This window comes from Pseudomonas sp. 22515, from assembly GCF_052044625.1.
Lineage (GTDB): Bacteria > Pseudomonadota > Gammaproteobacteria > Pseudomonadales > Pseudomonadaceae > Aquipseudomonas > Aquipseudomonas alloputida.
Window position 1 is genome coordinate 1 of the sequence record NZ_JBQENN010000021.1, and the last position, 85,859, is coordinate 85,859.

The following is an 85,859-nucleotide window of genomic DNA, read 5'->3' on the forward strand; positions in this document are numbered from 1 at the left end:
CCCGGGAGGACCGCGCTGCAGGCCCCATCCTGGGGCCCAGCGCTTGACGGGCATCCATGCCCGTCACCTCCCTTCGCAAGGCCTGCGTTCGGCCTCCTGAAGTCGCGAAGATCAAGATCAAGATCAAGATCAAGATCAAGATCAAGAGCGCTGGGTTTGAAAGCCGTGCTTGGACCGCGTCGCGCTATGCGCGACAATAGCGATCATTTTCGGAGCCCCCCCATGACCGATTTCACCCCCGACGCCATCCTCGATGCCACCGGCCTGAACTGCCCGGAACCCGTGATGATGCTGCACCAGCACGTACGCAACCTGGCCGCCGGCGGCCTGCTCAAGGTCATCGCCACCGACCCGTCGACCCGCCGCGACATCCCCAAGTTCTGCAACTTCCTCGGCCACGAGCTGCTGCAGCAACAAGAGGACGCCGGCACTTTCCTGTACTGGATCCGCAAGAAAGCCGACTGAATCGCTCTGGAACACGCCCGGCGTTGCGCCTACACTGCGCTCCCCAGACAGGAGAGCGCCATGCTGATAGTTGCCGACGAGAACATCCCGCTGCTCGATGCCTTCTTCCAGGGTTTCGGTGAAATTCGCCGCTACCCCGGCCGAAGCCTCGATGCTGCCAGCGTCAAGGACGCCGATATCCTGCTGGTGCGCTCGGTGACCAAGGTCGACCGTCAGTTGCTCGAAGGCAGCCGTGTACGCTTTGTCGGCACGTGCACCATCGGCACTGATCACCTGGACCTGGACTACTTTGCAGAAGCTGGCATCCGCTGGAGCAGCGCACCTGGCTGCAATGCCCGTGGCGTGGTCGATTACGTGCTGGGCAGCCTGCTGACCCTGGCCGAACTGGATGGCGTGGCATTGCCTGAGCGCGTATATGGCGTTGTCGGCGCGGGTGAAGTGGGTGGCCGCCTCGTGCGGGTGCTGCATGGCCTGGGCTGGAAGGTGCTGGTGTGCGACCCATTGCGTCAGGCCGCGGAGGGCGGCGACTACGTCAGCCTCGAAACCATCCTGCAGCAGTGCGATGTGATCAGCTTGCATACCCCGTTGCAACGCGGCGGCCAGCACCCGACCTGGCACCTGCTGGGGCAGGCGCAGCTGGCACAGTTGCGCCCGGGTGCCTGGCTGGTAAACGCCAGCCGTGGCCCGGTGGTGGACAACGTGGCCCTGCGCGAGCTGCTGCTGGACCGTGAAGACGTGCACGCGGTGCTGGATGTGTGGGAAGGGGAGCCGCAGGTCGACCTGACGTTGGCCGACCTGTGCACCCTGGCTACGCCGCACATTGCCGGCTATAGCCTCGATGGCCGCCAGCGTGGCACGGCGCAGATCTACCAGGCGCTGTGTCGCTTCCTCGGTGTGAATGAGCAGGTGCGACTGGCCGAGCTGCTGCCCAAGCCACCGCTGGCGCAGATCGAGCTGGATGCCAGCACCGACCTGTCCTGGGCCTTGGCCACCCTGTGTCGCGCCGTGTATGACCCGCGCCGTGATGATGCTGATTTCCGCCGTAGCCTCAGCGATGATCCGCAGCAACAGCGAGCAGCGTTCGACCAGTTGCGCAAGCAATACCCGCAAAGGCGCGAGATCGAGGGGCTGGCCGTGCGCTTGCACGGGGAGGCGCCGCAGTTGGCGCAGTTGGTCAGTGCCCTGGGTGGGGTGTTGGTCTAAGCACGCCTTGCCTTGATCTTGCAGGTAGGTGCGGTTACCTGTGGGGGCGGCCAAGCCCACTGGCTGGGCCAATAAAAACCCGGCGCAAGCGCCGGGTTGCAAAGAATTCGCCGATCAACCTTTGCGTACGCGCTCGACACGGCTTTCTTCCAGGGCCTTGCAGGCCTGCTGGATCATCTGCTCGGTGATCGGCACTTCGCGCCCCTTGGCGTCGATGATCGAACCGCATACTTGCGGTTGCGGGGAGGTTTGGGGCTTCTGGTTATCACTGCCATGCTGCAAGCTCATGCACTGTCTCCTCTTCAGGTTCAAGCTCAGGGTAGCCCTGCGCCGTGACTGGCCTGTGACAGCTTCCGGGTCACGGCAGCAACAGTCCAGCAGAAACCCTGTGAAAGCTCCATAAGCTGGTTAGATCGATGCGTTATAGCAACCTTCATGCAGTCTCCCGACCGGGATGAGTGGTAGGCTGCGGCTTCCCCACCCTTTGTGGTCGTTGCCATGCCCGAATCGGTTTCTCCGCGCCAACGCCGCGCCTTGCGCCTGGCTTGGCAGTTCGTTCGCCCTTATCGCCGCCAGGTGCTGCTGGCATTGCTGGCGCTGGTGGTCACCGCTGCCATTACCCTGTCGATGGGCCAAGGCATCCGCCTGCTGGTGGATCAAGGCTTCATGACCCGCTCCGCGCATCAGCTCAATCAGACCATCGGGCTGTTCCTGCTGCTGGTGCTGGCGCTGGCGGTGGGTACCTTCAGCCGTTTCTATCTGGTGTCGTGGATTGGCGAGCGTTGTGTGGCCGATATCCGTCGTGCCGTCTTCGATCACCTGATCGGCCTGCACCCAGGTTTTTTCGAAGACAATCGCAGCTCCGAGATCCAGTCTCGGCTGACTGCGGACACCACCTTGCTGCAATCGGTGATCGGTTCATCGCTGTCGATGTTCCTGCGCAACGCGCTGATGGTCATTGGTGGTGTGGTCTTGCTGTTCATCACCAACCCCAAGCTCACCAGCATCGTGGTGGTAACGCTGCCACTGGTGTTGGCACCGATCCTGTTGTTCGGCCGTCGGGTGCGCAGCCTGTCGCGGCAGAGCCAGGACAGGGTCGCCGATGTGGGCAGCTACGTGGCTGAAACGCTCGGGCAGATCAAGACCGTGCAGGCCTACAACCACCAGGCGCACGACCGCGCATTGTTCGCCGATACGGTCGAAGCCGCGTTTACTGTTGCCCGCAAGCGGATTACACAGCGTGCCTGGCTGATTACCCTGGTGATCGTGCTGGTGTTGGGGGCGGTGGGGGTGATGCTGTGGGTCGGCGGCATGGATGTGATCGCCGGGCGTATATCCGCAGGCGAGCTGGCTGCATTCGTGTTCTACAGCCTGATCGTCGGCAGCGCCTTCGGCACCCTCAGTGAGGTGATCGGCGAACTGCAACGGGCCGCGGGTGCCGCCGAGCGCATTGCCGAACTGTTGGCCGCGCGCAGTGCCATCCTGCCGCCCGCCGTGGCGCAGGTGCTGCCACAGCCGCGGGCCAGTGGGCGTATCGAGCTGCAGCAGGTCGTGTTCGCTTACCCTTCACGGCCCACGGTGGCAGCTGTCGACGGCCTGAGCCTGACCATCGAACCCGGGCAGACCGTCGCCCTGGTAGGCCCTTCCGGGGCAGGCAAGTCGACCCTGTTCGATCTGTTGCTGCGCTTTTACGACCCCCAACAAGGGCGCATCCTGCTTGATGGCCTGCCGGTTACCGCATGTGATCCCGACCAGCTACGCCGGCAGTTCGCTTTGGTGGCACAAAACCCCTCGCTGTTCCGTGGCACGGTGGAGGCCAACATTCGTTATGGCCGGCCCGAGGCGACCTTGGCCGAAGTCGAAGCAGCAGCCCGCGGCGCCCATGCCGACGAATTCATCCGGCAATTGCCCCGAGGCTACCAGACACAACTGGGGGAGGGCGGCATAGGCCTTTCCGGCGGGCAACGTCAGCGCCTGGCGATTGCCCGGGCCTTGCTGGTCGATGCGCCGATCCTGTTGCTGGACGAAGCCACCAGTGCCCTTGATGCACAAAGCGAATACTTGATCCAGCAAGCGCTGCCCAGCCTGATGGCCGGCCGTACCACGCTGGTGATCGCCCATCGCCTGGCCACGGTGCAGCATGCCGAGCGCATCGCGGTCATCGACCAGGGCCGGCTGGTGGCGGTGGGCACCCACCGTCAGTTGATCGAGGACAGCCCGCTGTATGCGCGGCTGGCAGCGCTGCAGTTCACCACGGGCTAGCGTGTCGTGGCTTTGTAACATTTCTGTAGTAATTGCCTGAGAAGATTTGCTTCAACTGTTGCGTAAGTGCTCGACCTGGCTGCCATTGCGTGATGGCAGCTTTTTTTTGGCCTGCCAGTAATGGGGCTGTACAGCGGCCTCAGCCTACTCCCTCTGGTTCCGAGACCCTCGATGTTGCGTAAATCCCTCAGAGTGCAAATTCTCTCGCTGCTCGGCGGCAGTGTGCTGGCGATGCTGCTGATCGCCCTGGTTTGTTTCCAGTTCCTGTCGTCCAGCGTGCGGGGCTACGCCGAGCTGGTCGACGGGCCGCTGCGGGCCTCGCAATTGATTGACGAAGCCAACCTGCAGTTCAAGATCCAGGTGCAGGAATGGAAGAACGTGCTGTTGCGCGGGCGCCAGCCTGCGGAAATGGACAAGTACTGGCAGCAGTTCCAGGCCCGCGAAGAGCAAGTACAACAGCTGCTCGGGCAATTGATCGACAACAGTGATGCCAGGCTCAAGCCGCCGCTGCAGCAATTGCGCGACAGCCACCGCCAGTTGGGCCAGGCCTATGCGCAAGGCCGCCAGGCCTTCCTGGCGGCAGGCGGCGACCCGGTAGCAGGCGACCGGGCAGTCAAAGGCGTGGACCGTGCCGCCAGTGAGCAAATGAGCGAGCTGGTCGAGCAACTGCGCGCCGATGCTCGCCAGCGTGCAGCCAGCATCAATGCCAGTGCCGAGCGCACGGTATGGTTGGGCCTGCTGGTGATGCTGGCTTCTGCGGTGCTGGTGGGGCTGCTCAGCCTGTGGCTGGTCAACCGTAGCCTGATCGAGCCGATCCGCCAGTTGATCGAGTACGTCGCGCAGCTCAGCCAGGGCTGCTTTGCTGCCCGGGTCGACAGCCGTCGGGAGGATGAGCTGGGGCGCCTGGCGCGGGCGGCCAACACCCTGCGTGACTTTCTTGCCGATACTGTCGGCCGGCTGCAGGACAACGCGCAGGAGCTGGAAGGTGCCAGCGGCCAGTTGCGCAGTATTGCCGGTGACATGGCCCGCGGTACTCATGACCAGTTCCAGCGTACCGACCAGGTGGCCACGGCCATGCACGAAATGTCCGCCACTGCCCAAGAGGTCGCTCGCCACGCCGCCGAGGCTGCCCGCGCGGCCGATGACGCCGACCACAGCGCCCAGGCCGGCGAGCAGGTGATGCAGCAGACCATCGACATTATCGGCGCGGTCAACCGCGAAATCGCCGGCACGGCGACGGTCATTCGCGATCTGGAGCATGACAGCACGCGTATAGGCAAAGTGCTGGAAGTGATCCGCGGCATTGCTGAACAGACCAACCTGCTGGCGCTTAACGCGGCCATCGAAGCGGCCCGTGCGGGCGAAGCCGGGCGTGGTTTTGCGGTGGTCGCCGATGAAGTGCGTAGCCTGGCCCAGCGCACGGCAGCGTCGATTGCAGAAATTCACCAGATTATCGAAGCGGTACAGTCGGGGGCTGTGGAGGCGGTCAAGGCCATCGAAAGCGGCCAGCAACGTAGCCAGGAAGGGGCTGAGCAGGTCGAGCAGGCCGGGCAGATGCTGCAACGTATTACCCAGGCGGTGGAGGCGATCCGCGACATGAACCGGCAGATCGCCACCGCGGCCGAGGAGCAGACCAGCGTGGCCGAAGATATCTCGCGTAACCTGATCGAAATTACCCGAATTGCCACGGCCAACCAGGAAGCGGTGCAGCATACCGAGCAGGCGGGGCAGCGCCTGCATGGTTTGTCAGGGCAGTTGGGCGAAGTCACCTCCCGGCTGACCGCTTGACTCGGTCTGCAGGGGTTGCATGTGCCCCTGGAGGCTGAAGCGGCGCACTGACGTATTTTTCGCACACAACAAAAAGCCCGCGCAAGGCGGGCTTTTTGACAAGGATTTGGTCGGAGAGACAGGATTCGAACCTGCGGCCTTCTCGTCCCGAACGAGACGCGCTACCTGGCTGCGCTACACTCCGATGACCAAAATCCTACTGCATCCCGTTTTTGCCCGCAAGCCCTTGTTGTTTAAAGGGCCATGGCCTGAACGGGGCCTTGATCAGAGCTCTTTGACGGTGCGGATCTGGTCCTTGTTCAGGCGCGTGCGCTTGCCGTCGAGTTGCTCGAATTCATAGAAGCCAGAGTCTTCGTCGTAGGACGGTTTGTCGGTTGCCTGGATCTCCCGGCCATCGTTCAGGGTAATGACGGTTGGGGTCGAGCAGCCAGCAAGGGCGCCCAAACCCAAGGCAAGCAGGAAGGCGGGTAGGGTCCGTTTGATCATCGTGTTTCTCCAAGTGCGATGGTGCTAGATGACATTTATGACGCAGGACGTTAGTGCAAGTTCACTCCAAGTGCAGCATAGCGACTAATTTGTCCCCTTGACCCATGGCAAGGCTTAGGGGGGCAACGCTGGAAAAGGTGCGCTGTGATATAACTGCGTCCATCTCATCCTGTTGTGACGGACACCCATGAAAGCCAAGGCAGATACCCCCTTCGTGGCGCTAAGCATCGCCGTACTGACGGTCAGCGACACCCGTACCTTCGACACCGACACCTCTGGCCAAATGTTCGTCGACCGCCTGAGCGCCGCCGGTCACCGCCTTGCCGAGCGCGTGCTGCTCAAGGATGACCTGTACAAGATCCGAGCCCAGGTTGCCACCTGGATCGCCGATGACAGCGTGCAAGTGGTGCTGATTACGGGCGGTACCGGGTTTACTGGCCGCGACAGCACCCCCGAGGCGGTGGCCTGCCTGCTGGACAAGCAAGTGGACGGCTTCGGTGAGTTGTTCCGGCAGATTTCCGTGGCCGACATTGGCACCTCCACCGTGCAATCGCGAGCCTTGGCCGGGCTGGCCAACGGCACGCTGGTGTGCTGCCTGCCGGGCTCGACCAACGCTGTGCGCACCGGTTGGGATGGCATCCTTGCCGAGCAGCTTGATGCCCGTCATCGCCCGTGCAACTTCGTGGCGCACCTGAAGCAGGCAGCGGCCTGTGACAGCCGTGGCTGAGGTCAGCCAGGCCCGGCCGCTGATGCCGGTGGAACAGGCGCTGGAGCAACTGCTGGCGCTGGCCGAAGCTGCACCGATCCGCGAGACCGAAAACCTGCCGCTGGCTGAAGCCGAAGGCCGCGTGCTGGCCACTGACCTGGTTGCCTCCCTCGACCTGCCGCCTTGGCCGAACAGCGCCATGGACGGTTATGCCTTGCGCCTGGCTGACTGGCAGGGCCAGCCGCTGCCGGTCAGCCAGCGTATTTTCGCCGGCCATGCGCCCCAGCCGCTGCAACCGGGTACCTGCGCACGGATTTTCACCGGTGCGCCTGTGCCGGAGGGGGCCGACTGCGTCGAGATGCAGGAAAACACCGAAGTACTCGAAGATGGCCGGGTGCGCTTTCTTGAAGCGTTGCGCACCGAGCAGAACATACGCCCTCAAGGTCAGGAGACCCGCAAGGGCGAGCAGGTGATGAGCGCCGGCACCCGCCTTGGGCCGATCGAACTGGGCCTGGCGGCGACCTTGGGGCATGGCCGTCTGGACGTGGTGCGCAAGGTGAAAGTGGCGGTGCTGTCCACCGGCGACGAACTGGTCGAGCCAGGCCTGCCGCTCGGGCCTGGGCAGATCTACAACAGCAACCGCAGGCTGCTGGTCAGCTGGTTGCAGCGGCTGGGTTGCGAAGTGGTCGATGCCGGCATCCTGCCGGATGACCTGGCGCGCACTCGCGCCTGCCTGGCTGAACTGCGTGGCGTAGACCTTATTCTGTCTACCGGAGGCGTCTCGGTGGGTGAAGCCGACTACCTCGGTGCCGCCCTGCGCGAGGCCGGCGAACTGGCGTTGTGGAAGCTGGCGATCAAACCGGGCAAGCCGCTGACCTTCGGCCACTTCCAGGGCGTGCCGGTGATTGGCTTGCCGGGCAACCCCGCCTCGACCTTGGTCACCTTCGGTCTGCTGACCCGGCCCTACCTGCTGCGTCGTCAGGGTGTGATTGACGTCACGCCGTTGCGGTTCGACATGCCGGCAGGGTTTGACTGGCCCAAGCCGGGTACGCGTCGCGAATACCTGCGCGCGCGCATCGAACAGGGCCGCGTGCGCATCTACAAGAACCAGAGCTCGGGTGTGCTGCGCAGCGCAGCCTGGGCGGAGGGCCTGGTGGAAGTGCGTGAAGGCAGCACGCCGAAGCAGGGCGACATCGTGCCATTCATCCCCTTCAGCGAGCTACTTGGCTGAGCGGCCCAGCCAGGCACTGGCCAGCGGCGTGGCCTCGGCCGGTGCCGCCTGGGTCAGGCGTATGTGCACATTCTCCAGTTGTTGGGCAGCCACGCTCCAGTCGTGGCGCTGGCGGGCAAACTGGCGCCCGGCATCGCTCAACTGGCTCATGCGCCAGGGCTGATTGAGCAGCTGGGTGATCAGCAATGCCAGTTGATCACCGTCGTCACTGCCCAAGTAGTGTTCGCCGTTGTTCACGGTCAGGCCTGAAACGCCCTTGTCGGTGGTGATCACGGGTAAGCCGGCGGCCATCGCTTCGAGGATTTTCACCTTCGAGCCACCGGCATAACGCAGGGGAGCAAAGAACAGCGCTGAACGTCGTTGCAGTTCACGCAGGTCGGGGCGGTAGCCAAACCATTCAATGCGTGGGTCGTTCCAGTGAAGCTTCCAGTTGGCCGGCATGGCGTGCCCGGCAATCGCCAGGCGCACCGCCGGGTTGCTCATCCACACCTTCGGCATGATGTCGTCCAGTGCCCATTCGATGGCCTCCAGATTGGCGCCATATTCGAAATTGCCGACGAACAACAGACGCTGGCTGTGCAGCGCAGGTTGCACCTGCTGGTAGAAATCACAGTCCACGCCGTTAACCACCACATTCACCGGGCGCCCACTGATCTGCGCGATCAGCTCGGCATCATGGGCGCTGACAGCCACCAGTTCGGTGGGCTGGCGCAGCACACGGTGCTCCCAGCGCCGGTAGCGCCAGCGGTCGAAGGCGTTGAGCGGGCGCAGCCACAGCGGCAGGCGATCGTGGCAGGCGCTGCCCATTACCGATTCCAGGGTGTGCTCACTAAGCATGTAGGGCAGCCTGCGAGCCTGCAGGGCTTTTTCGAACGGCTGGAAGCTGTAACTGTGCTCGATCTGGATCACGTCCCAGGGTTCGTCCAGCAGTTGCTCGAACCGGTGCCGCAGGCAAGGCGCCAGGCCATTGATGATTGCCCGCATGGGGTAGTCGATGATGGGTGAAGCCAGCAGGTTGAGTGGGCTGTGCAGCGGCCTGCGGGGTAGCACGATCAGGCGTTCGAGTAGGGGCTCAAGGGCCTCACGTGCTGCGTCGCAGAGAGGGATCTTCGACTGCACCAGCAGGGTAATCCGATGACCGCGCTGGGCCAGTGCGCGCAGCAGATGGTATTGCCGGGTCTTGTGGCCGCTGGTGGTCGGCCAAGGCAGGTAGGGCAGTGTCCAGAGAATGCGCATGACCCGAAGTCCTCGCGAAAGGCTGCAGATAGCAAAACGCGCCCGTTGGCAGCAGTGGGGGAGCCACTGCCGGGCGCGTCCATGGCAATAGGGGTATTTGCTGAGCATAGCCGGGATTGTCAGGTGTGGAAAAAATGACCGGCGACGTGACCAGGTGCAGGCCTGGCGCCGGCACACTGTTTTTTCCAGGGCATGCAACGATCCGGGTGGGCCAGTGGTCGAGATAGGGGGTGGTCCACTTTACGGAGACGCGCACATGCAAGGGCGCAAGGCAATGTTGGTGCTGCACGGCAAGCAGGCGATGAACGAAGACGTGCGCAGCGCCGTGCGCGACCTGCGCAATAGCGGCTGGGTGCTGGATGTACGGGTTACCTGGGAGGCGGGCGACGCCCAACGGCTGGTCGCCGAGGCACTGGCGGCGGGTTACAGCCATATCGTCGCCGGTGGCGGGGACGGCACGTTGCGGGATGTGGCCGAGGCCATGGGCTTGGCCGCTACCAACGCCAGCCTGACCTTGTTGCCATTGGGGACGGCCAACGATTTCGCCAAAGCCGCTGGCATCCCCCTGGAGCCAGCGTCGGCGCTGGCCTTGCTGAATATCGCGCCACAACCGATAGACTTGGGGCAGGCTGGCGATCAGTTGTTCCTCAACATGGCCACGGGTGGCTTTGGCAGCCAGGTCACCGCCAATACCTCCGAAGACCTCAAGAAAGTACTGGGCGCTGCCGCCTACCTGTTCACCGGGTTATCCCGCTTCAGTGAGCTACAGGCGGCTTCGGTAGAGCTACAAGGGCCAGGCTTCCACTGGCAAGGGGATTTGCTGGCGCTGGGTATCGGCAATGGCCGACAGGCTGGGGGCGGGCAAGTGCTGTGCCCCGAAGCCATGGTCAACGACGGTTTGCTTGACGTCGCTATTCTGCCTGCACCACAGGAAGTGGTGGGGGCTCTGCGGGACCTGTTGGGTGGTGACGGCCTGTTCGTTCGGGCCAGGTTGCCATGGGTCGAGATCAAGAGTTCGCAAGGGTTGGACATCAATCTCGATGGCGAGCCGTTGCAGGCTGCCAGCCTGCGCTTTCAGGCAAGGCCGGCGGCGTTGCACCTGCACCTGCCTGCCGGGTCGCCGTTGCTCAGTCATCCAGGCTGATGATTTTTTCGCGTACGGCGAACAGCACCAAGCCGGCCACGTCGTGAATCTGCAGGCGCTTCATGATTTGCGAGCGGTGAGTTTCCACGGTCTTGATCGACAGGCCCAGACCCGCCGCGATTTCCCGGGTGGACTTGCCGCGCACGATCAGGCGCAGGATCTCAAGTTGCCGTGAGGTCAGATTATGCCGTTCGCCAGCGCTTTGCTTGCCTTGTTGGGTGTGCCGCAGCGCCTGGTTGATGACGGTGTGGGCGATGGCCGGGCTGAGGTAGCGCTCACCGTGGCGTACGGCACCCAGCGCCTGTTCCAGCTCGGTGGCGCTGGTGTCCTTGAGCAGGTAGCCGTGGGCACCGCTTTCCAGCGCCCGCATGATCAGGTCCGGGTCGGTGTGCATGGAGAGGATCAGCACTTTGCAGGTACTGCCGCTGGCCCGCAGTTGGGTGAGGGCGTCCAGGCCGCTGGTCGAACGCATGGAGATGTCCAGCAAGATGATGTCGGGCGCCAGTGTGCGTACCTGGTCGAGTAGCTGGTTGCCGTCGTCGGCTTCGCCGACCACGTCATAGCCGGGGATATCGCAGACCAGTGCGCGCACCCCGGCGCGGATCAGCGAGTGGTCATCTACCAGCAGTAGTCTACAGGTCATGGTTGGTAATACTCCTGGCGCGTTGCTGGGTGCGCGGGGACCACGGGAACATCGCTTCGATCTGCGTGCCTCGGCCAGGCTGACTGGTGATGTCGAGGCTGCCCTGCAGCGCGATTACCCGCTCCTGCATGCCGGCCAAGCCGCGCTGACCGGCTTCGGCCGGGTGCCGGGCAGGGGCGAAACCACGACCATCGTCGTGGATCGACAACGCCAGCCCCTCAGGGGTGCGTTGCAGGCGGATGACCAGGTTGTGTGCCTGGGCGTGGCGCAGCATGTTGGTCACTGCCTCCTGGGTAATACGGAACACCGCCATGGCCACGGCTTCGTCGATGCCGCCCAGGCGCTGGTTGCACGCCAGGCTCCAGTGCACGCCGCTGCTGGCCAGGGTGCGTACCAGGTGCGCGCGCAGGCTGGCCTCCAGGCCAAGGCTGGCCAACTGCCGGGGGTTGAGCAGCGCGGAAACATCGCGCACGTTACCGAGGGTGTCATCCAGTGTGCTGCGCAGGGCGTCGCAGTGCCCCTGCAAGTCTTCGGGCATGCGCCGTTGCAGCCACTGCAGTTGCAGCTTGGCAGCGGTGAGCAGTTGACCGATGTCGTCGTGCAGTTCCCGGCTCAGATGCTGACGCTCGTCTTCTTGCACCTTGAGCATGCGCTCGGCCAGCTCGGCCGGGCGCAGGTGGATCGACCTGGCGCCCAGCCCCAGTTGTACAACAGCACCCAGCGTGGCGACCAACTGCAGCACCAGCAGGGTGGCCGGGATTGTCTGGTTGGCCAGGTACAGCGCCATGTTGGCAACCAGTGAGGCCACGCAAAGCCCGACCGTTGCCCAACGCAGCACGGCGGCGCGGGAGCAGCAATGCAAAGAAGTCTTCAAGCGTGGAAACATAGGTAGGGAGGCCACTGAAGTATTGCTGATGGAGGCCTTGCACAATGCTGCTCAGAGGCTTTGGCGCAGTACTTTCGTTGTTTTTTCGAACACGTATTCTTGCCACCTTTGTTCCGGTCGCAAGCGTTTGTGGGGGCGCATATTACCACTTTGCATTGCATCGGTCGCGGCCGTGTAACGCGTTGAAACGCCTACTGGTCGGGCCCTTTCGGGTAGCAAAGTGCCACCCTTTAATCGCCCTGTACCCACTTGTGCTGTAACTAACGCGGCAATGATTCAAGGGCATGCACCGAAAGCCTGGTGAACTTTCCAAGTTCGACCATGGTCGGGTTTCAATAAAGTTGCTTAGTTGCACTTTGCGTCAGGTTAATGCATGCGATTAGAGCGGCTGGGGCGGTTGCCGGTTGCCACGTCACTGGGCGGGTGAATGCACGCGCTGCCTTCTTCATCGCACGACGCGCAGGCTGGCGCAAAGGGGGGGTGTACGACTTTGGCCAATTCACCCAGTAGAACCAGTTGCTCGCCGATGTCCAGGTTCAGCCGCCCTGTACGGCTATCGACCAGCTCCAACTGCCAGGCCAGCAAGGTCAGGCACGCCTCTATCGCGGGTAGGGCTTCACGCTGCAGGCAACCACCGTGACAGGCCGGGGCGAGCAACTGTTGCAGGGCGGTGGTGTAGTGGGCAACTTCACGCAAGCCCAGGCGCGTAGCTTGACGGGCGATAGTGTCGAGGGTGTTGTTCAGGCAACTGCAGGCATCCGGGTCATTGTCTATAAGCTCCAGATGCTGCAGGCATTCCTGGGCCTGGGTCAGCAGTACCTGGGCATCCAGCAGGAAGCCCTGCAGGGCGTCATCGAACGATAAGGCAGTGTCCATCATCAAGTCCCCGCGCGTGGGGTAGGCGCAGGGGGCGGGCACGCCGAAACGATAGCTAGCAAAAGCCTGACTCCATTCATGCAATGAGAATGGCGTCACATTAATGGCTAAAGGATATCGCGAACATCAGGTTGCACCCGATTGCCGCTAAGGGTTTCCCTGATCAAGGGCTAGGGTAGGGAACTTTTGTCGTGCCCCCGATTTGCCATGGCGTGTCGGCAGTAAAACATGATGGTAAAGTGATATCAATTATCTGCGCGGCATTTTCCCGCAAGGGTCAAGGTGTGCGTGAAGCCGCCGATACAGGGTAGATGATTTCACCTTTTAAGACTCAAGCCTGGGGGCTTTCCAATGGCTGGCATTCTCGACACGGTAGACCAACGCACGCAACTGGTGGGTGAGAACCGCCTGGAAATTCTGATGTTTCGTCTGGCTGGTCGCCAGCTGTTCGCGATCAACGTGTTCAAGGTGCAGGAAGTACTGCAACTGCCCAAGTTGACCCTGATGCCCCAGCGCCACGCCTATGTCTGCGGTGTGGTCAACCTGCGCGGGCAGACCCTGCCGGTGATCGACCTGTCCCAGGCGATCGGTATGCGCCCGCTACAGCCGGGGCCGGACAGCACCATCATCGTCACCGAATACAACCGCTCGGTGCAGGCCTTCCTGGTGGGCGGTGTCGACCGCATCGTCAACATGAACTGGGAGTCGATCATGCCGCCGCCTTCCAGTGCCGGTCGCCAGCACTACCTGACTGCCATCACCAAGGTCGATGAGAAGCTGGTGGAAGTGATCGACGTGGAAAAGGTGCTGGCCGAAATCGTGCCCTACAACGCCCGGGTTTCTGGCGACAAGCTCGCCGACCCAGTGCTGGCGCGGGCCCGCGGCCGCGAAGTGCTGCTGGTGGACGACTCCAGTGTGGCCTTGGCGCAATTGCGCGATACCCTGTCTCAGCTGGGCATGAAGCTGCATGTGGCCAGTGATGGCCTGAAGGCGCTGCGCATGCTCAAGGGCTGGGCCGACGCCGGCGAGGACGTGTGCGAAAAGCTGCTGATGGTGTTCACCGATGCAGAAATGCCGGAAATGGACGGCTATCGGCTGACCACCGAGATCCGCAGCGATGCCCGTCTGCGCCAGCTCTATGTGGTGCTGCACACTTCGCTGTCGGGCAGTTTCAACGAATCCATGGTGAAGAAGGTGGGCTGTGACAACTTCCTTTCCAAGTTCCAGCCTGATCGCCTGGTCGATGTGGTCAAGCAGCGCCTGCTGCTGGATACCACCGCCGCGTGAACGTTGTGCCGGCCAGGTATAAGCTTGGCTTTTGGCATGAAGCGAGGCAGCAGGGATGTTTCTCAGTGAGTTGTATCGATACCCGGTGAAGTCGGGGCAGGCGCAAAGCCTGAAGGCATCACCGGTGGGGTTGTTGGGGTTGCAAGGCGACCGGCGCTGGATGGTGGTCGAGGAAGAAAACGGACGCTTCCTGACCCAGCGTGCCTGGCCACAACTTGGCCAGATCGACGCGAGCGATGACGACAGCGGCCAGTTGCTGCTGCAAGCCCCTGGACAGGCGCCGTTGCGGGTGCCTGTACCGCCTGCCGATGACGCCCTGCGCGGCGTGACGATCTGGCGCGATACCCTGCGTGTGCCGGACGCTGGCGATGCCGCGGCGGCCTGGTTGAGTGAGTTGCTGGGCAAAGCCGTACGCCTGGTGCATTGCCCGGAGCAGCGTGCGCGTTACTTGCCCAATGGTTACGGCTTAAACAGTGACCGTGCGGCGTTTCCGGATGGCTTCCCCTTGCTGCTGATTGGGCAGGGCTCGCTGGACGAGCTTAACCGGCGTATTGGCCGGCCCATGTCGATGCGGCGCTTTCGGCCCAACCTGGTGGTGCAGGGCGCGGAGCCGTTTGCCGAGGATGCCTGGAAGCGGATTCGCATCGGCAGCTTGGTGTTTCGCGTGCTCAAGCCCAGTGTGCGGTGCATCTTCACGACCATCGATCCAGCCACCGGGGAGCGCAGCGCTGACCGTGAGCCGATGGCTACGCTGAAGACTTTCCGCGAAAAAGAAGGCGACGTGCTGTTCGGCCAGAACCTGGCTGTGGATGGCAGTGGGTGGCTGGAGGTGGGGATGGAAGTAGAAATCCTGGAATAGGTGTGTTGCCTGTACCGGNGACCGCGTAACCCTTGTAGGCGCGGGTTCACCCGCGAAGAGGCCGGTACAGGCTCAACAGCAATCACATGTCATCGAAATACCGTTCGTGCCAATCCACCAGTGGCTGCGGTGAATTCAGCTTCTGCCCGTAGATCACCGAATACGACAGCACGTTCTGTACATACTGGCGTGTTTCGTCGAACGGGATCGACTCCACCCACACATCGAAGCTCAGGTGCTTGGCCCCTTTGAGCCACTGTCGCACGCGCCCGGGCCCGGCGTTGTAGGCTGCCGAAGCCAGCACCCGGTTGCCGTTGAACTGGCTGTGTACCTGGCTCAGGTAGGCCGCACCCAGCTGGATGTTCTTGTCCGGGTTCAGCACTTGCGCCGGTGAGGCCAGCGGGATGCTGAACTTGCGTGCGGTTTCCTTGGCCGTGGCCGGCATCAGTTGCATCAGGCCGCTGGCGCCCACGGGTGAGCGTGCGTCCTCCATGAAGGCGCTTTCCTGGCGAGTGATGGCGAATACCCAGCTCGAATGCAGGCCGCGAACCTTGGCTTCACGCACCAGCGTGTCGCGGTGGGCCATGGGAAAGCGGATGTCCAGGTCGTCCCAGTACCGGGCCTGGCTGATGGTGCGGATGGCCGGGAAGTACCAGCGCAGCTCATAGCCCAGGCGTGCCTGCGCAACCATTTCGTCACGGGTGAAGTGGCGGCTGACGTGGTACCACTCACGGCGGCCGTCGACGATCTGACCGCGGGCGTGGAATTCCAGTGCGCGCTGGATGCCGGGCGTGTTGCGGACCTTCTTGACCAGTTGTGGGCTCAGCAGCAGCGGCTTGTTGTTCAGCTGGTAGGGTGTCTGTGCCCGATCGGCGGCGAGGAAGCCATAGAAGTCACGCTCACGCGCTGCGGTCTTGTAAAGCAGCGGGATCTGCGGGTTGTTTGGCTGTGCCAGCTCCAGGCTGCGAGCCTGCCAGTACTTCCAGCGGCTGGTGCTGGCCAGGTCCTGGGGAAGGCGTTTGGTCAGCTCGTAGGCGTCCTCCCAGCGGCCCAGGCGCAGCAGCAGGCGAAGGCGCCATTCGCTGACAGTGTTGTCACGCAGCTCGGGGTCATAGCGGGTCATCAGGTCGAGCGCGCGTGGGTCGTAGCGGCGTGCGAGGGTCAGGCCGATTTCGCGGGCGATGGCCACCTTTTCGTCACGCGAGAAGTGCATGCGCTGGGCGTAATCGTCGAGCAGTGCCATGGCCCGCTCCGGGTCCTGCCGGGCCAGGCGACGAAGGCCGAGGCTGACCACGTCGGACATGGCCTCGTTGACCGGGGTAAAGCGCGACGGCTGGTTGAGCAGCTCGGGCTTCTGCGCGACGTCGATCAGCAGGCGCCCCTGCGGGCCGAGGGTGGTCAGGGTCTTGACCAGGGTGTTGGCCAGGCCGTAGTTGCGCGCCTGGGCGGCCAGCTTGGTGCGTTCCCAGCGCTTGGCCTCGGTCAGCTGGCCTTCGGCTGCCCACATGCCGAACAGCGTGTCGCAGGCGGCAGGTTGCGATTTGCCGACGTTCCACAGCTTGTCGGCGGTGGCGTAACCTTCGGCGCGCAAGCCGTGGCTGAGCTGGTATTGGCCGTTGAGGCAGTCCAGCTCGGTGAAGTTGAGCTTGGGGTCGTAGTACTTGACGAAGGTATCCCACTCGCCGCGTTCGGCCAGCCAGCGCAACCAGCGCAGTTTCATCCAGTTGGCCTGGGGCAGGTCGCCATGCTTGGCAAGGAAACCTTCGATTTCCTGGTTGCTGGCACTCTTCAGGCGGGCGGTGAGTTCGTCGTAGGCCAGGTAGGGCGTCAGCGGGTAGTCGCTCAAGGCCTGGGCATAGCGCAGGTACGGGCCTTTGTCGCCTTTGGCCAGCGCTCGCTTGGCTTCGTCATAGTACTGGCGTTGCAGGGTCAGGTCGGTGGCCTGCGCCGCGCTGGTGGCAGCGGTAAGCAGCAGGCAGGATGCGATGTGTAACAGGCGGCTGCGCATGATACGTCCGGGCAGTTGAACCATGGGGAGTGTCGGCGGAGCCAGCACTGTTGAAAGCTATTGCCTTAGCTTAGCTGTTTGCCGGCGGTGGGTGAAAGCACTGTGCTTGTATCGGGAAATTAAGTTCGACCAGATGTCGCCAGGTGCTCGCCGGTTGGCCTGGCGGATGCCGTCGGGGGCCAAGTCAGGTAGAATGCGCGCCCGATTTATGGAGACGAACATGACCCTGCTCAAATTCAGCGATGTGTCCCTCGCATTCGGCGCCATGCCGCTGCTGGACAAAGTGTCCTGGCAGATCGCTCGTGGCGAGCGGGTGTGCATCATCGGCCGCAACGGCACCGGCAAGTCGAGCATGCTGCGCCTGGTCAAGGGCGAGCAGAAGGGCGACGACGGTGAAATCTGGCGTGCCCCTGGCCTGAAGATCGGTGAGTTGCCACAGGAGCTGCCGGTGGCCGACGAGCGCACGGTGTTCGACGTGGTAGCCGCTGGTCTGGACGGCGTGGGCGAATTGCTGGCGCAGTTCCACCACCTGAGCATGAACATCCAGGGCGATGAAGACCTGGAAAAACTCATGCACGTCCAGCACGAGCTGGAGGCCCGCGACGGCTGGCGCCTGCAGCAGGTGGTGGAAAGCACACTCAGCCGCCTGCAGCTGCCGGCCGACAAGACCCTGGCCGAGCTTTCCGGTGGCTGGCGCCGCCGCGTACTGCTGGCCCAGGCGCTGGTGTCCGAGCCCGACCTGCTGCTGCTCGACGAACCGACCAACCACCTGGACATCGGTGCCATCGCCTGGCTCGAAGAGGCCCTGCGTGGCTTCAACGGAGCGGTATTGTTCATCACCCACGACCGTTCGTTCCTGCAGAACCTGGCCACCCGTATCCTCGAACTGGACCGCGGCGGCCTGATCGACTGGAACGGTGACTACGCCAGCTTCCTGGTGCACAAGGAGGCCGCACTGGCCGCCGAAGAAACCGCCAACGCGCTGTTCGACAAGCGCCTGGCCCAGGAAGAAGTGTGGATCCGCCAGGGTATCAAGGCTCGCCGTACCCGCAACGAAGGCCGCGTGCGTGCACTGAAGGCCCTGCGTGTGGAGCGTGGCGAGCGCCGTGAACGACAGGGCAAGGCCAACATCCAGATCGAAGCCGCGGACAAATCCGGCAAGCAGGTGATGGTGCTGGAGAATGTCAGCTTCCATCACGCGGACGGCCCCCTGCTGGTCAAGGACTTTTCCATGGTCCTGCAGCGGCAGGATCGCATCGGTCTGCTGGGCGCAAACGGCACTGGCAAGACCACGTTGCTCAAGATGATGCTGGGCGACCTTGAGCCCACTGCGGGTAAAGTGGAGCGCGGCACCAAGCTTGAGGTGGCCTATTTCGACCAGATGCGCCACCAGCTCGACCTGGAAAAGACCGTAATCGACAACCTGGCTGAAGGCCGTGATTTCATCGAGATCGATGGCCAGAACCGCCACGTGCTGAGCTACCTGGGCGACTTCCTGTTCAGCCCCCAGCGCGCGCGTACGCCGGTCAAGGCGTTGTCGGGTGGTGAGCGTGCACGGTTGCTGCTGGCCAAGCTGTTCAGCAAGCCGGCCAACCTGCTGGTACTCGACGAACCGACCAACGACCTGGACGTGGAAACCCTCGAGCTGCTGGAAGAGGTGCTGTCCAACTACAAGGGCACCGTGCTGATGGTCAGCCACGACCGGGCCTTCCTCGACAACGTCGTGACCAGCACTCTGGTGTTCGAAGGCGAGGGCAAGGTGCGTGAGTATGTGGGCGGTTACGAGGACTGGATTCGCCAGGGCGGCTCGCCGAAGCTGCTGGGTGTGACCGAGAGCAAAGGCGGTAAGTCTGCGCTCAACAGCGCGGTGGTGGAGAAGGTCGAGGCCAAGCCTGAGCCTGTTGCGGCGCCGGTGGTGGAAGACGCTTCGAAGAAGAAGCTGAGCTACAAGCTGCAGCGTGAGCTGGAGATGCTGCCGGGGCAGATCGATGAGCTGGAGCAGCGTATGGCTGAAGCCCAGGAAGAAGTGAATGCGGCGGGCTTCTATCAGCGGCCGATTGCAGAAACTTCGGCGGTGCTGGCACGGATCGAGAAGCTGCAGGGCGAGCTGGATGTCTTGGTGGAGCGCTGGGCTGAGCTGGAAGGCTGATTGGCGTTAGCCCGTTCCGGCCTCTTCGCGGGTAAAGCCGCACCTGCAGGGATTGCCATACCCTTGCAGGCGCGGGCTGGCCCGCGAAGAGGCGGGTTCAGGTCCAGTCAATCCTTTTTCAGCAAGCGTACCGCCAGCACGTCACACGGCGCACCGTGCAGCACATCGTTGGCCGTGGAGCCCAGCAGCAATGCCAGGCCGTGACGGCCATGGCTGCCGACAACGATCAGATCGCACTGCTGGTCCTTGGCCAACTGGTGGATTTCCTGGCGAGGCTGGCCGTAGGTCAGGTGCGAGTCGCCGCGGTTGATTCCCGGGTATTTGTTGAACAGGCGGTCCATGCGCTCCTTGGCCTGGTCGAACTGCTGCTGTTGCAGCTGCGACAGGTCCATCGGTACGTCACCGCCGAAGGCCATGGCCATCGGCTCGACGATGTGCACCAGGGATACCTTGGCATTCGAAGGCTCTGCCAGCGCCATGGCGCGCTTGATCACCGGGTCGCATTCTTCGGTCAGGTCGACGGCGACCAACAAATGTTCGTATTGCATGAGCGGTACTCCTGACAATCGCGATAGAAGAAGTATGGTCGCTTTAGGGCGGGTCTACCGTGAAAAATGGCTAACCAGCTCATTTGCAACGCTTTATGGGAACTACTGATATGACGGTATTGCTGGTGGTGTCAATCCTTGCGCTGATTCTCAGTCCGCTTTCCTGGCTGCGCAGCTCGCGCAAGCAGAGCGAGCAGATGAAGTTGCGCCTGGAGGCGCGGCGCATGGGGTTGGCCATGCAACTGGCGCCGCAGCAGTGGCCGCACTGGCTGGAAAAGGAGCCGCCAAGCCCTTGCCCGCAGTATCACAGAGCCCGGCGCCGTGGGCATGAGGACAGCTTCAGCTTCTGGCAGGTCAGCCCCGGGGTGTGGTGGAACCAGTGGCGCGAGCCCTGCGAAGACCCACGCTTCATGGGCGCCTTGTCGCGCTTGCCGGCGAGTGTATACAAGGTCGAGGCCGATGCGCGGATGATTGCCCTTTACTGGACCGAACGTGGCGATACTGCTGTGTTGCAGGATGTTGCCTACGCCCTCGAAACCTTGGCTTGAGCGCCGCCCATGCGCGACCCCTGTAGGCGCGGATTCATCTGCGAACACTGGCAGAGCCGGTGCCAAACTCCGCGGTGCCTGCTTCGCGGGTAAACCCGCTCCTACGGGGGCATCCAGGCGGGTCAATCTGTTCTGCAACGACAAAGCGGCGGCTCGGCATAACCCTGAAGGGGTGGGGTGCCAAGTCGCCGCTTTGCGTTCTGCTGCGCAGAAAAGGCCAGGCAGGCCGGGTTATTCATTCAAGCAAGTGCCAGTGTAGTCGCACTGGCTCGCCGCGCAAGCGCAAAGCCGTCAGCCAATGCTTGTGGTCAATCGCTGACATGAATGACCGGCGATCACTGTCATCATGTTTTGTACCCGGACGATAGAAAATGACTGGAAAGTCGCGTTTTCGCCGTGCTCGTGAGCATTTGACAACGCCCATCTTTTCGGAGAATGTGTGCACACCCAAATCAAACGGGCGTATGAATTGAGCGTTTGTATGTCATGACGCCAAGCCATACTTCCGACTAGCGCGCTGACGGGTGTGCCTGGGGCAAGGCAGCTTAGGCCTGCTTCTGCTGCAGTGATCGGCGTGTACAGTTCAGCTTCCATATCGTGGAGATCAGTTGATGATTTACGAAGGTAAAGCCATCACGGTTAAGGCTCTTGAAAGTGGCATCGTCGAGCTCAAGTTCGACCTCAAGGGTGAGTCCGTCAACAAGTTCAACCGCCTTACCCTGAACGAGCTGCGCCAGGCCGTCGATGCCATCCAGGCCGATGCCTCGGTCAAAGGCGTGATCGTCAGCAGTGGCAAGGACGTGTTCATCGTCGGCGCCGACATCACCGAGTTCGTCGACAACTTCAAGCTGCCTGAGGCCGAACTGGTCGCCGGCAACCTGGAAGCCAATCGTATCTTCAACGCCTTCGAAGACCTCGAAGTGCCGACCGTTGCCGCCATCAACGGCATCGCGCTGGGCGGCGGCCTGGAAATGTGCCTGGCGGCCGACTACCGGGTCATGTCCACCAGCGCCAGGATCGGCCTGCCGGAAGTCAAGCTGGGTATCTACCCGGGCTTTGGCGGTACCGTGCGCCTGCCGCGCCTGATCGGCTCGGACAACGCCATCGAGTGGATCGCCGCCGGCAAGGAAAACCGTGCCGAAGACGCCCTGAAAGTGGGGGCCGTCGACGCGGTGGTCGCCCCTGAGCTGCTGCTGGCCGGTGCCCTCGACCTGATCAAGCGTGCCATCAGTGGCGAGCTGGACTACAAGGCCAAGCGCCAGCCGAAGCTGGAAAAGCTCAAGCTCAATGCCATCGAGCAGATGATGGCCTTCGAGACGGCCAAGGGCTTCGTCGCTGGCCAGGCCGGCCCGAACTACCCGGCCCCGGTCGAAGCGATCAAGAGCATCCAGAAAGCCGCCAACTTCGGTCGCGACAAGGCCCTGGAAGTTGAAGCCGCAGGCTTTGCCAAGCTGGCCAAGACCTCGGTCGCCGAGAGCCTGATCGGCTTGTTCCTCAACGATCAGGAACTCAAGCGCAAGGCCAAGGCGCATGACGAGATCGCCCACGACGTGAAGCAGGCCGCCGTGCTCGGCGCCGGCATCATGGGCGGCGGTATCGCCTACCAGTCGGCGGTCAAAGGTACGCCGATCCTGATGAAAGACATCCGCGAAGAAGCCATTCAGCTGGGTCTGAACGAGGCCTCCAAGTTGCTTGGCAACCGCGTCGAGAAGGGCCGCCTGACCCCAGCCAAGATGGCCGAGGCCCTCAACGCCATTCGACCGACCCTGTCCTATGGCGATTTTGCCAATGTCGACATCGTCGTCGAGGCAGTGGTCGAGAACCCGAAGGTCAAGCAAGCGGTACTGGCGGAAGTGGAAGGCCAGGTGAAGGACGATGCGATCCTCGCTTCCAACACCTCTACCATCTCTATCAACCTGCTGGCCAAGGCGCTCAAGCGCCCGGAAAACTTCGTCGGCATGCACTTCTTCAACCCGGTGCACATGATGCCGCTGGTGGAAGTGATCCGTGGTGAGAAGTCCAGTGACGTGGCGGTCGCCACCACCGTGGCCTACGCCAAGAAAATGGGCAAGAACCCGATCGTGGTCAACGACTGCCCGGGCTTTTTGGTCAACCGCGTGCTGTTCCCGTACTTTGGCGGTTTTGCCAAGCTGGTCAGCGCCGGTGTCGACTTCGTGCGCATCGACAAGGTCATGGAGAAGTTCGGCTGGCCGATGGGCCCAGCCTACTTGATGGACGTGGTCGGCATCGACACCGGCCACCACGGCCGTGACGTCATGGCCGAAGGCTTCCCGGATCGCATGAAGGACGAGCGCCGCTCGGCAGTCGACGCGTTGTACGAGGCCAACCGCCTGGGCCAGAAGAACGGTAAGGGCTTCTACGCCTACGAAACCGACAAGCGCGGCAAGCCGAAGAAGGTTTTCGATGCCACCGTGCTCGACGTGCTCAAACCGATCGTGTTCGAGCAGCGCGAAGTCACTGACGAAGACATCATCAACTGGATGATGGTCCCGCTGTGCCTGGAGACCGTGCGTTGCCTGGAAGACGGCATCGTCGAAACCGCTGCCGAAGCCGACATGGGCCTGGTCTACGGCATTGGTTTCCCTCCCTTCCGCGGTGGTGCGCTGCGTTACATCGACTCGATCGGTGTGGCCGAATTCGTCGCCCTGGCCGATCAGTATGCCGACCTGGGGCCGCTGTACCACCCGACCGCCAAGCTGCGTGAAATGGCCAAGAACGGCCAGCGCTTCTTCAACTGAGCGGTCAACGAGCTAGAGCGAGAGATTTGATATGAGCCTGAATCCAAGAGACGTGGTGATTGTCGACTTCGGTCGCACGCCAATGGGCCGCTCCAAGGGTGGCATGCACCGCAACACCCGCGCCGAAGACATGTCGGCGCACCTGATCAGCAAGCTGCTGGAACGCAACGGCAAGGTTGACCCGAAAGAAGTCGAGGACGTGATCTGGGGCTGCGTCAACCAGACCCTGGAGCAGGGCTGGAACATCGCCCGCATGGCCTCGCTGATGACCCAGATCCCGCACACTTCCGCGGCGCAGACCGTCAGCCGCCTGTGCGGCTCGTCCATGAGCGCGCTGCACACGGCCGCCCAGGCGATCATAACCGGTAACGGTGATGTGTTCGTGGTCGGTGGCGTGGAGCACATGGGCCACGTCAGCATGATGCATGGCGTAGACCCCAACCCGCACCTGTCCTTGCATGCCGCCAAGGCTTCCGGGATGATGGGCCTGACTGCAGAAATGCTCGGCAAGATGCATGGCATCACCCGTGAGCAGCAGGACCTGTTCGGCTTGCGTTCGCACCAGCTGGCCCACAAGGCCACGGTCGAAGGCAAGTTCAAGGACGAGATCATCCCGATGCAGGGCTACGACGAGAACGGCTTCCTGAAGGTGTTCGATTTCGACGAAACCATTCGCCCGGAAACCACCCTCGAAGGCCTGGCATCGCTGAAGCCTGCGTTCAACCCGAAAGGCGGTACGGTCACGGCCGGTACCTCGTCGCAGATCACCGACGGCGCCTCGTGCATGATCGTCATGTCCGGTCAGCGTGCCATGGACCTCGGTATCCAGCCATTGGCGGTGATCCGTTCGATGGCAGTTGCCGGTGTCGACCCGGCAATCATGGGCTACGGCCCGGTGCCATCGACCCAGAAAGCCCTCAAGCGTGCGGGCTTGACCATGGCCGATATTGACTTCATCGAGCTCAACGAAGCCTTCGCTGCACAGGCCCTGCCCGTGCTGAAAGACTTGAAAGTGCTCGACAAGATGGATGAGAAGGTTAACCTGCACGGCGGCGCCATTGCTTTGGGCCACCCGTTCGGTTGCTCCGGGGCGCGGATTTCCGGCACCCTGCTCAACGTCATGAAGCAAAATGGCGGTACGCTGGGTGTTGCGACCATGTGCGTCGGCCTGGGCCAAGGTATCACCACTGTCTTCGAACGCGTCTGATCGCGTAGCGGGACAGCAGCCGGGGCCTAGTGCCCCGGTTTTGTTTTTTCAGGTTTTCTTCAGGAGGTGTGCAACATGCAGATACAACCAGGCGTATACCGGCATTACAAAGGGCCTGAGTACCGTGTCTTCAGTGTTGCGCGGCACTCCGAAACCGAAGAGTGGATGGTGTTCTACCAATGCCTGTATGGTGATTACAGCTTCTGGGTACGTCCCCTTTCGATGTTCCAGGAGTCCGTCGAATTTGACGGCGAGCAGGTGCCACGCTTTGCTTTGGTCAAGGCCGAAGAGGGGCTGCCCGGGTTGCTGGGCAAGTCGCACGCGTGATCGTCCGAGCTTGACCTCACACTTTTGCCACTATATATAGCGGTGCCGCGTCTGGCACTTGGCGCGTTTTTTATCTTCAGATTCAGGAATACTCCGATCCATGGGCAAATCGCTGGTCATTGTGGAATCCCCGGCCAAGGCCAAGACCATCAACAAGTACCTGGGCAACCAGTACGTGGTGAAGTCGAGTATCGGCCATATCCGAGACCTCCCCACCAGCGGTTCGGCCAGCGCGAGCAAAGAGCCGGCCGCCAAGCGTGGCAAGGCTGCGGGTGAGGCTCCGGCGCTTTCGCCGAAAGAGAAGGCCCGCCGCCAGCTGGTGGCACGCATGGGCGTCGACCCCGACCATGGCTGGAAGGCCAAGTACGAGATCCTGCCTGGCAAGGAAAAGGTGATCGAAGAGCTGCGCCGCCTGGCCAAGGATGCCGACACCATCTATCTCGCAACCGACTTGGACCGCGAAGGGGAAGCCATTGCCTGGCACCTGCGCGAGGCCATCGGGGGTGACGACACCCGCTACAAGCGCGTGGTGTTCAACGAAATTACCAAGAAGGCCATTCAGGAAGCGTTCTCGCAGCCAGGCGAGCTGGACATCGACCGGGTCAACGCCCAGCAGGCGCGGCGCTTCCTCGACCGCGTGGTCGGTTACATGGTTTCGCCGCTGCTGTGGGCCAAGATTGCCCGTGGTCTGTCCGCTGGCCGTGTACAGTCGGTGGCGGTGAAGCTGGTGGTTGAGCGTGAGCGTGAGATCCGCGCGTTCATCCCGGAAGAGTACTGGGAGATCCACGCCGACCTCGGCACCGCCAAGAACGCCAAGGTGCGTTTCGAGGTGGCGCGCGAGAAGGGCGAGGCCTTCAAGCCGCTGAACGAAGCTCAGGCCATGGCTGCACTGGAAAAGCTCAAGGCTTCCAGTTACAGCGTGGTCAAGCGCGAAGACCGCCCGACCAGCAGCAAGCCATCGGCACCGTTCATTACGTCCACCTTGCAGCAAGCGGCCAGTAACCGCCTGGGCTTTGGCGTGAAGAAAACCATGATGATGGCCCAGCGCTTGTACGAAGCCGGTTACATCACCTACATGCGTACCGACTCGACCAACCTGTCGGCTGACGCCCTGGATATGGCACGCAGCTACATCGAACGGGAGTTCGGCAAGCAGTACCTGCCGGAGGCACCACTGGTTTACGGCAGCAAGGAGGGCGCCCAGGAGGCGCACGAAGCGATTCGGCCTTCTGACGTGAATACCCACCCGACCAAGCTCAGCGGCATGGAGCGTGACGCCGAGCGCCTGTACGAGCTGATCTGGCGCCAGTTCCTGGCGTGCCAGATGCCGCCAGCGCAGTACCTGTCCACCAGCGTTACCGTCGCTGCCGGCGATTTCGAGCTGCGTGCCAAGGGCCGCATCCTCAAGTTCGACGGCTACACCCGTGTGCTGCCACAGCAGAGCAAGCCGGGCGAAGACGACGTGCTGCCAGAGATGGTTCAGGGTGAAGCGCTGAAACTGATCCAGATCGACCCGAGCCAGCACTTTACCAAGCCGCCTGCACGCTTTACCGAAGCCAGCCTGGTCAAGGAAATGGAAAAGCGCGGCATTGGCCGCCCATCGACCTACGCGGCGATCATTTCCACCATCCAGGACCGTGGCTATGTGACGCTGCACAACCGCCGCTTCTACTCCGAGAAGATGGGCGATATCGTCACCGAGCGCTTGTCGGAGAGCTTCTCCAACCTGATGGATTACGGCTTTACCGCCGACATGGAAGAGAACCTCGACGACGTGGCCCAGGGCGAGCGTGACTGGAAGAACGTGCTCGACGAGTTCTACGGCGATTTCAGCAAAAAGCTGCAGACTGCCGAGTCCAGTGAAGACGGCATGCGCGCCAACCAGCCGACCATGACCAACATTCCGTGCAAGGAATGTGGTCGGCCGATGATGATTCGCACCGCCTCTACAGGCGTGTTCCTGGGCTGCTCTGGCTACAGCCTGCCGCCGAAAGAGCGCTGCAAGGCTACCGTCAACCTGGTGCCGGGCGACGAGATTGCCGCTGACGACGAGGGCGAGTCGGAATCGCGCGTGTTGCTGGGCAAGCACCGTTGCCCGATCTGCGCCACGGCGATGGATGCCTACCTGCTGGACGAGAAACACAAACTGCACATCTGCGGTAACAACCCGGATTGTGTCGGTTACGAGATCGAAGAAGGCAACTACCGCATCAAGGGTTACGAAGGGCCGAGCCTGGAGTGCGACAAGTGCGGTAGCGAGATGCAATTGAAGACCGGCCGTTTCGGCAAGTTCTTCGGCTGCACCAACCCGGCGTGCAAGAACACCCGCAAGCTGCTCAAGAGCGGCGAGGCGGCGCCACCGAAGATGGACAAGGTGGACATGCCGGAGCTCAAGTGCGAGAAGGTCGACGATACCTACGTGCTGCGCGACGGTGCTTCCGGGTTGTTCCTGGCTGCCAGCCAGTTCCCCAAGAACCGCGAAACCCGTGCGCCGCTGGTGCTGGAGATTGTGCCGCACAAGCATGAGATTGACCCGAAGTACCACTTCCTGTGCGATGCGCCGCAGAAAGACCCGGATGGCCGCCCGGCGGTGATTCGCTACAGCCGCAAGACCAAGGAGCAGTACGTGCAGTCCGAGGTCGATGGCAAGCCGACCGGCTGGAAGGCGTTTTACGACGGCAATGCCTGGAAGGTTGAAGACAAGCGCTGATCCATCGGTGCTGTAATGTGGGGCCGCTTTGCGGCCCTTCGCGGGNCTGTACTGGTGAGAGCAGGCAAGCCCGCGAAGGGGCGCAAAGCGGCCCCAATCATTTATGATGCAGATATCCGCCTTGTAGCCTTATGGGAGGGCACTGAAGTGGCCCAGGAACTCTACACCCGCACCAACCAGAAACTGTTCTTCGCCGGCCTCGCCCTCGAGTCCATGGCCAAGGCTGAACAAAGCCAGGCCATGAATGCCCAAGGCCTGGTTCAGGCTGAGCGCGAGTCGGCGCTGTTCCACCTGTATGGCGCTCTGTTGGGGCTGTGCCATGAAATCGGGGGCTTCTATCGCCTGCCGGTCGTCGCAACGGTGGAGCAAGCCCTGGCCGACGATGCCCTGAACGGTATCGCCATCCCGGAAGTGGCCGAGTTGCTGGAACTGGCCCGCCAGCGGGAAACCTGGCTGGCGCAAATGCTCGGTGCTTATGCCGATTTGTTCCGACCACCGGTCGCCAGAAAAGCGCCGAAAACCGACGTTACCCAACCCCTGATTCAAGCTGTCAATCTTGATGAGCCTGAGCATCCAGCGCTGTCGCGTGCCGAGCTGGAAAGCTGGCGCAATGACCTTAAAAGTTTGGTGAGACGTTTCCGTGACGCGTTGAGTGAGTGCTGATAGCCGCAACGGCTGGTACAATAATCGCCTTTCGCGGAGAACTGCCATTTATGTCTACGTCTTTTCTGGAAATTGTCGAGTTGCCTGATGGCCGCATCGAACTTCGTCGCGCCGAGGATGAGGGCTCTCTGGTAACCCTGGATTTCTCGGAAGACGCCAAGGTGTTCCTGCAGGGTCAGCATGTGGAAGTGGCCAAGGCCATGCTCAGTGTGGGCGTGCAGATGGCCGGTCGCCTGATGGATGGCGAGCTCGAGCGTGATGAAGGGCCGCGTGTGCTGCACTGAGTGTGCAGCAGCGTATCAGGCTATTTGAAGTGACAGGCAGAGCCTGAACATCAGCCGAGGCGGATGTTCAGGCTTTGTGCGTTTCCGGCACTGGCTGCACGTAGCAGTTGCTGGCGTGCAGTGGCATTGACGTTGCCCAGCCAGCTCACCACGGTGTGGCTGAGGCCCAGGTGCAAAGCCTCACAGGCCAGTTGCAGCGCACTTTGATTGCTCCGGGGTTGCAGCAGCAGAATACGTTCACGGTTGAGCCCGGCATCGCGCAGCCAGGCCTGGGTCAGGCTTGGCGGTGGGGCGATCAGGGTCAGCCAGCGGGCCTCGTCCTCTTCGCTCAGCTCGCGCAGCACGGGCGCCAGCAGGCTTTGGCAGTGGCCAGGGGCGCCGCGCAGCGACAGTTCGCTGAACAGCTCGGGCTGGCTGCTCTTGCGCGCCGGTTCCCTGGCTTTCAGGCCTGGCAGCACGGGCTGGGCGAGGAATGCTTCGAACAGGGGCAACTGGACTTGCTCGGGTGCGTGAATGAACTGCTGCATGACGCCTCCTGGATCAGCGGCGAATGACGCCGACGCTCAAGCCCTCGATCACCAGCTCCTGTTCTTTCAGGTCGACTTCGATGGGGGCGAATTCGGGGTTTTCGGCAAGCAGCCAGACTTTGCTGCCTTCACGCTTGAAGCGCTTGACGGTAACTTCGTCGCCGATGCGCGCCACCACGATCTGGCCGTTACGGGCTTCACGGCAGGTGTGCACCGCCAGCAGGTCACCGTCGAAGATGCCGACGTCCTTCATGCTCATGCCGTGTACGCGCAGCAAATAGTCGGCTTGGGGGTGGAAGAAGGCAGGGTTGATGTTGCAGGATTGCTCGATGTGCTGTTCGGCAAGAATCGGCGCACCGGCAGCGACCCGGCCGATGATGGGCAGGCCGGTTTCTTCGGCCTTGGCTTCCAGGCCAGGGATGCGGATGCCGCGGGAAGCGCCCGGCGTCATTTCGATCGCGCCCTTGCGGGCAAGGGCCTTGAGGTGCTCCTCGGCGGCATTGGGCGACTTGAAGCCCAGCTCCTGAGCAATCTCGGCGCGGGTAGGTGGGAAGCCGTTGTCTTCCAGGCAGCGCTTGATGAACGCGAGAATTTCGGCTTGGCGTGGCGTCAGTTTCAACATGGTAAGCGCTCTGTCTTTTTGTACAGTGACTGGGATTATATACAGTACTGAGTGCGCTGCAAGCCAAAAGCCGCAATAAACAGAAGAGGTGGCGCTTGCAGTGGGCCGGCTGGCGCTTTTAAATGGCGACCGCCCAGTCACCGAGCCTTGACAGAAGCAGGGCTGAAACGTATGTTTCAAACACCTGTTTGTCTGACGGAGTAGTCGGAGTAGTCATGGCCCAATCGGAAACCGTTGAACGCATTCTCGATGCTGCCGAGCAGCTGTTCGCGGAAAGGGGGTTCGCCGAAACCTCGTTGCGGCTGATTACCAGCAAGGCCGGGGTCAACCTGGCGGCAGTCAACTATCATTTCGGCTCCAAGAAGGCGCTGATCCAGGCTGTTTTTTCCCGTTTCCTCGGCCCATTCTGCGCCAGTCTCGAGCGTGAGCTGGAGCGCCGCCAGGCCAAGCCGGAGCAAAAGCCCAGCCTTGAAGAACTGCTGGAAATGCTCGTGGAGCAGGCGCTGGCCGTGCAGCCGCGTAGCAACAACGACCTGTCGATCTTCATGCGCCTGCTGGGTCTGGCGTTCAGCCAGAGCCAGGGTCACCTGCGGCGCTATCTGGAAGACATGTACGGCAAGGTGTTCCGCCGCTACATGCTGCTGGTGAACGAGGCTGCGCCACGCATTCCGCCACTGGAACTGTTCTGGCGTGTGCACTTCATGCTGGGTGCCGCGGCCTTCAGCATGTCCGGTATCAAGGCCTTGCGGGCGATTGCCGAGACTGACTTCGGCATCAATACCTCGATCGAGCAGGTGATGCGCCTGATGGTGCCGTTCCTGGCGGCAGGCATGCGCGCTGACAGCGGTGTAACCGACGAGGCGATGGCCACTGCGCAGCTGCGTCCGCGAACCAAGACCAGTTCGGCTACAGCCAAGGCCTGAAGGCTGGGCGTGGCGGGGCGCTTCCGCTAAGCTAGCGCCCATGCCCTATCTCGATCTACTTCACATTTCCCTTGCTGACCAGCGCCTTTATGGCTTCGCCGGTGGCCAACAGCGCGTGTCTGCCGGTGTCTGCTGCCCCCCGGTGGGCTTCTCTCTGTCTTCAATGAAGGATTACCCATGACTGTCAGCCTGCAAGGCTCCCTGATGGTGGATATCGCCGGTAAATGGCTGACCGCCGAAGACCGTCAACTGCTTCGCCAGCCGGAAGTGGCTGGCCTGATCATCTTCGCCCGTAATATCGATAGCCCGCGCCAGGTGCGCGAACTGTGCGCGTCCATCCGCGCCATTCGCCCCGAGCTGATCCTGGCAGTGGATCAGGAAGGTGGTCGCGTACAGCGTCTGCGCCAGGGCTTTGTGCGCCTGCCGGCCATGCGTGCGCTGGCCGATAACGACAATGCTGAATACCTGGCTGAACAATGCGGCTGGCTGATGGCGACCGAGGTACTGGCAGTTGGCCTGGACCTCAGCTTTGCTCCGGTGCTCGACCTGGACCACCAGCGTAGCGCCGTGGTGGGCAGCCGCGCCTTCGAGGGTGACCCGCTGCGTGCAACGCGACTGGCCGGCGCGTTCATCCGTGGCATGAATGCGGCAGGTATGGCCGCGTGTGGCAAGCATTTCCCAGGGCATGGCTGGGCCGAAGCCGATTCGCATGTGGCCATCCCCACCGATGAGCGCAGCCTGGAACAACTGCGCCAGGCCGACCTGGTGCCGTTTACCCGCCTGAGTGGGCAACTGGCGGCAGTGATGCCGGCGCATGTCATCTACCCGCAGGTTGACAACCAGCCCGCTGGCTTCTCGCGGCGTTGGTTGCAGGACATCCTGCGTGGCGAGCTGGGCTTTGATGGGGTGATTTTCAGTGATGACCTGTCGATGGCTGGTGCGCATGTGGTTGGCGACGCGGCCAGCCGTATCGAGGCGGCGCTGAGCGCCGGTTGTGATATGGGCCTGGTGTGCAATGACCGGGCGGCGGCGGAGCTGGCGCTGAGTGCGGCGCAGCGCATGAAGGTCAAGCCATCGCCGCGGATTGCCCGGATGCGTGGGCAAGGGTTTGCGCGGACCGATTATCGCCAGCAGCCGCGCTGGCTGGAGGCGTTGGGGGCGTTGAGGGAAGCTCAGCTGGTCGATTGACTGCTGGCCTGTTCGCGCTCACAGGTACCGCATCTCATGCTTGTAGGAGCGGGTTTACCCGCGAATACGGTGGCGGCGGCAACGGTGAACGGCGGGTGGTAATTGGCCAGCAGGTCCGGCCTCTTCGCGGGTAAACCCGCTCCTACGACGACCTGTGCCGAACCACCGATGCGTGCCTGTAGGCGCGGGTTTACCCGCGGATACGGTGGCGGCGGCAACGGTGAACGGCGGGTGGTAATTGGCCGGCAGGTCCGGCCTCTTCGCGGGTAAACCCGCTCCTACAGCGGCCTGTGCCGAATCACCGATGCGTGTGTAGGCGCGGGCTTGCCCGCGAAGAGGCCCGCACAGGCTGTATCCGCTTTTGGTCTACCGCCCGCGCTTTCCAGGCAATGGCGCAAACAGGGCCTCGATTTCTTCATCGCCAAGCCGCCATTGCCCAGCCTGCCCGCCGTCCAGCAGGCTGGCCGCCAGTGCTGCCTTTTCCTGCTGCAACAACTGGATCTTCTCTTCCACCGTACCCCGGGTAATCAGCTTGAACACGAACACCGGCTTGTCCTGGCCGATGCGGTAGGCACGGTCGGTAGCTTGGTTTTCGCTGGCCGGGTTCCACCAGGGGTCGAAGTGGATCACGGTGTCCGCCGCCGTCAGGTTCAAGCCTACGCCCCCTGCCTTGAGGCTGATCAGGAACACTTCGCTTTCACCTTGCTGGAACTGCTGCACTGGCGTGCGACGGTCGCGAGTATCACCGGTCAGCAGGCTGTAACGGATTTTGCGCTTCTCAAGCTCCTGCTCGATCAGCGCCAGCATCGAGGTGAACTGTGAGAACAACAACACCCGGCGCCCTTCGCTGAGCAGTTCTTCGAGCATCTCCAGCAGCGCACCCAGCTTGCCCTTGTCGGCCTGGTTGCCTTTGCTTTCTACCCCCTTGACCAGGCGCAGGTCACAGCACACCTGGCGCAGCTTGAGCAACGCATCGAGGATCACGATCTGGCTGCGTGCGGCGCCATTGCGGGCGATTTCGTCGCGGACTTTCTGGTCCATGGCCACTCGCACGGCTTCGTACGTATCGCGCTGGGCATCACTGAGCTCGACCCAGTGCACCATCTCGGTCTTGGCCGGCAGTTCTGTGGCTACCTGCTCCTTGGTGCGGCGCAGCAGGAACGGCCGGATGCGGCTGGCCAGGTGGGCCATGCGCTCGCTGTCACCGTGGCGCTCGATCGGGTTGCGGTAATCCTGGTTGAAGCGCTTCAGGTCGCCCAGCCAGCCGGGCATCAGGAAGTGGAAGATCGACCACAGTTCGCCCAGGTTGTTTTCCATTGGCGTGCCGGTCAGGCACAGGCGCTGCCCGGCCTGTAGCTCGCAGACGGCGAGGGCAGCCTTGCTGCTGCTGCTCTTGATGTTTTGCGCCTCGTCCAGTATCAGCACGTGCCAGGCCTGGGGGCGCAGCTGTTCCAGGTCGCGTGGCATCAAGGCGTAAGTGGTCAGGACCAGATCGTACTCATGGAGTTTGGTGAAGTGCTTGCTGCGCCCCGGCCCATGCAGTGCCAGGACGCGCAGGTCGGGGGCGAAGCGCTGGGCTTCGTCCAGCCAGTTGGGTATGAGGCTGGTCGGCATGACTGCCAGGGCCGGTGCATTCAGGCGCCCGCACTGTTTCTCCAGCAGCAGATGGGCCAAGGCCTGCAGGGTCTTGCCCAGGCCCATGTCGTCGCCGAGGATACCGCCGGTACCCATCTCGCGCAGGGCCTGCAGCCAGTTCAAGCCTTGCTGCTGATAGGGGCGCAAGCTGGCCTGCAGCCCTGTGGGCGGTTCTACCTGCAGGTCCCGGGCATCGCGCAGGCGCCGGCCCAGATCGCGTACGTGCTCGCCACCTTCCCAGTGCAGGGGCAGGCCTTCTATTTCGTTCAGACGCGCGGCGTCGGCGCGCTCCATGCGCAGGGACGGGCCTGCAGTGTCCTCGTGCAGGTAGAGCTCGCCCAGGGTGCCCATGACTGCCTTGATGCGGCCATAGGGCAGGGCGACGCGCAAAGCCGGGGCATCGAGACGGCCGCGATTGAGGTCGATCAGCAGGTGTTCATCATCGCTGCGCCGGGCCAGTTCGCTAGGGCGTAGCAGCTCCGGGCTGCTGCGCAGCAGGTGCAACACGATCGGCAGCAGGCTGTGGCGCTGGCCATCGACCACGATGCCGAGTTCCAGGTCGAACCATTCATGGCCAGGCGCTTCGTCGATGGTTGCATACCAGTCGTCCACCTCCTGCAGGTTGAAGGCGAAGTCGCGGTGAATATCGATGTCCCAGCCGGCTTCGCGCAGGCGCGGCAGGCCTTCGCGGGCAAAGCGCAGCCAGGCTTCGTCGTCAGGCAACTGGTGCATTTCGCCGGCGCTGTCGGGTAGGGCCTTGCTCTGCCGTGTGGCGGGCTTGAAGCCGAAATCGCGCAGTACCTTGCGCAGCGCCTGCTCGGCTTGAGTCTGGCGGCGAATGCGCTGGCTGGTGCTGCCTGCCAGGCGGGTCAGCGGCTTTTCGTCGGTGCCGCTGGCCTGCAAGCCGTCATAATCGAACGCCAATGCGGCGCGGTGTTGCATTTGCCGTTGCATGCGACCGGTTTTCGGCATGTAGGCGGTGTATTCAAGGCTGCCGAGAGCAAGAAGGGGCTTTGGCTGGATGTTATCGAGCAACTGCTCCTGCACTTGCGTCGGGGTCGGCACCTTATGGCTGAGGGCATTGAGCTTGTGGCTCAGGGGTACGACCAGGTGTTCCGGCACGTCGGGTGCAATAGTCAGCTGTACGGCGACGTGGGGATCCAGGCTGTGCTCGACCTTGCCCACTTCACGGGTCGGCAGGTCCAGGTAGTAAAGCGGCAGCAGCGGGATGACGCAGCGCAGCATCGCTTCGCCGCTGTACCACCGCCCCCGGTAATTTCCGTTGTCCAGGCGTACCCAGCGAAACTCGGCGTGGCGCACCGGGCCTTCATGAAGCAGGGGGAGGTCGGTGTCGAAGAACATCCGCCCGGTTTCGAGGGCGCGCTGGAACAGCTCGCCACCTTCATGGCCCTTCAGTCGGTAGCCGCGATCCTGGCCGCCGCCCTGATTCAGGGCCGAGAGCAGGCGCAGAATGCGGATGTCTTCGTCTGTTACGAAGCGCGGTGGCTCGTAGAGGAAATCGTAAAGGGACTGGACGCGGCTGAAGCGGATGCCGTCCTCCGTTCGCGTGCCCTTGCGCACAAGCAGGGCGCAGCCCGCATCGTCGGTGAGCTGCAGCTGATAGCACACCATGCGCCCGCGTTTGTCTTCGGTCGCGTCGGTCTTGGGTGGGGCCTGCTCCAGGCCGCTCAACCAGTGCTGCAGTTCGGCGGACAAGGCGCCCGGGTTGGCTTGCGTGTCCTTACTGCTGGAAAAGCGCTCGCTGACGCAGAAAAGGACAGCGGCGCAATGCTTGCAGTTTTGCCGTACCGGGCAATCGCAGTCACCGCGCACATGGCACCGGCCGCCCGCTACGTGCAACTTGATGTGTTGCCGGTAGTGGTTGTTGCCGCTCCCCTGGCAACTGGCCGTTATGGTTGGCCCATGAATGCCTTCCAGTTCGGCCCTGCCTTCCTCGGCATAGCGCTCACCGCGCTGCAGGGCAGCTTTGCTGAACGATTGAATCCAGTTCGGATAGGCGTTCACCATTTCGGCGGCATCGTCCTTCATGGGCTTACTGCTCCATCATCTCCGGGTCCATCACCGGCATTTTCGGCGTGCCTGGTGGGGTCACCTTCAGCAGCACCGCCAGGTGCCCGCCGTCGAGAAAGGTCAGCTGGCCGCCCTTGACGTTGCTGTTGCTTTGCCTGAACTGCTCGCTTTGCAGCACGTTGCCGTTGCCATCCAGCTGGTTGACCCAGAAGTTGGCCTCGACGGTGATGAAGCGGCCTTCAGCGATGCTCAGGTTGCCTTCGATAGGGAAGTGCCCGAACTGTTCGGTGCCTTCGCCCAGGGCGATGCGGCTGGGTTCGCTGCCCACCTGCTGTTGCCAGGCCTTGTGCATCAGCACCGTGTAGTCGGCGGTGGCTTCCAGGCGGGTGGCTTCATCTTCAAGTGCTGGGGGGCGCTCGGCCTCTTTCGCCAGGCGTGGGGCGCCAGCGCTCCAGTCTTCGGGGGCGAACGGGCTGGTGAAGGCGGGCACGCTGTTCTGCCGCACCAGAATCATTTCTACCTGATACAGGCCTTCGGCGAAGGCCGCTGGGGCGAACAGCGCCAGCAGCAGGGTCAGGCAACGGATGGCACGCATGAGTCTTCCTTAGGCAGGCTGTGGGGTCAGGCGCTCGAACAGCGCCTCCAGGGTATTGAAACGTTCGTCGGGGCGTTCCATCGGTACCAGGAAGCGGAACTGGGTGGCGCCTTCGAACTTGTAGCGTTTGGGTTGACCCTGGATCAGCTTGATCAGGGTCAGTGGGTCGACCGGTGTTTCGGCTTCGAACTCGAGCTTGCCACCGTTGGGCCCCGCATCGACTTTCTTGATGCCGAGCTTTTCCGCGTGCAGCTTGAGTGACGTCAGGCGCATCAGGTTCTTGGTCGGCTCTGGCAGCAAGCCGAAGCGGTCGATCATCTCGACCTGCAAGTCCTTGAGGCCTTCTTCGTCGGCAGCCGAGGCAATGCGTTTGTACAGGATCAGGCGCGCATGCACGTCAGGCAGGTAGTCCTCGGGGATCAGTGCCGGCAGGCGCAGGTTGATCTCCGGGCCGCCACCCAGGGGTTGCTCAAGGTTCGGCTGGGTACCTTTTCGGATTGCCTTGACCGCACGTTCGAGCATTTCCATGTACAGGGTGAAGCCCACTGCCTGGATCTGCCCACTCTGGCCTTCGCCCAGCAGCTCGCCGGCACCGCGGATTTCCAGGTCGTTGGTGGCCAGCACAAAGCCTGCGCCAAGGTCTTGCGTGTTGGCGATCGCCTCCAGGCGCTTTTCGGCGTCGGCGCTCACCTTCTGACGGGTAGGTGTGAGCAGGTAGGCGTAGGCCTGGTGGTGACTACGGCCAACCCGGCCACGCAGCTGGTGCAGCTGGGCCAGGCCGAACTTGTCGGCGCGCTCGATGACGATCGTGTTGGCGCTGGGCACGTCGATACCGGTTTCGATAATGGTCGAGGCCACCAGCACGTTGAAACGCTTGTGGTAGAAATCGCTCATCACCTGTTCCAGCTCGCGTTCGCGCATTTGCCCGTGGCCGATGCCGATGCGTGCCTCGGGCACCAGCTCGGCAAGGTCGGCGGCGCATTTTTCGATGGTTTTCACATCGTTGTGCAGGTAATACACCTGGCCACCGCGCAACAGTTCGCGCAGCAGCGCCTCCTTGACCGTGCTCTTGTTCTGTTCCATGACGAAGGTGCGCACCGACAGGCGGCGTGCTGGCGGCGTGGCGATGATCGACAGGTCGCGCATGCCCGCCACCGCCATGTTCAGCGTGCGCGGAATCGGCGTGGCGGTCAGGGTGAGGATATCGACCTCGCTGCGCAGCGCCTTCAGCTGTTCTTTCTGGCGCACGCCAAAGCGGTGCTCTTCATCGATGATGGCCAGGCCCAGGTCTTTGAAGCGTACGTCGTCCTGCAGCAGCTTGTGGGTGCCGATGAGAATGTCGATCTTGCCTTCGGCAAGGTCCGCGGCGGCGGCGGCCACTTCTTTGGCCGATTTGAAGCGGCTCATCACTTCCACGGTCACGGGCCAGTCGGCAAAGCGGTCGCGGAAGCTGTTGTAATGCTGCTGGGCAAGCAGGGTGGTGGGCACCAGTACGGCCACCTGGCGGCCACTGTGCACGGCGATGAACGCCGCGCGCATGGCCACTTCGGTCTTGCCGAAGCCCACGTCGCCGCAGACCAGGCGGTCCATTGGCTTGGGTGCCAGCATGTCGGCGCGCACGGCCTCGATGGCGGCCTGCTGGTCCGGGGTTTCCTCGAACGGGAAGCCGGCGCTGAAAGTGGCGTAGTCGGCGGACGGGTCGGCAAACGCGTAGCCCTTGCGCGCGGCGCGGCGGGCATAGATGTCGAGCAGTTCGGCGGCCACGTCGCGGACCTGTTCGGCGGCCTTGCGCTTGGCTTTCTGCCAGGCCTCCGAACCCAGCCGGTGCAACGGAGCCAGGGCGTCGTCGCTGCCGGTGTAGCGGGCGATCAGGTGCAGGTTGGCCACCGGCACATACAGCTTGGCGTTCTCGGCGTATTCCAGCGTCAGGAATTCGGCGGCCTGGCCGTCGATTTCCAGCGTGGCCAGGCCCAGGTAGCGCCCGACGCCATGGTCGATGTGCACCACCGGCGCACCTTCGCGCAGCTCGGTGAGGTTCTTGATGACCGCGTCGTTGGCGGTTTCGCCGCGCTTGTCACGGCGCCGGCGCTGCATCACTCGCTGGCCGAACAGTGGGCTTTCGGCAATCAGGGCCAGCCCTGGATCGTCCAGCAGCAGGCCGTCGTCCAGCGGGGCGATGGTGATCGCCAGGCGCTCGGCACCGGTAATGAAATCGTCCCAGCCTTCGACGGTATGCGGGCGCAGCTTCAGCCGTTCGAGCAGTTCCAGCAGCACTTCCCGGCGGCCCGCTGATTCGGCGGTGAAGAGCACGCGGCCGGGGAACTGGTCGAGGAAGTTGGCCAGCTCGGCCAGCGGCTGGTTGGCCTTGGCCTCGATGGCCAGGTTGGGCAGGGCGCGCGCCGGGAAGCGCTCGCGGCCCACGCCAGGCTCCAGCGCTTCGCTGCTGACCACCACCCGGGGCCACTGCTTGAGCCGGGCGAAGCAATCTTCCACCGGCAGGAACAGCTCGGCCGGCGGCAACAGCGGCCGGCTGAGGTCGCCGCGGCGGTCTTCATAGCGCCCGCGCACGTCGTTCCAGAAGTGCTCGGCGGCCTGTTCCACACCGGGTAGCGAGAACACCTGGGTGTCGGTCGGCAGGTAGTCGAACAGGGTCGAGGTTTCTTCGAAGAACAGCGGCAGGTAGTACTCGATACCGGCGGGGATGATGCCGCTGGCCAGGTCCTGGAAGATTGCACTGCGGCGGAAGTCGACGTCGAAGCGCTCGCGAAAGCGTGCCTTGAAGCGGGTCACTTCTTCCTTCTGCATCGGGAATTCGCGTGCCGGCAGCAGGCGCACCGAATCCACCTTGTCGATCGAGCGCTGGGTCTCGGGGTCGAAGGTGCGCAGCGTTTCGATCTCGTTATCGAACAGGTCGATGCGGTAGGGCAGTTTGCTGCCCATCGGGAACAGGTCGATCAGCGCGCCGCGCACGGCGAACTCGCCATGCTCGTAGACGGTGTCGACACAACGGTAGCCGCTGGCCTCCAGGCGCAGGCGCATCTGTTCCACGTCGATGGTCTGGCCCACATCCAGCACCAGGCTGCTGCCCAGCAGAAAACGCGTGGGTGCCAGGCGGTGCAGGGCGGTGGTGATCGGCACCACGAGGATGCCGTGGCTCAGCTCCGGCAGGCGGTACAGGCTGGCGATGCGCTGGGAGATGATGTCCTGGTGCGGCGAGAACAGGTCGTAGGGCAGGGTTTCCCAATCGGGGAACGGCAGCACTGGCAGGTCTGGGGCAAAGAAGCGCAGCTCCTGCTCCAGACGGTCGGCGGCCTGGCTGTCGGCCGTCAGCAGCAGGGTGAAGCGGCCAGCGCTGCTGGCGGCTTCGGCGATGGCAAGGCTGAGGGCGGCACCGGGCAGGTTGCCCCAGGTTTGTTTGCCGGCCGTGGCCGACATTTGCGGTAGGCGCAGAACTGACACGGGAGATTGCACTCCAAGCGTTGCGGCAAAGAGACCGATTGTACCGGTGACAGTGCCGGCTGTCAGGCTCGAAAGGGCATGAACGCTGGCTTGCGTCACTGTGACAGGCACTCATTGCCGGTTCCGCGTTGGGGCGTCATAATGTAGCCCCTTTTTTCTGTCCCTACATGTGGAAGGTTCCCGTGACTCAGAAGCCCGACCAGTGTCTTGGTGAGTGGATTGATCGTGAAGCCCTGGCTGAAGCGATGATCCCGCTTATCGGTCAGCTCTACCGCAATAACAATGTGGTGAGCTCGATTTATGGCCGCAGCCTGATCAACCGTTCGGTTATCTCGATCCTCAAGGCGCACCGCTTTGCGCGCCACCGCCAAACCGACGAAACCGAACTGTCCGTCCACGAGACATTCCCCCTGCTCAAGGCCATGAGCGAGCTGAAACTGGGCGCCGCATCGGTCGACCTGGGCAAGCTGGCCAACAAGTTCAAGCAGGAAGGCAATGGCCGCACTGCCGAGCAGTTCGTCCGTGAAGAGCTGGCCGACGTGGTCGGTCAGCAGAACGCTTCGGCGCGCAAAGGCACCGACGTTGTCCTGTACGGCTTCGGTCGCATCGGCCGCCTGCTGGCGCGCATCCTGATCGAGAAGACCGGTGGTGGTGACGGCCTGCGTCTGCGTGCCATCGTCGTGCGCAAAGGCGCCGAAAACGACCTGGTCAAGCGTGCCAGCCTGCTGCGCCGTGACTCGGTGCACGGCCCGTTCGATGGCACCATCACCATCGACGAAGCCAACAACACCATCACCGCCAATGGCAACCTGATCCAGGTTATCTACGCCAAGAGCCCGAGCGAAGTCGACTACACCCAGTACGGCATCGACAATGCGCTCATCGTCGACAACACCGGCGTATGGCGTGACGCCGACGGCCTGGGCCAGCACCTGGCCTGCCCGGGTGCTGCCCGCGTGATCCTCACCGCACCTGGCAAGGGCGCGCTGAAGAACATCGTGCACGGTATCAACCACGGTGATATCACTGCCGATGACAAGATCATCTCGGCGGCCTCCTGCACCACCAACGCCATCGTGCCGGTGCTCAAGGCCATCAACGACCAGTACGGCATCGTCAACGGCCACGTCGAAACCGTTCACTCGTTCACCAACGACCAGAACCTGATCGACAACTTCCACAAGGGCAGCCGCCGTGGCCGTGCCGCGCCGCTGAACATGGTAATCACCGAAACCGGCGCCGCCACCGCTGCTGCCAAGGCACTGCCAGTGCTGAAGGGCAAGCTGACCGGCAACGCGATTCGTGTTCCGACGCCGAACGTTTCGATGGCCATCCTGAACCTGAATCTGGAAAAGGCCACCACCCGCGACGAGATCAACGAGTACCTGCGCCAGACCGCCATGCACTCGGAGCTGCACAAGCAGATCGACTACGTGGCTTCGCAGGAAGTGGTTTCGACCGACTTCGTCGGCTCGCGCCATGCCGGTGTGGTTGACGCAGAGGCGACCATCGCCAACGACAACCGCGTTGTTCTGTACGTCTGGTACGACAACGAATTTGGTTATAGCTGCCAGGTGGTTCGTGTGATGGAAGACATGGCCGGTGTGAACCCGCCAGCGTTTCCACGCTGATTCGCTTGTAAGGCAATGAAAAAACGGGAACCTTCGGGTTCCCGTTTTTTTTATTCTGAATGTGTGTTGTCAGTGCCGGCCCTTTCGNACCCGCGAAGAGGCCAGCACTGGCAACCGAGAAACCCTACTGTGCGCACAGCCCTACTGTTCATTCTGCTGCTACTCACCGCCTGCAACCAGGGCCCCACCCTGGAGCGCCTGGGTGGCCCGACCATGGGCAGCAGCTACAGCATCCAGTACGTCCGCGAGCCTGGTGGCCCGGAGCCGGCCCAGGTGCAGAGGGCGGTGGAAACCATCCTGCACGACATCGACCACCACTACTCGACCTACCGCGGCGATTCCATCGTAAGCCAGTTCAACCGCTTGCCTGCCGGCCAGTGCCTGGCCCTGCCGCCTGACATGCTCGCGTTGGTCAGCCTGGGCCAGCACCTTGCCGAGCAGAGCGATGGCGCCTTCGATCTCACGGTAGAGCCTTTGCTCGATCTGTGGGGCTTCGGCCCTCAGGCCCGTCACCAGCAGGTGCCCGAACCACAGGCACTGGCCCAGGTACGCCAGCGTGTGGGCTACCAGCACCTGCGCGTCAAAGGTCGAGCCCTGTGCAAGGATGCCCCGGTGCAGCTCGACTTCAACAGTATCGTCGCCGGTCATGCTGTCGACTTGATCGCTGCGCGCCTGCAGGCCATGGGTGTCAGCAGTTTTGTCGCCGAGGCCACTGGCGAGCTGAAGGCGGTTGGCCGCAAGCCTGACGGCAGCCCTTGGCGTATTGCCCTGGAACTGCCCCGCGAAGACCGTCAGATCGCTCGCCAAATTATTCCGGTCAATAGCCTTTCAGTATCAACCTCGGGTGACTATCGGCACTATTTCGAGCAGAATGGCCGGCGCTATTCGCACACCTTCGATGCCCGCCTCGGGCGCCCGGTCGAACATGACCTGGCTGCCGTTACGGTGCTGGACGCCTCAGCACTGCTGGCCGATGGCTATTCGACGCTGCTACTCATCCTGGGCCCACAGCAAGGCTGGGATTTTGCCGTGGCGCATGACTTGGCGGCGGTTTTGGTGACTCGAGCAGAGGGAGGCTTCGTCTCCCGAGCTACGCCCGCGTTCGAACGGGCAGTGAAAGGCCAGTGAAAGCACTGGCAGGGATGATTGCCGCCAGGGAATGGGTGAAGCATATGTAGTGCGGGCAAAATTGGCCTACGACGCGACCAAGGGTTAATGTGCGCGGCGTTCAGGGTTGATTAGACTGCACCCGAATTTTCTCATGGCGCCCCGGCGGCATGATCGTGCCCCGCGAGCGACCGTGGCTTGCGGGCCAGTTCTGAAGGAGTACGCATGGCTGTCTACAACTACGACGTAGTGGTGCTGGGTTCCGGCCCGGCCGGTGAAGGCGCGGCAATGAACGCCGCCAAAGCAGGGCGCAAGGTAGCGATGGTCGATGACCGTCGCCAGGTCGGTGGCAACTGCACCCACTTGGGTACCATTCCGTCCAAGGCACTGCGTCACTCGGTGCGGCAGATCATGCAGTTCAACACCAACCCGATGTTTCGTGCCATCGGCGAACCGCGCTGGTTCTCGTTCCCGGACGTGCTGAAAAGCGCCGAAAAGGTCATCGCCAAGCAGGTGGCATCGCGCACCGGCTACTATGCCCGTAACCGCGTCGACGTGTTCGTCGGCACCGGCAGCTTTGCCGACGAGCAAACCGTGGAAGTGGTGTGCCCGAACGGCGTGGTCGAGAAGCTCAACGCCAAGCACATCATCATCGCGACCGGCTCGCGCCCCTACCGCCCGGCCGACATCGACTTCCACCACCCGCGCGTGTACGACAGCGACACCATCCTCAGCCTCAGCCATACCCCGCGCAAGCTGATCGTGTACGGTGCCGGCGTGATCGGTTGCGAATACGCTTCGATCTTCAGTGGCCTGGGCGTATTGGTCGAGCTGGTCGACAACCGTGGCCAGCTGCTGAGCTTCCTCGACTCGGAGATTTCCCAGGCGCTGAGCTACCACTTCAGCAACAACAACATCACCGTGCGCCACAACGAGGAGTACGAGCGCGTCGAAGGCCTGGACAACGGGGTGATCCTGCACCTCAAGTCGGGCAAGAAGATCAAGGCCGACGCGTTGCTGTGGTGCAACGGCCGTACCGGCAACACCGACAAGCTGGGCCTGGAAAACATCGGCATCAAGGTGAACAGCCGCGGTCAGATCGAGGTCGACGAGGCCTACCGCACCACCGTGCCGAACATCTACGGTGCCGGCGACGTGATCGGCTGGCCAAGCCTGGCCAGTGCCGCCCATGACCAGGGCCGGTCGGCCGCTGGCAGCATTGTCGATAACGGCAGCTGGCGCTTCGTCAACGACGTGCCGACGGGTATCTACACCATTCCCGAGATCAGCTCGATCGGCAAGAACGAGCAGGAGCTGACCCAGGCCAAGGTGCCGTACGAAGTGGGCAAGGCCTTCTTCAAGAGCATGGCGCGTGCGCAGATCGCCGGCGAGCCGCAGGGCATGCTGAAGATCCTGTTCCACCGCGAAACCCTGGAAATCCTCGGCGTGCATTGCTTCGGCTACCAGGCTTCGGAGATCGTCCACATTGGCCAGGCGATCATGAACCAGCCGGGTGAGCAGAACAACCTGAAGTACTTCGTCAACACCACGTTCAACTACCCGACCATGGCCGAAGCCTATCGGGTAGCTGCCTATGACGGCCTGAACCGGCTTTTTTGAGCGGCTCCGACCGGTGGCCTGAGCCGGTCGGAGAGACCGATTTCAACCCTACCCGAGGGTGGTCTTGGCCAAACCGGGAAAGTCTGTAATCAGGCTGTCCACACCAAAGTCAGCAAGCCGGCGCATCAGTGCCGGCTCGTTGACCGTCCACACCGACACATGCAAACCCTGGCCCTGTGCTTTGAGCAGGCGCTCGGGGGTGCACAGCGTCCAGTTCAATGCCAGCAGTTCGCAGCCGTAGTTCTGTGCCACCTTCAGCGGGTCGAGCCAGGCGTATTCGGCCACCAGCCCACGCTTCACGTCTGGCACCAGTTCCAGGGCGGCGCCCAGTACTTCGCGTGAACTGGAGGTGATGGTCACCTTGTCCAGCAGGCCATATTGCTGGGCCAGTTCACGGATCGCCAGGACGGTGGTGGCCGCGCGGGTGCGCGAGGCGCTTTTCACCTCCAGTTGCCAGTGTTCGAACGGGCATTTTTCGAACAGCTCTTCCAGTTTCGGGATCGGGCAGGGCTGCACATGGCCCGGGCCGCCTTTGCGGGCATCGATCTTGACCAGTTCGGCGGCCGGGTGCTCGACCACTTTGCCGCGCCGGCCCGTGGTCCGCTTGAGGGTGGGGTCGTGGATGACCATCAGTTCGTTGTCGGATGACAAGTGCAGGTCCAGCTCGCAGCGGGTCACGCCATGGGACAGGCATTGCTGAAAGCTCTTCAGGGTGTTCTCGGGTGCTTCGCCCTTGGCGCCGCGATGGCCGTAGATCAGGGTCACGTTCGTTCCTTCAAATCAGGGAGAAATTGGCTCAGGAGGCGGGGTCGTTCAGTTCCAGCTGCTGGCGCCGTTGCTGTTGCTGGCGCTGCAGGATGTAACGCGCCAGCAGTTGTCGTTGGGCGTCGGTCATGTCGATGAACTCGGTGCCGACCTCGAAGCCGCCCTCCGGGCGAGGGTCGCAATGGGTGATCTTGCCGCGCAGCAGCAGGCCATGGGCGCGCGGCATCAGCACCATTTTCACTTTCACCCGGGTACCGGGGGCAATCTGTGTGGCTTGGGCGGATTCGATGCCGCCTTCGGAAATGACCACCGGCAGCGGCTCGCCGACCTCGCCCAGCAGGGTTTGTGCAACCACCGCGCTGAGCAAGTCGAGGCGCTTGTTCTGTGCCCGCAGGAACGCGGCGAGGGTGCGGTCCTTGTCGCTTAGCTGGCGCAACAGGTGTTGCGACTCGAAGTCGGACAGGTGCAGCTCGCTGAGCAGGTTGAACAACGGCGAATCATCTTGCAACACATCTGATTCAAGGGCTTCGGCCGCGCTAAGGGGGCTTATTTGAAGTGCGATCCGATCTTCGATGCGGTAGTATTCGCGGCGATCTTCTTCGTCTAATGTCGTCATGGCGAACCCAAGGTAGCGGCGGTGGTCCGAGTGTAAAGCCGCCGTAGGCGCCTCGCCACAAGGACGTTCCCTTTCATCCGAACAAGCCCCGACATGTTCAGACCTCTTTTCGCATTCATCGGCACGCGTTATACCCGTGCCAAACGTCGCAATCACTTCGTCTCGTTCATTTCCCTGACCTCGATGATCGGCCTCGCCCTGGGCGTGGTGGTAATGATCGTGGTGCTGTCGGTGATGAACGGTTTCGACCACGAGATGCGCACCCGCGTGTTGGGGATGATTCCCCATGCCACGCTGGAGAGCGGCCAGCCCATTGCCGACTGGCAGGCCCTTGCCCAACAAGTAAAGCAGAATCCGCAGGTGGTGGCGGTTGCACCGTTCACCCAGATGCAGGGCCTGCTGACCCATGATGGCAAGGTGCAGAAGGTGCTGCTCAACGGCATCGACCCTGCTCGCGAGCGCGAGGTGTCGATCATCGACAACTTCGTCCTGCAAGGCCGCCTGGACCAGTTGGCGCCGGGCGAGTGGGGCATCATGATCGGCGACAAGGCGGCGGCCAAGCTGGGCGTTGCCATCGGCGACAAGCTCACCTTCGTCGCCCCCGAGGTCAGCGTGACCCCCGCCGGCATGTTCCCGCGCATGAAGCGCTTCACCGTGGTCGGCACCTTCCACGTTGGCGCGGGGGAGATCGACGGCTACCTGGGCCTGACCAACATCAGCGACCTGTCCCGCCTGCACCGCTGGAAGCCCGACCAGGTCCAGGGCCTGCGCCTGAAGTTCGACGACCTGTTCCAGGCGCCGCGCGTAGCCTGGAGCATCGCCCAGCAGCTGGGCGAACAGGAGTTCTATAGCCGTGACTGGACCCGTACCCACGGCAACCTGTACCAGGCGATCCGTATGGAAAAGGCCATGATCGGCCTGCTGTTGCTGCTGATCGTGGCGGTGGCGGCGTTCAACATCATTTCCACCCTGGTGATGGTGGTCAACGACAAGCGCGGCGACATCGCCATCCTGCGCACCCTGGGCGCCACGCCCGGGCAGATCATGCTCATCTTCATGGTCCAGGGCACGGTGATCGGGGTGATCGGTACCCTGATCGGCGCCGTCGTCGGGATCTTCGCGGCCCTGAACGTGAGCGCGGCGATCGCCGGCCTCGAGACACTGATCGGCCACAAGTTCCTCAACGCCGACGTGTACTTCATCGATTACCTGCCGTCGCAGATCCTGGCCCAGGACGTGTACATGGTCTGCGGTGCGGCACTGGTCCTGAGTTTCTTCGCCACCCTGTATCCGGCCTGGCGTGCGGCCCGCACCCAGCCTGCAGAGGCGCTACGTTATGAGTGAGTCGCGCATGAGTGATAAAGCCGTTCTGAGTTGCCGCAACCTGGGCAAGTCCTACGACGAGGGCCCGGAGTCGGTGCAGGTGCTGTCCGGGCTCAACCTGGAACTGCAGGCCGGTGAGCGGGTGGCCATCGTTGGCAGTTCCGGCTCGGGCAAGAGTACCTTGCTCAACCTGCTGGGCGGCCTCGACCGGCCGACCCAGGGTAGCGTGTGGCTGGCTGGCGAAGAGCTGTCGGCACTGGGCGAGCGTGCCCGTGGCCTGCTACGCAACCGTGAGTTGGGCTTTGTCTACCAGTTCCACCACCTGCTGCCGGAATTCACCGCCATCGAGAACGTGTGCATGCCGCTGCTGATCGGCCGAACGCCCATCCCCGAGGCCCGGGAGCGTGCCGAGGCGCTGCTCAAACGGGTAGGCCTGGGCCACCGTTTGAACCACAAGCCAGCCGAGCTTTCCGGCGGCGAGCGCCAGCGTGTGGCGATTGCCCGGGCGCTGGTCAACCGCCCCGGCCTGGTGATGCTCGACGAGCCGACCGGTAACCTCGACCACCACACCGCCCAAGGCATCCAGGAACTGATGCAGGAGCTGTCCAGCGCTTCGCGCACGGCATTCCTGGTGGTCACCCACGACCTCAACCTGGCGCGGCAGATGGACCGTGTGCTGAAGCTCGACGATGGCCACCTGGTGGCCATCTGATCGACTGCCGGGGTGGCAGGTGCTGCCCCGTTTTCCTGTTTCCATTGGGTGATTTCGTACATGTTCAGACCCTTGCCCATCTTTATCGGCGCGCGCTACACCCGAGCCAAGCGTCGCAACCATTTCATCTCGTTCATTTCGATGACTTCGATGATCGGCCTGTCGCTGGGCGTGCTGGCGATGATCGTGGTGCTGTCGGTGATGAACGGCTTCCAGCGCGAAATGAGCTCGCGCATTCTCGGCCTGGTGCCGCATGCCGCCATCCTGGGCGTGCAGCCGCTGGACGATTGGCACAAGGTGGCCGACGCCGCCATGAAGAATCCGGCGGTGATGGCTGTGGCGCCGATTACCGAGATGGAAGGCATGCTGTCGTACAAGGGCGCCATGCAGCCGATCCAGGTGGGTGGTATCGACCCGGCCGAGGAGGGCAAGGTTTCCATCGTTGGCCAGCACATCGTCCAGGGCCGTCTGCAGGGCTTGCAGCCCGGTGAGTTCGGTGTGGTTATCGGTGAGCTGACCGCACGCCGCTTCCGCCTGAACACCGGCGACAAGCTGACCTTGATCGTGCCGGAAATCAGCAAGGAACCGGGTGGCATCACCCCGCGCATGCAGCGCCTCACCGTAGTTGGCATCTTCAAGGTCGGCGCCGAGCTGGATGGGTCGCAGGCCTATATCCATGTTGCTGATGCAGCTGAGATGCAGCGCTGGGCGCCGGGCCAGGTGCAAGGTGTGCGCCTTAAGCTGCACGACCTGTATGCCGCTCCGCAGGTGGCCAAGGCGATTGCTGTCGGGCTTGGGGACGCCTACCGGGCCGATGACTGGTCGCATACCCAGGGCAGCCTGTTCAGCGCCATGAAGATGGAAAAGACCATGATCGGCCTGTTGCTGATGATGATCATCGCGGTAGCGGCGTTCAATATCATCGCCACCCTGGTGATGGTGGTGAACGACAAGGGGCCGGACATTGCCATCCTGCGTACCTTGGGCGCCACGCCGGCGCAGATCATGGGCACGTTCATGGTCCAGGGCAGCCTGATCGGCATTGTCGGCACGCTGATTGGTGGCGTACTGGGCGTGATTGCGGCGTTCAATGTGAGCCAGATCGTCGGCTGGCTGGAGCGGGTGAGCGGGCAGCACATCTTTACGTCGGATGTGTACTTCGTCAGCAGCTTGCCGTCGCAGTTGCAGTGGGGGGATGTGGCGATCATCTGCACCGCCGGCCTGGTGATGAGTTTCCTGGCGACCCTTTACCCGGCCTACCGGGCGTCGCAGGTGCAGCCGGCGATTGGCCTGGCGGTTTGATGTTTGCCTGAGATCCTGGGGGCGTAAAGCGCCCCAGGGTTACCGATCTTGAGCGAACTCGATCACGAATCGGGTCCACCCACCCTCGCACTCCGCCCGTATGCACCCGCCATGGGCCTGCACGATCGACCGGGTAATCGCCAGGCCCAACCCCGCATGCTCGCTGCTGCCTTCCCGCCGCGCCGGGTCCACCCGGTAGAAGCGGTCGAAAAGCCGCGGTAGCGCCGCCGGGTCGATAGCCAGCCCGGTATTGGCCACGTTGATCGTCGGCCCCGGCCCCAGGGTCACCTTGATCTGTCCTCCTGCCGGGGTAAAACGCATGGCGTTGTCCAGCAGGTTGGACAGCGCCCGGCGCAGCATATGCTGGTCGCCGTGCAGCACCGCTTCACCCTCGCGCAGCATCTGCACGTCGTTGTCTTCTGCCAGAGGCGCGTAGTACTCCAGCAGTGCATCCACCTCGTCATGCAGCGCCAAAGGCGCGTGCCCCGGTACCAGAAGGCCGTGGTCGGCCTTGGCCAGAAACAGCATGTCGTTGATCATCTGCGCCATCCATTGCAGTTCTTCCAGGTTGCCATGCAGCGCCTCTCGGTATTCTTCGAGGCTACGTGGGCGGGTGAGGGTGACCTGGGTGTGGGTCAGCAGGTTGGACAGCGGCGTACGCAACTCGTGGGCGATATCGGCCGAGAACGCTGACAGGCGCTGGAAGGCATCGTCCAGGCGCTGCAGCATCGCGTTCATGCTGCTGGCCAGCTCGGCCAACTCTTCGGGCATCTGCGCCACCGGCAGACGGGTGGTGAGCGAACGCGCTGACACGCTGGCGGCCACCTGGCCCATCTGCCGCAATGGGCGCAGGCCGCTGCGGGCAGCCCAGGCACCCAGTAGTGCGGTGGTTAGCGCCGACAGGCCGACCGTCAGCCAGATCAGCCGTTGCATGCCCTGCAGGAAGTGCTGGTGGTGGGTGATGTCGAGGTACAGGGTCAGTCGCGGCGACTGCATGGTGCCCTGTTTCAAGGGCACGGACAGGCTGCGGTAGTCGATGCCTTGCGCATGCAGGGTGGCCAGCCCGGTGGCCAGCGCTGCTTGCGGCAGCCCGCTGCGGCTTTCGAACCAGGTGGCGCCATTGCTGGCGCTGATACGCAAGGCCAGGTCGGCCTGGTGACTCAGTTCATCGCGCAGGGCAGGCAGGCGGGCCTGGAGCTCATCAGCCGTGCTGACATCAGCCAGTTGCGTACGAAACAAGGACAGGCGCGAGTCCAGCAGTTGTTGGTCAAGTTCGACGAAGTGCTGCTCGCTGGCCCGGCTGAATAGCAGCCCGGCGCCTAGCGAGACGGTGGCCGTGCAGGCGGCGAACAGCAGGGCCAGGCGGCTGCCGAGGGAAATCCGGCGTATCACTCGGCGCGCTCTTCGAGTACGTAACCCATGCCGCGTACGGTGTGGATCAGCTTGTTGGGGTGCGGGTCGTCGATTTTCAGGCGCAGGCGGCGGATGGCCACTTCGATCACATTGGTGTCGCTGTCGAAGTTCATGTCCCACACCTGCGAGGCGATCAGCGATTTTGGCAGCACCTCACCCTGGCGGCGCAGCAGCAGCTCAAGGAGTGAGAATTCCTTTGCGGTCAGGTCGATGCGCAGCCCGGCGCGCTCGGCGCGGCGTCGGATCAGGTCCAGGCGCAGGTCGGCCAGGCTCAGGGTCGTGTCCTGGCTCGGGCTGGTGCCACGGCGCAGCAGGCTGCGTACCCGGGCCAGCAGTTCGGAAAAGGCGAACGGCTTGACCAGGTAGTCGTCGGCGCCCAGTTCCAGGCCATGCACGCGATCCTCGACGGCGTCGCGGGCGGTCAGGAACAGCACTGGCGTATCCAGGCCTGCCTGGCGCACGGCCTGAAGAATCTGCCAGCCGTCGCGGCCAGGCAGCATCACGTCGAGGATCAGCAGGTCGTGGTCGCCGGTCAGGGCGAGGAACTGGCCGGTCTCGCCATCGGTAGCCAATTCGGTGGCAAAGCCGGCCTCGCTCAGGCCTTGGCTAAGGTACTGGCCGGTGCGGGCCTGGTCTTCGACGATCAGCAGTTTCATGCACTGTCCATATTCTGAAAGGTTGTGCGTAGCCTATGGCGTCGCTTTACTGCTAGCACAGGGGCAATGGGATGGGTGAAATGATACGTGACGATGTGCCGGCCCGCCCAAGCTGACAAAGTTGTAATGTGCCTGTCAGGTAACTGCCAGTCGCCCCCGGCTAATGTGGCTTAATCCCGATTGTGTAACCCCGGAGTCATCATGAAACACCTGTTCATTGCCGCCACCCTTATCCTGGGCAGCCTGCCGGCTTTCGCTGGCCAGGCGCAGAGCTTCGCCTTTGGCGAGCCTGCCCCGGCGGCCCAGGCCACCCGCACGGTCAACGTGGTGCTCAAGGACATCGCCTTCGAGCCAAAAAGCCTGCAGGTAAAAGCCGGCGAGACGGTGCGCTTCGTGCTGGTCAACGAGGGCAAGCTGCCGCACGAATTCAACCTGGGCGACAAGGCCATGCATGCCGAACACCAGAAGGAAATGGTCGCCATGCAAGGCAAGATGTTCACCGAGGCGATGAACCACGAAGGCATGGATCACGGCAAGATGATGAACCACGGCCAAATGATGGACCATGGTGACGGCCATGGTCACGGGGGTGGCAACACTGTGATGGTCATGCCCGGCCAGCGCGCCGAACTGACCTGGACCTTCCGCCAATCCGCGCCCATCGAGTTTGCCTGCAACGTGCCGGGGCATTACCAGGCGGGTATGGTGGGGGCATTGACCATTGAGTGACTGGCCCTGCAAGGCGGTGTGCAAAACCGGTAGACTAGGGGCATTTTCGAACCTCTAGGTCAGTTTCCATGCATCCCGCTGCCGAACATTCCCCGCTGGGCAAGTCCAGCGAATACATCGCCACCTACTCCCCGGAGCAGTTGTTCCCGATCCCGCGTACTGCCAAGTGGGCCGAGCTGGGCGTCACTGCACAGACCTTGCCCTGGCAGGGGGTGGATTACTGGAACTGCTTCGAGCTGAGCTGGCTGCTGCCTTCGGGCAAGCCGGTGGTGGCGATCGGCGAGTTCGCCATCCCGGCGGACTCGCCAAACATCATCGAGTCCAAGTCATTCAAGCTGTACCTCAACTCGCTGAACCAGACGGTGTTCGCCTCGCTGGACGCGTTGCAGGCATGCCTGGAAAAAGACCTGTCCGCCGCTGCCGGCAAGCCGGTGGGGGTGAAGGTGCGCACCTTGGCCGAGGTTGAAGCCCAGGGTGTGGTGGCGTTACCGGGGCAGTGCATCGATGCACTGGATGTGGCCATCAGCAACTACGAGCAGCCGCAGCCAGAGCTGTTGCGCTGCGACCCGGCGCGGGTGGTGGAAGAAACCCTGCATAGCCATCTGCTGAAGTCCAACTGCCCGGTCACCGGCCAGCCGGATTGGGGCAGCGTGGTGGTTGAGTACAAGGGCAGGGCGCTGGACCACGCCAGCCTGCTGACCTACCTGATCAGCTTCCGCCAGCATGCCGACTTCCATGAGCAGTGTGTGGAACGGATTTACCTGGACTTGAAGAATCTGCTGCAGCCGGAGCACCTGACGGTCTATGCACGTTATGTGCGCCGCGGTGGGCTGGACATCAACCCGTATCGCAGCACCGGGGCGATCAGCCCGGATAACAAACGCCTGGTACGGCAGTAATACAGGGGGCCGCTTTGCGGCCCCCGCTCTTTCAGATCCCCATGCTGTGCAGCGAGTTGGCAATGCTGCGCAGGGTGGCTGTGAGGTCGGGGTGGTCGGCCTCGAAGCGTTCGATCGCCAGGTTCACGCCGTCCACCAGGTTGTTGTCTGGCGTGGCTTCCTCAAGTTTCAGTTGCGCCTCGATCTGGCGCGCCTCTTCGTGCAGGGCGGCCAGCTCTTCTTCCGAAAGCGGTACGTTGCGGTCCAGTTGCTCGCGCAAGCTGTTCAGGCGCTCTTGCAATTCGCGGGCAGGCATTGGCTATTCTCCATCAATGGCTTGGCAAGCCATGGACCTCGGCGGCGTGGCAAAGGTTCTGGCCTGTCTTCAGGGTAATCTACCTGCTGGCGATTTGCATGATCCGCGTCAAGGCTGCTGTATCAGGGTTTTTCACCCTTGCGCCGGCGCTGGGCGATGTCCACCAGGCAGGTGTCCAGCGCTTCCAGATGGTCGATCACCGAGTGCACGCCCAGGCTGAATAGCGCCAGCGTCGCCTTGCTACGCGCCAGATCCTGCTCTTGCGGGCTCATGGCTTGCCATTGCGCAGAAGTGCGGTCGCATAACGGGCTGCAGGCGGCCAGGCCCACTGTCCACAAGCCGGCGTTAAGGCCAGACTGCAGCAGGCGGGGGTCGCCGCTGACCAATACGCAGCCATCCAGGCGCTCGCTGTCCAGCGCCATCAGTGCCTGCCAGCACGCGTTCGGCGCTGGCCAGCGCACGCCATTGACCGCATGCCCTGGCAGCCAGTCGGGCAGCACATGGGCCAGGCGCTCGCTTTGCGCGGTATTGAGGTCATCCAGCCAGATGCACGGCACTTGGCGCTGACGCAGGCTGGCAAGGGTGGCCAGGGCGCCGGGGGCGGGTGATGGCGCGCCATGGGTAGCCTGCACCAGGCAGCCGCGCAAGCCGAACAGCACAGCAGTGAAGGCGGGCGCAGTGTCCATGGCAACTTCCCCCAAATGGTTCGAAGGCTATGCGTTGATTGTTACCGTCTTGTGACATCGGCCGCTGCGCAACAGTTGTTCACAAAATATTCAGCAAAAATGTGTAAGGCTGTTTATCAGCCCGCAAGTCTCTATACTGCCGCCTTAACAGCAGCGCGACCTGTTGCGCTTGCGGCCGAGAAATTCGATGGAGAAACATCTATGCGTAGGATCGGTGCCAGTGTGATCGAACGAGTCACCCAGGCCTGTGTCTGTGCCAGCATGCTGCTGGCGCCCGTGGCAGCCACCCAGGCCGCCACCGAGGAAGATCCCTGGGAAGCGGTCAACCGCCCGATCTTCCGCTTCAACGATACCCTCGACACCTATGCCCTCAAACCATTGGCCAAGGGCTACCAAGCGGTCACTCCACAGTTCCTCGAAGATGGCATCCACAACATCTTTCGCAACCTGGGGGACGTGACCAACCTGGCCAACGACGTGCTGCAGCTCAAGCCGCATGCGGCGGGCGTGGATACGGCGCGGTTGATCGTCAACACCACCTTCGGCCTGGGTGGCTTCTTCGATGTGGGTACCAAGATGGGCCTGCAGCGCAACGACGAGGACTTTGGCCAGACCCTGGGCTACTGGGGGGTGCCGAGCGGGCCGTATGTGGTCATCCCGCTGCTGGGCCCAAGCACCGTGCGTGACGGTGTGGCCAAGTACCCGGACACCTATACCAAACCCTATCGCTACATCGACCACGTGCCTACGCGCAACTCGATCTTTGCGCTGGACCTGATCGACACCCGCGCCAGCCTGCTCTCGGCCGAAAAGCTGATTCAGGGTGACAAGTACATCTTCATTCGTAATGCCTACCTGCAAAACCGCGAGTTCAAGGTGAAGGATGGCGAGGTCGAAGACGACTTCTGATCTGTGAACCTGGGGCCGCAAAGCGGCCTCAGGATCAATGCATGGCCAGGATCCGCAGCCCGAACTTCTGCTGCCCACTCGGCTGGTCGGCGATCCATACCACTTCGGTGCTGGCATGCAGCCCCTTCAGCGCCGGATGGTCGGAGTCGATCCGTACCTCGATCAGATCACCCACCAGAAAGCGCTGCGGCGCCTGCACCTGCATGCCGCCACTGGACAGGTCCAGGCACACCGCCGCAATCACCTGGCCTTCGTGCAAAAGGCTGACCTCGGTGTCGATGCGCATGCGAATGAAGTCGCGTTTTTCGCTATGGCTGGAGGGCGTGTGGGGCATGCTGCATCCTTCCCGTCGGGTTGCGCTGGTCGACTTTCTTATAACTCCCGGTGATTTGCCCTGTAAAGAGCGGCGAGGTCGACCCCAGCATGCTTGAAACCCCTGCCGGATGGGAGTACCGTCTGCGCCTTACAAGGTACCTCTGACAGTTGCCGGGCAGGTGTTCTTGTCCTACAACTCAAGTAGAGTGTGACCATAAAGAATTCCCGTAGCTGGCCGTCTGCCTTGCCGACACCGCTGCACCAACCTAAATCGGCGCCGTTCGCCCACATGCAGAAAACCAGTGCAACGCTGCTGATCATCGATGACGACGACGTGGTCCGTGCCAGCCTCGCCGCCTACCTTGAAGACAGTGGTTTCAGCGTCCTCCAGGCCAGTAATGGCCAGCAGGGGCTTCAGGTCTTCGAAGAACACCAGCCCGACCTCGTGATCTGCGATCTGCGCATGCCGCAGATGGGCGGCCTCGAACTGATCCGTCAGGTCAGCGAGCGTGCGCCGCAGTTGCCGGTGATCGTGGTGTCCGGTGCCGGCGTCATGAGTGATGCGGTGGAAGCGTTGCGCCTGGGCGCCGCCGACTACCTTATCAAGCCGCTGGAAGACCTGGCCGTACTCGAGCATTCGGTGCGCCGCGCCCTCGACCGCTCGCGCCTTGTGCTGGAAAACCAGCGCTACCGCGACAAGCTCGAAGCCGCCAACCGTGAACTGGAGGCTAGCCTGCACCTGTTGCAGGAGGACCAGACCGCCGGTCGCCAGGTGCAGATGAACATGTTGCCGGAAAGCCCCTGGGTGGCCGGCGAGTTCGCCTTCGAGCACCAGATCATCCCGTCGTTGTACCTTTCGGGGGATTTTGTCGATTATTTCCGCGTGGACGAGCGGCGCATTGCTTTCTACCTCGCCGATGTATCCGGGCATGGGGCGTCGTCGGCCTTTGTCACCGTGCTGTTGAAATTCATGACCACGCGCCTCATGTTCGAGCTCAAGCGCAGCAGGATGCGTGAGTTCAAGCCGTCTGAAGTGCTCAGCCACATCAACCGCGGCCTGATCAACAGCAAGCTGGGCAAGCACGTCACCATGGTCGGCGGGGTGATCGACGAAGAGTCCGGCCTGCTGACCTACGCTGTCGGCGGCCATTTGCCGTTGCCGGTACTGTACACCCCCGAGCATTGCCGCTACCTGGAAGGCCGCGGCCTGCCGGTGGGGTTGTTCGATGAGGCCACCTACCAGGACCTGGTGGTGGAGCTGCCCCCGCAGTTCAGCCTCAGCCTGATGTCCGATGGCATTCTGGACCTTTTGCCGGGTGATACGCTCAAAGATAAAGAAGCCGCCTTGCCGGAGATCGTCAAGGCAGCAGGTGGCAGTCTGGATGGGCTGCGTCAACGATTTGGATTGGCTACGCTTGGGGAGATGCCGGATGATATCGCCCTATTGGTGTTGAGCAGGAACCTTCAATGAGTACCGGTAGAATTCAGTTCGCCGAGCAGAGCGGTACCTTCGTACTGAAATTCGTTGGTGAAGTGCGCCTGACCCTGTGTTCGGCGCTGGACGCGACGATCGAGAAGATTTTCACTGCGCTGAACTTCTCGGCGATTGTCATCGACCTGACTGAAACCGAGAGTATCGACAGCACCACGCTGGGCCTGCTGGCGAAGCTGTCGATCCTGTCGCGGCAGAAGGTGGGCCTGCTGCCGACGGTGGTGACTACCAATCCGGACATTTCACGGCTATTGCAGTCGATGGGTTTCGATCAGGTGTTCAACATTGTCGATCGGCCGATTCCCTGCACCGATTGCCTGACCGACTTGCCGTCGCAGGACCAGAATGAAGAGGTGGTGCGCTCCAAGGTGCTGGAGGCGCACAAGATCCTCATGGGCCTGAATGACTCCAACCGCGAAGCCTTCCATGATCTGGTCAATGCGCTGGAGCGGGGCTGATCTATAGCCTTTGCCGGCCTCTTCGCGGGTAAACCCGCCCCTACGACGGCCTGCGCCCAAACACNGGGTTTACCCGCGAAGAGGCCGGCACAGGCTGTAAAAATTCTGAATCTCACTGCTCCCGGTTTTTAAACTCTGTAGCCTCACCCCCGCCCGCATCCAGCTGATACACCCGCGCCGGCCGCCCCTGTTCATCAAAAAACACCTGTCCCAGCCCGGCACCATTCCACAGCCGTTCCCCGGCCTTACTGTGGCTGGGCGTACGCGGCACCACCTCCATTTCTCGGCGCTTGGTAAACCAGTTGAGCGGCGAGCGTGGCGCATACAACCAGCGGTTGAGCCGGTCGAGCACATCCAGCAAACGCCGGGGGAACTCGTTCTTGATTCCGCTGCTGGTCACCTGCCACAAGTGCGGGCTGCGCTGGCGGTGGCGAATCAGCACCTCATACACGAACGAGTAATGCACATCCCCCGACAGCACCACGTAGTGCCCCGGCGTGCGCGAGTGGCGGAAGATATTGAGGATGACCTGCGCTGCACCGCGGTGAGCCATCCAGTTCTCGGCATCCACCAGCAGCGGGTAGCCCAGCCAGCTGAACACCTTCTGCACCGTCTCGATCAGCTTCACCCCGAAAATCGGCGCAGGCGACACGATGACTGCCGAGGGATGATCGAGCAGTGCCTGCTGCAATTCACTCAGCGCTTCCCAGTCCAGCAGGCCGGACGGCTTGGCCAGGTTGCTTTCGCTGCGCCAGCGGCGGGTGCGGGTATCCAGTACCAGCAGCGGTGGTTGTGTAGGCAGGCTGAACTGCCAACCCTGGAAGCGCAGCAGCTCGCCAATCAGCTCATCCTGGTTCTGGCGGGTCAGCACCTGGCACTGCTTGATCAGCGGATTGCAATCGTCCGGGTTGTTGCCCCAGGCCTGGCAGAGCAGGTAGCCGAGCAAGGCGTTGCCAATGATCCTTCGCGAGAATGGGTGGCCGTAGGCCGTTTCCTCCCACTGCGCCGAGAGGTTCCAGTCGTCGGTGATGTCGTGGTCGTCGAAGATCATCAGGCAGGGCAGGTGAGCCATCACCCGCGCCACCTGACCGAGATTGTCGGCAAACCCCTGGATCAGCGGCAGCTCTTGCCGGTATCGGGCTTGATGCTCGTCGCTGAGCCCGCTGGGGATGCCCAGGTCCACCAGTTGCCAGGGCACCGGCGACCACACCAACAGGTACATGGCCATGACTTCGGCGAAGGTCACCAGGTGGTTGTCGGCGTTGCTGGACGAGAAGATCGGCTTGCGCTTGCCGCCGAAAAAACGCTCGCGCAGGGTGTCGTTGCGTTCCAGCGCCGGCAGCAGGTCGGCGCGGTGGTAGTAGCTGGCCGGGTGCTGGTACAGCGCCTGGCTGTCGGCTACCACCGCACCCTCCAGTTGCTCGTCGAACAAGCCCAGGCGCGAGATCAGGCTATGGATGGCGCGCAGCATGGGGCCAGCGACATCGTCGGCGTAAACCTGGTCGCCCGTCATCAACAGCACGGCCGGGCGGTCTTCGGGCTTCTTGCACGCCTGCAGCAGCCGGTCGGCGCACAGCAGGCCGTCGGCAGCAGGGTGGTGCGGCTTGCGGCAGGAGCCGTGCAGCAACTGCTCGAGGCGCTCACGCAGCACCAGATTTGGGCGCTGGGCGCCCGGGTAGAGCAAGTGCGGCGCCCAGTCGGCGATACCCTGGCCATTGATCAGCAGGTCATAGTCGAGCAGCTGGTTGCAGGGCAGGGGGCTGGCGAATTGGATGTCCAGCAGGTGAACGTAGGCATGCCGGCCAATCGGCACCACCTGGCAATCGACGTGGGCCTCGCTTGCCAGGCAGACGAACGCGGGCTGCAGCGGTTGGGTAGTGACCAGCCAGACGGCCAGACGCTGGGGTTCCAGGCGGCGCAGTATCGGGCCGGCGAGAACGAGGGGCAACGGGTTAGGGGAGGTCATCGACAGCTCGGGTGGCTATGGCGGCCTGTTCGCGGGCNCAGGCCCGAGAATTCAATACACAACTAAGGCGTGGCAAACAAAACGGGCGGAAAATACTGAACACTTCCCGCCCGTCAGGCAAACCCGAACTGTATCAGGCCTTTTCAGCCATCAACTTCTCCAGCTTTTCCTGGTCCCGCGCAAACTGGCGGATACCTTCGGCCAGCTTCTCGGTGCCCATGGCGTCTTCGTTCATCGCCCAACGGAACTGGCTTTCGTTCAGGTGCTGCTTGGCTTCACCGGCGTTGCCCGGTTTCAGCACCTGCGGCAACTCACCCTGGTCATCACTCAGCTGCTGCAGCAGCTCGGGGCTGATGGTGAGGCGGTCACAGCCGGCCAGTTGTTCGATCTGGCCGATATTGCGGAAGCTGGCGCCCATGACCACAGTGTTGTAACCATTGGCCTTGTAGTAGTTGTAGATGCGCGTGACCGACTGCACGCCTGGGTCCTCGGCGCCCACGTATTCCTGGCCGGTGCTCTTCTTGTACCAGTCGTAGATACGGCCCACGAACGGCGAAATCAAAAACACCCCGGCATCGGCGCAAGCCTGGGCCTGGGCGAAGGAGAACAGCAGGGTCAGGTTGGTCTGGATGCCTTCCTTTTCCAGCTTTTCGGCGGCGCGAATGCCTTCCCAGGTGGAGGCCAGCTTGATCAGCACACGCTCTTTTGCCACTCCGGCCGCCTCGTACAGGGCGATCAGCTGACGGGCCTTGTTCAGCAGGGCTGGCTCATCGAACGACAGGCGTGCATCCACCTCGGTGGAGATACGCCCCGGGATGACCTTGAGAATGCCCGAGCCTACCGCCACCGCAAACTTGTCGCAGGCCAGGTCGACATCACCCTTGGCGTCGGCCTTCACCTGCTTGAGCAGGTCGGCGTAGCCCGGGATGGCAGCAGCCTTGAGCAGCAGCGACGGGTTGGTGGTGGCATCGACCGGCTTCAGGCGGGTGATGGCGTCCAGGTCCCCGGTGTCGGCGACCACGGTGGTGAACTGCTTGAGTTGTTCCAGCTTGGAGGTCATGGGCGTGCTCTGTCCTGTGCATTTACTCGACATTACCCGAGCCCCGACAGCCGCTCAAGGGCCGCCGAAACCCTGCGGACCGGCTGGTCCGCACAGGGCTGTACGAAAGGTGAAGATTCGAGTCGCAAGCAAGCCCGAGGTTCCCTCCCTCTGAGGTCACCGCCCCTGCAACAACTCCACGGCCTGGTCAAACACCGCCAAGGGTTCGGCCGCCTTGTGAATGTCTGCCGACAGCAACTGGCGGAAGCGCCGCGCCCCTTTGAATCCTTGGGCCAGCCCCAGAATATGCCGGGTAACGTGGTGCATCGCACCGCCACTTTCCATATGCGTCACGATGTAAGGCCGCAGTTGCGCCAATGCCTCGCTACGGCTGACCACCGGCGCATCGCTGCCAAACAGTTGCTGGTCCACCTCGGCCAGCAGATAAGGGTTGTGATACGCCTCGCGCCCCAGCATCACGCCATCGAAGGTTTCAAGGTGTGCCTGGCATTCGTCCAGGGTCTTGATCCCGCCGTTGAGCACGATCTCCAGGTCCGGGAAGTCCCTCTTCAACTGCGCTGCGATGTCATAGCGCAGCGGCGGGATCTCGCGGTTCTCTTTCGGCGATAGCCCTTCCAGAATCGCGATGCGTGCATGCACGGTAAAACTCCGGCAGCCGGCCTCACGCACCTGGCCGACGAAGTCGCTCAGTTCGGCGTAGCTGTCACGGCCGTTGATACCAATGCGGTGCTTCACCGTGACAGGCGTCGATACGGCATCTCGCATGGCCTTCACGCAGTCGGCCACCAGCGCCGGGTGAGCCATCAGGCACGCGCCGATCATGTTGTTCTGCACCCGATCGCTCGGGCAGCCAACGTTGAGGTTGACCTCATCGTAGCCCGCTTCTTCAGCCAGGCGCGCACACGCGGCCAGGTCGGCCGGCACACTGCCGCCCAGTTGCAGGGCCAGCGGGTGCTCAGAAGCATCGTGGCGCAGGAAACGGTGGGCGTCGTTGTGCAGCAGGGCACCGGTGGTGACCATTTCGGTGTAGAGCAGGGTTTGCCGGGAGAGCAGGCGCAGGAAGAACCGGCAATGCCTGTCGGTCCAGTCCATCATAGGTGCAACGCTGAAGCGGCGTGACGGCTCAGGGCGCGTGGTTTGTGGCTTTGAAGCTGATTCTAGGGGCATTCTGGTCTACGCATTTATGCACCATTTTCCGGGGGCGTGTTGGGTTTGATAGTGGTGCGGGCTACCGCCGCCAAACACACTCGTACCACCGGAAATCATGGCAACGATCAGAGCAAGGAAAAAGGCCGATGGAATGGTTAGCTATACCGTCCAGATCCGCCTCAAGAAAAAGGGTGTCCTAGTCTACCAAAGGTCCCAGACATTCGCCCGCCAGCAGGCTGCCCAAGCCGAGGTGAAAGATGGTTGGCGTGGAGGATCTGCATTTTCACGATATGCGCCACGCAGGCGTGAGCTGGTTGTGCGAAATGGAGTGAGATATCCCGCGTGCATCCAGTATTTCCGGTCATCGTGACGGGCCACTCGCTGTGGCGTTACACCCCTCTGAGGAGCGTGAAGCGAACCTAGCATAGAAGCTACACTGCACGCCCCGATCACCCACGATAGCCTGCTCCAATCCATCGCAGGCTCATGAAAAGGAAGTCAAGCAAATGGATGTACCTTGCACCTCTCTGGACGAAGTCCGTCAACGGATTGATGAAATCGACCGCAGCCTCGTTTCGCTTCTCGCCAAACGTGGAAGGCTCGTAACGCAAGCAGCAGGCTTCAAGAAAACCACCGATGATGTGCGTGCGCCTGCCCGGGTCGAGCAAGTGATCAAGAAGGTTCGTGAGATGGCTGACGAAACCGGTGCCTCGGCTGAGGTGGTGGAGCAGGTCTACAGGGCGATGATTTCGGCCTTTATCGCTGAGGAACTGAACACCCATGCGAAGCTGGCCGACGAGGCTTCAGCATCGTGATGAAACGCGGGGCTCATACGCAGCCCCGCCGCTTTCTCCTGCTTGCTATCTCTGGCTCAACGCCGCAATCGAAACGCCAGACGCGACGAAGGTGAGGCCTGCGCCCACGTTCAGCCCATTCACCAGCCGTGGCCGCCGGTACAGGTAGCGAGACAGTCCCGTGGCGAAAATGCCCATCAAGGCAAACCCCAATGCCGTGAGTACAGCGAACCACACGCCGTAAACCAACATCTGCACGCTGACCGACCCGCGTGCGGGGTCGACGAACTGGGGAATGAACGCCAGCACGAACAAACCTGGCTTGGGGTTGAGCGCAGCCGAAAGCAGACCGGTCAGAAAAATGCTGGATAGCGATTGCCTGGACGCCGGCTGAAAGCTTATCAGGCTACGAGCGCGCAGCACCTTGATCCCTAGCCAGAGCAGATAGCCGGCAGAGCTTGATCACCCAAAATGCGAGCACCGAGGTTTGCATCAGTAGGGTAAAGCCTAACGAGGCGGCTGCAACGTGAAACAGAATGCCTGCGCCGGACGCCACGCCGGACACGGCCGCTGCGGCATTTCCCTGGCAGTCTGTCGGAATGCGAGAACTTTGGTGTCTGTGTCAGGTCCAACTCGCACTTTAGCTACCCACTCGCGCCTCCGGAGCCGAACAAAAAATGAAAAAACCTTTGGTTGCTGTCTTTGCTTGTGCATTGGCACTCGGGATGACGGCATTCTTGCCTGCCGATATCTCTCCTATCAGTTCCGCCTATGCCAAGGGCGGTGGTGGCGGCGGTGGTGGCGGTGGCGGCGGTGGTCATGGCGGTGGCGGCGGACATGGCGGTGGAAACGGCGCCGGACATGGCGGTGGCATGGGAGGGCATAGTGGAAGCGGGAAGGGCCTTGGAAGTGATCACGCTGGAAAGGCGACACGCGATCATGGGGTAAGCGGCAATCATTACGGAAGCTCGCGCAACAGCGACAACGGTCACGGCACCACCACCTCGGGTGTCGCTCACTCCAAGGACACTCGCGGTTTGGCCAAGTCCACGGCCATCTCTGGAACGACGCCAGGCGATCATAATTCGAAAGGCCTCAGCAACGCTGTCGGGTCTTCTTCAAAAAATGATCGATGATTTGACCGCATCCATGCCGTACCGGCTTTAGCGTGCACGAAAGCCCAGCGTAGGCCGGGCTAAATGAACGGGTCACCCCCACACCCTGCGAGGGCTAAGCTTTCGCAGGGTGTTTTGTTTTGGAGGCCATCATCACGAGCGAGTCAGCACGGGTCGGGATCGATCTCGGTAAACACAGTTGCCACCGGCATGCCCAAGACACGTTGGGCCAAGCGGTGTTTCGCAAGCGGGTAGACGGCACGATCAGCCACACAGCCCCGATTCGCATCCCAAGTACAGGGGGCGCTTAGCTGGCGTAGCAAGTTTCTGATTGGCCAGGCCTGCGTTTTGCTGCTGCGCTCTGTGTCGTAGCGGCCATGCTTCAGGTCGTATCTGGATGCGGCCTGAATCTTACCGGTCAGTATAGTCAGCTCCGTCCCTTTGCCGGAGTGCCTTGAATTGGACAATACCCGTGAGCGTTTGATTGATGCCGCGCTGAAGCTGTTTCTGTTGCAAGGTGTATACGTGACGGGGGTAACGGCCATTGCCGCGATGGCGGGTGTTACCAAAATGACGCTCTACAGCCATTTCCCCTCCAAGGATGCGCTGATAGTGGCGTGCCTTGAGGAGCGTGACCGACGCTGGCGTGAAGAGGTAGCGTGCACCTTGGCCAGGCACCCTGAGCCGGTCAGTGGCATGCTCGCTTTTTTCGATCTGTATGAACGCTTTCTTTTAAAAGATAGCGAGCGCGGGTGCCTGTTCGTCAACAGTGCGGCTGAATTCCCCCAGTTTAGCCACCCCGTGCATTTGGCAGTGAGCCGGCATAAGCAAGGGATACGCGAAAACCTTGCTGCCTTGGCCATGAGCGCCGGTATAAACGACCCCGACGCAGTTGCCCAAGGGCTGTTTATCTTGCTGGAGGGCAGTTTTGTCAGCGGCGCGATGGGCCAGGACATGCGGGTATTCGACACTGCCCGACAAATAGCTCATTGCTGGATCCAGAGGCAGGAGCAGGGCGTATGACCCTGGGCTTGTTAGCGGCCATTGCCGCCACCTTTTCCTGGTCACTGCTCTACATCTTTCCGGGGCTGGTCGGTGACTACAGCCTTTTTGACCTGGCGGTGGTGAGCTATGCCTTTGCCGGGTTAGGTAGCCTGCTGGTGCTGTTCGTTTACCGTAGCGCAGTGCGGCAATTGCGACTGATTGACTGGGCCTGTGCCGCACTGCTGGGCTTCTTGGGATACATTGGCTACTTCTTCCTGATCACCACTGCGGTCTTGGCAGCCGGGCCGGTGATCCCTCCGGTGATGATGGGGTCAGTACCGATCGTGCTTGCGATTGCCGGCAACCTGCGCAGTGCCAGCGTGCCCTGGCGCGCCATTGCCGGGCCACTGCTGGTGGCGGGGCTGGGCATCAGCCTGGTCAATCTGAGCGTGTTTGATGCTAGCCGTGCGGCGGCAGTGCTCCCAACCGCATCGTTACTGCTTGGGCTGCTTGCATCGTTGCTGGCAATCGCATTCTGGACCGGTTTTGGTCTATTGAATGAAAGTGCTTTGGCTCGACGCCCAAGCCTGTCTCCCATGTTGTGGTCAGCCATGTTGATCTTCATGTGCAGCGTCGAAATGCTGGCGTTCATCCCGGTTGGGCTGTACTTGAAACTGTCTCATTTCGCTAGCCATCCGAGCGGATTGGCAGGTACTCAGGCGCTGATCGTCTGTGGGCTGATTCAGGGGTTAGGGGCCACCCTTGCAGGTGCCTGGGCATGGTCAATCGCAACGCGGCGTCTACCGCTGGCGCTGAGCGGGCAATTGATCGCCAGCGGATCCATTTATGCAACTACGATGGGCCTGCTCATCAACCAACGCTGGCCGTCTCCTATGGAAGCGCTTGGAACAGGCTTGTTGTTCGTAGGGGTGGTGTGGGCTATTCACGCCTTTTACCGCAAGCAAACACGCCTCCAGGCGCATGGCGAGGCATCCAGGGTACGTATCTGATCCCCGGCTCGGTTGCCCGGCCATGCGTCTGGGCTGGCCAAGTTGGCTACGCCCGCTGTCCATGGCTCAGCCTATTTCAGCGGCACGTAGATGTCTGTCTGCCATTGCTCCAGTGGCGTTTCTGGATACACGCTCAGGTAATCAAAGAACAACGGATGATCACGCAGTTCTTCGTTGCTCGATGGCAGCCAGTCACGGTAGAGCGGGTAGATAGTTTCGCCAATGTAGTCAGGCGAACCGGTATGTCGAATCACGGCACAGCGCCCCGCCGGTATTACCCGTTCATGCACCCCGAAATCGTTGGGCTGCACTGCCTCGTCTATCTCGCCGCACACGGCAAAGCGAAAGGCGTGGGCCGGGGTGGTGTCGGGGTTGTCGTAGGGGATACCGAAGGTACGGCTGCTGGCCACAGGCGACTGACCGCTTTGCATGCGCCATTGGCGAAAACGCGCGACGCTTTCGCTGACCAGGCCGGGCGGCCCTTGGTGTTCGAGCGCGGCCACGCGGGTTTCGGCGAAATTCACGATACGGATCTGCATGGTGATACTCCTGGATCGCTGAGGAACATTGAATACCGCACTCCAGGCCTGCCAGTTCGGCGCCTTGGCGAAAGCGCTCGGCGCCATGCCGAAGGCGCGCTTGAACGCTCTGGCAAAGGCTTCGGGGCTTTCGAAACCGGCGCCGAATGCGGCCTCCAGTATGGGCGTCGCGGGCGAGGCGACCAGTTGATGCGCTGCGCGTCGAAGCCTCATCAGTTGCACATACCGTGAAACCGGAACGCCCATGTAGGCCGTGAACTGCCGATGGAAGTGAAACGCCGAGAAGTTGGCGATGCGGCTCAAGGCATTCACCGACAGGTCACCTTCGAGGTGGCTGTCGATGTAGGCAAGCACGGTTTCGAACCGTTTCATGTAGCTAGGGTTGTGCTGTGAGTCAGTCAACGAACGGAATCTCTGGAAGGTGCGGTAAGCGCTAGCATCCGTTGTTCAGGTACCGAGGTGCCTAGCCGTGATTGCTCTATCGGGTGGCTTGATGTGCAGCCAAGCGTTATGAGTCAGGGTTACAGGGTGAGTACCAAGGGGCAGCAGCGTCGACGTAAACATGTTTCTGCTTCCTGGGCAGGAACGGTGTATCAAGCGTTCCCAGTGCTATCGAAATCCAGTCGGCAAACTCACCTTGGGCGCGTGACCAGAACAAGGTCGAGCCGCACTCCGTGCAGAACTCGCGCGTAACCGTCGGTGATGAAGAGAAGGCCTTGATGCTGGTAGCGCCGCGCAGTATTCGCAGCATGCTGCGCGGAATACTGCCGTACGAAGCGAATGCGGCGCCGTGACTTTTGCGGCACTGGCTGCAGTGGCAGTGGGTCACTGCCTTGGGAGGGGTGAGTAGCAGGTAAGAGACTGCTGCACACAAGCAGCTTCCTTGGTATGCCTCTGTCATTGGCGCTTCCGTGCTGGTGGGAAAGCGCCAGCGTAAACACCTTGGCCCGATCAGTCGACCGGCCTGCGGGCCAACGGGCAATCAAACGCTACGTGTTACGCCGCCATCGACCTTGATGTTCTGCCCGGTGATGTAGGCAGCGCCTTCGCTGGCGAGAAACGCGATGGTGGCGGCGATTTCCTCGCGCGTGCCATAGCGTTTGAGCGGCACGCTGTCGCGGCGCTGTTCGGTGGCCGGCAGGCTGTCGATCCAGCCGGGGAGGACGTTGTTGATCCTCACGTTGTCCCCGGCGAATTGGTCGGCGAAGATTTTGGTGAATGCGGCCAGGCCCGAACGGAACACTGCAGACGTCGGGAACAGCTCACTGGGCTCGAACGCCCAGGCGGTGGAAATGTTGATGATCACGCCCCCTTTCTGGCGCTGCATGTAGGGCGTCACCAGGCGAGTCGGGCGAATGACATTGAGCAGATAGGTGTCCATGCCCTTGTGCCAGTCTTCGTCGCTGATTTCCAGAATTGGCGCGCGCGGACCATGGCCGGCGCTATTGACCAGCACGTCGATGCGCCCCCACTTCTCCACCACGGCATCGACCAGGTGTTTCAGGTCCTCAAGCGACTGGTTGCTACCTGTTATACCCACACCGCCAAGCTCGGCAGCCAGCGCTTCGCCCTTGCCCGAGGAGGACAGGATGCCGACCTTGAACCCGTCAGCGGCCAGGCGCCGTGCCGCTGCCGCGCCCATACCACTGCCACCTGCTGTGATGATCGCAACTTTTTCTACTGACATGCTGCCTCCGGAACGTTAATGGCTGAATGCTTAGGCGCACTAAAATTAGCAGCAGTCGTGGCAGCGAGGGAGACAGCTAAACTTCACCAAGGCAGTAGATTAACTATTGCCTGCTTGTTGCTTGAGCCAGCGCTGGACAATGCCTAGCGACTCCGGCTGCTGCAACTTTCGCGGCCACACCAGATAGAACGACTTATCGAGCCTGAGTTGCTGAGCGAAGACCTGGGTCAGCCTGCCCGCGACGAGGTCATCACTGACGAACGCCAGGCTTGCCAACGCAATACCCTGACCACTGATGGCCGCATCGATGGCCAATGAAGTCTGGTTGAACCGCAGGTTTTTGGCAGTCGCTTGCCCGTGTTGCGGGAACAGTTGTGCAAGGAACCGAGGCCAGAAATCATGGGCATCGTGGAGCAGGGTGAACGCTTGAAGCTGCTCGAAGCTGGTGGGGACTTTGCTGGCTTCGAACAACGTTGGGCTGGCCACGGCGACGATACGCTGTTCCATCAACAGTTCGCTGTTCAAACCCGCGCCGATGTCGGGCTTGCCATAGCGGACTGCGAGATCCACGCCGTCGGTATTGAAGTGGGACAGCCGATCTGTGGCCAGTACACGTAAATCGATGTCCGGATGGCTGTGCGCAAAGCGGCCCAGCCGGGGAATGAGCCATTTGGAGGCAAAGGTCGGTGTCACGCTGACCGTCAGATGAGACGCTTGTGGCCGCAGCAGGCGGGTTGCCTCATCGATCATCGCCAAGGCGTTGCGAATGCTGCCGCTGTAGCCCAGCCCCGCATCGGTCAGTGCCAGGCCCCGGGGCAGGCGCTCGAACAAACGAAGGTTCAGGCTCGCTTCCAGCCCGCGTATCTGTTGTGCAACTGCCGCCTGGGTCACCCCCAGCTCGTCGGCGGCCAGGCGAAAGTTCAGGTGGCGGGCAACCACTTCGAACACACGTAGCGCATTGAGTGAGGGCAAATCAGGGAAACCGTTTGGCATGGCGATGGACAGGGTCGGGCTGGAGGATTCACCCACGAGGCTACTCGCCGAGCGCCTGTAAAGAAACCCGCGCCACCGCAGGCAATCCGCCACGCTGCGCAGCAAGCCCTCTGTTGGCGGCTGCACATTTCCATCGTTCGGCTTGACGCGTGAAATTTTTCATGTAAATTTTCATGAAAAATAAGTCTAAAAATTTCACGGCAGTCCGAAACGATGAAGATGCACGAAGAGGTTGAAGCCCTCGCGATCCTTATTCACGACCTGCGCAAATTCAAGAACCTGACCTTGGGTGAACTGGCCGAGCGCATCAACCGCTCGGTGGGTTTCCTCTCCCAGGTAGAACGCGGCGTTTCGCGCCCAACCGTGGCAGACCTCACCGCTATCAGCGAAGCGCTCGGCGTATCAACCGCGTACTTCTACAACCTGAGCAAGCCCCGCAGCATTGGCTGGGTCACGCGCCCCCACGAGCGGCGCACGTTGTACCTGGAATCGGGCATCACCGACGTGCTGGCTTCGCCGACCATCGCAGGCGCCTTCTCCATGCTTGACAGCCTTCTCGAGCCGGGCGCCACCAGTGGGGAGGCGTACTTGAGCGACCGTTCCGAGCAGGGCTGTTTCGTGCTCGAGGGCGAACTCACGGTGTGGCTGGACCAGGGCGATGCCGTGACCCTGCAAGCCAACGACTGCTTCCAGCTGCAACCCCATGCGCCGTTCCGTTACGCCAACCTGACGGATAGAACCACCCGTGTGCTCTGGGTCTTCAATTGAATTCGTTCACCTCACAAGGATAAGAAGATGAGTGTCATCTTTCCGGATCTGCTGGCTGAAGTGCGCTCGTTCCGAGCAGAACACCCGGCAATTCGCTATGTCGACCTGATTGCGCTGGACATCCCCGGGCACTTCTACGGCAAGCGCTACCCCATGGACATGCTGGAAAAAGTCGCAGCCGGTGCGCCACTGAAGCTGCCGCAGAACTGCGTGCTGCTGGGTACCCAGGGCGGCCTTTACCCGATTGGTGACTATTGCTTCGCCGACGGCGACCCGGATGCCGCCCGGCGCCTGGTGCCGGGTACGCTGAAGCCGGTGCGTTGGGAGAAGGAAGTGATCGCCCAGATGCTGATCACGTCCGACGGCACCGCAAAGCCGATCGAATTCGAGCCCCGTGAAGTGCTGGCGCGTGTGCTTCAGCGTCTGGCCAAGCGTGGCATCCGCCCGGTGGTGGCGTTCGAACTGGAGTTCTACCTGTTCGACCGCAAGCTTGATAACGGCCTGCCGCAGTACCCACGTGACACGGCAACCGAGGATGAAGACGATCAGCCAAACATGCACATCGAGCGGTTGTCGCGCTTCTCGTCGGTCCTGCACGAGATGGTCGATGGCGCCAACGAGCAGGGCGTGCCGGCGAACGTCATCACCGCAGAGCTGGGCCCAGGCCAGTTCGAGATCAACTTCTCGCACAGCGACGATGCCCTCAGTGCGGCGGACTGGTCGGCACTGTTCTGCCGCAGTACCCGCGGTATCGCGATGAAGCACGGCTACCGTGCCAGCTTCATGAGCAAGCCCTACCTGGACGCGCCAGGCAGCGGCATGCATGTGCACGTCAGCCTGTACGACGAATCCGGCAATAACATCCTGGCGGGAAGCGAACAGCGCAAGCTGCGCCATGCGGTGGCAGGCTGCCTGGAGCTGCTGCCGCACTGCATGCCGATCTTTGCCCCCAACCACAATGCCTACCGACGTTATGGCGCCATGGTCAACGCGGCGAGCAAGGCCAGCTGGGGTTTCGAAGACCGTGACGCGTGCATCCGCATCCCCGAGTCCGACCCGCGCAACCTGCGCATCGAGCACCGCCTCGCTGGCGCCGACGCCAACCCGTATCTGGTACTGGCGGCCATTTTGACCGGGATGGAGCATGGTCTGGATCGTGGCGTGGAGCCCATCGCCCCGCTGAACGACAACCGCCAGAGCGGCATCGACTTCCCCAAGGATGCCCTCAGCGCCTTGGCCGCCATGCGTCATCACCCGGTGGTCAACGAAGGCCTGGGCAGCGAGTTCGTGATGGTCTATTGCGAAAACAAATACCAGGAGCAACTGGACTTCATGCACCACATCGATGCCCGCGAATACCGCTGGTTCCTGTAGGTGCCGAGGTTGGAACAGCGACGCTGCACCCTCCCTTTCTACCGTTTCAATACAACGCGCAATATGGATTTGCCGGAGGAAGATATGCCACGTGTGCCCGTGATCGGCATTACCGCATGCACCAGCATGATTGAGCTGCATGCAACCCAGACCATCAGCGAGAAGTACGCGCGCGCGGCAGCCAAGGCGGCGTGTGGGCTGCCCATCGTCATTCCCAGCCTCGGTGAGCTGATGGACAGCGCCGATATTCTTGACGTGGTGGATGGGCTGATCTTCACCGGTTCGCCGTCCAACATCGAGCCATACCACTACAACGGCCCGGCCAGTGCTGCGGGCACCCATCACGACCCTCTGCGCGATGCCACCACGTTGCCGCTGATGCGCGCCGCCATCGCCGCCGGTGTACCGGTACTTGGCATTTGCCGTGGCTTCCAGGAAATGAACGTGGCGCTGGGTGGCACCCTGCACCAGAAGGTCCACGAGACCGGCATGTTCATGGACCACCGCGAAGGCAAGGATGAGCCCCTCGACAAGCAATATGGGCCGCGCCACACCCTGCATGTAGAGCCTGGCGGCATGCTCGACCGTATGGGCTTGCCGGCAATATTCGACGTCAATTCCATCCACGGCCAAGGCATCGACGTACTGGCCCCCGGGCTGAGGGTGGAAGCGCTGGCGCCCGATGGCCTGGTGGAAGCGATTTCGGTCGAGAACAGCAAGGGTTTTGCCCTGGGTGTGCAATGGCACCCCGAGTTCCAGGTCATGGATAACCCCCATTACCTGGCCATCTTCCAGTCCTTTGGCAAGGCCTGCCGGCACCGCTCGGTACTGCGCCAGAGGCTGTTGCTGTCTGCCTGAGCAGCGGCCTTTCCCACCTGTAAAAAATACCCTCGCAGCGCGGCTGCGCAACTTGATGGAGTGAAGTCAATGAGTGAACAGAATTCGCAGACCCTTGCCTGGCAAACCATGAGCCGCGACCATCACCTGGCCCCGTTCAGCGATGTCAGGCAACTGGCCGAGAAAGGCCCGCGCATCATCACCTCGGCCAAGGGCGTGTACCTGTGGGACAGCGAGGGCAACAAGATTCTCGATGGCATGGCCGGCCTGTGGTGCGTGGCGGTCGGCTATGGTCGCGATGAGCTGGCCGATGTCGCCAGCCAGCAGATGAAGCAGTTGCCTTACTACAACCTGTTCTTCCAGACCGCGCACCCGCCCGCGCTGGAGCTGGCCAAGGCGATCGCCGAGGTGGCCCCGCAAGGCATGAACCACGTGTTCTTCACCGGTTCCGGCTCCGAAGGCAACGACACCGTGCTGCGCATGGTCCGCCATTACTGGGCTCTGAAGGGCCAGAAGAACAAGAAGGTCATCATTGGCCGCATCAACGGCTACCACGGCTCTACCGTGGCGGGCGCCGCCTTGGGCGGCATGAGTGGCATGCACCAGCAGGGCGGGGTGATCCCGGATGTCGTGCACATCCCGCAGCCGTACTGGTTTGGCGAAGGCGGCGACATGACCGAGGCCGACTTCGGTGTGTGGGCGGCCGAGCAACTGGAGAAGAAGATCCTCGAAGTTGGCGTGGACAACGTTGCCGCCTTCATCGCCGAGCCGATCCAGGGCGCCGGTGGCGTGATCATTCCGCCGCAGACCTATTGGCCGAAGATCAAGGAAATCCTGGCCAGGTACGACATCCTCTTCGTCGCCGACGAAGTGATCTGCGGGTTCGGCCGCACCGGTGAGTGGTTCGGCACCGATTATTACGACCTCAAGCCTGACCTGATGACCATCGCCAAGGGCCTGACCTCCGGTTACATCCCCATGGGCGGGGTGATCGTGCGTGACGAGGTGGCCAAGGTGATCAGCGAAGGCGGCGACTTCAACCACGGCTTCACCTATTCCGGCCACCCGGTGGCGGCAGCGGTAGGCCTGGAGAACCTGCGGATCCTGCGTGACGAGCAGATCATCCAGCAGGTGCACGATAAAACCGCGCCTTATCTGCAACAACGCCTGCGCGAACTGGCCGACCACCCGCTGGTAGGCGAAGTGCGCGGCCTGGGCATGCTCGGTGCGATCGAGTTGGTGAAAGACAAGGCCACCCGGGCCCGTTATGAAGGCAAAGGTGTCGGCATGATCTGTCGCCAGCACTGCTTCGACAACGGCCTGATCATGCGCGCTGTAGGCGACACCATGATCATCGCGCCACCGCTGGTGATCAGTATCGAAGAGATCGACGAACTGGTGGAGAAAGCCCGCAAGTGCCTGGACCTGACCTATGAGGCTGTTCGGTAAGGGCAGAGGGCCTGGTTAGCTGTTCTCAGCACCTGTGAGATCGAGCGCCGCCTTCGCGGTGCTCGATCGGTGCCGCCATCGTACATTTCACCTCAGGCACCTTCCGCAAAGCATTTTGCTTTGTGAAATGAATCCTGTACTTTTCTGGGCATCCATTTCCCGTCTGAAAGTCGCGATTCAACCATGAAAGTGCACGAAGAAATCGAAGGCCTGGCAGTACTGATTCGCGACCTGCGCAAGTTCAAGGGCCTGACACTGGGCGAGCTGGCACAGCGCATCGGCCGTTCGGTGGGCTTTCTGTCCCAGGTCGAACGCGGCGTGTCACGCCCGACCGTGGCCGATCTCACAGCCATCAGCGAAGAGCTCGGTGTATCCACAGCCTACTTCTACAAGCTGGACAAACCCCGTGAGCTCGACTGGGTGACCCGCCCGCACGAGCGTCGCACGCTGCACCTGGCAGGTGGCATCACCGATGTGCTGGCATCGCCCTCCATAACGGGCGCGTTTTCCATGCTTGATAGCCATTTGCAGCCGGGGGCCAGCAGTGGCGAGGAGTACCTGGACGACAGCTCGGAGCAGGGCTGCTTCGTGCTCGAAGGCGAACTGACCGTATGGTTGGGCGATGCTGACCCGGTCACGCTGTACGCCAATGACAGTTTTCAGTTGCAACCCCACGCCCGTTTTCGGTATGCCAACCTGACCGACAAGCCCACACGCGTGCTTTGGGTGTTCAGCTGAGGGCCGTCGCACAGGCATGCGCTTGTGCCTGGGCTGGCCGGGAAAGTTGGCCTGCAAGCAATGTGCTGGCTGCATGGGGTATCCTTGCACCACGCAATCAACTTCGAAGCAGTGAATGAACAATGGGTTTTGAACAACTAGCTGAGCTACGAGACCGCCTGCGGGCGGAAAAAGGGCAGGTAAAGGCCGAGAGCGCGAAACCGCCCAAGCGCAAGTCGCCCCCGCAGGCGAAGCCGCGTGAGATGGACCCGGCGGTGGCAGCGATCTGGCCACTGCAGAAGCATTTTCCCTTGGCTTTCCCGGTCAACCCGGCCCCCAAGGTGCCGCTCAAGGAGGGCATTTTCAAGGATGCCGAGCAACACCTGGAGCTGCTTGGGTTAACCCGCGAACAGCTCAAGCTGGGCATTTCCACGTGGTGCCGGGGCACTCGATACTGGGCGAGCATGGTGGAGAATGCTCCGCGCCTTGACTTGAACGGTCAGGCCGCGGGTACTGTGACCGCCGCTCAGGCGCTGCATGCCAAGCAGCAGGCTGCGCGGCAACGCAGCCAGGATCGACGCAATCGAGCGAAGTCAAAGGCCCAGGACCAGGCCCAGGCTCCGGCCCCCGCCGCCGACACCGCAACGGTGAAGTCTACCGACTGAACTCAGTCGCGTTCTGCCCCGTAGCCATGCTGGATGGCAGCCCATTGCCGGGGCTGCCGTCTGGCAGGCCCGGCAATGGACCAGGTTCGGTTTCGAGGGCCTGGTGCATGCAACGATGGTTTCAAGACCCACCTGATCGGCAAGCCGTGGCAGATGATGCCGGGGCGTAATCACGTGCGTCGGTTTCAGAATGCGCCTGGTCGCTCGCATGCAACCCCTCGGCGCTACAAGTGCCATGCTAGCAGGATGCCCAAGGGTCAGTGCGCGCAGACGTGCGGCCGTGGGCGAGGAGGCCGCCAGTACCACGCAACTGTGACGTGGGCGGTGCGCCGCAGCAGAACACGCCGGAAACCTGCCCCTTAAAAAAAATCAGGCAGGGTCCGTGATGCCGAGGTCCGCTGTATGCCTGATGAATTGCTCCACCTGCCTGTAATCCAGCGCATTCTGGCCCGCGACAAGGACACCCCGGGTGCCCTGTTGCCGATCCTGCATGCCGTCCAGCACGAGCTGGGTTACATCCCCGACGCTTCTGTTCCCGAGATCGCCCATGCCCTCAACCTCAGCCTGGCTGAAGTGCGTGGGGTTATCAGTTTTTATCACGACTTCCGCACCGCGCCGCCCGCTCGCCACACCCTGCGCCTGTGCCGTGCCGAGTCGTGCCAGAGCCGTGGCGCCGAAGCCCTGGCCGCGCAATTGCGTGAACAGTTGGCACTGGACGACCACGGCACCAGCGCCGACGGCGCCATCAGCCTGCGCCCTGTTTATTGCCTGGGTGCCTGTGCCTGCTCGCCAGCGTTGGAGCTGGACGGCCAGGTGCACGCGCGCCTCACCCCTGAGCGCCTGCGGGACTTGGTTAACGGTTGCCGGGAGGACTCAGCATGCTGAAGCTGTATATTCCCTGTGATTCGGTAGCCCGTGCCGTGGGTGCCGATCAGGTTGCCGAGGCCCTGCTGCATGAGGCCGAGCGCCGCCAGTTGCCGCTGGACATCCAGCGCACCAGCTCGCGCGGGCTTTACTGGCTGGAGCCGCTGATCGAGTGCGACAGTGCGCAAGGGCGCCTGGGTTTCGGCCCGATTACGCCACACGATGTGCCGTCACTGCTTGATGCCTTGGCGGGCGAACCCGGTGGCCACTCGCTGGCACTGGGGCCGGTCGAAGAAATACCCTATCTCAAGACCCAGCAACGCTTGCTGTTTGCACGCGCGGGCATCACCCGCCCATTGTCACTGGACGACTATCGTGCCCATGGCGGTTTCGCAGGCCTTGAGGCCGCCGTGGCGCTGGACGGTGCCGAAGTGGTTGCCGCAGTACTCGACTCCGGCCTGCGTGGCCGGGGTGGTGCGGCGTTCCCGGCCGGCATCAAGTGGCGCACCGTGCGTGACGCTGGCGCCGGGCAGAAGTACGTGGTGTGCAACGCCGACGAGGGTGACTCGGGCACATTCGCTGATCGCATGCTGATGGAAGGCGACCCCTTCCTGCTGATCGAGGGCATGATCATTGCCGGCCTCGCCGTGGGTGCCGACAAGGGCTATATCTATGTGCGCTCGGAGTATCCCGATGCCATCCGGGTACTCGACCAGGCCTTCGCCATCGCGCGTGACGCGGGCTACCTGGGTGCTGACGTAGCCGGCAGCGGCCAGGCGTTCGACCTGGAGGTGCGGGTGGGCGCCGGCGCCTATATTTGCGGCGAAGAAACCGCGCTGCTCGAATCCATCGAAGGCAAGCGTGGCATCGTCCGCGCCAAGCCCCCGCTGCCTGCGCTGCAAGGGCTGTTCGGCCTGCCGACGCTGGTGCACAACGTGCTTACCCTGGCTTCGGTGCCCATCATTCTGGCCAAGGGTGCGGCGTTCTATCGCGATTTCGGCATGGGCCGCTCGCTGGGCACCATGCCGTTCCAGCTGGCCGGCAACATTCGCCAGGGTGGCCTGGTCGAGCGCGCGTTCGGCCTGACCCTGCGCGAGTTGGTGGAAGGCTATGGCGGTGGCACGGCCAGTGGCCGGCCGCTGAAGGCCGCGCAGGTCGGTGGCCCGCTTGGTGCCTGGGTACCCCCCAGCCATTTCGACACCCCACTGGACTATGAAGCGTTTGCTGCCGTGGGCGCGATGCTCGGCCACGGCGGTGTGGTGGTGGCCGACGATACGTTGAACATGGCCAGCATGGCGCGTTTCGCCCTGCAGTTTTGTGCCGAGGAGTCCTGCGGCAAGTGCACCCCGTGCCGTATCGGTTCCACCCGGGGCATGGAAGTGGTCGACCGGTTGATCGCCAGCAGCGACATCACCGAACGCCATGACCAGGCGCTGTTGCTGCGCGACCTGTGCGACACCCTGCAGTACGGCTCGCTGTGCGCCATGGGCGGTATGACTGCCTATCCAGTGGCCAGCGCGCTCAAGTACTTCCCCGCCGATTTTGGGCTGACCACCACGGAGGCCGCACAGTGATCAATTTCTTCGACCCCGCTTCTGATAAAAGCAGCGACCTCGGCACCCCGGCCCGCGAAAGCGACGTGCAGGTCAGCCTGAGCATCGATGGCCGCGCTATCAGCGTGCCTGCTGGCACCTCGGTCATGCGCGCCGCCGCCATGCTGGGCACCAGCATCCCCAAACTGTGCGCCACCGACAGCCTTGAAGCCTTCGGCTCCTGCCGCATGTGCATGGTGGAAATCGAAGGCATGCGTGGCTACCCGGCGTCCTGCACCACGCCAGTCAGTGAAGGCATGGTGGTGCGCACCGAAACCCCGCGCCTGGCCGGCCTGCGTCGCAACGTGATGGAGCTGTATATTTCCGACCACCCGCTGGACTGCCTGACCTGTTCGGCCAACGGCAACTGCGAGCTGCAGACCGTGGCCGGCCAGGTGGGCCTGCGTGAGGTGCGCTACGGCTATGACGGCGCCAACCACCTGGACGAGAAAAAAGACGTTTCCAACCCGTATTTCGACTACGAGCCGAGCAAGTGCATCGTCTGCAGCCGCTGTGTGCGCGCCTGCGAGGACATCCAGGGTACGTTCGCCCTGACCATTACCGGGCGCGGTTTCGAATCGCGGGTGGCGGCCGCGGGGGGCGAAAACTTCCTGGCTTCCGAATGCGTGTCGTGCGGCGCCTGCGTGCAGGCCTGCCCGACCGCGACCCTGACGGAAAAGAGCCTGGTGCAGCTTGGCCAGCCTGAGCGTTCGGTCATTACCACCTGCGCCTACTGCGGCGTTGGTTGCTCGTTCCGCGCCGAAATCAAGGGTGACCAACTGGTGCGCATGGTCCCGGACAAGAACGGTGGCGCCAACCACGGCCACGCCTGCGTCAAGGGCCGCTTTGCCTGGGGCTACGCCACCCACCCGGACCGCATCACCAAACCGATGATCCGCAAGCGCCTGGAAGACCCGTGGCAGGAAGTCAGCTGGGACGAGGCCGTGACCTATGCCGCCAGCGAGTTCCGCCGCATCCAGCTCAAATACGGGCGCGACTCCATCGGCGGCATCACCTCCAGCCGCTGTACCAACGAAGAAGCCTACCTGGTGCAAAAACTGGTGCGCACGGCGTTTGGTAACAACAACGTCGACACCTGCGCACGGGTGTGCCATTCGCCCACCGGTTATGGCCTGAAGCAGACCCTGGGTGAGTCGGCCGGCACGCAAAGCTTCGACTCGGTGATGCAGGCCGACGTTGTGCTGGTGATTGGTGCCAACCCTACCGATGCGCACCCGGTGTTCGGCTCGCAACTCAAGCGCCGCCTGCGCCAGGGGGCGCGGCTGATCGTGATCGACCCACGGCGCATCGACCTGGTCGACTCGCCGCACGCCCGCGCCGACCTGCACCTGCAACTGCGCCCGGGCACCAACGTGGCCATGCTCAACGCCCTGGCCCACGTGATCGTCACCGAGGGCCTGCTGGCCCAGCGCTTCATCGATGCCCGCTGCGAAACCGAAGACTTTGCCCGTTGGCGCGACTTCGTCAGCCTGCCAGACAACGCCCCCGAGGTGCTCGGCCCGGTTTGTGGCGTGCCACCGGAACAGATCCGCGCTGCGGCCCGGCTGTATGCCACCGGCGGCAACGCGGCCATCTACTACGGCCTGGGCGTGACCGAGCACAGCCAAGGCAGCACCGCAGTGATGGGCATTGCCAACCTGGCCATGGCCACTGGCAACATCGGCCGTGAAGGGGTAGGGGTGAACCCGCTGCGCGGGCAGAACAACGTGCAGGGCTCGTGCGACATGGGCTCGTTCCCCCACGAGCTGCCCGGCTACCGGCATGTCTCCAACGAGGGCGTGCGCGCCGAGTTCGAACGGGCCTGGGGCGTGACCTTGCAGCCCGACCCGGGTCTGCGCATTCCCAACATGTTCGAGGCGGCGCTGGATGGCAGCTTCAAGGCGCTGTACTGCCAGGGTGAGGACATCGCCCAGAGCGACCCCAACACCCAGCACGTCACGGCGGCCTTGCTCGCCATGGAGTGCGTGGTGGTGCAGGACATTTTCCTCAACGAAACTGCCAAGTTCGCCCATGTGTTCCTGCCGGGCAGTTCGTTCCTGGAAAAGGACGGCACTTTCACCAACGCCGAGCGGCGTATTTCGCGGGTGCGCAAGGTCATGGAGCCGCTGGCCGGCAAGGCCGACTGGGAAGCTACCGTGGCCCTGGCCAACGCCCTGGGCTACCCGATGAACTACCGCCATCCTTCCGAGATCATGGACGAGATCGCCCGCCTGACGCCGACCTTCCGTCGTGTCAGTTACGCTGAACTCGACCGCCATGGCAGCCTGCAGTGGCCGTGCAACGACGCTGCCCCAGACGGCACGCCGACCATGCACATCGACCAGTTCGTGCGTGGCAAGGGCCGCTTCATGCTCACCGGCTACGTGCCCACCGATGAAAAGGTCAACAACCGCTACCCGTTGCTGCTGACCACCGGGCGCATTCTCAGCCAGTACAACGTCGGCGCCCAGACCCGGCGCACTGCCAACGTTGCCTGGCATGATGCCGACCGCCTGGAGATCCACCCGACCGACGCGGAAAGCCGTGGCATCCACGACGGTGACTGGGTCGGCATCGGCAGCCGCGCCGGGCAGACTGTGCTGCGTGCCAAGGTCAGTGCGCGGGTGGCGCCGGGCGTGGTGTACACCACCTTCCACTTCCCGGAGTCGGGTGCCAACGTGATCACCACCGACAACTCCGACTGGGCAACCAACTGCCCCGAGTACAAGGTGACGGCAGTGGAAGTGGTGAAAGTGTTCCAGCCATCGCAATGGCAGAAGCGCTATCAGGACTTCAGTGATGAACAGCAGCGGCTGCTGAAAGAGCGCCGTGCTGCGGAGAAAGCCGAGGTTCGCCGATGAGCAGTGAAAACCTGGTCAAGATGGCCAACCAGATTGCCCATTACTTCGACAGCGAGCCTGATCCGGCGCTGGCGGTGCAAGGGGTGCGGCAGCATTTGCAGAGCTTCTGGACGCCGGCCATGCGCCGGCAGCTGGCGGAGTGGAGCGAGGCCCATGCGGGGGAGGGGCTTGACCCGAAGGTGCGGGAGGCGTTGGTCTAGATTCCCGGGCGGCAACGGAACCTTGGGGCGGGTTTGCCTGCGAATGTGGCGTTGAAATCAATGACGCATTCGCGGGTGAACCCGCTCCTACAAGGGGCCTGCATATTGCCTACTCAGCCGCGGGCCAGCTCCGCCAGGTGGGCGATGGCTTCTTCGCTCTTGAGCACCAGCACATCGCCCTCCAGCGCATCCAGCACCACTTCCGAGGTATTGCCAATCAACGCCCCGGAAATCCCCGTGCGGCACACCGTGCCTATCACGGTCACCACTGCATTGAGCTTCTTTTCGGTATGTGGAATCAACACATCCGCTGGCCCTTCGGCCACGTGCAGGCACTCATCGCTGATGCCGTATTCGGCCTGGAACGCCTTGCATGCTTCACGGTAGCGTTTTTCGATCGTATCGCTCAGCTGGTAGGCCGGGTCCGACGCTGACAGCATCGGCGACGGGTGGGCGCTGATGACATGCAGTTCTCCCTTGGCCAGTTTGGCAATCTCGAAGCCGTGGTCGATGATGCTGGCATGCAGGCGGCGGTGGTCTTCGTCCTGGTTACCCACGTCCACCGCCGCCAAAATCTTGCCCCCGGTCCACGGCCGTTCGCTCTTGACCATCAGCACGGTACCCGGGCATTGGCGCAGCAGCTTCCAGTCGCTGGGGGTGAGCAGGGCCTTTTTCAGCGGGTTGTCCGGGCGGTGTTCCTTGATCACCAGTTCGCAGCCTTCGGCCTGCTGTACATGGATGATGGTGTCGTGCAGGCTGTCGCGCCAGCCCTCTTCATGGGTGACATTGGCGTAGCCGTCATCATGCAACTGGCTGCTCAGCAGGCTGAGCAGCGCACTGTGATCATGCCGCTTGTCACACATCAGCAAGTGCAGGCGTGCGCCCGTGACGCCTGCAATCAGCTTGGCGCGCGTAAGCGCCCGGCTGTGAGCGTGCGCGGGGTCGAGGACGACGAGAATGCTGCGGACGGCTTGCATGGGCGTTAACTCCCTTCGATGATGGCGACCAATGCCTGACTATAGTCGGCGCTTCCCCCTCCAGCGCTTGATGTACATCAAGCATAGTCACTGGCATCGCCAGCCGCCGCCGGTATAATCGCCGGCCCTGCCTGTTCTGTGTGGTTGCACGCTTATGTCCCTGATCCCCGAAATCGACGCCTTTCTTGGCTGCCCGACGCCAGACGCCTGGATCGAAGCGGCGCTCGCCGACCAGGAAACCCTGCTGATCGACCACAAGAACTGCGAGTTCAAGGCCGCCAGCACGGCCTTGAGCCTGATCGCCAAGTACAACACTCACCTTGATCTGATCAACATGATGTCGCGCCTGGCCCGCGAGGAGCTGGTGCATCACGAACAGGTGTTACGCCTCATGAAGCGTCGCGGGGTGCCGTTGCGCCCGGTATCGGCGGGGCGTTACGCGTCGGGGTTGCGCCGACTGGTGCGCGCCCACGAGCCGGTCAAGCTGGTGGATACACTGGTGGTGGGCGCGTTCATCGAGGCGCGCAGTTGCGAACGTTTTGCCGCGCTGGTGCCACATCTGGATGAAGAGCTGGGCCGCTTCTACCACGGGTTGCTGAAAAGCGAAGCGCGCCACTACCAGGGCTACCTGAAACTGGCGCACAACTACGGTGATGAGGCGGACATCGCCCGCCGTGTCGAGCTGGTACGCGCGGCGGAAATGGAGCTGATCCAGTCGCCAGACCAGGAACTGCGCTTCCACAGCGGCATCCCGCAGGCTTTGGCCGCCTGATGTGCACCAGGCGGCGCAGGCCTTAACTGCGCCGACCCAGTAGCAGGCCTACCGCCAACCCGAGGCCGGCGGAAATGGCCACGGTCTGCCAGGGGTGGCCGCCGATGTAGTCCTGAGTGGCGTCCACCACCGGTTGCGCCTTGCTGCGCACGTTGCTCGCCGCCTGGCGTGCCTGGCGCAGCTTCAGGCTCACCTGGGCGCGCAACGTCTCTGCTTCTTCGCCGACCAGTGCGGCACTGTCGTTCAGCAGTTTTTCCGATTCTTCTATCAGCGATTGCAGTTCGCTGAATACCTGGTCCTTGATCTGATCGCTGTCAGCCAGTGTGGCGTTCTTCCGGGCCATGAACTCGTCCTCGTCAATGGGGGTGATGTGAACAATGGATGCCGCCACGTCGGGAAAGTTGCGGCGACTTTCCGGTGATGCTGTGCCTGGGTGTAAGATAGCGGCCATTTTCAAACCTGCAGGTACCTTCATGAGTTTCAATCTGGCCAACATGAGCTTCGAGGAACGGGCGCAGATCGAGGCAGAGAAGGCCCGGTTGTTCGAGATGTGGCAGAACAACCTGGGCAAAGCCAAGGGCGAAGCCGCCCGGCTGATTGCCGAAAAGCCACGGCGCAAGGGCAAATGGGCCGAGTGGGTGCGCGCCGAACTGGACGGCATGACGCCGCCTGAATACGCCAGCATGGTGCGCAGCGAAGTCAACAAGCTGATGGCCGCAGCCAGCGCCAACCGCTGAGCACACCCGCCCGGCGCTTATCAGTAGGTGCCCTTGGGCAGGTCCAGCTTGCCTTCATCGGTAAAACGCACGGTCCCCAGCGGCCCGCCGGCCAGTTTGCCGCGCAGCTTGTAGGGTAGACCCTGCAGCGAATCTACCTTGCCCAGCCCATAGGCCTGGCGCAGGAAGGAAAACGCCGTGATGCTTACCGGCACCACGATCACCGCTTCGTCGTAGCGGCCAATGTGCCCCTGCTGGTCACTGACACCAGCGGCCAGCGGCTGGCCGTTCACTTCCAGGTTCAAGGCAATGCCGTTGTAATCGATCGGTGCCTCATTGGGGTTTTGCACCCGCATTTTCACCGCCATGCGCAGTTCCAGCTCCTGCCCGGGCAGTGGTTCGATGCCGATCACGCTGATGTTCACCGGGTCGCGTGGCTGGAGCAGCGCACAGGCCGCCAGGCCAAAGGCCATCAGCAGGACCAGAAACAGGCGGGTGTAGCGGTACAGACGGGCAGTCATGGGCTGTGACCTTGCCGGAGTGGAGCTGGCAGTGTGGCAAATGCGCGTCGACGTTGAAAGTATCGGTTCATATGAAAGATACTGTTTCTCATTAACGCCCGATAACCTCTCTTACTGGCTGTTCCCCAATCATGCTGACTTCACCCATGTCGGGCCTGCTGGCAAGCTTCCAGGAGCACTACGACGACCTGCTGCAGTTTCTGACGCGGCGCATGAGCGACCGTCAGCGCGCGGCCGATGTGGCGCAGGAAACCTACCTGAAGCTGGTGAACATCGACGAGCAGGCGGTGCCGGTGGTGCACGCGCGCAGTTTCATTTTCCGTGTGGCCGGCAACCTGGCGATTGACGCCTTGCGCCGTGAGCAACGCATCGCCGCCAGCCACGAGGACAGCGACGGAGCCTGTGAGGTGGCCTGTCCGGCGCCGGCACCCGAGGCGGCGTTGCTGGCCCGCGAGCGCTTGCAGATTCTTGACCAGGCGCTGTTGCAGTTGCCCGACAATGCCCGCCAGGCGCTGTTGCTCAACCGTGTCGAGGGCCTGACCCAGAAGCAGGTCGCTCAACGCCTGGGGGTTTCCGAGAGCATGGTGGCAAAGTATATCGGCCAGGCCTTGCGCCATTGCCGCGGCCGGCTGAAGCAGGCGGGTGTGGCGGCATCGGTGGTGTTGCTGGTCGCCGCCGTGGCGGGTTGGCAGCAAGCCCCGATGCTGCTGGCCGATTACCACTCCGCCGTGGGCGAGCGGCAGGTCATTACCCTGGCAGATGGCACACGGGTGACGCTGAACAGCGCCAGTGCCTTGAGCGTGGCGTTCAGCGAGCATGAGCGGCGTGTGGTACTCGATGCGGGTGAGGCGCTGTTCGAGACCGCCGATGATTCACGTCCGTTCGTGGTCGAAACGGCCGGTGCGCGGGTGCAGGGCAATGCCGCCACCTTCAGCGTGCAGCGCGATGGCCACGTCGTGTTGGCACGCGGTGAAGCCAAGGTGGGTGAACATGAACTGGCGGTGGCGGCCGATGCCGGCACGCAGATGGCCTGGCAGCGTGGCAAGCTGATCTTCAACGGCAAACCGCTGGGGCAGGTGCTGACGGAGCTTGAGCGATACCGGCATGGGCGCATTGTGTTGTCCGACAGCAAGCTGGCTGCGATGGAAGTGAGCGGGGTGTTTGACCTGGATGAACCTGAGGCCCTGTTGCGCACGTTGGAGCAGCGGTATGGCCTGAAGGTGACTTACCTGCCGTGGTTGGCCGTGGTGCATTGATCAGCCTGTGCCGGCCTCTTAGCGGCAAGCCCGTTCCTGCACAGGTCGCACAATCTTCAGGCGGGCGCAGTCGTTGTAGGAGCGGGCTTGCCCGCGAAGAGGCCGGACAGAAATAAAAATATTTTCCATTTGGCACTGCAAGTTCCTGCAAGCCAGATCGTCGTAGTGAGACTGATCAGCAACCCATTCTCATTTACGACTTGTCAGGAAGCTCATTCGTGCCTCTGATGCTCAAGCCCTTGCACCGCCGTCGCGGTCCTTTTCACCATGCCTTGATGTCTTGCAGTGCCATGGCCCTGTTGCTCGGCCCCCTGCACGCAGGGGCCGCGACGACTGCCGAACAGACCCAGATGCAAGCTCGCCAGGTCCAGCTCGACCTGCCAGCCCAGCCGCTGGACCAGGCGCTGACCACCTTCGCCGACCAAGCCGGCCTGCACCTGCTGTACACCACAGGCGATGTCGCCGGCCAGGTCAGCCCGGCGTTGCAGGGCAACTACAGTGTCGAGCAGGCCCTGCAACAGTTGTTGGCAGGCAGCGGCATGAGCTGGCAGTTCAGCGAGGCTCGCACCGTCACCCTGCGCAAGGCCGAGGCCGCGCCGCAGGCGGTCAACCTCAAGCCGATCGAAGTCAGCGTAGCGTCGCGCACCAGCACTGCCATCAGCGAAATCCCTGGGACCGTCTGGGTGGTCGACCAGCAGCAATTGCGCGAGCAGATCGACAGCGGCGTCAGCCTGAAGGAAGCCATCGGCAAGCTGGTACCGGGCCTTGACCTGGCGCCGGAAGGGCGCACCAATTACGGCCAGAACATGCGTGGGCGCAACGTGCTGGTGATGATCGACGGGGTCAGCCAGAACAGCTCCCGCGGCCTGTCGCGCCAGTTCGACAGCATTTCGCCGTTCAACGTCGAGCGCGTCGAAGTGCTGTCTGGCGCCAGCGCCATCTACGGCGGTGGCGCCACTGGCGGCATCATCAACATCGTGACCAAAAAGGGCGAGCCTGGCCCGGCGCGCTTCGAGACCCAGTTGGGGGCCAGCAGCGGTTTCAACAACAGCGACGACCTGGCCACCCGCTTCGCCCAGTCGGTCAGCGGCGGCAACGAACGGGTCAATGCCCGGTTGGGCGTTTCCGGTGAACAGAACGAAGCCTTCTACGATGGTGCTGGCGACCAGATCTTCATCGACAACACCCAGACCGACCTGCAGTACAACCGCACCATCGACGTACTCGGTACCTTGGGCCTGCAGCTGAACGACCAGCAGAGCCTCGACCTGTTGGCCCAGTACTACGACTCGGGCAACCACGGCAGCACGGGTATCTACTTCCCCAACCTGAACTACAACGCGCCATCCGACCTGGAAGACGCCGAGCTGCGCAGCGGTTATTCATCGGACCTGGAGCCGCGTACGCGGCGCTTGCTGCTCAACGCCAATTACCACCACACCGACGTGCTGGGCCAGGACTTCTACCTGCAGGCCTCGTACCGCAAGGAAGACGACAACTTCTACCCGTTCCCGTACTACAACCGTGCCACGCCCACCGGCTCGCGCGGGGTGTACTTTGCCGCCTCGCAGCAGAACTTCGAAGTCACCAGCCTCAAGGGCCTGTTTGCCAAACAGTGGGATACGCTGAAGCTGACCTACGGCGTTGACCTGGACCGCGAGCGCTTCAACGCCGAGCAGACCACCTTCAACGCCCAGACCTCGTCCGAGTCGGGTGGCCTTGAGCTGGAAAAAGACAGCAAGGCCGCACGCTACCCCAGCTACCGGGTGGATGGTGTGTCGGTGTATGCCCAGCTGGACTGGCATGCCACCGACAACCTGACATTGTCCGGTGGTGCCCGGCGCCAGCAGATGGACGTGGATGTCAGCGACTTCAAGGGCGTGCCAGGTGGCAGTAACGACTATCAGGTCAACCTGTTCAACGTCGGTGCCATCTACGACTTCAAGAACGGCCACCAGGTGTGGAGCAACTATGGCGAAGGCTTCGACCTGCCTGACCCGGCCAAGTACTACGGCAAGCCGGGCCTGAGCGTGGCCGATAACCCATTGGCCGGTATCAAGAGCCGCCAGGTGGAAGTGGGCTGGCGCTATGCCGACCTGGATTGGGATGCACAGGCAGCGCTGTACTACATCTGGTCGGACAAGATCATCAACGTCGATTCGCAAACGCTGACCATCGACGTGGAAGAACAGAAAAGCCGCGACTTTGGCTTTGAAGGTGCACTGACCCGGCACTTCCAGACCGGCTGGGAAACCGGCGGCACATTGCACATGACACGCTCCGAGGAAGAGGCCGAGGATGGCGGCTGGATCAAGCGCGATGCCCGTTATGCCTCGTTGTCCAAGGCCACCGCGTTCGTCGGCTGGAAAGGCGATGGCCGCAGTGTACGGTTGCAGGCCAACCATGCCTTCAGCCTGAAGGACGATGCCGATCACGAGATTGACGGTTACACCACCTTCGACCTGCTGGGCAGCCAAGACACCGGTTTCGGCACCGTCAGTGCCGGTATCCAGAACGTGCTGGACAAACAGTACAGCACGGTATGGGGACAGCGTGCGACGTTGTTCTATTCGCCGACCTACGGGCCGGCGTATCTGTATGACTACCAGGGGCGCGGGCGGACCTACACCCTGACCTGGAGCATGGCTTACTGATTGTGGTTGCCTGAACCGGCCCTTTCGCGGGTGAACCCGCTCCTACACGACGGTGCCTGTGCCCAGCCACCGACAGGTGTCCACCACCGATCCGATGTAGGAGCGGGTTTACCCGCGAATACGGTAGCGGCGGCAACGGTGAACGGCGGGTGTAAA

Annotated in this window: 78 protein-coding genes, 1 tRNA gene and 4 pseudogenes; 51 read left to right on the forward strand and 32 right to left on the reverse strand. The window is 62.5% G+C overall.

The genetic code is table 11. The annotated features are described in order from the left end of the window. Positions 1-222 precede the first annotated feature (222 nt). Both tusA and pdxB read left to right on the forward strand, forming a co-directional pair. Positions 223-465, forward strand: a complete 243-nt coding sequence (tusA, locus tag ACTJJN_RS19050; RefSeq protein WP_003248727.1) for a sulfurtransferase TusA — start codon at positions 223-225, stop codon at positions 463-465. A gap of 60 nt (positions 466-525) precedes the next feature. Further along, positions 526-1,668, forward strand: a complete 1,143-nt coding sequence (pdxB, locus tag ACTJJN_RS19055; protein WP_012053171.1) for a 4-phosphoerythronate dehydrogenase PdxB — start codon at positions 526-528, stop codon at positions 1,666-1,668. Between the two features lie 114 nt (positions 1,669-1,782). Here pdxB and ACTJJN_RS19060 read toward each other — a convergent pair whose 3' ends face one another. Continuing rightward, a complete protein-coding gene (locus ACTJJN_RS19060; RefSeq protein WP_003248731.1) occupies positions 1,783-1,956 on the reverse strand; it encodes a PA1571 family protein in 174 nt (57 codons plus the stop codon). Between the two features lie 210 nt (positions 1,957-2,166). Between ACTJJN_RS19060 and ACTJJN_RS19065 the strand changes: the two genes are divergently transcribed. The 3 genes and pseudogenes from ACTJJN_RS19065 to ACTJJN_RS19075 all read left to right on the forward strand — a co-directional run bounded on the left by ACTJJN_RS19065 (position 2,167) and on the right by ACTJJN_RS19075 (position 5,718). Then, positions 2,167-3,930 (forward strand): ABC transporter transmembrane domain-containing protein, encoded by a 1,764-nt coding sequence (locus ACTJJN_RS19065; protein WP_029611771.1) that lies wholly within the window; start codon positions 2,167-2,169, stop codon positions 3,928-3,930. 744 nt (positions 3,931-4,674) lie between these two features. Beyond that, a pseudogene (locus tag ACTJJN_RS19070) lies at positions 4,675-4,833 on the forward strand (HAMP domain-containing protein); the annotation flags it as partial. Positions 4,834-5,004: 171 nt separating this feature from the next. Beyond that, positions 5,005-5,718, forward strand: a complete 714-nt coding sequence (locus ACTJJN_RS19075) for a methyl-accepting chemotaxis protein (protein ID WP_416383872.1) — start codon at positions 5,005-5,007, stop codon at positions 5,716-5,718. A gap of 107 nt (positions 5,719-5,825) precedes the next feature. Here ACTJJN_RS19075 and ACTJJN_RS19080 read toward each other — a convergent pair. Together ACTJJN_RS19080 and ACTJJN_RS19085 are read right to left on the reverse strand one after the other, a co-directional pair. Beyond that, positions 5,826-5,902 (reverse strand) — tRNA-Pro (locus ACTJJN_RS19080). Between the two features lie 80 nt (positions 5,903-5,982). Further along, positions 5,983-6,204, reverse strand: coding sequence for a YgdI/YgdR family lipoprotein (locus tag ACTJJN_RS19085; protein ID WP_003248738.1), 222 nt, complete (start codon positions 6,202-6,204; stop codon positions 5,983-5,985). Positions 6,205-6,391: 187 nt separating this feature from the next. Here ACTJJN_RS19085 and moaB point away from each other — a divergent pair, with 187 nt between their 5' ends. Both moaB and ACTJJN_RS19095 read left to right on the forward strand, forming a co-directional pair. Beyond that, positions 6,392-6,931, forward strand: a complete 540-nt coding sequence (gene moaB / locus ACTJJN_RS19090; protein ID WP_003248741.1) for a molybdenum cofactor biosynthesis protein B — start codon at positions 6,392-6,394, stop codon at positions 6,929-6,931. Continuing rightward, positions 6,915-8,141, forward strand: coding sequence for a molybdopterin molybdotransferase MoeA (locus ACTJJN_RS19095; RefSeq protein ID WP_017147801.1), 1,227 nt, complete (start codon positions 6,915-6,917; stop codon positions 8,139-8,141). Before moaB ends, ACTJJN_RS19095 begins: the two co-directional genes overlap by 17 nt. Here ACTJJN_RS19095 and ACTJJN_RS19100 read toward each other — a convergent pair. After that, on the reverse strand, positions 8,130-9,377 hold the full coding sequence (locus tag ACTJJN_RS19100; protein WP_012053167.1) for a glycosyltransferase family 4 protein: 1,248 nt from the start codon (positions 9,375-9,377) through the stop codon (positions 8,130-8,132). The two genes, ACTJJN_RS19095 and ACTJJN_RS19100, sit on opposite strands and share 12 nt — an antisense overlap. Positions 9,378-9,633: 256 nt before the next feature. On the opposite strand from ACTJJN_RS19100, the gene yegS reads away from it, so the two are divergent. Continuing rightward, positions 9,634-10,521, forward strand: a complete 888-nt coding sequence (yegS, locus tag ACTJJN_RS19105) for a lipid kinase YegS (protein WP_017147799.1) — start codon at positions 9,634-9,636, stop codon at positions 10,519-10,521. Here the strand turns inward: yegS and ACTJJN_RS19110 are convergent. From ACTJJN_RS19110 to ACTJJN_RS19120, 3 genes are all read right to left on the reverse strand, one after another. Then, positions 10,505-11,164: a response regulator gene (locus ACTJJN_RS19110; RefSeq protein WP_440781516.1), complete on the reverse strand. Its 660-nt coding sequence runs from the start codon at positions 11,162-11,164 to the stop codon at positions 10,505-10,507. The genes yegS and ACTJJN_RS19110 overlap by 17 nt on opposite strands. Further along, positions 11,154-12,050: a sensor histidine kinase gene (locus tag ACTJJN_RS19115; RefSeq protein ID WP_012053164.1), complete on the reverse strand. Its 897-nt coding sequence runs from the start codon at positions 12,048-12,050 to the stop codon at positions 11,154-11,156. The genes ACTJJN_RS19110 and ACTJJN_RS19115 overlap by 11 nt, the downstream gene beginning before the upstream one ends. A 366-nt stretch (positions 12,051-12,416) precedes the next feature. Next, positions 12,417-12,926: a hypothetical protein gene (locus ACTJJN_RS19120; protein WP_017147798.1), complete on the reverse strand. Its 510-nt coding sequence runs from the start codon at positions 12,924-12,926 to the stop codon at positions 12,417-12,419. Positions 12,927-13,277: 351 nt separating this feature from the next. On the opposite strand from ACTJJN_RS19120, the gene ACTJJN_RS19125 reads away from it, so the two are divergent. Further along, positions 13,278-14,213, forward strand: coding sequence for a chemotaxis protein CheV (locus ACTJJN_RS19125; protein ID WP_003248753.1), 936 nt, complete (start codon positions 13,278-13,280; stop codon positions 14,211-14,213). 55 nt (positions 14,214-14,268) lie between these two features. After that, positions 14,269-15,072, forward strand: a complete 804-nt coding sequence (locus tag ACTJJN_RS19130) for an MOSC domain-containing protein (RefSeq protein WP_012053162.1) — start codon at positions 14,269-14,271, stop codon at positions 15,070-15,072. Between the two features lie 82 nt (positions 15,073-15,154). Here the strand turns inward: ACTJJN_RS19130 and ACTJJN_RS19135 are convergent, their stop codons facing one another. Next, positions 15,155-17,080 (reverse strand): transglycosylase SLT domain-containing protein, encoded by a 1,926-nt coding sequence (locus ACTJJN_RS19135; protein WP_440781518.1) that lies wholly within the window; start codon positions 17,078-17,080, stop codon positions 15,155-15,157. A gap of 220 nt (positions 17,081-17,300) precedes the next feature. On the opposite strand from ACTJJN_RS19135, the gene ACTJJN_RS19140 reads away from it, so the two are divergent. After that, positions 17,301-19,229 (forward strand): ATP-binding cassette domain-containing protein, encoded by a 1,929-nt coding sequence (locus ACTJJN_RS19140; protein WP_003248759.1) that lies wholly within the window; start codon positions 17,301-17,303, stop codon positions 19,227-19,229. Between the two features lie 107 nt (positions 19,230-19,336). On the opposite strand, the gene ACTJJN_RS19145 is transcribed toward ACTJJN_RS19140, so the two are convergent. After that, positions 19,337-19,777 (reverse strand): universal stress protein, encoded by a 441-nt coding sequence (locus ACTJJN_RS19145; protein WP_012053160.1) that lies wholly within the window; start codon positions 19,775-19,777, stop codon positions 19,337-19,339. Positions 19,778-19,887: 110 nt separating this feature from the next. On the opposite strand from ACTJJN_RS19145, the gene ACTJJN_RS19150 reads away from it, so the two are divergent. From ACTJJN_RS19150 to ACTJJN_RS19180, 7 genes are all read left to right on the forward strand, one after another. Beyond that, positions 19,888-20,325 carry a hypothetical protein gene (locus tag ACTJJN_RS19150; RefSeq protein ID WP_003248762.1) on the forward strand — a complete coding sequence of 146 codons (438 nt, stop codon included), beginning with the start codon at positions 19,888-19,890 and terminating at the stop codon, positions 20,323-20,325. A gap of 611 nt (positions 20,326-20,936) precedes the next feature. Then, positions 20,937-23,084, forward strand: a complete 2,148-nt coding sequence (fadB, locus tag ACTJJN_RS19155) for a fatty acid oxidation complex subunit alpha FadB (RefSeq protein WP_014753932.1) — start codon at positions 20,937-20,939, stop codon at positions 23,082-23,084. A gap of 31 nt (positions 23,085-23,115) precedes the next feature. Further along, positions 23,116-24,291, forward strand: a complete 1,176-nt coding sequence (gene fadA / locus ACTJJN_RS19160; protein ID WP_440781519.1) for an acetyl-CoA C-acyltransferase FadA — start codon at positions 23,116-23,118, stop codon at positions 24,289-24,291. A 75-nt stretch (positions 24,292-24,366) separates the two neighbouring features. Continuing rightward, positions 24,367-24,618: a DUF1653 domain-containing protein gene (locus ACTJJN_RS19165; protein WP_003248769.1), complete on the forward strand. Its 252-nt coding sequence runs from the start codon at positions 24,367-24,369 to the stop codon at positions 24,616-24,618. Positions 24,619-24,718: 100 nt separating this feature from the next. Next, positions 24,719-27,328, forward strand: a complete 2,610-nt coding sequence (gene topA, locus ACTJJN_RS19170; RefSeq protein WP_003248770.1) for a type I DNA topoisomerase — start codon at positions 24,719-24,721, stop codon at positions 27,326-27,328. Between the two features lie 147 nt (positions 27,329-27,475). Then, positions 27,476-27,991 carry a DUF6586 family protein gene (locus tag ACTJJN_RS19175; RefSeq protein WP_003248773.1) on the forward strand — a complete coding sequence of 172 codons (516 nt, stop codon included), beginning with the start codon at positions 27,476-27,478 and terminating at the stop codon, positions 27,989-27,991. 50 nt (positions 27,992-28,041) lie between these two features. Beyond that, positions 28,042-28,275 carry a hypothetical protein gene (locus tag ACTJJN_RS19180; RefSeq protein WP_003248777.1) on the forward strand — a complete coding sequence of 78 codons (234 nt, stop codon included), beginning with the start codon at positions 28,042-28,044 and terminating at the stop codon, positions 28,273-28,275. Positions 28,276-28,325: 50 nt separating this feature from the next. On the opposite strand, the gene sulA is transcribed toward ACTJJN_RS19180, so the two are convergent. Next, complete coding sequence (sulA, locus tag ACTJJN_RS19185; RefSeq protein WP_161774727.1) at positions 28,326-28,802, reverse strand: SOS-induced cell division inhibitor SulA; 477 nt, start codon at positions 28,800-28,802, stop codon at positions 28,326-28,328. Positions 28,803-28,815: 13 nt separating this feature from the next. Beyond that, entirely contained in the window at positions 28,816-29,424 is a 609-nt protein-coding gene (lexA, locus tag ACTJJN_RS19190; protein ID WP_003248781.1) for a transcriptional repressor LexA, read from the reverse strand. A 215-nt stretch (positions 29,425-29,639) separates the two neighbouring features. Here lexA and ACTJJN_RS19195 point away from each other — a divergent pair, with 215 nt between their 5' ends. Next, positions 29,640-30,347, forward strand: a complete 708-nt coding sequence (locus ACTJJN_RS19195) for a TetR/AcrR family transcriptional regulator (protein WP_003248784.1) — start codon at positions 29,640-29,642, stop codon at positions 30,345-30,347. A gap of 189 nt (positions 30,348-30,536) precedes the next feature. After that, positions 30,537-31,535: a beta-N-acetylhexosaminidase gene (gene nagZ / locus ACTJJN_RS19200; protein ID WP_178085923.1), complete on the forward strand. Its 999-nt coding sequence runs from the start codon at positions 30,537-30,539 to the stop codon at positions 31,533-31,535. A gap of 366 nt (positions 31,536-31,901) precedes the next feature. Here nagZ and ACTJJN_RS19205 read toward each other — a convergent pair whose 3' ends face one another. From ACTJJN_RS19205 to mfd, 3 genes are read right to left on the reverse strand one after another with little or no spacing between them, the layout of a single operon-like run. Next, positions 31,902-35,219, reverse strand: a complete 3,318-nt coding sequence (locus ACTJJN_RS19205) for a DEAD/DEAH box helicase (RefSeq protein WP_088513652.1) — start codon at positions 35,217-35,219, stop codon at positions 31,902-31,904. A 4-nt stretch (positions 35,220-35,223) separates the two neighbouring features. Further along, positions 35,224-35,796 (reverse strand): CsiV family protein, encoded by a 573-nt coding sequence (locus ACTJJN_RS19210; RefSeq protein WP_003248789.1) that lies wholly within the window; start codon positions 35,794-35,796, stop codon positions 35,224-35,226. Between the two features lie 9 nt (positions 35,797-35,805). Next, entirely contained in the window at positions 35,806-39,255 is a 3,450-nt protein-coding gene (gene mfd / locus ACTJJN_RS19215; RefSeq protein ID WP_012053155.1) for a transcription-repair coupling factor, read from the reverse strand. 167 nt (positions 39,256-39,422) lie between these two features. Between mfd and ACTJJN_RS19220 the strand changes: the two genes are divergently transcribed. The 3 genes from ACTJJN_RS19220 (at position 39,423) to sthA (ending at position 43,613) form a co-directional block, all read left to right on the forward strand. Next, complete coding sequence (locus ACTJJN_RS19220) at positions 39,423-40,886, forward strand: glyceraldehyde-3-phosphate dehydrogenase (RefSeq protein WP_010953137.1); 1,464 nt, start codon at positions 39,423-39,425, stop codon at positions 40,884-40,886. Positions 40,887-41,015: 129 nt separating this feature from the next. Then, a complete protein-coding gene (locus ACTJJN_RS19225) occupies positions 41,016-42,014 on the forward strand; it encodes an FAD:protein FMN transferase (RefSeq protein ID WP_012053154.1) in 999 nt (332 codons plus the stop codon). A gap of 204 nt (positions 42,015-42,218) precedes the next feature. Beyond that, positions 42,219-43,613 carry a Si-specific NAD(P)(+) transhydrogenase gene (sthA, locus tag ACTJJN_RS19230; protein WP_010953139.1) on the forward strand — a complete coding sequence of 465 codons (1,395 nt, stop codon included), beginning with the start codon at positions 42,219-42,221 and terminating at the stop codon, positions 43,611-43,613. Positions 43,614-43,661: 48 nt separating this feature from the next. Here sthA and ACTJJN_RS19235 read toward each other — a convergent pair whose 3' ends face one another. Together ACTJJN_RS19235 and ACTJJN_RS19240 are read right to left on the reverse strand one after the other, a co-directional pair. Continuing rightward, on the reverse strand, positions 43,662-44,378 hold the full coding sequence (locus tag ACTJJN_RS19235) for a glycerophosphodiester phosphodiesterase (protein WP_003248799.1): 717 nt from the start codon (positions 44,376-44,378) through the stop codon (positions 43,662-43,664). Positions 44,379-44,409: 31 nt separating this feature from the next. Beyond that, positions 44,410-44,994: a PilZ domain-containing protein gene (locus ACTJJN_RS19240; protein ID WP_440781520.1), complete on the reverse strand. Its 585-nt coding sequence runs from the start codon at positions 44,992-44,994 to the stop codon at positions 44,410-44,412. A gap of 93 nt (positions 44,995-45,087) precedes the next feature. Between ACTJJN_RS19240 and ACTJJN_RS19245 the strand changes: the two genes are divergently transcribed. From ACTJJN_RS19245 to ACTJJN_RS19255, 3 genes are read left to right on the forward strand one after another with little or no spacing between them, the layout of a single operon-like run. Further along, positions 45,088-46,338, forward strand: a complete 1,251-nt coding sequence (locus tag ACTJJN_RS19245; protein ID WP_234547401.1) for a lipoprotein-releasing ABC transporter permease subunit — start codon at positions 45,088-45,090, stop codon at positions 46,336-46,338. A 7-nt stretch (positions 46,339-46,345) separates the two neighbouring features. Then, positions 46,346-47,029: a lipoprotein-releasing ABC transporter ATP-binding protein LolD gene (gene lolD / locus ACTJJN_RS19250; protein WP_014753922.1), complete on the forward strand. Its 684-nt coding sequence runs from the start codon at positions 46,346-46,348 to the stop codon at positions 47,027-47,029. Between the two features lie 60 nt (positions 47,030-47,089). Then, positions 47,090-48,331 (forward strand): lipoprotein-releasing ABC transporter permease subunit, encoded by a 1,242-nt coding sequence (locus tag ACTJJN_RS19255; protein WP_440781521.1) that lies wholly within the window; start codon positions 47,090-47,092, stop codon positions 48,329-48,331. A gap of 39 nt (positions 48,332-48,370) precedes the next feature. Here the strand turns inward: ACTJJN_RS19255 and cinS are convergent, their stop codons facing one another. Both cinS and cinR read right to left on the reverse strand, forming a co-directional pair. Then, positions 48,371-49,723 (reverse strand): two-component system sensor histidine kinase CinS, encoded by a 1,353-nt coding sequence (cinS, locus tag ACTJJN_RS19260; protein WP_440781522.1) that lies wholly within the window; start codon positions 49,721-49,723, stop codon positions 48,371-48,373. After that, positions 49,720-50,400, reverse strand: coding sequence for a two-component system response regulator CinR (gene cinR / locus ACTJJN_RS19265; protein ID WP_003248810.1), 681 nt, complete (start codon positions 50,398-50,400; stop codon positions 49,720-49,722). Before cinR ends, cinS begins: the two co-directional genes overlap by 4 nt. 201 nt (positions 50,401-50,601) lie before the next feature. On the opposite strand from cinR, the gene ACTJJN_RS19270 reads away from it, so the two are divergent. Then, positions 50,602-51,129, forward strand: a complete 528-nt coding sequence (locus ACTJJN_RS19270; RefSeq protein ID WP_012053151.1) for a cupredoxin domain-containing protein — start codon at positions 50,602-50,604, stop codon at positions 51,127-51,129. Between the two features lie 68 nt (positions 51,130-51,197). Beyond that, a complete protein-coding gene (gene queF / locus ACTJJN_RS19275) occupies positions 51,198-52,028 on the forward strand; it encodes an NADPH-dependent 7-cyano-7-deazaguanine reductase QueF (protein WP_012053150.1) in 831 nt (276 codons plus the stop codon). A 31-nt stretch (positions 52,029-52,059) separates the two neighbouring features. On the opposite strand, the gene ACTJJN_RS19280 is transcribed toward queF, so the two are convergent. After that, positions 52,060-52,323: a DUF4404 family protein gene (locus ACTJJN_RS19280; RefSeq protein ID WP_003248815.1), complete on the reverse strand. Its 264-nt coding sequence runs from the start codon at positions 52,321-52,323 to the stop codon at positions 52,060-52,062. Positions 52,324-52,445: 122 nt separating this feature from the next. Continuing rightward, the gene (locus ACTJJN_RS19285) at positions 52,446-53,009 is read right to left on the reverse strand and encodes a hypothetical protein (RefSeq protein ID WP_012053149.1); all 564 of its coding nucleotides are present in this window, start codon (positions 53,007-53,009) and stop codon (positions 52,446-52,448) included. 201 nt (positions 53,010-53,210) lie between these two features. Between ACTJJN_RS19285 and ACTJJN_RS19290 the strand changes: the two genes are divergently transcribed. Further along, positions 53,211-53,918, forward strand: a complete 708-nt coding sequence (locus ACTJJN_RS19290; RefSeq protein WP_012053148.1) for an MlaA family lipoprotein — start codon at positions 53,211-53,213, stop codon at positions 53,916-53,918. 34 nt (positions 53,919-53,952) lie between these two features. Here ACTJJN_RS19290 and ACTJJN_RS19295 read toward each other — a convergent pair whose 3' ends face one another. Then, positions 53,953-54,252 carry a PilZ domain-containing protein gene (locus tag ACTJJN_RS19295; protein WP_012053147.1) on the reverse strand — a complete coding sequence of 100 codons (300 nt, stop codon included), beginning with the start codon at positions 54,250-54,252 and terminating at the stop codon, positions 53,953-53,955. 270 nt (positions 54,253-54,522) lie between these two features. On the opposite strand from ACTJJN_RS19295, the gene rssB reads away from it, so the two are divergent. Continuing rightward, the gene (gene rssB, locus ACTJJN_RS19300; protein ID WP_003248822.1) at positions 54,523-55,704 is read left to right on the forward strand and encodes a two-component system response regulator RssB; all 1,182 of its coding nucleotides are present in this window, start codon (positions 54,523-54,525) and stop codon (positions 55,702-55,704) included. Beyond that, positions 55,701-56,183, forward strand: coding sequence for an anti-sigma factor antagonist RssC (gene rssC, locus ACTJJN_RS19305; protein WP_003248823.1), 483 nt, complete (start codon positions 55,701-55,703; stop codon positions 56,181-56,183). The genes rssB and rssC overlap by 4 nt, the downstream gene beginning before the upstream one ends. A 112-nt stretch (positions 56,184-56,295) precedes the next feature. Here the strand turns inward: rssC and ACTJJN_RS19310 are convergent, their stop codons facing one another. The 3 genes from ACTJJN_RS19310 to dusA all read right to left on the reverse strand — a co-directional run bounded on the left by ACTJJN_RS19310 (position 56,296) and on the right by dusA (position 60,376). Then, entirely contained in the window at positions 56,296-58,149 is a 1,854-nt protein-coding gene (locus ACTJJN_RS19310) for an alkaline phosphatase D family protein (protein ID WP_012053146.1), read from the reverse strand. A gap of 133 nt (positions 58,150-58,282) precedes the next feature. Next, on the reverse strand, positions 58,283-59,209 hold the full coding sequence (gene tal, locus ACTJJN_RS19315) for a transaldolase (protein WP_012053145.1): 927 nt from the start codon (positions 59,207-59,209) through the stop codon (positions 58,283-58,285). A 156-nt stretch (positions 59,210-59,365) separates the two neighbouring features. Further along, positions 59,366-60,376, reverse strand: coding sequence for a tRNA dihydrouridine(20/20a) synthase DusA (gene dusA / locus ACTJJN_RS19320; protein ID WP_004576744.1), 1,011 nt, complete (start codon positions 60,374-60,376; stop codon positions 59,366-59,368). 97 nt (positions 60,377-60,473) lie between these two features. Between dusA and ACTJJN_RS19325 the strand changes: the two are divergent. The 3 genes and pseudogenes from ACTJJN_RS19325 to ACTJJN_RS19335 form a co-directional block, all read left to right on the forward strand. After that, positions 60,474-60,605 (forward strand): annotated as a pseudogene (locus ACTJJN_RS19325) (site-specific integrase); the annotation flags it as partial. Between the two features lie 10 nt (positions 60,606-60,615). Further along, positions 60,616-60,781 (forward strand): annotated as a pseudogene (locus ACTJJN_RS19330) (tyrosine-type recombinase/integrase); the annotation flags it as partial. A gap of 83 nt (positions 60,782-60,864) precedes the next feature. Next, on the forward strand, positions 60,865-61,173 hold the full coding sequence (locus ACTJJN_RS19335; protein WP_012053142.1) for a chorismate mutase: 309 nt from the start codon (positions 60,865-60,867) through the stop codon (positions 61,171-61,173). 45 nt (positions 61,174-61,218) lie between these two features. Here the strand turns inward: ACTJJN_RS19335 and ACTJJN_RS19340 are convergent. Further along, positions 61,219-61,738, reverse strand: a pseudogene (locus tag ACTJJN_RS19340) (LysE family translocator); the annotation flags it as partial. 91 nt (positions 61,739-61,829) lie between these two features. On the opposite strand from ACTJJN_RS19340, the gene ACTJJN_RS19345 reads away from it, so the two are divergent. The 3 genes from ACTJJN_RS19345 (at position 61,830) to ACTJJN_RS19355 (ending at position 64,261) form a co-directional block, all read left to right on the forward strand. Continuing rightward, entirely contained in the window at positions 61,830-62,288 is a 459-nt protein-coding gene (locus tag ACTJJN_RS19345; RefSeq protein WP_341783234.1) for a hypothetical protein, read from the forward strand. 438 nt (positions 62,289-62,726) lie between these two features. Then, the gene (locus ACTJJN_RS19350; protein WP_003248835.1) at positions 62,727-63,290 is read left to right on the forward strand and encodes a TetR/AcrR family transcriptional regulator; all 564 of its coding nucleotides are present in this window, start codon (positions 62,727-62,729) and stop codon (positions 63,288-63,290) included. Next, the gene (locus tag ACTJJN_RS19355) at positions 63,287-64,261 is read left to right on the forward strand and encodes a DMT family transporter (RefSeq protein ID WP_440781525.1); all 975 of its coding nucleotides are present in this window, start codon (positions 63,287-63,289) and stop codon (positions 64,259-64,261) included. Before ACTJJN_RS19350 ends, ACTJJN_RS19355 begins: the two co-directional genes overlap by 4 nt. A gap of 71 nt (positions 64,262-64,332) precedes the next feature. Here ACTJJN_RS19355 and ACTJJN_RS19360 read toward each other — a convergent pair whose 3' ends face one another. From ACTJJN_RS19360 to ACTJJN_RS19375, 4 genes are all read right to left on the reverse strand, one after another. Beyond that, a complete protein-coding gene (locus ACTJJN_RS19360) occupies positions 64,333-65,172 on the reverse strand; it encodes an AraC family transcriptional regulator (protein ID WP_440781526.1) in 840 nt (279 codons plus the stop codon). Positions 65,173-65,308: 136 nt separating this feature from the next. Next, positions 65,309-65,701 carry a GFA family protein gene (locus ACTJJN_RS19365; RefSeq protein ID WP_012053136.1) on the reverse strand — a complete coding sequence of 131 codons (393 nt, stop codon included), beginning with the start codon at positions 65,699-65,701 and terminating at the stop codon, positions 65,309-65,311. Between the two features lie 81 nt (positions 65,702-65,782). Next, positions 65,783-66,487 carry an SDR family oxidoreductase gene (locus ACTJJN_RS19370; RefSeq protein ID WP_440781527.1) on the reverse strand — a complete coding sequence of 235 codons (705 nt, stop codon included), beginning with the start codon at positions 66,485-66,487 and terminating at the stop codon, positions 65,783-65,785. A gap of 99 nt (positions 66,488-66,586) precedes the next feature. Beyond that, positions 66,587-67,480: a LysR substrate-binding domain-containing protein gene (locus ACTJJN_RS19375; RefSeq protein WP_004576757.1), complete on the reverse strand. Its 894-nt coding sequence runs from the start codon at positions 67,478-67,480 to the stop codon at positions 66,587-66,589. A gap of 213 nt (positions 67,481-67,693) precedes the next feature. On the opposite strand from ACTJJN_RS19375, the gene ACTJJN_RS19380 reads away from it, so the two are divergent. From ACTJJN_RS19380 to ACTJJN_RS19425, 10 genes are all read left to right on the forward strand, one after another. Continuing rightward, positions 67,694-68,248 carry a helix-turn-helix domain-containing protein gene (locus tag ACTJJN_RS19380; RefSeq protein WP_064493509.1) on the forward strand — a complete coding sequence of 185 codons (555 nt, stop codon included), beginning with the start codon at positions 67,694-67,696 and terminating at the stop codon, positions 68,246-68,248. A 27-nt stretch (positions 68,249-68,275) separates the two neighbouring features. Beyond that, the gene (locus ACTJJN_RS19385) at positions 68,276-69,622 is read left to right on the forward strand and encodes a glutamine synthetase family protein (protein WP_014859679.1); all 1,347 of its coding nucleotides are present in this window, start codon (positions 68,276-68,278) and stop codon (positions 69,620-69,622) included. An 84-nt stretch (positions 69,623-69,706) separates the two neighbouring features. Then, positions 69,707-70,480, forward strand: coding sequence for a gamma-glutamyl-gamma-aminobutyrate hydrolase family protein (locus ACTJJN_RS19390; RefSeq protein ID WP_012053133.1), 774 nt, complete (start codon positions 69,707-69,709; stop codon positions 70,478-70,480). A gap of 69 nt (positions 70,481-70,549) precedes the next feature. Further along, entirely contained in the window at positions 70,550-71,908 is a 1,359-nt protein-coding gene (locus ACTJJN_RS19395) for an aspartate aminotransferase family protein (RefSeq protein WP_003248853.1), read from the forward strand. 183 nt (positions 71,909-72,091) lie between these two features. Further along, positions 72,092-72,646 (forward strand): helix-turn-helix domain-containing protein, encoded by a 555-nt coding sequence (locus ACTJJN_RS19400; protein ID WP_003248854.1) that lies wholly within the window; start codon positions 72,092-72,094, stop codon positions 72,644-72,646. Between the two features lie 122 nt (positions 72,647-72,768). Continuing rightward, complete coding sequence (locus ACTJJN_RS19405) at positions 72,769-73,290, forward strand: ProQ/FinO family protein (protein ID WP_088513719.1); 522 nt, start codon at positions 72,769-72,771, stop codon at positions 73,288-73,290. Positions 73,291-73,692: 402 nt separating this feature from the next. Beyond that, positions 73,693-74,175, forward strand: a complete 483-nt coding sequence (locus ACTJJN_RS19410; RefSeq protein ID WP_003248859.1) for a formate dehydrogenase subunit gamma — start codon at positions 73,693-73,695, stop codon at positions 74,173-74,175. Further along, positions 74,169-75,728, forward strand: a complete 1,560-nt coding sequence (locus ACTJJN_RS19415; protein ID WP_014753897.1) for a formate dehydrogenase beta subunit — start codon at positions 74,169-74,171, stop codon at positions 75,726-75,728. Before ACTJJN_RS19410 ends, ACTJJN_RS19415 begins: the two co-directional genes overlap by 7 nt. Continuing rightward, a complete protein-coding gene (gene fdhF / locus ACTJJN_RS19420) occupies positions 75,725-78,607 on the forward strand; it encodes a formate dehydrogenase subunit alpha (protein ID WP_221100671.1) in 2,883 nt (960 codons plus the stop codon). The genes ACTJJN_RS19415 and fdhF overlap by 4 nt, the downstream gene beginning before the upstream one ends. Beyond that, entirely contained in the window at positions 78,604-78,807 is a 204-nt protein-coding gene (locus ACTJJN_RS19425) for a formate dehydrogenase subunit delta (RefSeq protein WP_012053127.1), read from the forward strand. Before fdhF ends, ACTJJN_RS19425 begins: the two co-directional genes overlap by 4 nt. Before the next feature lie 113 nt (positions 78,808-78,920). Here ACTJJN_RS19425 and ACTJJN_RS19430 read toward each other — a convergent pair whose 3' ends face one another. After that, positions 78,921-79,784 (reverse strand): universal stress protein, encoded by an 864-nt coding sequence (locus ACTJJN_RS19430; protein WP_012053126.1) that lies wholly within the window; start codon positions 79,782-79,784, stop codon positions 78,921-78,923. Positions 79,785-79,938: 154 nt separating this feature from the next. Here ACTJJN_RS19430 and ACTJJN_RS19435 point away from each other — a divergent pair, with 154 nt between their 5' ends. After that, positions 79,939-80,556, forward strand: a complete 618-nt coding sequence (locus ACTJJN_RS19435; RefSeq protein WP_003248869.1) for a tRNA-(ms[2]io[6]A)-hydroxylase — start codon at positions 79,939-79,941, stop codon at positions 80,554-80,556. Positions 80,557-80,578: 22 nt separating this feature from the next. On the opposite strand, the gene ACTJJN_RS19440 is transcribed toward ACTJJN_RS19435, so the two are convergent. After that, positions 80,579-80,899, reverse strand: coding sequence for a DUF883 family protein (locus tag ACTJJN_RS19440; protein WP_003248878.1), 321 nt, complete (start codon positions 80,897-80,899; stop codon positions 80,579-80,581). A gap of 130 nt (positions 80,900-81,029) precedes the next feature. On the opposite strand from ACTJJN_RS19440, the gene ACTJJN_RS19445 reads away from it, so the two are divergent. After that, the gene (locus tag ACTJJN_RS19445; RefSeq protein WP_003248880.1) at positions 81,030-81,293 is read left to right on the forward strand and encodes a hypothetical protein; all 264 of its coding nucleotides are present in this window, start codon (positions 81,030-81,032) and stop codon (positions 81,291-81,293) included. Between the two features lie 20 nt (positions 81,294-81,313). Here the strand turns inward: ACTJJN_RS19445 and ACTJJN_RS19450 are convergent, their stop codons facing one another. Next, the gene (locus ACTJJN_RS19450; protein WP_221100672.1) at positions 81,314-81,793 is read right to left on the reverse strand and encodes an LEA type 2 family protein; all 480 of its coding nucleotides are present in this window, start codon (positions 81,791-81,793) and stop codon (positions 81,314-81,316) included. A 131-nt stretch (positions 81,794-81,924) separates the two neighbouring features. On the opposite strand from ACTJJN_RS19450, the gene ACTJJN_RS19455 reads away from it, so the two are divergent. After that, positions 81,925-83,049, forward strand: coding sequence for a sigma-70 family RNA polymerase sigma factor (locus ACTJJN_RS19455; protein WP_221100673.1), 1,125 nt, complete (start codon positions 81,925-81,927; stop codon positions 83,047-83,049). Positions 83,050-83,276: 227 nt separating this feature from the next. Further along, positions 83,277-85,703, forward strand: a complete 2,427-nt coding sequence (locus tag ACTJJN_RS19460; protein ID WP_019752084.1) for a TonB-dependent receptor — start codon at positions 83,277-83,279, stop codon at positions 85,701-85,703. The last annotated feature ends 156 nt before the right edge of the window (positions 85,704-85,859 follow it).

Bases quoted from the DNA above. Each gene is read 5' to 3' on its own strand.
- tusA (WP_003248727.1), top strand. From the start codon at position 223: ATGACCGATTTCACCCCCGACGCCATCCTCGATGCCACCGGCCTGAAC.
- pdxB (WP_012053171.1), top strand. From the start codon at position 526: ATGCTGATAGTTGCCGACGAGAACATCCCGCTGCTCGATGCCTTCTTC.
- ACTJJN_RS19060 (WP_003248731.1), bottom strand. From the start codon at position 1,956: ATGAGCTTGCAGCATGGCAGTGATAACCAGAAGCCCCAAACCTCCCCG.
- ACTJJN_RS19065 (WP_029611771.1), top strand. From the start codon at position 2,167: ATGCCCGAATCGGTTTCTCCGCGCCAACGCCGCGCCTTGCGCCTGGCT.
- ACTJJN_RS19075 (WP_416383872.1), top strand. From the start codon at position 5,005: ATGCACGAAATGTCCGCCACTGCCCAAGAGGTCGCTCGCCACGCCGCC.
- ACTJJN_RS19085 (WP_003248738.1), bottom strand. From the start codon at position 6,204: ATGATCAAACGGACCCTACCCGCCTTCCTGCTTGCCTTGGGTTTGGGC.
- moaB (WP_003248741.1), top strand. From the start codon at position 6,392: ATGAAAGCCAAGGCAGATACCCCCTTCGTGGCGCTAAGCATCGCCGTA.
- ACTJJN_RS19100 (WP_012053167.1), bottom strand. From the start codon at position 9,377: ATGCGCATTCTCTGGACACTGCCCTACCTGCCTTGGCCGACCACCAGC.
- yegS (WP_017147799.1), top strand. From the start codon at position 9,634: ATGCAAGGGCGCAAGGCAATGTTGGTGCTGCACGGCAAGCAGGCGATG.
- ACTJJN_RS19110 (WP_440781516.1), bottom strand. From the start codon at position 11,164: ATGACCTGTAGACTACTGCTGGTAGATGACCACTCGCTGATCCGCGCC.
- ACTJJN_RS19115 (WP_012053164.1), bottom strand. From the start codon at position 12,050: ATGTTTCCACGCTTGAAGACTTCTTTGCATTGCTGCTCCCGCGCCGCC.
- ACTJJN_RS19120 (WP_017147798.1), bottom strand. From the start codon at position 12,926: ATGGACACTGCCTTATCGTTCGATGACGCCCTGCAGGGCTTCCTGCTG.
- ACTJJN_RS19125 (WP_003248753.1), top strand. From the start codon at position 13,278: ATGGCTGGCATTCTCGACACGGTAGACCAACGCACGCAACTGGTGGGT.
- ACTJJN_RS19130 (WP_012053162.1), top strand. From the start codon at position 14,269: ATGTTTCTCAGTGAGTTGTATCGATACCCGGTGAAGTCGGGGCAGGCG.
- ACTJJN_RS19135 (WP_440781518.1), bottom strand. From the start codon at position 17,080: ATGCGCAGCCGCCTGTTACACATCGCATCCTGCCTGCTGCTTACCGCT.
- ACTJJN_RS19140 (WP_003248759.1), top strand. From the start codon at position 17,301: ATGACCCTGCTCAAATTCAGCGATGTGTCCCTCGCATTCGGCGCCATG.
- ACTJJN_RS19145 (WP_012053160.1), bottom strand. From the start codon at position 19,777: ATGCAATACGAACATTTGTTGGTCGCCGTCGACCTGACCGAAGAATGC.
- ACTJJN_RS19150 (WP_003248762.1), top strand. From the start codon at position 19,888: ATGACGGTATTGCTGGTGGTGTCAATCCTTGCGCTGATTCTCAGTCCG.
- fadB (WP_014753932.1), top strand. From the start codon at position 20,937: ATGATTTACGAAGGTAAAGCCATCACGGTTAAGGCTCTTGAAAGTGGC.
- fadA (WP_440781519.1), top strand. From the start codon at position 23,116: ATGAGCCTGAATCCAAGAGACGTGGTGATTGTCGACTTCGGTCGCACG.
- ACTJJN_RS19165 (WP_003248769.1), top strand. From the start codon at position 24,367: ATGCAGATACAACCAGGCGTATACCGGCATTACAAAGGGCCTGAGTAC.
- topA (WP_003248770.1), top strand. From the start codon at position 24,719: ATGGGCAAATCGCTGGTCATTGTGGAATCCCCGGCCAAGGCCAAGACC.
- ACTJJN_RS19180 (WP_003248777.1), top strand. From the start codon at position 28,042: ATGTCTACGTCTTTTCTGGAAATTGTCGAGTTGCCTGATGGCCGCATC.
- sulA (WP_161774727.1), bottom strand. From the start codon at position 28,802: ATGCAGCAGTTCATTCACGCACCCGAGCAAGTCCAGTTGCCCCTGTTC.
- lexA (WP_003248781.1), bottom strand. From the start codon at position 29,424: ATGTTGAAACTGACGCCACGCCAAGCCGAAATTCTCGCGTTCATCAAG.
- ACTJJN_RS19195 (WP_003248784.1), top strand. From the start codon at position 29,640: ATGGCCCAATCGGAAACCGTTGAACGCATTCTCGATGCTGCCGAGCAG.
- ACTJJN_RS19205 (WP_088513652.1), bottom strand. From the start codon at position 35,219: ATGAAGGACGATGCCGCCGAAATGGTGAACGCCTATCCGAACTGGATT.
- ACTJJN_RS19210 (WP_003248789.1), bottom strand. From the start codon at position 35,796: ATGCGTGCCATCCGTTGCCTGACCCTGCTGCTGGCGCTGTTCGCCCCA.
- ACTJJN_RS19220 (WP_010953137.1), top strand. From the start codon at position 39,423: ATGTGGAAGGTTCCCGTGACTCAGAAGCCCGACCAGTGTCTTGGTGAG.
- sthA (WP_010953139.1), top strand. From the start codon at position 42,219: ATGGCTGTCTACAACTACGACGTAGTGGTGCTGGGTTCCGGCCCGGCC.
- ACTJJN_RS19240 (WP_440781520.1), bottom strand. From the start codon at position 44,994: ATGACGACATTAGACGAAGAAGATCGCCGCGAATACTACCGCATCGAA.
- ACTJJN_RS19245 (WP_234547401.1), top strand. From the start codon at position 45,088: ATGTTCAGACCTCTTTTCGCATTCATCGGCACGCGTTATACCCGTGCC.
- lolD (WP_014753922.1), top strand. From the start codon at position 46,346: ATGAGTGATAAAGCCGTTCTGAGTTGCCGCAACCTGGGCAAGTCCTAC.
- ACTJJN_RS19255 (WP_440781521.1), top strand. From the start codon at position 47,090: ATGTTCAGACCCTTGCCCATCTTTATCGGCGCGCGCTACACCCGAGCC.
- cinR (WP_003248810.1), bottom strand. From the start codon at position 50,400: ATGAAACTGCTGATCGTCGAAGACCAGGCCCGCACCGGCCAGTACCTT.
- ACTJJN_RS19270 (WP_012053151.1), top strand. From the start codon at position 50,602: ATGAAACACCTGTTCATTGCCGCCACCCTTATCCTGGGCAGCCTGCCG.
- queF (WP_012053150.1), top strand. From the start codon at position 51,198: ATGCATCCCGCTGCCGAACATTCCCCGCTGGGCAAGTCCAGCGAATAC.
- ACTJJN_RS19280 (WP_003248815.1), bottom strand. From the start codon at position 52,323: ATGCCTGCCCGCGAATTGCAAGAGCGCCTGAACAGCTTGCGCGAGCAA.
- ACTJJN_RS19285 (WP_012053149.1), bottom strand. From the start codon at position 53,009: ATGGACACTGCGCCCGCCTTCACTGCTGTGCTGTTCGGCTTGCGCGGC.
- ACTJJN_RS19290 (WP_012053148.1), top strand. From the start codon at position 53,211: ATGCGTAGGATCGGTGCCAGTGTGATCGAACGAGTCACCCAGGCCTGT.
- ACTJJN_RS19295 (WP_012053147.1), bottom strand. From the start codon at position 54,252: ATGCCCCACACGCCCTCCAGCCATAGCGAAAAACGCGACTTCATTCGC.
- rssB (WP_003248822.1), top strand. From the start codon at position 54,523: ATGCAGAAAACCAGTGCAACGCTGCTGATCATCGATGACGACGACGTG.
- rssC (WP_003248823.1), top strand. From the start codon at position 55,701: ATGAGTACCGGTAGAATTCAGTTCGCCGAGCAGAGCGGTACCTTCGTA.
- ACTJJN_RS19310 (WP_012053146.1), bottom strand. From the start codon at position 58,149: ATGACCTCCCCTAACCCGTTGCCCCTCGTTCTCGCCGGCCCGATACTG.
- tal (WP_012053145.1), bottom strand. From the start codon at position 59,209: ATGACCTCCAAGCTGGAACAACTCAAGCAGTTCACCACCGTGGTCGCC.
- dusA (WP_004576744.1), bottom strand. From the start codon at position 60,376: ATGCCCCTAGAATCAGCTTCAAAGCCACAAACCACGCGCCCTGAGCCG.
- ACTJJN_RS19335 (WP_012053142.1), top strand. From the start codon at position 60,865: ATGGATGTACCTTGCACCTCTCTGGACGAAGTCCGTCAACGGATTGAT.
- ACTJJN_RS19345 (WP_341783234.1), top strand. From the start codon at position 61,830: ATGAAAAAACCTTTGGTTGCTGTCTTTGCTTGTGCATTGGCACTCGGG.
- ACTJJN_RS19355 (WP_440781525.1), top strand. From the start codon at position 63,287: ATGACCCTGGGCTTGTTAGCGGCCATTGCCGCCACCTTTTCCTGGTCA.
- ACTJJN_RS19360 (WP_440781526.1), bottom strand. From the start codon at position 65,172: ATGAAACGGTTCGAAACCGTGCTTGCCTACATCGACAGCCACCTCGAA.
- ACTJJN_RS19365 (WP_012053136.1), bottom strand. From the start codon at position 65,701: ATGACAGAGGCATACCAAGGAAGCTGCTTGTGTGCAGCAGTCTCTTAC.
- ACTJJN_RS19370 (WP_440781527.1), bottom strand. From the start codon at position 66,487: ATGTCAGTAGAAAAAGTTGCGATCATCACAGCAGGTGGCAGTGGTATG.
- ACTJJN_RS19375 (WP_004576757.1), bottom strand. From the start codon at position 67,480: ATGCCAAACGGTTTCCCTGATTTGCCCTCACTCAATGCGCTACGTGTG.
- ACTJJN_RS19380 (WP_064493509.1), top strand. From the start codon at position 67,694: ATGAAGATGCACGAAGAGGTTGAAGCCCTCGCGATCCTTATTCACGAC.
- ACTJJN_RS19385 (WP_014859679.1), top strand. From the start codon at position 68,276: ATGAGTGTCATCTTTCCGGATCTGCTGGCTGAAGTGCGCTCGTTCCGA.
- ACTJJN_RS19390 (WP_012053133.1), top strand. From the start codon at position 69,707: ATGCCACGTGTGCCCGTGATCGGCATTACCGCATGCACCAGCATGATT.
- ACTJJN_RS19395 (WP_003248853.1), top strand. From the start codon at position 70,550: ATGAGTGAACAGAATTCGCAGACCCTTGCCTGGCAAACCATGAGCCGC.
- ACTJJN_RS19400 (WP_003248854.1), top strand. From the start codon at position 72,092: ATGAAAGTGCACGAAGAAATCGAAGGCCTGGCAGTACTGATTCGCGAC.
- ACTJJN_RS19405 (WP_088513719.1), top strand. From the start codon at position 72,769: ATGGGTTTTGAACAACTAGCTGAGCTACGAGACCGCCTGCGGGCGGAA.
- ACTJJN_RS19410 (WP_003248859.1), top strand. From the start codon at position 73,693: ATGCCTGATGAATTGCTCCACCTGCCTGTAATCCAGCGCATTCTGGCC.
- ACTJJN_RS19415 (WP_014753897.1), top strand. From the start codon at position 74,169: ATGCTGAAGCTGTATATTCCCTGTGATTCGGTAGCCCGTGCCGTGGGT.
- ACTJJN_RS19425 (WP_012053127.1), top strand. From the start codon at position 78,604: ATGAGCAGTGAAAACCTGGTCAAGATGGCCAACCAGATTGCCCATTAC.
- ACTJJN_RS19430 (WP_012053126.1), bottom strand. From the start codon at position 79,784: ATGCAAGCCGTCCGCAGCATTCTCGTCGTCCTCGACCCCGCGCACGCT.
- ACTJJN_RS19435 (WP_003248869.1), top strand. From the start codon at position 79,939: ATGTCCCTGATCCCCGAAATCGACGCCTTTCTTGGCTGCCCGACGCCA.
- ACTJJN_RS19440 (WP_003248878.1), bottom strand. From the start codon at position 80,899: ATGGCCCGGAAGAACGCCACACTGGCTGACAGCGATCAGATCAAGGAC.
- ACTJJN_RS19445 (WP_003248880.1), top strand. From the start codon at position 81,030: ATGAGTTTCAATCTGGCCAACATGAGCTTCGAGGAACGGGCGCAGATC.
- ACTJJN_RS19450 (WP_221100672.1), bottom strand. From the start codon at position 81,793: ATGACTGCCCGTCTGTACCGCTACACCCGCCTGTTTCTGGTCCTGCTG.
- ACTJJN_RS19455 (WP_221100673.1), top strand. From the start codon at position 81,925: ATGCTGACTTCACCCATGTCGGGCCTGCTGGCAAGCTTCCAGGAGCAC.
- ACTJJN_RS19460 (WP_019752084.1), top strand. From the start codon at position 83,277: ATGCTCAAGCCCTTGCACCGCCGTCGCGGTCCTTTTCACCATGCCTTG.